General features: G+C 58.0%; 108 protein-coding genes and 1 tRNA gene (2 of these 109 running past the window's edge). 62 read left to right on the top strand and 47 right to left on the bottom strand.

Translation table 11 applies throughout. From position 1 onward, the window contains the following. From metF to ettA, 3 genes are all read right to left on the bottom strand, one after another. Positions 1-880, bottom strand: partial view of a methylenetetrahydrofolate reductase [NAD(P)H] gene (metF, locus tag GGE33_RS05080; protein ID WP_183821465.1) — the 5' portion only. 11 nt of this gene lie to the left of the window's left edge; only the first 880 of its 891 coding nucleotides appear in the window; the start codon lies at positions 878-880; the stop codon falls past the left edge of the window. A 7-nt stretch (positions 881-887) separates the two neighbouring features. Further along, positions 888-1,883 (bottom strand): ArsR/SmtB family transcription factor, encoded by a 996-nt coding sequence (locus GGE33_RS05075; RefSeq protein ID WP_183821464.1) that lies wholly within the window; start codon positions 1,881-1,883, stop codon positions 888-890. A gap of 131 nt (positions 1,884-2,014) precedes the next feature. Beyond that, a complete protein-coding gene (gene ettA, locus GGE33_RS05070; protein WP_148147594.1) occupies positions 2,015-3,664 on the bottom strand; it encodes an energy-dependent translational throttle protein EttA in 1,650 nt (549 codons plus the stop codon). 90 nt (positions 3,665-3,754) lie between these two features. On the opposite strand from ettA, the gene GGE33_RS05065 reads away from it, so the two are divergent. The 5 genes from GGE33_RS05065 (at position 3,755) to GGE33_RS27690 (ending at position 8,788) form a co-directional block, all read left to right on the top strand. After that, positions 3,755-4,708, top strand: a complete 954-nt coding sequence (locus tag GGE33_RS05065) for an alpha/beta fold hydrolase (RefSeq protein ID WP_183821463.1) — start codon at positions 3,755-3,757, stop codon at positions 4,706-4,708. Between the two features lie 72 nt (positions 4,709-4,780). Next, positions 4,781-5,728, top strand: a complete 948-nt coding sequence (locus GGE33_RS05060) for a DMT family transporter (RefSeq protein ID WP_343062216.1) — start codon at positions 4,781-4,783, stop codon at positions 5,726-5,728. Positions 5,729-5,730: 2 nt separating this feature from the next. After that, positions 5,731-6,972, top strand: coding sequence for a succinate--glutarate CoA-transferase (gene caiB, locus GGE33_RS05055; protein WP_183821461.1), 1,242 nt, complete (start codon positions 5,731-5,733; stop codon positions 6,970-6,972). Then, positions 6,927-8,600: a thiamine pyrophosphate-binding protein gene (locus GGE33_RS05050; protein WP_183821460.1), complete on the top strand. Its 1,674-nt coding sequence runs from the start codon at positions 6,927-6,929 to the stop codon at positions 8,598-8,600. The genes caiB and GGE33_RS05050 overlap by 46 nt, the downstream gene beginning before the upstream one ends. A 65-nt stretch (positions 8,601-8,665) precedes the next feature. After that, positions 8,666-8,788, top strand: coding sequence for a hypothetical protein (locus GGE33_RS27690; RefSeq protein WP_280518259.1), 123 nt, complete (start codon positions 8,666-8,668; stop codon positions 8,786-8,788). Positions 8,789-8,880: 92 nt separating this feature from the next. Here GGE33_RS27690 and GGE33_RS05045 read toward each other — a convergent pair whose 3' ends face one another. The 4 genes from GGE33_RS05045 to GGE33_RS05030 all read right to left on the bottom strand — a co-directional run bounded on the left by GGE33_RS05045 (position 8,881) and on the right by GGE33_RS05030 (position 10,917). After that, a complete protein-coding gene (locus tag GGE33_RS05045) occupies positions 8,881-9,240 on the bottom strand; it encodes a hypothetical protein (RefSeq protein WP_183821459.1) in 360 nt (119 codons plus the stop codon). 15 nt (positions 9,241-9,255) lie between these two features. Then, a complete protein-coding gene (locus GGE33_RS05040) occupies positions 9,256-9,597 on the bottom strand; it encodes a RidA family protein (protein ID WP_112457847.1) in 342 nt (113 codons plus the stop codon). A gap of 69 nt (positions 9,598-9,666) precedes the next feature. Continuing rightward, positions 9,667-10,005: a protein tyrosine phosphatase family protein gene (locus GGE33_RS05035; protein ID WP_148147588.1), complete on the bottom strand. Its 339-nt coding sequence runs from the start codon at positions 10,003-10,005 to the stop codon at positions 9,667-9,669. 72 nt (positions 10,006-10,077) lie between these two features. Further along, on the bottom strand, positions 10,078-10,917 hold the full coding sequence (locus GGE33_RS05030) for a DUF4432 family protein (RefSeq protein ID WP_183821458.1): 840 nt from the start codon (positions 10,915-10,917) through the stop codon (positions 10,078-10,080). 163 nt (positions 10,918-11,080) lie between these two features. On the opposite strand from GGE33_RS05030, the gene GGE33_RS05025 reads away from it, so the two are divergent. Beyond that, positions 11,081-12,502, top strand: a complete 1,422-nt coding sequence (locus GGE33_RS05025; RefSeq protein WP_183821457.1) for a L,D-transpeptidase — start codon at positions 11,081-11,083, stop codon at positions 12,500-12,502. Between the two features lie 84 nt (positions 12,503-12,586). On the opposite strand, the gene GGE33_RS05020 is transcribed toward GGE33_RS05025, so the two are convergent. Continuing rightward, positions 12,587-13,303, bottom strand: coding sequence for a ParA family protein (locus GGE33_RS05020; RefSeq protein ID WP_148147585.1), 717 nt, complete (start codon positions 13,301-13,303; stop codon positions 12,587-12,589). Positions 13,304-13,506: 203 nt separating this feature from the next. After that, the gene (locus tag GGE33_RS05015) at positions 13,507-15,006 is read right to left on the bottom strand and encodes an amino acid permease (RefSeq protein ID WP_183821456.1); all 1,500 of its coding nucleotides are present in this window, start codon (positions 15,004-15,006) and stop codon (positions 13,507-13,509) included. 525 nt (positions 15,007-15,531) lie between these two features. Here GGE33_RS05015 and GGE33_RS05010 point away from each other — a divergent pair. The 6 genes from GGE33_RS05010 (at position 15,532) to GGE33_RS04985 (ending at position 22,347) form a co-directional block, all read left to right on the top strand. Next, on the top strand, positions 15,532-16,635 hold the full coding sequence (locus GGE33_RS05010) for an extracellular solute-binding protein (protein ID WP_148147583.1): 1,104 nt from the start codon (positions 15,532-15,534) through the stop codon (positions 16,633-16,635). Positions 16,636-16,700: 65 nt separating this feature from the next. Beyond that, a complete protein-coding gene (locus GGE33_RS05005; RefSeq protein WP_148147582.1) occupies positions 16,701-17,576 on the top strand; it encodes an ABC transporter permease in 876 nt (291 codons plus the stop codon). Positions 17,577-17,587: 11 nt separating this feature from the next. Next, entirely contained in the window at positions 17,588-18,379 is a 792-nt protein-coding gene (locus tag GGE33_RS05000) for an ABC transporter permease (protein WP_183821455.1), read from the top strand. A 12-nt stretch (positions 18,380-18,391) separates the two neighbouring features. Beyond that, entirely contained in the window at positions 18,392-19,453 is a 1,062-nt protein-coding gene (locus GGE33_RS04995) for an ABC transporter ATP-binding protein (protein WP_183821454.1), read from the top strand. A gap of 169 nt (positions 19,454-19,622) precedes the next feature. Continuing rightward, entirely contained in the window at positions 19,623-20,972 is a 1,350-nt protein-coding gene (locus GGE33_RS04990) for an MFS transporter (RefSeq protein WP_183821453.1), read from the top strand. A 316-nt stretch (positions 20,973-21,288) separates the two neighbouring features. Next, complete coding sequence (locus GGE33_RS04985; protein WP_183821452.1) at positions 21,289-22,347, top strand: acyltransferase family protein; 1,059 nt, start codon at positions 21,289-21,291, stop codon at positions 22,345-22,347. Between the two features lie 170 nt (positions 22,348-22,517). On the opposite strand, the gene metH is transcribed toward GGE33_RS04985, so the two are convergent. Beyond that, a complete protein-coding gene (metH, locus tag GGE33_RS04980) occupies positions 22,518-26,294 on the bottom strand; it encodes a methionine synthase (RefSeq protein WP_183821451.1) in 3,777 nt (1,258 codons plus the stop codon). 204 nt (positions 26,295-26,498) lie between these two features. Between metH and GGE33_RS04975 the strand changes: the two genes are divergently transcribed. After that, positions 26,499-27,761, top strand: a complete 1,263-nt coding sequence (locus tag GGE33_RS04975; protein ID WP_183821450.1) for an AGE family epimerase/isomerase — start codon at positions 26,499-26,501, stop codon at positions 27,759-27,761. Between the two features lie 21 nt (positions 27,762-27,782). Here GGE33_RS04975 and GGE33_RS04970 read toward each other — a convergent pair whose 3' ends face one another. The 5 genes from GGE33_RS04970 to GGE33_RS04950 all read right to left on the bottom strand — a co-directional run bounded on the left by GGE33_RS04970 (position 27,783) and on the right by GGE33_RS04950 (position 33,024). Next, positions 27,783-28,505, bottom strand: coding sequence for a copper homeostasis protein CutC (locus GGE33_RS04970; protein WP_183821449.1), 723 nt, complete (start codon positions 28,503-28,505; stop codon positions 27,783-27,785). After that, the gene (locus GGE33_RS04965; protein ID WP_183821448.1) at positions 28,489-29,433 is read right to left on the bottom strand and encodes an ROK family protein; all 945 of its coding nucleotides are present in this window, start codon (positions 29,431-29,433) and stop codon (positions 28,489-28,491) included. The genes GGE33_RS04970 and GGE33_RS04965 overlap by 17 nt, the downstream gene beginning before the upstream one ends. Further along, on the bottom strand, positions 29,433-30,989 hold the full coding sequence (locus GGE33_RS04960; RefSeq protein WP_183821447.1) for a VOC family protein: 1,557 nt from the start codon (positions 30,987-30,989) through the stop codon (positions 29,433-29,435). Before GGE33_RS04960 ends, GGE33_RS04965 begins: the two co-directional genes overlap by 1 nt. 80 nt (positions 30,990-31,069) lie before the next feature. Next, positions 31,070-32,218, bottom strand: a complete 1,149-nt coding sequence (locus tag GGE33_RS04955; RefSeq protein ID WP_183821446.1) for a M20 family metallopeptidase — start codon at positions 32,216-32,218, stop codon at positions 31,070-31,072. 110 nt (positions 32,219-32,328) lie between these two features. Continuing rightward, positions 32,329-33,024, bottom strand: a complete 696-nt coding sequence (locus GGE33_RS04950; RefSeq protein WP_343062214.1) for a DUF922 domain-containing Zn-dependent protease — start codon at positions 33,022-33,024, stop codon at positions 32,329-32,331. 172 nt (positions 33,025-33,196) lie between these two features. Here GGE33_RS04950 and GGE33_RS04945 point away from each other — a divergent pair, with 172 nt between their 5' ends. The 8 genes from GGE33_RS04945 to pepT all read left to right on the top strand — a co-directional run bounded on the left by GGE33_RS04945 (position 33,197) and on the right by pepT (position 41,276). Next, positions 33,197-33,949 (top strand): FadR/GntR family transcriptional regulator, encoded by a 753-nt coding sequence (locus GGE33_RS04945; protein WP_148147572.1) that lies wholly within the window; start codon positions 33,197-33,199, stop codon positions 33,947-33,949. Between the two features lie 73 nt (positions 33,950-34,022). Continuing rightward, positions 34,023-34,934: a 5-dehydro-4-deoxyglucarate dehydratase gene (kdgD, locus tag GGE33_RS04940; protein ID WP_183821445.1), complete on the top strand. Its 912-nt coding sequence runs from the start codon at positions 34,023-34,025 to the stop codon at positions 34,932-34,934. 5 nt (positions 34,935-34,939) lie between these two features. Beyond that, entirely contained in the window at positions 34,940-36,088 is a 1,149-nt protein-coding gene (locus tag GGE33_RS04935) for a mandelate racemase/muconate lactonizing enzyme family protein (protein WP_183821444.1), read from the top strand. Beyond that, a complete protein-coding gene (locus GGE33_RS04930; RefSeq protein WP_183821443.1) occupies positions 36,088-36,969 on the top strand; it encodes an amidohydrolase family protein in 882 nt (293 codons plus the stop codon). The genes GGE33_RS04935 and GGE33_RS04930 overlap by 1 nt, the downstream gene beginning before the upstream one ends. Positions 36,970-37,021: 52 nt before the next feature. Beyond that, positions 37,022-38,008 (top strand): TRAP transporter substrate-binding protein, encoded by a 987-nt coding sequence (locus GGE33_RS04925; RefSeq protein WP_183821442.1) that lies wholly within the window; start codon positions 37,022-37,024, stop codon positions 38,006-38,008. Positions 38,009-38,089: 81 nt separating this feature from the next. Further along, positions 38,090-38,611 carry a TRAP transporter small permease gene (locus GGE33_RS04920; RefSeq protein ID WP_148147567.1) on the top strand — a complete coding sequence of 174 codons (522 nt, stop codon included), beginning with the start codon at positions 38,090-38,092 and terminating at the stop codon, positions 38,609-38,611. Further along, a complete protein-coding gene (locus GGE33_RS04915; RefSeq protein WP_148147566.1) occupies positions 38,611-39,891 on the top strand; it encodes a TRAP transporter large permease in 1,281 nt (426 codons plus the stop codon). Before GGE33_RS04920 ends, GGE33_RS04915 begins: the two co-directional genes overlap by 1 nt. 149 nt (positions 39,892-40,040) lie before the next feature. Next, entirely contained in the window at positions 40,041-41,276 is a 1,236-nt protein-coding gene (pepT, locus tag GGE33_RS04910; protein WP_183821441.1) for a peptidase T, read from the top strand. An 87-nt stretch (positions 41,277-41,363) separates the two neighbouring features. On the opposite strand, the gene GGE33_RS04905 is transcribed toward pepT, so the two are convergent. After that, on the bottom strand, positions 41,364-42,080 hold the full coding sequence (locus GGE33_RS04905; RefSeq protein ID WP_183821440.1) for a Crp/Fnr family transcriptional regulator: 717 nt from the start codon (positions 42,078-42,080) through the stop codon (positions 41,364-41,366). Between the two features lie 219 nt (positions 42,081-42,299). Here GGE33_RS04905 and GGE33_RS04900 point away from each other — a divergent pair, with 219 nt between their 5' ends. After that, positions 42,300-42,644 carry a response regulator gene (locus GGE33_RS04900; RefSeq protein WP_183821439.1) on the top strand — a complete coding sequence of 115 codons (345 nt, stop codon included), beginning with the start codon at positions 42,300-42,302 and terminating at the stop codon, positions 42,642-42,644. Here the strand turns inward: GGE33_RS04900 and GGE33_RS04895 are convergent. Further along, on the bottom strand, positions 42,641-43,360 hold the full coding sequence (locus GGE33_RS04895; protein WP_148147562.1) for a Crp/Fnr family transcriptional regulator: 720 nt from the start codon (positions 43,358-43,360) through the stop codon (positions 42,641-42,643). The genes GGE33_RS04900 and GGE33_RS04895 overlap by 4 nt on opposite strands. 418 nt (positions 43,361-43,778) lie before the next feature. Between GGE33_RS04895 and GGE33_RS04890 the strand changes: the two genes are divergently transcribed. Together GGE33_RS04890 and GGE33_RS04885 are read left to right on the top strand one after the other, a co-directional pair. After that, on the top strand, positions 43,779-44,711 hold the full coding sequence (locus GGE33_RS04890) for a DnaJ C-terminal domain-containing protein (RefSeq protein ID WP_183821438.1): 933 nt from the start codon (positions 43,779-43,781) through the stop codon (positions 44,709-44,711). A 114-nt stretch (positions 44,712-44,825) separates the two neighbouring features. Continuing rightward, positions 44,826-45,215, top strand: a complete 390-nt coding sequence (locus GGE33_RS04885) for a response regulator (RefSeq protein WP_148147560.1) — start codon at positions 44,826-44,828, stop codon at positions 45,213-45,215. Between the two features lie 87 nt (positions 45,216-45,302). On the opposite strand, the gene GGE33_RS04880 is transcribed toward GGE33_RS04885, so the two are convergent. The 3 genes from GGE33_RS04880 to GGE33_RS04870 are packed head-to-tail and all read right to left on the bottom strand — an operon-like array spanning position 45,303 to position 47,053. Beyond that, positions 45,303-45,710 carry a DUF2177 family protein gene (locus tag GGE33_RS04880; protein ID WP_183821437.1) on the bottom strand — a complete coding sequence of 136 codons (408 nt, stop codon included), beginning with the start codon at positions 45,708-45,710 and terminating at the stop codon, positions 45,303-45,305. A gap of 9 nt (positions 45,711-45,719) precedes the next feature. Then, positions 45,720-46,379, bottom strand: a complete 660-nt coding sequence (locus GGE33_RS04875; RefSeq protein WP_183821436.1) for a ChrR family anti-sigma-E factor — start codon at positions 46,377-46,379, stop codon at positions 45,720-45,722. After that, on the bottom strand, positions 46,376-47,053 hold the full coding sequence (locus tag GGE33_RS04870; protein WP_246435737.1) for a sigma-70 family RNA polymerase sigma factor: 678 nt from the start codon (positions 47,051-47,053) through the stop codon (positions 46,376-46,378). Before GGE33_RS04870 ends, GGE33_RS04875 begins: the two co-directional genes overlap by 4 nt. A 114-nt stretch (positions 47,054-47,167) precedes the next feature. On the opposite strand from GGE33_RS04870, the gene GGE33_RS04865 reads away from it, so the two are divergent. The 3 genes from GGE33_RS04865 to GGE33_RS04855 are packed head-to-tail and all read left to right on the top strand — an operon-like array spanning position 47,168 to position 50,528. After that, positions 47,168-48,523 (top strand): NAD(P)/FAD-dependent oxidoreductase, encoded by a 1,356-nt coding sequence (locus GGE33_RS04865; RefSeq protein WP_183821435.1) that lies wholly within the window; start codon positions 47,168-47,170, stop codon positions 48,521-48,523. After that, entirely contained in the window at positions 48,520-49,317 is a 798-nt protein-coding gene (locus GGE33_RS04860; protein WP_183821434.1) for a DUF1365 domain-containing protein, read from the top strand. Before GGE33_RS04865 ends, GGE33_RS04860 begins: the two co-directional genes overlap by 4 nt. Then, positions 49,317-50,528 carry an SAM-dependent methyltransferase gene (locus tag GGE33_RS04855; RefSeq protein WP_183821433.1) on the top strand — a complete coding sequence of 404 codons (1,212 nt, stop codon included), beginning with the start codon at positions 49,317-49,319 and terminating at the stop codon, positions 50,526-50,528. Before GGE33_RS04860 ends, GGE33_RS04855 begins: the two co-directional genes overlap by 1 nt. A 36-nt stretch (positions 50,529-50,564) precedes the next feature. On the opposite strand, the gene GGE33_RS04850 is transcribed toward GGE33_RS04855, so the two are convergent. Next, positions 50,565-51,353 (bottom strand): SDR family NAD(P)-dependent oxidoreductase, encoded by a 789-nt coding sequence (locus GGE33_RS04850; RefSeq protein ID WP_183821432.1) that lies wholly within the window; start codon positions 51,351-51,353, stop codon positions 50,565-50,567. Positions 51,354-51,436: 83 nt separating this feature from the next. Next, the gene (locus GGE33_RS04845; RefSeq protein WP_148147553.1) at positions 51,437-52,162 is read right to left on the bottom strand and encodes a phosphatase PAP2 family protein; all 726 of its coding nucleotides are present in this window, start codon (positions 52,160-52,162) and stop codon (positions 51,437-51,439) included. A gap of 241 nt (positions 52,163-52,403) precedes the next feature. Between GGE33_RS04845 and GGE33_RS04840 the strand changes: the two genes are divergently transcribed. Then, entirely contained in the window at positions 52,404-52,826 is a 423-nt protein-coding gene (locus GGE33_RS04840; protein ID WP_183821431.1) for a secondary thiamine-phosphate synthase enzyme YjbQ, read from the top strand. A gap of 134 nt (positions 52,827-52,960) precedes the next feature. Then, entirely contained in the window at positions 52,961-53,314 is a 354-nt protein-coding gene (locus GGE33_RS04835; protein ID WP_148147551.1) for a hypothetical protein, read from the top strand. A 96-nt stretch (positions 53,315-53,410) separates the two neighbouring features. Here the strand turns inward: GGE33_RS04835 and GGE33_RS04830 are convergent, their stop codons facing one another. Continuing rightward, the gene (locus tag GGE33_RS04830; RefSeq protein ID WP_183821430.1) at positions 53,411-54,154 is read right to left on the bottom strand and encodes an SIMPL domain-containing protein; all 744 of its coding nucleotides are present in this window, start codon (positions 54,152-54,154) and stop codon (positions 53,411-53,413) included. Between the two features lie 216 nt (positions 54,155-54,370). Between GGE33_RS04830 and GGE33_RS04825 the strand changes: the two genes are divergently transcribed. Further along, a tRNA-Ile gene (locus tag GGE33_RS04825) sits at positions 54,371-54,446 on the top strand. Between the two features lie 60 nt (positions 54,447-54,506). Here the strand turns inward: GGE33_RS04825 and GGE33_RS04820 are convergent. Next, entirely contained in the window at positions 54,507-54,896 is a 390-nt protein-coding gene (locus GGE33_RS04820) for a hypothetical protein (protein WP_183821429.1), read from the bottom strand. Here GGE33_RS04820 and GGE33_RS04815 point away from each other — a divergent pair. The 4 genes from GGE33_RS04815 (at position 54,895) to GGE33_RS04800 (ending at position 57,216) form a co-directional block, all read left to right on the top strand. Then, positions 54,895-55,194 (top strand): helix-turn-helix domain-containing protein, encoded by a 300-nt coding sequence (locus GGE33_RS04815; protein WP_246435736.1) that lies wholly within the window; start codon positions 54,895-54,897, stop codon positions 55,192-55,194. The genes GGE33_RS04820 and GGE33_RS04815 overlap by 2 nt on opposite strands. Beyond that, positions 55,191-55,700: a hypothetical protein gene (locus tag GGE33_RS04810; protein WP_183821428.1), complete on the top strand. Its 510-nt coding sequence runs from the start codon at positions 55,191-55,193 to the stop codon at positions 55,698-55,700. Before GGE33_RS04815 ends, GGE33_RS04810 begins: the two co-directional genes overlap by 4 nt. Before the next feature lie 695 nt (positions 55,701-56,395). Then, entirely contained in the window at positions 56,396-56,686 is a 291-nt protein-coding gene (locus tag GGE33_RS04805) for a hypothetical protein (protein WP_183821427.1), read from the top strand. A gap of 305 nt (positions 56,687-56,991) precedes the next feature. Next, positions 56,992-57,216, top strand: a complete 225-nt coding sequence (locus GGE33_RS04800) for a hypothetical protein (protein ID WP_183821426.1) — start codon at positions 56,992-56,994, stop codon at positions 57,214-57,216. An 8-nt stretch (positions 57,217-57,224) separates the two neighbouring features. On the opposite strand, the gene GGE33_RS27800 is transcribed toward GGE33_RS04800, so the two are convergent. From GGE33_RS27800 to GGE33_RS04780, 4 genes are all read right to left on the bottom strand, one after another. Then, positions 57,225-58,508 (bottom strand): DUF930 domain-containing protein, encoded by a 1,284-nt coding sequence (locus tag GGE33_RS27800; RefSeq protein ID WP_183821425.1) that lies wholly within the window; start codon positions 58,506-58,508, stop codon positions 57,225-57,227. A gap of 114 nt (positions 58,509-58,622) precedes the next feature. Continuing rightward, entirely contained in the window at positions 58,623-60,683 is a 2,061-nt protein-coding gene (gene rpoD, locus GGE33_RS04790; RefSeq protein ID WP_148147544.1) for an RNA polymerase sigma factor RpoD, read from the bottom strand. A 481-nt stretch (positions 60,684-61,164) separates the two neighbouring features. Continuing rightward, a complete protein-coding gene (gene dnaG, locus GGE33_RS04785) occupies positions 61,165-63,183 on the bottom strand; it encodes a DNA primase (RefSeq protein WP_148147543.1) in 2,019 nt (672 codons plus the stop codon). 132 nt (positions 63,184-63,315) lie between these two features. Next, positions 63,316-63,768, bottom strand: a complete 453-nt coding sequence (locus GGE33_RS04780; RefSeq protein ID WP_183821424.1) for a GatB/YqeY domain-containing protein — start codon at positions 63,766-63,768, stop codon at positions 63,316-63,318. A 302-nt stretch (positions 63,769-64,070) separates the two neighbouring features. On the opposite strand from GGE33_RS04780, the gene carA reads away from it, so the two are divergent. Then, positions 64,071-65,276, top strand: coding sequence for a glutamine-hydrolyzing carbamoyl-phosphate synthase small subunit (gene carA / locus GGE33_RS04775; protein WP_148147541.1), 1,206 nt, complete (start codon positions 64,071-64,073; stop codon positions 65,274-65,276). Between the two features lie 36 nt (positions 65,277-65,312). Here the strand turns inward: carA and GGE33_RS04770 are convergent, their stop codons facing one another. Together GGE33_RS04770 and GGE33_RS04765 are read right to left on the bottom strand one after the other, a co-directional pair. After that, positions 65,313-66,710, bottom strand: coding sequence for an MATE family efflux transporter (locus GGE33_RS04770; protein ID WP_148147540.1), 1,398 nt, complete (start codon positions 66,708-66,710; stop codon positions 65,313-65,315). Positions 66,711-66,837: 127 nt separating this feature from the next. Continuing rightward, positions 66,838-68,085, bottom strand: coding sequence for a TCR/Tet family MFS transporter (locus GGE33_RS04765; RefSeq protein ID WP_183821423.1), 1,248 nt, complete (start codon positions 68,083-68,085; stop codon positions 66,838-66,840). Positions 68,086-68,249: 164 nt separating this feature from the next. Between GGE33_RS04765 and GGE33_RS04760 the strand changes: the two genes are divergently transcribed. After that, positions 68,250-68,729 carry a DUF2938 domain-containing protein gene (locus GGE33_RS04760; protein ID WP_183821422.1) on the top strand — a complete coding sequence of 160 codons (480 nt, stop codon included), beginning with the start codon at positions 68,250-68,252 and terminating at the stop codon, positions 68,727-68,729. Positions 68,730-68,916: 187 nt separating this feature from the next. Beyond that, entirely contained in the window at positions 68,917-70,695 is a 1,779-nt protein-coding gene (locus GGE33_RS04755) for a diguanylate cyclase (RefSeq protein WP_183821421.1), read from the top strand. Between the two features lie 422 nt (positions 70,696-71,117). Here the strand turns inward: GGE33_RS04755 and ypfJ are convergent, their stop codons facing one another. The 3 genes from ypfJ to GGE33_RS04740 all read right to left on the bottom strand — a co-directional run bounded on the left by ypfJ (position 71,118) and on the right by GGE33_RS04740 (position 74,535). Then, a complete protein-coding gene (gene ypfJ, locus GGE33_RS04750; RefSeq protein ID WP_183821420.1) occupies positions 71,118-72,023 on the bottom strand; it encodes a KPN_02809 family neutral zinc metallopeptidase in 906 nt (301 codons plus the stop codon). An 89-nt stretch (positions 72,024-72,112) separates the two neighbouring features. Further along, positions 72,113-73,324: an MFS transporter gene (locus tag GGE33_RS04745; RefSeq protein WP_148147535.1), complete on the bottom strand. Its 1,212-nt coding sequence runs from the start codon at positions 73,322-73,324 to the stop codon at positions 72,113-72,115. A gap of 155 nt (positions 73,325-73,479) precedes the next feature. Beyond that, positions 73,480-74,535, bottom strand: coding sequence for a phosphatase PAP2 family protein (locus GGE33_RS04740; RefSeq protein WP_183821419.1), 1,056 nt, complete (start codon positions 74,533-74,535; stop codon positions 73,480-73,482). Positions 74,536-74,845: 310 nt separating this feature from the next. Here GGE33_RS04740 and carB point away from each other — a divergent pair, with 310 nt between their 5' ends. From carB to GGE33_RS04725, 3 genes are all read left to right on the top strand, one after another. Then, positions 74,846-78,328 carry a carbamoyl-phosphate synthase large subunit gene (gene carB / locus GGE33_RS04735; protein WP_183821418.1) on the top strand — a complete coding sequence of 1,161 codons (3,483 nt, stop codon included), beginning with the start codon at positions 74,846-74,848 and terminating at the stop codon, positions 78,326-78,328. A 103-nt stretch (positions 78,329-78,431) separates the two neighbouring features. Beyond that, entirely contained in the window at positions 78,432-78,890 is a 459-nt protein-coding gene (locus GGE33_RS04730; RefSeq protein WP_183821417.1) for an SRPBCC domain-containing protein, read from the top strand. Between the two features lie 113 nt (positions 78,891-79,003). Then, complete coding sequence (locus GGE33_RS04725) at positions 79,004-80,209, top strand: T6SS phospholipase effector Tle1-like catalytic domain-containing protein (protein ID WP_148147531.1); 1,206 nt, start codon at positions 79,004-79,006, stop codon at positions 80,207-80,209. A 395-nt stretch (positions 80,210-80,604) separates the two neighbouring features. Here the strand turns inward: GGE33_RS04725 and GGE33_RS04720 are convergent, their stop codons facing one another. After that, the gene (locus tag GGE33_RS04720) at positions 80,605-82,053 is read right to left on the bottom strand and encodes a UdgX family uracil-DNA binding protein (RefSeq protein ID WP_183822372.1); all 1,449 of its coding nucleotides are present in this window, start codon (positions 82,051-82,053) and stop codon (positions 80,605-80,607) included. Further along, a complete protein-coding gene (locus tag GGE33_RS04715; protein ID WP_183821416.1) occupies positions 82,053-83,285 on the bottom strand; it encodes a putative DNA modification/repair radical SAM protein in 1,233 nt (410 codons plus the stop codon). The genes GGE33_RS04720 and GGE33_RS04715 overlap by 1 nt, the downstream gene beginning before the upstream one ends. A gap of 241 nt (positions 83,286-83,526) precedes the next feature. Here GGE33_RS04715 and greA point away from each other — a divergent pair, with 241 nt between their 5' ends. Then, entirely contained in the window at positions 83,527-84,003 is a 477-nt protein-coding gene (gene greA, locus GGE33_RS04710; protein ID WP_148147529.1) for a transcription elongation factor GreA, read from the top strand. A gap of 5 nt (positions 84,004-84,008) precedes the next feature. Further along, the gene (locus GGE33_RS04705; protein ID WP_343062212.1) at positions 84,009-85,100 is read left to right on the top strand and encodes a glycosyltransferase family 4 protein; all 1,092 of its coding nucleotides are present in this window, start codon (positions 84,009-84,011) and stop codon (positions 85,098-85,100) included. A gap of 25 nt (positions 85,101-85,125) precedes the next feature. On the opposite strand, the gene GGE33_RS04700 is transcribed toward GGE33_RS04705, so the two are convergent. The 4 genes from GGE33_RS04700 to GGE33_RS04685 are packed head-to-tail and all read right to left on the bottom strand — an operon-like array spanning position 85,126 to position 88,382. Next, positions 85,126-86,037: a glycosyltransferase family 92 protein gene (locus GGE33_RS04700; protein ID WP_183821415.1), complete on the bottom strand. Its 912-nt coding sequence runs from the start codon at positions 86,035-86,037 to the stop codon at positions 85,126-85,128. A gap of 23 nt (positions 86,038-86,060) precedes the next feature. After that, a complete protein-coding gene (locus tag GGE33_RS04695) occupies positions 86,061-86,978 on the bottom strand; it encodes a glycosyl transferase (RefSeq protein WP_183821414.1) in 918 nt (305 codons plus the stop codon). Positions 86,979-87,022: 44 nt separating this feature from the next. Then, positions 87,023-87,862: a glycosyltransferase family A protein gene (locus GGE33_RS04690; RefSeq protein WP_183821413.1), complete on the bottom strand. Its 840-nt coding sequence runs from the start codon at positions 87,860-87,862 to the stop codon at positions 87,023-87,025. A 52-nt stretch (positions 87,863-87,914) separates the two neighbouring features. Next, positions 87,915-88,382 (bottom strand): winged helix-turn-helix transcriptional regulator, encoded by a 468-nt coding sequence (locus GGE33_RS04685; RefSeq protein ID WP_148147525.1) that lies wholly within the window; start codon positions 88,380-88,382, stop codon positions 87,915-87,917. 317 nt (positions 88,383-88,699) lie between these two features. On the opposite strand from GGE33_RS04685, the gene trxB reads away from it, so the two are divergent. The 4 genes from trxB to GGE33_RS04665 all read left to right on the top strand — a co-directional run bounded on the left by trxB (position 88,700) and on the right by GGE33_RS04665 (position 92,600). After that, positions 88,700-89,674, top strand: a complete 975-nt coding sequence (gene trxB / locus GGE33_RS04680) for a thioredoxin-disulfide reductase (RefSeq protein ID WP_183821412.1) — start codon at positions 88,700-88,702, stop codon at positions 89,672-89,674. 2 nt (positions 89,675-89,676) lie between these two features. Next, entirely contained in the window at positions 89,677-90,579 is a 903-nt protein-coding gene (locus GGE33_RS04675; protein ID WP_148147523.1) for a LysR family transcriptional regulator VtlR, read from the top strand. A gap of 556 nt (positions 90,580-91,135) precedes the next feature. Continuing rightward, positions 91,136-91,432 carry an ArsR family transcriptional regulator gene (locus GGE33_RS04670; protein ID WP_148147669.1) on the top strand — a complete coding sequence of 99 codons (297 nt, stop codon included), beginning with the start codon at positions 91,136-91,138 and terminating at the stop codon, positions 91,430-91,432. Positions 91,433-91,478: 46 nt separating this feature from the next. Continuing rightward, positions 91,479-92,600: an alkene reductase gene (locus GGE33_RS04665; protein ID WP_148147522.1), complete on the top strand. Its 1,122-nt coding sequence runs from the start codon at positions 91,479-91,481 to the stop codon at positions 92,598-92,600. Positions 92,601-92,684: 84 nt separating this feature from the next. On the opposite strand, the gene GGE33_RS04660 is transcribed toward GGE33_RS04665, so the two are convergent. After that, positions 92,685-92,951 (bottom strand): DUF2188 domain-containing protein, encoded by a 267-nt coding sequence (locus GGE33_RS04660; RefSeq protein ID WP_112505080.1) that lies wholly within the window; start codon positions 92,949-92,951, stop codon positions 92,685-92,687. Positions 92,952-93,170: 219 nt separating this feature from the next. On the opposite strand from GGE33_RS04660, the gene GGE33_RS04655 reads away from it, so the two are divergent. From GGE33_RS04655 to GGE33_RS04635, 5 genes are all read left to right on the top strand, one after another. Then, positions 93,171-94,313 (top strand): calcium:cation antiporter, encoded by a 1,143-nt coding sequence (locus GGE33_RS04655; protein ID WP_183821411.1) that lies wholly within the window; start codon positions 93,171-93,173, stop codon positions 94,311-94,313. A 165-nt stretch (positions 94,314-94,478) separates the two neighbouring features. Beyond that, positions 94,479-95,705: a PQQ-dependent sugar dehydrogenase gene (locus tag GGE33_RS04650; protein ID WP_183821410.1), complete on the top strand. Its 1,227-nt coding sequence runs from the start codon at positions 94,479-94,481 to the stop codon at positions 95,703-95,705. Positions 95,706-95,871: 166 nt separating this feature from the next. After that, on the top strand, positions 95,872-96,432 hold the full coding sequence (locus GGE33_RS04645; RefSeq protein ID WP_183821409.1) for an RNA polymerase sigma factor: 561 nt from the start codon (positions 95,872-95,874) through the stop codon (positions 96,430-96,432). Between the two features lie 2 nt (positions 96,433-96,434). Continuing rightward, complete coding sequence (locus tag GGE33_RS04640; RefSeq protein ID WP_183821408.1) at positions 96,435-97,388, top strand: FecR family protein; 954 nt, start codon at positions 96,435-96,437, stop codon at positions 97,386-97,388. 111 nt (positions 97,389-97,499) lie between these two features. Next, positions 97,500-99,965: a TonB-dependent receptor gene (locus GGE33_RS04635; protein WP_183821407.1), complete on the top strand. Its 2,466-nt coding sequence runs from the start codon at positions 97,500-97,502 to the stop codon at positions 99,963-99,965. A 77-nt stretch (positions 99,966-100,042) separates the two neighbouring features. Here GGE33_RS04635 and GGE33_RS04630 read toward each other — a convergent pair whose 3' ends face one another. Next, the gene (locus GGE33_RS04630) at positions 100,043-101,245 is read right to left on the bottom strand and encodes a pyridoxal phosphate-dependent aminotransferase (protein ID WP_148147516.1); all 1,203 of its coding nucleotides are present in this window, start codon (positions 101,243-101,245) and stop codon (positions 100,043-100,045) included. Between the two features lie 731 nt (positions 101,246-101,976). On the opposite strand from GGE33_RS04630, the gene GGE33_RS04625 reads away from it, so the two are divergent. After that, positions 101,977-102,192 (top strand): cold-shock protein, encoded by a 216-nt coding sequence (locus GGE33_RS04625; protein ID WP_112456660.1) that lies wholly within the window; start codon positions 101,977-101,979, stop codon positions 102,190-102,192. Positions 102,193-102,352: 160 nt separating this feature from the next. Here GGE33_RS04625 and GGE33_RS04620 read toward each other — a convergent pair whose 3' ends face one another. Together GGE33_RS04620 and GGE33_RS04615 are read right to left on the bottom strand one after the other, a co-directional pair. Beyond that, positions 102,353-103,009 carry an MBL fold metallo-hydrolase gene (locus tag GGE33_RS04620; RefSeq protein ID WP_183821406.1) on the bottom strand — a complete coding sequence of 219 codons (657 nt, stop codon included), beginning with the start codon at positions 103,007-103,009 and terminating at the stop codon, positions 102,353-102,355. A gap of 70 nt (positions 103,010-103,079) precedes the next feature. Further along, positions 103,080-103,262: a hypothetical protein gene (locus GGE33_RS04615; RefSeq protein ID WP_148147514.1), complete on the bottom strand. Its 183-nt coding sequence runs from the start codon at positions 103,260-103,262 to the stop codon at positions 103,080-103,082. Between the two features lie 279 nt (positions 103,263-103,541). Between GGE33_RS04615 and GGE33_RS04610 the strand changes: the two genes are divergently transcribed. From GGE33_RS04610 to GGE33_RS04595, 4 genes are read left to right on the top strand one after another with little or no spacing between them, the layout of a single operon-like run. Then, positions 103,542-104,003, top strand: coding sequence for a MarR family transcriptional regulator (locus GGE33_RS04610; protein WP_183685845.1), 462 nt, complete (start codon positions 103,542-103,544; stop codon positions 104,001-104,003). A 9-nt stretch (positions 104,004-104,012) separates the two neighbouring features. After that, positions 104,013-104,708 (top strand): response regulator, encoded by a 696-nt coding sequence (locus GGE33_RS04605; protein ID WP_148147513.1) that lies wholly within the window; start codon positions 104,013-104,015, stop codon positions 104,706-104,708. A gap of 31 nt (positions 104,709-104,739) precedes the next feature. Then, the gene (locus GGE33_RS04600) at positions 104,740-106,119 is read left to right on the top strand and encodes an ATP-binding protein (RefSeq protein ID WP_148147512.1); all 1,380 of its coding nucleotides are present in this window, start codon (positions 104,740-104,742) and stop codon (positions 106,117-106,119) included. Continuing rightward, positions 106,116-106,595, top strand: a complete 480-nt coding sequence (locus GGE33_RS04595; protein WP_343062210.1) for a GNAT family N-acetyltransferase — start codon at positions 106,116-106,118, stop codon at positions 106,593-106,595. Before GGE33_RS04600 ends, GGE33_RS04595 begins: the two co-directional genes overlap by 4 nt. A 59-nt stretch (positions 106,596-106,654) precedes the next feature. Here GGE33_RS04595 and GGE33_RS04590 read toward each other — a convergent pair whose 3' ends face one another. The 4 genes from GGE33_RS04590 to GGE33_RS04575 form a co-directional block, all read right to left on the bottom strand. Next, positions 106,655-106,996 (bottom strand): tRNA-binding protein, encoded by a 342-nt coding sequence (locus tag GGE33_RS04590; RefSeq protein ID WP_183821405.1) that lies wholly within the window; start codon positions 106,994-106,996, stop codon positions 106,655-106,657. An 18-nt stretch (positions 106,997-107,014) separates the two neighbouring features. Continuing rightward, positions 107,015-107,830, bottom strand: coding sequence for a pyrroline-5-carboxylate reductase (proC, locus tag GGE33_RS04585; protein ID WP_183821404.1), 816 nt, complete (start codon positions 107,828-107,830; stop codon positions 107,015-107,017). A 2-nt stretch (positions 107,831-107,832) separates the two neighbouring features. Beyond that, positions 107,833-108,333: a type III secretion system chaperone family protein gene (locus tag GGE33_RS04580; protein ID WP_112456667.1), complete on the bottom strand. Its 501-nt coding sequence runs from the start codon at positions 108,331-108,333 to the stop codon at positions 107,833-107,835. A gap of 445 nt (positions 108,334-108,778) precedes the next feature. After that, a complete protein-coding gene (locus GGE33_RS04575) occupies positions 108,779-109,039 on the bottom strand; it encodes an accessory factor UbiK family protein (RefSeq protein WP_183821403.1) in 261 nt (86 codons plus the stop codon). Positions 109,040-109,228: 189 nt separating this feature from the next. On the opposite strand from GGE33_RS04575, the gene lgt reads away from it, so the two are divergent. The 6 genes from lgt to GGE33_RS04545 form a co-directional block, all read left to right on the top strand. Continuing rightward, positions 109,229-110,080, top strand: a complete 852-nt coding sequence (gene lgt, locus GGE33_RS04570; protein ID WP_183821402.1) for a prolipoprotein diacylglyceryl transferase — start codon at positions 109,229-109,231, stop codon at positions 110,078-110,080. Positions 110,081-110,095: 15 nt separating this feature from the next. Next, complete coding sequence (locus GGE33_RS04565; RefSeq protein WP_183821401.1) at positions 110,096-111,208, top strand: class I SAM-dependent methyltransferase; 1,113 nt, start codon at positions 110,096-110,098, stop codon at positions 111,206-111,208. A gap of 133 nt (positions 111,209-111,341) precedes the next feature. Further along, positions 111,342-112,139 (top strand): peptidoglycan editing factor PgeF, encoded by a 798-nt coding sequence (pgeF, locus tag GGE33_RS04560; protein ID WP_148147507.1) that lies wholly within the window; start codon positions 111,342-111,344, stop codon positions 112,137-112,139. Position 112,140: 1 nt separating this feature from the next. Next, positions 112,141-113,292, top strand: coding sequence for a M24 family metallopeptidase (locus GGE33_RS04555; protein ID WP_148147506.1), 1,152 nt, complete (start codon positions 112,141-112,143; stop codon positions 113,290-113,292). Positions 113,293-113,372: 80 nt separating this feature from the next. Further along, positions 113,373-114,158, top strand: a complete 786-nt coding sequence (locus GGE33_RS04550) for a hypothetical protein (protein WP_343062209.1) — start codon at positions 113,373-113,375, stop codon at positions 114,156-114,158. A gap of 128 nt (positions 114,159-114,286) precedes the next feature. Further along, positions 114,287-114,793, top strand: partial view of a ribose-phosphate pyrophosphokinase gene (locus GGE33_RS04545; RefSeq protein WP_148147504.1) — the 5' portion only. The gene runs 426 nt beyond the window's last position; 507 of the gene's 933 nt are visible here — the first part of the coding sequence; its start codon is at positions 114,287-114,289; its stop codon lies beyond the right edge, outside the window.

Here is a 114,793-nt window from a genome sequence, read left to right as displayed (position 1 = left end):
CCTTACGCATTCCCGGCTTGTGGCCGATATTATCCAGCACAGCGGAAACGAGCGGCGAACGGTTCATCGTGTAGAGATGAATGTGGTTGAAACCATTGCGGCCGAGTTCTTCGATCTGTTCGGCGGCGACTTCGGCGGCGACCTTGGCCCGATCATCCGGGTTGTCGTCCAGCCCCTCGAACCGCTCATCGAGAAAACCGGGAATGGTCGCGCCGCAGCGTTTCGAAAAGCGCTTGAGCTGCGTCAGGTTCTGGATGGGCATGATGCCGGGAATGACCGGAATGGTAACACCGGCTGCAGCAACCTCATCCATGTAGCGGAAGAAGACCTCATTATCGAAGAAGAATTGGGTGAGCGCACGGTGAGCGCCGGCATCGGCCTTCTGCTTCAAGACCGAGATATCCGCAGCCATATTGCGGCTTTCGGGATGCTTTTCCGGATAGGCTGAAACGGAAATGTCGAAATCGCCGTATTCCGCCAACGCCTGCACCAGATCCGCCGTCCGCTGAAAGCCGTCTGCATGCGGCAGATAGGTTGTACCGATGCCAGCGGTCGGATCACCTCTGAGCGCAACGATCCTGCGCACTCCTGCAGCGCGATATTCCTCGACGACCGAGCGTACTTCATCCTTGGAAGCATCAACGCAGGTCAGGTGTGCGGCAGTCGCCAGGTTGGTCTTGTCGATGATCCCGGTGACAGCTGAGAGCGTAGGCTCTTTTGTGGAGCCACCTGCCCCATAGGTCACGGTGACGAATTCCGGCTGAAAGAGCGCCAGACGATCGACGGTCTCGAACAACTGCGCCTCCATCTCCTCGGATTTCGGCGGGAAGAATTCGAAAGAAATATCGAATCGCGGGCGTGTCGTGGTCTCGTTCATCATATTCTTCCTAAAATACCGAAATTGCTTCCGCTGGCTCAGCATCGGCCATCAGGAGACGGCGATCCTTTGCCAGCCATATCGTGACAGTGAGACCGTCATCTTGTTCGGGCGCAATATCGATGGCTTTTTCGATATCGAGCCCGGTCTTTTCCAACCAGTCGCCAATAGCCTCATGTGAGAAGCCAAGGCGTACATGGGCATGCTCTTCGCGCAAATGTTCAAGCTTGTGTGGTGCAAGGTCAACGATCAGCAACCTGCCGCCTGGCCGCAGGATACGGGCTGCCTCTGCGATCGCAAGTTCAGGCTGGTCGAGGAAATGCAGTACCTGGTGAATCGTGACGAGGTCGAAATCCTGTCCATCAAGCGATAGGTTGAGAATATCCGCATGACGCACGGACGCTTTCAATATGCCGGCCTTGTCCAGGTTGGCGCGCGCGACCGCCAACATATCGCGGCTTGCATCGACGCCAATCGCACGGCGGTAATGAGGAGCAAGCAGTTTCAGTATCCACCCCGTGCCCGTTCCAAGATCGAGCAGGGAATCGATGGGGGAAGGACCGACCAGCCGTAAAAGCGCCTGCTCGACAGCCGAATCGCTTGCATGGAGACGGCGAAGTTCATCCCATTCAGAAGCGTTGCGGCTGAAATAGGCCTGGGCACGTTCAGCCCGTTGATGCTTGACGGCAGAAAGCCGTTCGCCATCGCGAACCAGAACAGGGTCATCATTGGCCGAAGCAGCAAGCAAAGTCTTGACCAGAGCAGCAGCCGGACCGTCCTGCGTCAGGCGGAAGTAAGCCCAGGCTCCTTCCTGATAGCGGTTGATCAACGCGTCTTCGTTGAGAAGCTTCAAGTGGCGGGAGATACGCGGTTGCGACTGCCCGAGAATTTCGGTCAGGTCGGTTACCGTCAGGTCGCCCTTTGCCAACAAAGCGAGCAGCCGGAAGCGTGTCGGCTCCCCGACCGTCTTCAAAACGTCAACCAAAGTATCGAGTGCTAGCGACATACGCGTTTCCCGGCAATCAAGATATAAAGATATCTTTATATCGAATGCAGAGAGGATGCAAGCCGCCGTCTGGCGTTTGCAAAAAGGGCGGCAAAGCCGCCCTTTGAATTCACGGGAGTGACTGAAGCGCCTTAGCGCGTCAGGCGCTTGTAGGCCTGGCTGCCCGGGTTCAGCGCATCAGGACCAAGTCGACGAACCTTGTCCTGTTCGTAGTCTTCGAAGTTGCCTTCGAACCACTCGACATGACCGTCACCTTCGAAGGCAAGGATATGCGTGGCCAGACGGTCGAGGAACATGCGATCGTGGCTGATGATGATAGCGCAGCCGGCAAAGGCTTCCAGCGCACTTTCAAGAGCGCCAAGCGTTTCCGTATCGAGGTCGTTGGTCGGTTCGTCGAGGAGAAGAACGTTACCGCCGGCCTTCAGCATCTTGGCAAGGTGAACGCGGTTGCGCTGACCACCCGAGAGATTGCCGACTTTCTGCTGCTGGTCGCCACCCTTGAAGTTGAACGCGCCGCAATAAGCACGGGAGTTCATGTCGAACTTGCCGAGCTTGATGACTTCCGCGCCACCGGAAATTTCTTCCCAAACGGTCTTGTTGCCGTCGAGAGCATCACGGCTCTGGTCGACATAACCGAGATGAACGGTTTCACCGATACGGATGGATCCCTCGTCCGGAGTTTCCTGGCCTGTGATCATCTTGAACAGCGTCGACTTGCCGGCGCCGTTCGGGCCGATAATGCCGACGATACCGCCCGGCGGCAGCTTCAGCGACAGGTCGTTGATCAGCGTGCGGCCGTCAAAGCCCTTCTTGATGCCTTCCAGTTCAATGACCACGTTGCCGAGACGCTCGGAGACCGGAATGATGATCTGCGCATCGGTCGGCCGAATGTTTTCAGCCGCATCGACCAGCTGTTCGTAAGACTTGATACGGGCCTTCGACTTGGCCTGACGAGCCTTCGGGCTGGATGCGATCCATTCCTGTTCGCGCGACAACGCCTTCTGGCGACCAGCCTCTTCGCGAGCTTCCTGCTGCATGCGCTTGGCCTTGGCGGTCAGGTAGGCGGAATAGTTGCCTTCGTACGGGATGCCACGACCACGGTCGAGCTCGAGGATCCAGCCGGTAACATTGTCGAGGAAGTAGCGGTCGTGGGTAATCATCATCACGGCGCCCGGATAGTCACGCAGGTGCTTTTCAAGCCATGCGATCGTTTCGGCGTCGAGATGGTTGGTCGGTTCGTCGAGCAGCAGCAGGTCCGGCTGCGACAACAGCAGGCGGCAGAGCGCGATACGGCGGCGTTCACCACCCGACAGGTTGTCGACGGCGGCGTCCTTCGGCGGGCAGCGCAGCGCTTCCATCGCCATCTCGACCTGCTGTTCGAGGTCCCAGAGGTTCTGGCTGTCGATGATGTCCTGGAGCTTGGCACCCTCGTCCGCCGTCTCGTCGGAATAGTTCATCATCAGTTCGTTGTAGCGGTCCAGCACGGCCTGCTTGTCGGCCACGCCTTCCATGACGTTTTCGAACGCGGTCTTGTTGGGATCGAGCTTCGGCTCCTGCTCCAGGTAACCGACGGTCGCACCTTCGGCGAGCCAGGCTTCACCGGTATATTCCTTGTCCTGACCGGCAATGATGCGCAGAACCGTCGACTTACCGGCACCGTTCGGGCCGAGAATACCGATCTTGGCGTCGGGATAGAAGGACAGGTTGACGTTCTCAAGGATCTTCTTGGCGCCATAGGACTTGTTCAGTCCCGACATGTGATAGATGAACTGACGTGCCATCGATAATTAAGCTCCGGGGGAAAGAGGTTTTGCCGCTATGTAGGCGAAGACGCGCCTCGGGGCAATGCGAAGAGCGGGGGAGGTTTTGAAATGAGCTTGGATTTTGGGTGGGAAACGCACACTTTCCCCAGCCCGACGGGTGCCGGGATCGCCTATCGCCACGCCACCGCCCAAGGCGACGCAAAGGCGATACTGCTGATCTCCCATGGTTTGGCGGAGCATTCGACACTTTACCGTTCCTTTGCCGAGGCGATGGCGCGGAACGGTTTTCACGTTTACGCTTGGGACCATCGCGGTCATGGCAGGACGGTTGCGCCTGACGCACCGATCGGTCGTTTCGCATCGAAGGACGGCATACGCCTCGTCATTGACGACCTGATGGCCGTGCGCACCCGAGCCCTCGCCGATCACCCCGACCTGCCCGTCATCCTGTTCGGCCACTCCATGGGTGGCCTGATCGCGCTCAACGCCGCAGTCGATCACCCTCGCGATTTCGCCGGTATCGCCATCTGGAATTCCAACTTCAATCCGGGCATGGCCGGCCGCGCTGCTCAAGGGCTTCTACTTGCAGAGCGCGCGCTAAAAGGATCGGACACGCCGAGCGGCATGCTCCCTCGCCTCACCTTCGGCGCATGGGGTGACAGCATCCCCGGCCACCGCACGGCCTTCGACTGGCTGAGCCACGATCCGGCGGAAGTCGACGCCTATGTCGCCGATCCGCTCTGCGGTTTCGACGCCAGCGTCTCGCTCTGGCTCGACCTTTTCGAGATGACCTTCCGCGCCCCGAAACTCGTCGATCGGTTGCCAAAAGACCTGCCCATTCATCTGCTCGGTGGCGGAGAGGATCCCGCAACAGATAAAGGCCGGGCCATCCTTTGGCTTTCAGGTCACCTACGCAAACATGGCTTCAACAATGTCATGACGCGCTTTTGGCCCAATGCCCGCCACGAAACTCTCAACGACACGATGCGCACCGAAGCCACGGCCGAATTTGCCGATTGGGCTACCCGTATAATCCAGCCAATCAGAACAGCTGCGGAATGAGTTCATGACTTTTCTTCATGTGCGCAGAATGTCGCAGTCCATTATATCGAAATCATGAGTGCATCACCTGCCATGTCACGCCCAATAGCGCACACCGCCAGCATCACCACCGGCCTCGGCCTGATGATCCTGGCCATGTTGGTCGCGCCGCTGATCGACGTGTTTTCCAAGCTTGCGACCACCACCGCCTCCCCGACCATGATCACCGCGGCCCGCTTCGTCTTTCAAGGCCTGTGCATGCTACCATTCGTGCTCTGGGCAGGGTCGTGGCGCTCCTTTTCCTGGCGCATGAGTTTTTATCACGCGATCCGGGCCGGAGTGATCACCATATCCATGGTCTGCTTCGTCGCCACGCTGGCAGTCATGCCGGTCGCAGACGCGATCGCGATCTTCTTTGTCGAGCCTATCATTCTCACCATCCTGTCGAGCATCTTCCTGAAAGAAACCGTGGGTTGGCGCCGTTACACCGCCTGTGGCGTCGGGTTCATAGGCGCAATGATCGTCATTCGCCCGAGCTTTCAGGAGATTGGTTATGTCGCACTCCTGCCGGTCGTCACCGCCTTCTGCGTCGCCATCTTTGCCATGATGACACGCGCATTGGCGCATCGGGAGGAACCCTTCGCGATGCAGTTCCAGATGGCGCTCTGGGGTATCCCGATCTGCGCCGTCCTGCTTTTCGTCGGAGACGCTGCCGATATCGGCTTCCTTGCACCCTCGCTGCCCGGCATCACCACCTTCATGTGGATGGCTGGCGTTGGCGTTTTCGCCGCCCTTTCTGGTCTGCTGAGCGTTTACGCCTATCGGGCCGCCCCCGCCTCCGTGCTCGCCCCGATCCAGTATTTCGAGATTGTCTCTGCCACACTTTTCGGCTGGCTGGTCTTCGGTGATTTTCCGGATCCGATCAAATGGCTCGGTATCTCGATCATCATCGGCTCCGGCCTCTACATCATCTGGCGCGAACGCCGCGTCGCCTCGATCAGACCCGTCACCACAAGCGAAACGACATCGGTAGCCCCCTGACCATGGACATCGCCTCCAAAAAGCCGCCGCTTGCCGGCATCCGCGTCCTCGAACTCGCCCGCGTCCTTGCCGGCCCCTGGGCAGGCCAGATGCTGGCGGATATGGGGGCGGACGTCATCAAGGTCGAAAACCCGGAAGGCGGCGACGATACCCGCGTCTGGGGACCTCCGTTCGTCGAAAGCGCCGATGGCGAAAACCTGTCAGCCGCCTATTACCATTCCACCAATCGCGGCAAGCGCTCGATCGCCGTAGACCTGAAGACGGAAGAAGGACAGGCGATCATCCGCCGCCTCGCCGCGCAGTCCGATGTCCTGATCGAAAACTTCAAGCTCGGCGGACTGAAGAAATACGGCCTTGATTACGAGAGCCTGAAGAAGGTCAATCCGAAACTCGTCTACTGCTCGATTACCGGCTTCGGTCAGGACGGCCCCTATGCCAGCCTTGCCGGCTACGATTACATTGTCCAGGGCATGTCCGGCTTCATGTCGATCACCGGCGAACCGGACGGCCAGCCAATGAAGGCTGGCGTCGCAATCGCCGACATCTTTACCGGCATCTATGCCGTCACCGCCATTCAGGGCGCGCTGATCCATGCGATGAAAACCGGGGAAGGCCAACAGGTGGACATGGCCCTGCTTGATGTCATGTCCTCGGTTCTCGCCAACCAGAACATGAACTACCTGATTTCCGGCATCCCGCCGGTGAAACTCGGCAATGCCCACCCGAACATATCGCCCTACGAGGTAATCCCAGTCCACGACGGCCACATCATCCTCGCAGTCGGCAATGATGGCCAGTTCCGCCGCTTCTGCCGCATTCTCGGCATCGAGCATGTGGCCGATGACGAGCGCTACGCAACCAACAAGGCCCGCGTCGCCCACCGCATCGAGGTTCGCAGCCTGCTCACCGCCGAGACGACGAAATGGTCCAAGGCCGATCTTCTGGCCGCCTGCGGCGAGAATGCCGTACCGGTCGGCCCGATCAACTCGATCGGAGAAATGTTCGAAGACCCGCAGGTCAAGGCGCGCGGTCTGCGCATCGATCTCGAAGCGGCTGATGGCACGATCATTCCGGGCGTGAGGAGCCCGATCGTGTTGTCCGAGACACCGCTTGCCTATCACCGTCCGAGCCCCAAGGTTGGCGAGCATACGGATGAAATTCTGGCAGAACTGAATGCAATCGAGGAGGAAAGCAGTCAATGGAAAGAAACGGGGAAACCACCAAAAGGACCGGCGGCCAGCTGATCGTCGAGGCGCTGAAGGCGAACGGCGTCAAACGGGTTTCCTGTGTGCCAGGCGAAAGCTACCTCGCCGTGCTCGATGCGCTTTATGAGAGCGGTATCGACGTCCTCGTCTGCCGCCAGGAAGGCGGCGCAGCAATGATGGCCGACACTTGGGGCAGGCTTTCGGGCGAACCGGGCATCTGCATGGTGACGAGAGGCCCCGGCGCCACCAACGCCTCTGCCGGCCTGCATGTCGCCAAGCAGGATTCGATCCCCGTGATCCTCTTCGTCGGCCAGATCGGCCGCGACATGAAGGAGCGCGAAGCCTTCCAGGAAGTTGAATATCGACGTGCCTTCACCGAATTCGCCAAATGGGTCGGCGAGATCGATGATGCCCGCCGCATTCCGGAATTCGTCACCCGCGCTTTTTCCGTCGCTACGTCCGGCCGCCCCGGTCCGGTGGTGCTGACGCTGCCGGAAGACATGCTGGTCGAAGAGGTCGAGGCACCGCAGGCTCGCTCCTATACGCGTGTCGAAAGCCATCCCGGAAAACAGCAGATCGACGAGTTCGAGAAACTGTTGAAAGCATCCCAGCGCCCGATGGTCATCCTCGGCGGTACACGCTGGAATGAGCAGGCAGTGGCGGATTTCCAGGAATTCGCCAGCCGCTTCAAGCTGCCGGTCGGCTGCTCCTTCCGCCGCCAGATGCTGTTCGACCACCTTCATCCCTCCTATGCGGGCGACGTCGGCATCGGCATCAATCCGTCCCTGGCCAAGGAGGTCAAGGACAGCGACCTCCTCATCCTGATCGGCAGCCGCATGTCGGAAATGCCGTCATCCAGCTACACGCTGATCGATATTCCCTACCCGAGCCAAAAGCTCGTCCATGTCTTCCCTGATCCGGAAGAGATCGGCCGCATGTATCGCCCGGACCTTGCAATCTGCGCCGGCCCGGCAGAATTTGTCTCGGCGATCAAGGACCTCGAACCTCCGGCCCTGCCGCTTTGGGCCGAGCGAAAGTCGGCCATGCACGACGCCTATCTCAAATGGTCGACGCCGCCGGAGACCGGTCCCGGCGAGGTCCATATGGGGCCGATCATGTCCTGGATTGAAGATAACGTCCCCGACGATGCGATCTTCACAAATGGCGCAGGAAACTATGCCACCTGGCTGCACCGCTTCCATCGCTTCCAGAAATACAACACCCAGTCCGCTCCGACCTCCGGCTCCATGGGCTATGGCCTGCCGGCAGCGGTCGCCGCCAAACAGCTGTTTCCCGAGCGCGAAGTCGTCTGCTTTGCCGGTGATGGCTGCTTCATGATGCATGGGCAGGAGTTCATCACCGCCGTCCGCTATGGACTGCCGATCATCACCGTGCTGGTCAATAACGGCATCTATGGCACGATCCGTATGCACCAGGAGCGGGAATATCCGGGCCGCGTCAGCGGCACAGATCTGGTCAATCCGAATTTCGTCGCCTACGCCAAAGCCTTCGGCGGCCATGGCGAACTGGTCGAAAGGACAGAGGATTTCGGACCGGCCTATCTGCGCGCCCGTGAAAGCGGCAAAGCGGCAATCATTGAGGTCCGGCTCGATCCGGAAGCAATTACGCCAGCGAAAACACTGACTCAGATCCGCAACAAAGCCTAAGGCCCAGATTTGAGCATTTGCTCAAAAAGTCAGGAACCAAAGTCTGTTCATGTCGTTGATGCGGCATGGCAAATGAAACAAAACGAAAAGCACTGGGAGGCATGTCGACCTTCGTGGCCGTCATCTTCCTCATCGCAATCGCTCTTGCAGCCTTTTATCTTTTCGGCATGACGCCGGGCGAAGCATGATTAACAGATACACGAAAAGGGGCTGGATCTTCCGGCCCCTTTTTCATTTTCTGGGATAAAGAGAGCTTGCTCGATTACCGAGCGGTCGGCAATCAGAGGCCGAGTTCGCGCTTGAAGACGGCGGACAACCGCGTACAAAAATCGACAGTGATCTGCTTGTCGGACAATGCATAGGCCCGCGTTGCTGTTCGCTGGGCAGCCTTGAAGGCTTTCTCCGTTTCCGCCTGCGGATTGGATGACGTCCCGCGCGCATATTTCAGAAACAGCGACTTCGAATCCCACACCATCGACGGACGCTTGTAGCGAATATCGCAAGCCCGCGCATAAATCATGGCTTGAGCGGCAACATCCAGTTCCGAACCCTGGGGCACGGAAGGCAGAGTTTGAGAGTGCGCCACGGATGCCAGCAGGCTACTGGCGATGCAAATCGTAAGCAGAGGTACTTTCAGCATCCGTGGCGCTCTTTATCAGATTGCAGCGGTTACGATGAACTCGACCTTGTACTTCGGAGCGGCCAGAGCAGCTTCGCTCGTGGCGCGGGCCGGCGGGTTGGCCGGATCAATCCAGGCTTCCCAGACGGCATTCATTTCGCCGAAGGTCGACATGTCGGAGAGATAGATGATCGTCTGCAGGATCTTCGACTTGTCGGAGCCGCTCGCGGCCAGCAGACGATCGACTTCAGCCAGCGCGTCCTTGCACTGGTCGGTAACGGTTTCGCCTTCGCCAACCTGGCCGGCGAGATAAACGGTGTTGCCGTGTACGACCGCGCCGCTCATGCGGGCGCCGGGCTCGATGCGCTTGATGCTCATGGGAATGCTCCTGAATGCTGAGCTTGGAAAAAGCGCGGAGTGAAGGTCACACCGCGCGCGAAAAACGGGTCAGCCCTTGAAACGCTGGGCCTGTTCGTAGATGGCGGTCGAGCGCGCGCCGGACCGGCAAAAGCCGAGCATCGGCTTTTGAAAATCTTCCAGCGCATCGGCCATCTCGGTCACGCCCTCCGGCGTCAGGCCCATGCGGCCGACCGGAATGTGACGGATTTCGAGGCCGAGTTCCTTCGCGCGAGCTTCGATTTCCGCATAATGCGGCTGACCGGGCTCTTCCTCGTCAGGACGATTGCAGACGAGAGACTTGAAGCCGAGCGCCTTTACCTCGTCCAGTTCCTCAACGGTGATCTGACCGGAGACGGAATACTCGTCGTTGATCTGGCGGATATCCATGGGCAACCTCCATTTTTGTGGCGCCAGCATTACGCGGTGGCTTGACGAGCGTCAACGGCACATAGTCGCATCTCAGACGAAGGCGAAGCGCAGCGCATAGTCTGCGCTCTCGCCGGGCTGAAGCCATTGCAACTCGCCTGTCTTGGCCAGTTCCTCGCGGCCCGCCATTCGATGCGATACCGGTTCAATTCCAAGCACATGCGCCGGCGACTTCTGGTTTCTCCACACCTGCAGATAAGGCAGGCCGTCGGTCTTGAAGCGCACCTTCAATGTCGAGCCACCGAGCGACGCGATAGGGCCAAGCGCCACTTCCGCCCACTCATCGCCCTCACGGTTTGCCGGCACGCAAAACACGCTGCCCGGTTCAGGTCCGAAATCCCAGCGCAGCTGGCCGCCGTCCAGCATGGCGCCGGTCAGGTGCACGCCATCATCGAACAGCCATGCGCCGATATTCATGTGGTACATATGCACTCGCGCCATCGGCTTGGTTCCGGTATTGGTCACCTTGTCCTGCAGGCAGACTTCGCCGGTTGCGCCATCGATCCTCCAATGACGTTCGAGCAGCGCCTCGCCGCCATCCGCCGTTTTAACGGCCACACGGGCACGACATTCGGCCTCCTCCCCCTGCATATCCCAGAACAGAATCTCGGCCGGGTGGGAAGAATAGGAACCATGCAGCGGATATTTCCGGCCATCCGCGTCGCCGGCAATCGCTTCCGGATGGCGGATATGGTCCGGCCCGCACGTAAACAGAAACCCTTCCAGCGAATGGTCGATACGCGAATCACCATCGTCGGGGATCGCACGGCCGGGAGCGATATCAGTGTCGTGAACAAAGCATTTTCCGATATCCAGAACAGAGCTCTCGTCGAGCTCAAGCTTCGGTCCGAGGGCCGCCGTAAAGGTTTTCATCCACATTTCCTCCTGATGCTCACAACGCGTTTACCCAAGGTGAGCGGAATTTAATGATTCATTCATTGCAAACTGGGATTTTTCCATACAAGCGTCAAAATTAGCTTGTCAGTCAATGCACATAGCAAACGGGAACCAAGCACCCACATTCCCGATTACATGAATGTGCAACAGTATAATCGGTGAGAACGTGAAGCGCTCCGTCCTTTTCAGCATCAGCCTTGCGGCTCTGGCGATCTCGGTCGTTCCTGCGGCAGCGCAGTCGCGTTACGCGCAATATTCCGACAGACCCGTTCTGGTCGCACCCGATGGCGCGATCCTCGACTACATGCCCAACCAGCGGGACATGTATCTCAGTCGCGACGGCGCAGGCCGGCGGGTCTATCTCGACCGTTACGGCAATATCATCGCCACGGAAATGCGTCAGGGTGGCAATCGGCAGCGTTATGAGGAGTATCCGCCTGCACCGCGAGGTTATGATAATCGCCGTCAGGCAGGAGCCAATACCTCGCGTTACGACAATCAGGGCGGATACCAGGATTATCGTCAATATCGCCCGGAAGAGCCGGGATCGGTAACCGGCTCCATCGGCGGCTCAGTCACCCGCATGCCGCTCGAGCAGCAGGAATTGCCGGGCATCGATCAGGGCTATTCGGAAGAAGCATCGCTTGAGCCGAACCAGAGCATGCCACCGGCAGATAATCTGCACCCGAACAAGCCGGTCATCACGGTCACGAAAAAACCGCAGGCCGAGATCGCGGCGCTGCAGGTATTTCTCGACCGCGAAGGCATTTCGCCCGGCGTTATCGACGGCCACCTTGGCGATAACGTCAACAAGGCGATTGCAGCCTGGCAGGAAATGACGGGCGAAACGCTCGATCCTAACAATTCCGAGGATATCATGCAGCGCCTCACCTATTCGGGTGGACTGCCGATCGTCGACTATACGATCACCGCATCGGACGCTGCAGGTCCATACGTCGCCGCCATTCCGGAAGACTACGCCCATAAGGCCGCGCTGCCAGCCATGTCATTTACCTCGGTTACGGAAAAGCTGGCTGAACAGTTTCATATGGACGAAGGGTATCTGAAGGCCCTCAACCCGAACGCCGACTTCACCATCCCCGGCACGATCGTCAAGGTCATCAATCCTGGCCAGCCGAAGACAGGTCAGGTGACGCGCATCATCGCCGACAAGGGGCGCAAGCAGGTCTTCGCTTATGGTGCCGACGGCAATCTGATCGCCGCCTATCCGGCAACTATCGGATCTTCGGACACGCCGTCGCCATCAGGCGACCATACGGTGCAGCGTATCGCGCTTGATCCGGGATATACCTACAATCCGAAGATCAACTTCACCCAGGGCAACAACACTCAGATCCTGCAGATCCCCCCGGGTCCGAATGGTCCGGTCGGTACGGTCTGGATTGCACTTTCCAAGCCCACTTACGGCATTCACGGCACGCCGGAACCGTCGAAGATCGGCAAGACCAACAGCCACGGCTGCGTGCGCCTCACCAATTGGGATGCGACCGAGCTTGCAAAGATGGTCAAGCCGGGAACGACAGTCCAGTTCGTCGAATAAACAGACCAAGGCATACAAACGTCCCGAACGACAATGGCCGGCTTTCGCCGGCCATATTCATATCAGAGAGTGTATGGAGATGTATCAGGCGACGCCCCGGCCGAGCCCGATCAGCCGAGCGACTGCAGTGCGGGTCATTCTGGTCGGCATCAGCCGCAGAACTTCAGATGCATAGGCGCGAACGTTATCCTTCGCCTTTTCGACATTGCTGACCTTCGACGGATCCATGCTGTAAAGCGTACCGCCGCTCTCAAACAACTCCTTGAAAGCGGTCCGCTCGCCGATCGGCGTTGTAAGCACATTCACACCCTTGGCCGCCAGCAAGCCTTTGATGGCAAGCAGCGCCTTGGTCGTGACCATCGACGTTACTCGCGTCAATACGACCGAATGCGCAATATCCAGCCTGCCCTTCTCCTTCATCATCGCCAGAAGGTCGAGGATTTGCGCAGCCCCCTTGGCATCCATCGCCGAACCCTGCACCGGGATAAACACATGGTCAGAAAGCCCGAGCGCCGTTGTCACCAACGCATCGCGCGCGCCTGCAAGGTCGATGATGAAATAGTCGGTAGCGGAGGCCATTTCCCGCAAGTGGCAGTGAAGTGACGCAACGGTAACCTCCGAGATCACCTCGATATTGCGGACCTCACCGGAGGTCTCCTGCCACTGGCTGATCCAGCGCTGCGGATCGGCATCTATGATCGTGATACGAAATCCCTGATGGGCAAGCTCGGTCGCCAGCAGCAGCGCTGCGGTCGTTTTCCCGGCTCCGCCCTTGGCATTGGCGAAAGATATGACTGGCATTTTCCATTCCTTGGAGGTGACGAGCCGCATCGCTCTGCTGGCATCCCCGAAGCATGGGGCCTTCTCAGCTACATCTTTTCCAAAGATGGTTAATCAGCAGTTAATTCGCAGCCTGACACGGCTGCATCACCGTAAACTGATGCATTCGGGTATCAACGGGGCGACACCAAACAGCGATCGCCCCGTTTTCTTGCCCTTCCTGATCAGGCGAGCGACGCCGCCTCCTTGTGCCCCATGGCAAACTCTTCCTCCGGGGAGAGAATCAGCCGATGGCGACCGACGATGGCGAAATAGGCGATCGCCACGGCGAACCACACGACGACCCAGACCACACCCTTGAAGAAATTCGGATCCTGGACCTGATAGATCAGCGTGACGACGGCAATACCGATTGTCAGAGCAGCACCGGGGATGCCAAGCGGCGAGCGGAACGGCCGCTCGATATTCGGCAACTTCTTGCGCAGGATGATGAAGGAGATCCCCTGCATGATGTAGGAGAACATCGCTCCGAAAACGGCCATGTTCAGGAGCACTGCGCCGATCACCGTCCCGCCCTGCTCCGCGCCCAGCGCGAACCAGATGACCAACATGACTGCAAGCCCAACGGCAGCACCGGCCATCATCGCCACATAGGGCGTTTTGTAGACTGGATGAGTAACTGAGAGCGCAGTCGGGAAATAACCGGCACGCGAAAGCGAATAGATTTGCCGGCCTTGCGCGTAGAGGATCGTGTGGAAGCTGGCGATCAGGCCGGTCAGCGCCACGAGCCCGAGGATGACGACACCGCTGTCACCATAAACGGCCTTGAAGCCATCAAGCAGCGGCTCGAGCGCCGAACCCAGATGGAAGGCCCCGACACCCGGCAATGACGGATTGAGAAGCACGATCATGAAGGCCGAGACCATCAGGGTAATAATGCCGAGAATGATCCCCTTGGGCATGTCACGCTTCGGATCGACGGACTCTTCCGCCGCCAGCGGCAGTTGCTCGATGGCAAGAAACAGCCACACGGCAAAGGGCAGCGTCGCAAGAACACCCGAAAAACCGAATGGGAACCAGTCGCCGTTACCTTCGGGCAATTCGATCGCCGAGCCATCCGGTCCAACACCGATATTCAGCGCCCAACGGGAGAAATCCATGTTCGGAATGGCGCTAATCCAGAAGAACACCAGCACAGCCAGAGAAATCAGCGTGATAACCAATGTTACCTTGAACGAAAGTTCCAGGCCGAAAACATTCAGCGCCAGGAATACGCCATAGAACAATATCCACAGAAGCGGTGAATAGGCTGGATCGAGACCAAGGATCGAGTTCACATAAGCCGTGATGAAGGTGACAATGACCGCCGGCGTCAGCACATATTCAACGTTTTCACAAAGGCCGGTGAGAAATCCGCCCCACGGCCCCATCGCAGTGCGGGCAAAGGAGTAGGCCGCCCCAGTATGCGGCAGCGCCGGGCTCATTTCCGCGATCGAAAATGTCAGGCCGAGATACATGACCGCGATGATCATGCCTGCCACCAGCATGCCACCCCAGCCGCCGGTCGCAAAACCGAAGTTCCAGCCCGAGAAATGCCCGGAAATAACAGCACCGACCCCGAGCGCCCAAAGCGACCAGACACCGGCATAACGCGACAGACCGCGCTTATCGAAATAGGATGCATCAGCCTTCTTGTAGCTGACGCCAGCAGATGAACTTTCCATTCCCCTTCTCCTGCTCAAAGCAAAGGGCTCCTGCCCCAGCGGCCGGATATGCCCATAGACCGTCAAGACCCGATATTTCGGTGTCCGGACCGCACAGCTTTGACGACTCCCAGGAGGATCTTGTTCGGTTATTGCCAGATGGCCCTACCGTGTTTCAGACCAGTCGCGATCCCTCGACCGATCTGTTGAAATGCATCATCCTCCGAAATCACGAGGCAGACGCGGCCATTCAGAGGACCACCGGACACCGTAAACGAAAGATTGATGCAAGCATTCTTCACTTTCAAGTTGTCGTCAAATGGAACTTCATCCTGCATCTGGCCAAATTGCGCCTTACGTGTTCCATCCACGACGTCCCGACCCGGTTATCCACAGCCGCAGCCCCGCCGTTTTTGACGATCGCGAAAAAAATGCTTTGAAAGCTGGAGCTTATGGCCTGATGATCCGGCAATCGACTGTCACATACAGTTCACGATACCGCACTACGAGTTGCCGCCGACACGATCAAACCTCAGGAGGACATCCGTGCTCAAGAACGCTCATCGCCTGCTTTCGCTGACGACCGCCGCAGTCGTCGCATCCACAAGCTTCGCTTTTGCCGAGCCGAGCGCCGAACTGATCGCAGCCGCCAAGAAGGAAGGTTCGCTGACGACCATTGCGCTACCCCACAGCTGGTGCGGTTACGGTGACATCATTGCCGGCTTCAAGAAGAAGTACGGCATCGAAGTCAACGAACTGAACCCGGACGCAAGCTCTGGCGACGAAATCGAAGCGATCAAGGCCAACAAGGGCAATACCGGTCCGCAGGCGCCTGACGTCATCGACGTCGGCCTCTCCTTCGGCCCATCTTCCAAGGCCGAAGGCCTGATCCAGCCCTACAAGGTCTCCACCTGGGATTCTATCCCGGCTGACGCAAAGGATGCCGACGGCCACTGGTATGGCGACTATTACGGCGTTCTCTCCTTCGTCGTGAACACCGACATCGTCAAGGAAGTCCCGAAGGACTGGAAGGACCTCACCAAGTCCGACTATGCCAATTCGGTTGCGCTCGCAGGTGACCCGCGCGGCTCCAACCAGGCCGTACAGGCCGTCTACGCAGCCGGTCTTGCCGGCGGCGAAACCGATGCCACCAAGGCTGGCGAAGCCGGCCTGAAGCTGTTCTCGGAGATCAACAAGGCTGGCAATTTCGTGCCTGTCATCGGCAAGTCCGCCTCGCTCGCTCAGGGCTCCACCCCGATCGTCATCGCCTGGGACTATAACGGCCTCTCCTGGCGCGACACGCTGAAGGGCAACCCGCCGCTCGAAGTCGTCGTTCCGGAGACCGGTGTTGTCGCCGGCGTATATGTCCAGGCAATCTCGGCCTTCGCACCGCACCCGAACGCAGCCAAGCTGTGGATGGAATATATCTATTCCGACGAAGGCCAGCTCGGTTATCTGAAGGGATATTGCCACCCGATCCGCTTCAACGATCTTGCGAAGAACAACAAGATCCCGAAGGAAATGCTCGACGCACTGCCGCCGGCAGCAGCTTACGAGAAGGCCAAGTTCCCGACTCTCGACGAACAGGCCGCAGGCAAGACCGCCATCACCACCAAGTGGGATTCGGTCGTCGGCGCCAACGTTCAGTAATGCATCTCGCCTCCCCGTCTGTCGGCGGGGAGGCTTTCTTTCGTCTCCCACAGAAGCGCTATTTCATGACAACGGCATCATCGTCCTTCATCGACAGACGCACCGTCATCGATTGGCTCGGCATCGCGCCGTTCATGATTTTCGCGCTGATGTTTCTGATCGTTCCGACGCTTTATCTCGTGATGGGAGCTTTTTTCACGCCGGACGGTCAGTTCACCTTCAAGAATATCGCTGACCTTTTCACACCGACAATCCTCTCGGCCTACTGGATTTCGATCAAGGTCTCGTTTGCCTCTTCGCTCGGCGGCGCGCTGATCGGCTTTTTCCTCGCCTGGGCAATCGTGCTCGGCGGCCTGCCCTCCTGGATTCGCTCCGGCCTTTTGACATTTTCCGGCGTCGCCTCGAATTTTGCCGGCGTGCCGCTTGCTTTTGCCTTCATTGCCACGCTCGGCCGCACCGGCCTCGTCACGGTATTCCTGCGCGACTGGTTCGGCTTCAATCTGTATTCGACCGGTTTCAATCTCCTGTCCTTCGTCGGTTTGACCGTCACCTACATGTTCTTCCAGATCCCGCTGATGGTTCTGATCCTGACCCCGGCTCTCGACGGCCTGAAGAAGGAGTGGCGCGAGGCCTCCGAAATTCTCGGCGCGTCAACCTGGCAATACTGGCGGATGGTCGCCTTCCCGATCCTCTGGCCAAGCCTGCTCGGCACCAGCCTGCTTCTCTTCGCCAATGCTTTCGGTGCCATTGCCACCGCCTATGCATTGACCGGCTCCTCTCTCAATATCGTGCCTATCCTTCTTTATGCGCAGATCCGCGGCGACGTGTTGCATAACCCGAACCTGGGTTATGCGCTGGCGCTTGGCATGATCGTCATCACCGGCCTGTCGAACATTCTCTATATCTGGCTGCGCATGCGCGCCGAACGCTGGCAGAAGTGAGGGCGACAGAGATGAAGATGACGAAATTCTTCGCCTGGCTCGCTATCGCTATCGGGGTGATCTACTTTTTCGTTCCGCTGCTCGGTACATTTGAATTCTCGTTGCGCATGCGTCGCGGTGAATATTCCTTCGACGCCTATGGATCGGTCTTTTCCGATGTCCAGTTTCAGCAGACCTTCGGCTTTTCCATTCTGATGGCGCTGTTCACCATAGCCTTCGGCATGCTGCTTGTTGTACCGACGGCCTATTGGGTCCGTCTTCGCTTGCCGCAGATGCGCCCGGTGGTCGAGTTTGTCACCCTCATGCCTCTCGTCATTCCGGCGATCGTCATCGTCTTCGGTTACTTGCGCCTCTACAATTCCTCGTCCTACATCCCGTTCACCGGGTCGACATTCGGCACCAACGTGCTTCTTGTAATGTCCTACATCACCCTGTCGCTGCCCTACATGTATCGCTCGGTCGACACCGCGATGCGCACGATCGACGTGCGCACCCTGACCGAGGCCGCCGAAATTCTCGGCGCAAAATGGCCAACCATATTGTTCCGCTGCATTTTCCCGAATGTCATGTCGGGTGTCCTGTCGGGCGCATTCATCACGTTTGCGATCGTCATGGGCGAGTTCACCATGGCAGCTCTCCTCAATCGCCCGGCCTTCGGTCCATATCTGCAGCTCGTCGGCGCCAACAAGGCTTACGAGCCGTCCGCGCTCGCCGTCATCGCCTTCGCCATGACCTGGCTTTCCATGGGCCTCATTCAGCTCGTCTCCCGTATCAGCAAGATGGCGCCGGCCCGCCGCGCCTAAGGAATTCCGCCCATGTCCTTCCTCGTCCTCGACAGTCTCAAGAAGAGTTTCGGCCAGACCCAGGTCGTCAAGGATTTCAACATGTCGATCGACAAGGGAGAATTCATCTCCTTTCTCGGCCCGTCCGGCTGCGGCAAAACGACGATCCTCAGAATGATCGCCGGTTTCGAAACCCCGAGCGACGGCACGATAACCATCAACGGCAAGAACCAGTCGGGCCTGAAAACCAGCCAGCGCAATATCGGCATGGTTTTCCAGGCTTACGCGCTCTTCCCCAACATGAATGTTTTCGACAACGTCGCCTTCGGCCTCAAGGTCGCAGGCCAGCCGAAGGCTGAGATAGAGGCGCGGGTGAAGGAGATGTTGAAGCTCATCCATCTTGAGCACCTTGCCGACCGCTACCCCTATCAGATGTCTGGAGGCCAGCAGCAACGCGTGGCCCTTGCGCGGGCGCTGGCTCCCAAACCCCAGGTTTTGCTGCTCGACGAACCGCTTTCTGCGCTTGACGCAAAAATCCGCGTATCGCTGCGCGAAGAAATCCGCCAGATTCAGCGCCAGCTTGGCATCACCACCGTCTTCGTCACGCACGATCAGGAAGAGGCATTGTCCATATCCGATCGTATCGTCGTCATGAATGCCGGCCGTGCCGATCAGATCGGCACGCCATCGGATATCTACAATCGCCCCTCCACACGTTTCGTCGCCTCATTCGTCGGCACGCTCAATATCATCGACGCGGCAGTAGCCGACCCGGCTGCCAATACGATCCGTATCGGCGAAAACGTCATCACTCTACGCGAGCCTATCGGCGCTCTGAAATCTGGAGAAAAAGTCTCCGTCGCCCTGCGGCCGGAAGCGGGTTCGTTGGCAGAAAGCGCCAAAGGCGATACCGCCCTCACAGGAACAGTCGTCTCGTCTCACTTCCTCGGTTCGGTCGTTCGCACGAAATTCGGCGTCGGGGGCAACCAGATTTCCTTCGACATGTTCAACGCCCCGGACAAGGTCCTTCCGCAGCCGGGCGAAACCGTCACCCTGCGCTTTGCGGCAAGCGACCTGTTATTGATCAAGGACTGATCAACGGCGCTCGTTGGCGGCATCAGTCCTGTTGCCAAACTGCATCGCCATACTAGTGGAATGACCGGAAAAACGGCCTTTGAAACTTGATATGCGGCCTCCCATGCCGCATTCCGGTTGGCGCTATCTCCCTGAGCGGGAGCCCACCCCGTACCTTCAGTTGAATACAATGTCTTCGATTACCTCATCGGCTCCTTCGAGAGCCGCACCGCGCCGTCTTACCTCTCAGGATTTCAGAACCCTCGGCCTCGCGGCCCTCGGCGGCGCCCTGGAATTCTATGATTTCATCATCTTCGTCTTTTTCGCGACGGTGATCGGCAAACTGTTCTTTCCGCCGGACATGCCGGAATGGCTGGTGCTGATCCAGACCTTCGGTATTTTCGCAGCCGGTTATCTCGTTCGCCCGCTCGGCGGCATCGTGCTTGCCCATTTCGGCGACATGTTCGGCCGCAAAAAGGTCTTTGCCTTTTCGATCCTCTTGATGGCGCTGTCGACGCTCGGCATGGCTGTCATGCCGACCTATGCGACGATCGGCGTCCTCGCCCCCATCCTTCTCGTGTTGATGCGCATCCTGCAAGGTGCAGCCATCGGCGGCGAGGTTCCAGGTGCATGGACCTTCGTGGCCGAACACGTCCCCTTCCGCCGTGTCGGCTTTGCCTGCGGCTTTCTGACATCAGGTCTTTCATTCGGCATTCTGCTCGGCTCGTCCATTGCAACCGTAATCAACACGGTCTTCACGCCGGAAGCGATCGCCGATGGCGCATGGCGCATTCCGTTTTTCATCGGCGGCATTTTCGGCCTCCTCTCTGTCTGGATGCGTCGCTGGCTGCAGGAAACGCCGATCTTCGCCGAGATGAAGGCCAGCCGTGCGCTTGCTCCGGAACTGCCGCTGAAGACGGTCCTGCGTGACCATCTGCGCGGCGTCGTCATCTCCATGCTGCTCACCTGGATCCTGTCGGCAGCAATCGTCGTCACGACCCTGATGACAGCAACCTTGCTGCAGAAAATCTACGGCTACACCGCCCAGCAATCGCTTGCTGCCACAAGCTTCGGCACCCTCTTCTTGATCTTCGCCACATCAGCGGCCGGCAGCATTGTCGATCGCATTGGTTCGGGGCGTTTCTTCACGATCGCCGGTGTCGTCTTTGGAGCAGCCACGTGGGCCTTCTACAGCTTCGCGGCCACGTCGATCACCCTCATGTTCGCGCTTTATGCGGTCATGGGTCTGGCGGTAGGCCTGGTTGGCGCAGTGCCCTATGTTATGGTTCGTGCTTTCCCGGCCCGCGTCCGTTTCACAGGCCTGTCCTTCTCCTACAACGTGTCCTACGCCATATTCGGCGGCCTCACTCCGATTGGTGTCACCACCGCGCTTGCCATCAACCCTATGGCGCATGCCTGGTACCTGCTGTTCATCGCGGCATTGACGGTCGGTATCGGCATTTACCTTATGCTGCACGGCGACAAGGTCGAGTCCGAAGCCGGCATCGAGGAACTGACAGCGCGGTTGGCTAAAGCCTGATCGCAAAACCGAATGCGATATGAAAAGGAAAAGCCGGAAAACAAAACTTTCCGGCTTTTTCTATGTGATCATCGGAAACCAAGTCTGGCAGAAAAGACTACTGCACCGCCGTCCTCAAGAGAGGCCGCGGCTGGACTATGACTGGCTCAGATAACGTCCAGCTTCATTGGAAGATACGAAGTTCTGATCGCTCATCCTGCAGTGAATATTATCAACAGAAAAAACTCAAAATATACTTCATCTAAATTGACCGCGAAAATAATATAGAAATATAAAATAAAAATACAAAAGCACCACCGCAAGACGCGAGAATTCCATGAGAAATCATTATGAAGTCTTGGATGCATTGCGTTTCATGGCCGCCACTGGCGTTCTTTTATTTCATTTAGCACATTGGTTGAACATACCCTGGCTACTTCCCAATGCCGGTATAGCCGTCGATTTCTTCTTCTGCCTCAGCGGCTTCGTAATGGTCGTGGCGTACCAGCACAAAATAGGTTCCTCCTCCGACTTGTTGCCCTTTCTGCGAGTGAGGGTGCTGCGACTGTGGCCAATGATCATGCTCGCGACATTCGCGAGTGCCAGCTATCTCGTCGCAAAGGGATTTCTGTCATCTGACGCCCCAACCATCTCCATGGTACTGGAAGCAGCCAGTTTGTCGTTGATTTCCGTGCCCTATATGGATGCGCCCGTCTCTATCGGCGGCCCTCAGGTATTCCCTTTGAATGGACCACAATTCTCGCTGTTTTTCGAGATTTTCGTGAATATAGCCTGGGCGGCCCTCCTAATCACGCTCCCTCGAAGGTTCTATCTGATCACCTGCGCCATCCTAATTCCTCTTTCTGGCGCCTGCCTTTATTATGGCTTTGGTGGTGATACGACTGCGAATTTCTGGCTGGGTTTCCCGCGGGTAATATGCTCGTTCTTCGTCGGCATTCTGGCCGCCAATCTGTTGACCAAAGATTGGGACCCTGGCGTTTTGGGTCGCAGACTATTCGTCGCGCTTCTTTTGATGACTGCACTTTTGGTCATCCTGCCGATACCGATGGGTCGGTATGCGACGATCTGGACGATTATCGTATCACCGATACTTGTCGTCCTCGGCGCCAAACAGCAGCTGCCGTCAAGACTGAAAGCAGCCGCCACGTTCAGCGGAACACTTTCGTATCCGATCTACACTCTGCACTACCCACTGTTCTGCTGGTTGAACGGTATTTTCGTCATGATAACAAAATCGCAGGGAGGCCTGCTGGAAGCGGCAATCCTGGCCCCCATCATAATAGCGATCTGCTACCTGGTCACAATCAGGATCGAATTGCCCGTCATGGCCGCGCTCAGGCGCGCAAACGCGCCAACAGTAAAAAGCCCTGCCTGAAAGCTTATGAGCCACGCGCAGAAAGCCACAACTGCAGACGTGCCGGCGATAGCCGAAACCAGCACCAACCATGCCTGTTATGGCTGACGGAACATATTTGGCCGATCAATCAACAGAGATGTCGGAAGGCTCATCGAGCCCTCCCGACAAATCGCTTTTTTGTTCAACCGTTAAGCGGCGTCCTCAACAGCTTCCGCAGCCGCACCGCCGGGCACATAGTTCAAGACCGGTCCCAGCCAGCGCTCGACCTCTTCAATCGCCATCCCCTTGCGCGACGCATAATCTTCGACCTGATCGCGCTCGACCTTTGCGACACCAAAATAGTAGCTGGCAGGATGGCCGATATAGATGCCCGAGACCGACGAACCCGGCCACATGGCATAGCTTTCAGTAAGCTCAACACCGGTCGCATTCGTCGCATCGAGCAATGAGAACAAGGTAGCCTTTTCAGTGTGATCCGGCTGGGCCGGATAACCGGGTGCTGGACGAATGCCCGCATATTCCTCGTGAATCAGCTCGTCGTTACTGAATGCCTCATCTGAAGCATAACCCCAGAATTCCTTGCGGACGCGTTGGTGCATGCGTTCGGCGAACGCCTCCGCAAAACGGTCTGCCAGCGCCTTGACCAGGATCGAGGAATAATCGTCATTTGCCCGTTCGAACCGCTCGGCGATCGCCACTTCCTCGATGCCGGCAGTGACAACAAAGCCACCGACATAATCCGCCTTGCCGCTATCGACGGGTGCCACGAAATCCGACAGCGCCACATTCGGCCGGCCATCGCGCTTCGAAAGCTGCTGGCGCAGGGTATAGAAAGTACCAAGGTCCTCGGAGCGTTTTTCGTCGGTAAACAGGCGAATATCGTCGCCGATCGAATTTGCCGGCCAGAAGCCAATGACCGCCCGCGGACGGAACCACTTTTCCGCGATGATCTTCTTCAGCATCGCCTGGGCATCGCTCCACAGCTGACGCGCTGCCTCGCCCTGCTTCTCGTCCTCGAGGATCGCCGGATAACGCCCCTTCAGCTCCCATGTCTGGAAGAACGGCGTCCAGTCGATATACTGTGCCAGTTCCTCAAGATCATAGGTCTCGAACACCTTTGTGCCGGTGAACTGCGGCTTAACAGGCTCATAGGCGGCCCAATCCACCTTCTCCGCATTGGCACGGGCACGGGCAATCGGCAGGCGCAATTTCTCGCGTTCATTGCGGGCATGCGCCTCGGCAACTTTCGCATATTCGCCACGGATGCCCTCGACATAGGCCGGCTTCTGCTCTTCCGACAGCAATGCCGATACAACACCCACCGCACGGCTGGCATCGGTCACATAGATCGCCTGCCCCTTTTCGTAACGCGGATGAATCTTCACTGCCGTATGGACGCGGCTGGTCGTCGCCCCGCCGATCAGAAGCGGAACATCAAAACCCTGGCGTTCCATTTCGGCCGCCACATGCACCATCTCGTCGAGCGACGGCGTGATCAGACCGGAAAGCCCGATGATATCGACCTTCTCGGCCACGGCCGTCTCGAGGATTTTCGTCGCCGGCACCATTACGCCAAGATCGATGATCTCGTAATTGTTGCAGGCAAGCACGACGCCGACGATGTTCTTGCCGATGTCATGTACGTCACCCTTGACGGTCGCCATCAGCACCTTGCCGGCCGACTTGCGCTCGTCGCCGCCATTCAGGCGTTTCTCTTCTTCCATGTACGGGAGCAGCACGGCCACCGCCTGCTTCATGACGCGGGCCGATTTCACCACCTGCGGCAGGAACATTTTGCCCGAACCGAACAGGTCGCCGACCACGTTCATACCGGCCATCAATGGGCCTTCGATAACATGCAGCGGACGCTCCGCCTTTTGCCGGGCCTCTTCCGTATCTGCCTCGATATAGTCGGTGATGCCGTTCACGAGAGCATGCGACAGACGCTCTTCGACCGGCTTTTCGCGCCAGGCGAGATCCTGAACCTTGGCTTCCTTGCCCGGTCCGCCACGGAACCGCTCTGCGACCTCAAGCAGCCGCTCGGTGCCATCGGCACGGCGGTTCAGTACGACGTCCTCGCAGGCCTCGCGCAGTTCCGGATCGATATTCTCGTAAATCGCCAGCTGGCCGGCATTGACGATGCCCATGTCCATCCCTGCCTGAATGGCATGGTAGAGGAACACGGCATGCATCGCCTCACGTACCGGCTCGTTGCCGCGGAAGGAGAAGGACAGGTTGGAGACACCGCCCGAGATATGCACGAGCGGCATTCTTTCGCGGATAGTCCGCGTCGCCTCGATAAAGTCGACGCCGTAATTGTTGTGCTCCTCAATACCGGTTGCGACGGCAAACACGTTCGGGTCGAAAATGATGTCTTCCGGCGGGAAACCCGCCTGTTCGGTCAGGATCTTGTAGGCGCGAGTGCAGATCTCGACCTTGCGCTCATAGCTGTCCGCCTGCCCCGTCTCGTCGAACGCCATGACGACGACGGCAGCACCATAGTTGCGCACGATTTTGGCATGCGCCAGAAACTTCTCCTCGCCTTCCTTCAGCGAGATCGAGTTGACGATCGCCTTGCCCTGCACGCATTTAAGGCCAGCCTCGATGATCTCGAATTTAGACGAGTCGATCATCACCGGCACACGGGCGATATCCGGCTCTGCGGCGATCAGGTTGATGAATTCGACCATCGCCTTTTCCGAGTCGATCAGGCCTTCATCCATATTGATGTCGATGACCTGCGCACCGTTTTCCACCTGGTCGCGCGCGACAGCCAATGCTGCCGTATAATCGGCATTGGTGATCAACTTGCGGAATTTCGCCGAGCCGGTGACGTTGGTGCGCTCGCCCACGTTGACGAAGGGAATGTCCTTGGTCAGCACAAAAGGCTCGAGCCCCGACAGCGACATGAACGGCACGTGTTCGGGAAGCGCCCGCGGCGGATATTTGGCCACGGCTTCCGCAATTGCGCGAATATGGTCCGGCGTCGAGCCGCAGCAGCCGCCGACCACATTGACGAGGCCTTCGCGGGCAAATCCCTCCACCTGGCGCGCCATCATCTCCGGCGTTTCGTCATATTGGCCGAATTCGTTCGGCAGGCCGGCATTCGGGTAGGCGCAGATGAACGTATCGGAAACGGCAGATAGTTCCTGCAGATGCGGCCGCATCGCGTCAGCGCCGAGCGCGCAGTTCAGACCGATGGTGAATGGATTGGCATGGTTGACCGAGTTCCAGAAGGCGGAAGGCGTCTGCCCCGACAGCGTGCGGCCGGAACGGTCGGTGATCGTGCCGGAGATCATCACCGGCAGATGCACGCCCTTCGCCTCGAAACGCTCTTCGCAGGCAAAGATCGCAGCCTTGGCGTTCAGCGTATCGAAGATCGTCTCGATCAGGATGATGTCGGCACCGCCATCGATCAGTCCGTCGATCTGCTCGCCATAGGCGATACGCAAATCATCGAAGGACACGGCGCGATAACCGGGATTGTTGACGTCGGGCGAAATCGAAGCGGTGCGGTTGGTCGGGCCTATAGCGCCTGCGACGAAACGGCGACGGCCATCTTCTTTTTCGGCGCGGATTGCAGCACGGCGGGCGAGTCGAGCACCGTCGCGGTTCATGTCATAAACCGCGCCTTCCATCTCGTAATCCGCCTGCGCAATACGTGTAGACGAAAACGTGTTGGTTTCGAGAATATCGGCACCAGCCATCGCATAACGATAATGGATGTCCTCAATCGCCTGCGGCTGCGTCAGGATCAGCAGGTCGTTATTGCCCTGCTGATGGCAGGCGCAGCCGATAAAGCGCTCACCACGAAAATGATCCTCGTTGTAACCCAGCCCCTGGATCTGCGTACCCATGGCACCGTCGATCACGAGAATGCGCTCACTGGCGGCTTTTTTGAGAGCTTCCAGAATTTCTGCGCCATTACGGCGAGCACCTTCGGGACCGAACAGTTCATCGAACAAGGCAGACACTCCTGATAGAGATCAAGGCAATATCCATAATCATATAAAGATACCTTTATGTGAAGTCCAGCACATACGTCGCAATCGCTGTCGGATTTGTCGCAACGGCCAACGGTCCGATTTATGCCAGATTCGCCGATGACAGCTATGGCCGCAATGACTATAGCCTTTAAGTAAAGTGTTGAGGCACAAGGGAGAAGAAGCATGAGCGATACAGGTCAGACGTCGAAATTCTGGAGCGATCTAACCTATCATCGCCGCTGGCTGCTCGATCAGGCAGAGAGCCTGATGGACTTCTTCCAATATCGTGCCATCAACCCCAAGGGCGGCTTCTACGATCTGGACGACGAAGGCCGCCCGCTTCCAAACGCCAATGCAATCCGCGGCATCCACGCTTCGGCGCGCATGGTCCACTGCTATTCGATCGCCTACATGCTCGGGCGCCCGGGTGCCGGAGACCTGATCGACCACGGCATGAATTTTCTCTGGAACGGTCATCGAGATCAGAAAAACGGTGGTTACGTCTGGTCCATGAACGATGACGGCCCCGCCGACACCAACAAGCAAGGTTACGGCCACGCCTTCGTCCTGCTTGCCGCCTCCTCCGCCAAGGTTGTTGGGCACCCTCTCGCCGACAAGATGCTGGCGGATATTACCGAAGTGCTCGAAACCCGCTTCTGGGAAAAGCAGCATGGCGCCATAGCCGAAGAATTCACCGCAAACTGGGGGCCGATCGACGGCGGCACCTATCGCGGCCAGAACTCCAACATGCACCTCACGGAAGCGCTGATGGCAGCCTATGAGGCAACCGGCGAACAGCATTATCTCGACAAGGCGGAAGCCATTGCCGACCTGATCATCCGCCGCCTTGCCGGCGCGACCGGCTTCCGTGTCGGCGAACATTTCGACACGAACTGGAACCTGAACAAGGATTATTATCACCCGGACGAAATGTTCCGCCCGGCCGGCACCACGCCCGGCCATGCACTGGAATGGGCACGCCTCACACTGCAACTCTGGGCGCTCGGAGATAAGAAACACGCCTGGATGCCGGATGCCGCCAAGAACCTGTTCGTTCAGGCCATGTCACTAGGGTGGGACAAGCAGAAGGGTGGCTTCTTCTACACACTCGACTGGGATAACAAGCCAGCCAAGCCCAACAAGCTCTGGTGGCCGATGTGCGAGGCTGCAGGTGCCGCTCACTTCATCAACCAGCATCTGCCGCACGATCCCTTCTTCGAGGACAGCTATCGCCTGATCTGGAGCACCATTGCAAACCGCTTCATCGACCACAAAAACGGCGGCTGGCACGAGGAACTGACGGAAGATCTCGTCCCGGCTCATACACTCTTCCCCGGCAAGGGCGATATCTACCACGCCTTCCAGGCCTGCCTCATCCCGCTCTATCCGGCAGACGGCAGCCTGACGAAGATGATCGGCGAAACGAGCGGCGGTATTTCTGTTTAAACAGTTTCTGGCGGCGCGCGCTCAAAGCGCCGCCAGCGTCTCCCGCATCTCTCCCACCACCACCGAGCTGGTCCGGTATTGCTGCCGGGCCACAAAACCGAAGCCGACAAGCGCCTCATCGACAAAAGTCACCGGCAGGCGACACGAAGCGTGAACCTCAGCAACACCGGTTCCAGCAACGATATGCGCCACATTGGCAGGCGTAATCCCGCTCCCGGCCATGATCGCAATTCGCCCGGCCGACTGATCGGCAAGCTGGCGAAGCACACCCATCCCATCCGCCGCCTTGACCGCGAACCCTGAAGTTAGAATGCGCTCGAAGCCGAGGCCGATTACCTGCTCCAGCGCCTCATCCGCATCCGGCACCAGATCGAAAGCACGGTGCAACGTCCGTCCCATGCCGCGCGACCGCTCCACAAGCAAAGTCAGCAGATCCACATCCAGCCGACCATCGGAAAGGCTTGCTCCAAGCACGACGCCCGTGAGCCCGCTATTCCGCGCAGTATCGATATCCGCCAGCATCACATCCCGCGAGGCGGCATCGAAGATGAAATCCCCTGCCCTCGGCCGGATCATCGCATAGACCGGCACCGGCATTTTCGCAGCCAGCGCCATCAATCCTTTCGACGGCGTAAGTCCGCCGACATCTAGTGCCGAGCAGAGTTCGATCCGCTGCGCGCCACCGGCAACGGCGGCTTCCAGCCCTTCAGCACTGTCGACACAGACTTCAAGCAGCACGGGCATCGGCCACTCCCTGGCGTGCCAGCACGGCTGCACCGATAAGCCCGCCATCCTCGCGGCGGATCGCCGGCACCAGCAGTGGCCAATCCAACCGGTTCAGGATGCGTGCCCGAACCGCCTCGTCCAGCGCTGCAATCAATGCCCCGGCCGAGGCAAGCCCGCCGCCAACCGGCACGATCGACGGCCCGACCGTATTGATCGCGACCGCCAGCGGATCGGCAACAAGCTGCAGATAGGCCTCGATCGTTTCGCCGGCCTTGGTTTCTCCTGCCTGCCAGTCCTCGATGATCCGATGGCTGCTGCGCTCTTCGCCGTGAAACAGCGTGTGCAACTTCTCGATCCCCCGCGCCCCGCCGATCGTATCGACGCATCCCGACTGTCCGCAGCCGCAGGAAAACCGCGGAACGTGAACCAGCCGAGCGCCGATCTCGACGCTCGTATTCAGAGCCGGGCCATGCCCCCATTCGCCGGTCACGCCACCGGCGCCCGGCAATATGCGGCCATCGACGGCAATCCCGCCGCCGATCCCCGTGCCGATGATGATGCAGAACACGATCGAATGACCGCGCCCGACACCGTCATTCGCCTCAGCCAGCGTCAGGCAATCCGCATCGTTTGCCGCAAAGACCGAACGCCCCGTCGCTTGAGAAATCGCCTCGGCAATCGGCAGGCCCGTCAGGCACGGGATATTCGCCGAAAGCCCCTTGCCCGTAACCGGATCGACCAGTCCTGCTGTTGACAAGCCGAGCGGCAAGACGCCGCTTGCATCCGCATCATTCGCCAGACTTCGCAGGGCCTCGGCAAGCTCGCGCCAATCAGATTTCGGCACAGGCACGCGCGCAAGCTCCTCCACCTCTCCCGGCTTGCGGGAGAGGCCGAACTTGATGAACGATCCGCCGATATCGGCACAGAGCACCGCTGCGCTCTGCATCACGCAGTCCGTTCCTGCAGCCAGTCGCGAACGATCACCTCGTCTTCCGCTCCAAGTCCATGATTGGCATCAAGCACCTTCGCCGTCAGCTGCGCACCCACAACGTTCAGCCTGTCCTCCAGTTCACCCGCAAGCGGACCGTAGAAATCATCGATGGCGCTGATCGAGAGAATCTGTACCGCTGACAGATCGACCACCGGCCGTTCTTCCAGCACGTTCATGGAGCGCAACAGCACCGCCTTTCGGATCGCGTCCGGCCGAAGCTGCATCGTCGCGCCCAGCATGTTGCCGCCATTGGAGTAACCAAGGAAGGTCAGCCGCTCCGGATCGACACCATAGGCAGGTCCGATATCCTCGATGAAGGCGACAAAAGCCTCGACCTCGGATGCGATTTCCTTCTGGTCGAATGTCGTCTGGCTGAAACGGCGGAAGAAACGCGGAGACCCTTCATCCGTCGAACGACCGCGCAGGCCGATCAGCATGGCATTCGGCGCGACCTTGCGGCCGAGCGGCAGCATCGCCGTCTCGTTCGCCCCGCTGCCGTGAAGCAGAACCAGTGTCGAGCCATCCCAATCTTCCGGCATGTGGATGCGATGCACGAAAGGCAGGTCGCGATAGATCACCCTCTCCTCGCCCGGCAGGCCGAATTGCGGCAGCATCACCTTCAACGCCTCGTGATCCGCCTTGTAGTGTTTGGGGATGAAAAATCCCGTCCCGAGCGCCTCTACCGTCTCATCCGCAGTAAAGCCAGGATCGTCGGTCGCAACCTCGATCAGCGTGCCGCCCGGCTCGCGCACATAGAGGGAGTAGAAATAATGCCGGTCATGCACATTGATATCACCTGCATTCTCGGCTTGAAGCGCCTTGTGCAGATCGTCGACGGCTTGCTGGCTTTTCGCCCTCACCGCCACATGGTCGATCGTTCCGGTTCCGGGTGCCGCCGTCCAGAACCCGCCGGCATTGCGCACATCGATAATCTGCCCGCTTTCGGACACCAGTCGCTGGCTCGCGCCCTCCACCGCTCCGACCACAAAGCCCGTATGTCGCTCGAGAAACGCAGCGGTTTCATCCGCCTTTTCAGACAAGATGGACGCCCCGCGAATGCCACGGATGGCATCCGCTCTCGCAATGCCGCCGTCCTTCCACCAGACCCAGTCGCCATAGTCATCTACACCGACAAGCTTGACGATGATCCCGTCCGGATCGGTCAGCCTCAGAACCGGTTCGCCGAACTCCTGTGTCGGCCCGGTCATCTTCACATTGCATTGCAGCGCCCGTGTCAGCCAGAAACCGATCGCTTCGCGATCGATGGCAAAGCTGATCTCGCTCGGCGCGCCATGCCCGACGCGTCCAAGCGAACCGTCTTCCCAGGCCAGAAATGTGACCAGCGAACCTGGCGTTGCAGCACCGTCTCCATAAAACAGGTGCAGCTGCTGCGCATCCTCGAAACCGGCCGTACGCTTGACGAGGCGCAAGCCGAGGAAACCGACGTAGAAATCCACATTGTCCTGGATTTTCCGGGTAATGGCCGTCAGGTGATGAATACCGCTGGTCATGATCTTTTAGCCTTGGGTGTCCGGGCTTTTGCCCGATCGTGTTTCGATTGTGGCCTCCGGCGCGATTGCACCTAAGCAGCTCACTTGGGTTCGAGCGACATCATCAGGTTGGCAAGCAGCGCGGTGCGCGGCGCAAGGCTGCTAACGAAAATATGCTCGTCGAATGTATGCGCCCCCGCCCCGTCCGCACCGAGACCGTCCAGCGTCGGCACGCCGAGCGCAGCGGTAAAATTGCCGTCCGAGCCGCCGCCTGTCACCACGCCTTCCAAGGTAATCCCGAGCTTTGCGGCAATCTCGGCCGCGGTATCGAACAGCTTCACGCCGTCTGCAGATTGCGCAAAGGGCGGCCGGTTCATCTGGCCGGTGATCTCGAATGTGATATCCGGATCGACCGGCTTCATGGCCTCAATTCCGGCAGTGATCTCGGCAGCGGCCTTGTCGTCCGGCACGCGCACATCGACCTGCATCCGGCATTCCGCCGGAATTGTATTGCGGCCCGTGCCGCCCTGGATCGTCCCCACCGACACGGTGATGCCGCGCTCGGCGTCATTGAGTGCCTCAAGGTCAAGGACAAGCCGCGCCGCGGCCCGGATTGCGCTGCGTCCATCCTGGGGCCGAGTGCCGGCATGCGAAGCCCGTCCCCGGATGGTGATATCGTACATCGCGACACCCTTGCGGGCGATGACGATCTTGCCGCCATCACGCGCCGGCTCGACAACCAGCGTATAACCAGCGCTTGCCGCCAGCCTTTCCATATAGGCGCGCGACGACAGGCTGCCGATCTCCTCGTCCGGCACGAAGACCAGATCGACCGGCATGCGGCTGCCCCTGGCGACCGCAATCTTCAACGCTTCGAGCGCCATCAGCGCGCCGGATTTCATATCGTAGATGCCGGGACCATAAAGCTTGTCGCCGTCCCGCCTCAAAGGCAATTGCTTGGCGATCACCCCATGCGCATGCACGGTGTCGAAATGTGCCAGTACCAGCACACTCTTTTCATTGCTGCCTTCAGCCCGCGGCGAGCGCACTGTCAGAATATCGCCAAGTCCAAGCGTTCCGGGCAAGCGCTCCACATCCAGCGAAGCGGATTTCGCCAATCCTCCCACCCGATCGACCAGCCGGTTGACGGCATGCGCATCATGAGACGGTGTTTCGATCTCCACCCATGCCACGAGTTCCTGCAATAGAGCCTTGTCGTCAATATCGGCGGCCGAAACGGAATTGGTCATTGAAATCCCCTGCTATGTTCTGCGAGCGTGGGGACTATAACCACGATCCCGTCACGGGCAACGCTTCATAACGACGATCGGACTGTTCACCATTTAAGTAACAATGAATTCTATTCGTTCACCAGTTTGAGAATGAGTTGATGGACATTGCCGCCATTGTTCATCTCCAGCTTGTCATAGTCCCGGTGCCGCTCGCGATTGCGTTTCGAAATCTCGCCGAGCCTTGCGGTAAGGTCCTGCCTTATCTTCTGGCATTTCGGATCATCCGCAGCAGTAAGCCCGACGCTCACCGCCTCGATCTCCCTGACCATCTCCACGATCATGTCGCCATGCACCCGCTCATGGCGGCGCACGCCTTCGGCAAATGTATCCCATTTCGTCTTCAGGGCGCCCGGCATCTTGCCGGCCTTCGGCAGGGTGTAGATCAGCGTCAAGCTTGGCCGTGCCGAGACCAGCTTGCATGAACCATCCGGCTGGGGCTGGTAATTGCGGGACCAGAGCAGCTTGAAATCCGTATGCGCAATCGTCCGCATCTGGCCGCCGACAAGCGGCCCCTTCTCGCCGATCTGGGAATAAAGCTCGATACCGGTGGAGCCGCTGACCGTATACGTCTTCACCTGCTCGACCGGTGCCCATTGAGCAGCAGCCAAAGACGGCGCAACGAACAGGAAACTCCCGGCTAAAAAACTTACGAGCATTCTTCTCACTGCAAACTCCAGCATCTGTACCCTGCCGTGGTAGAGCGACGCGCCACCGTTTTCAACACACCACACGTCATTGGAAGCCATGTCCGCGAACCGCGTCATTCCGGCTTATGTCGCCCCGTTGCGGCCTATGCGATAAATCAGCCTCAAAACACACCTCTGCGAATGGGTGACAAACAGACAAACTTGTCATACATGTTAAAGTAGGAAGCTAATAAGCGATCGAACCCGGAAAACTCCGGGAACTATAATCTCCCAGGAAGGAAACGCATCCATGAGCGAAGAACTCAACACGGATCTGATCGCCTCCCCGAAGACGCGCGCAACGCAATTGAGCGACACGCTGCGCCAGGCGATCGCCGAGGGACAATTCCCGCCAGGCTCCAAACTTCCAAGCGAGGCGCAACTGACACTGGCGCATGGGGTCAGCCGGACAGTGGTGCGTGAAGCCCTTGCCGCCTTGCGGTCCGATCGCCTTGTGGAGGCTCGCCAGGGTGCCGGCGTCTTCGTTCTCCAGGCGACCCCGACACCGCCGCCATTCAACCTGTCCCTCGGCCATATCGATCTCGCGCGCGTTTCCTCGATGATCGAGCTGCTTGAATTGAGGACCGCCGTTGAGGTCGAATCAGCTGGAATGGCGGCTCTGCGGCGCTCGCCTGCACAGGAAGAGGTGATATTCGAGCGTCATTATGCCGTGCGCTCCTGTCTGGAGGCGCATCAGCCGACAAGCGAGGCCGACTTCGCTCTTCACCTCTCCATCGCCGACGCGACAAACAATCCGCGCTTCCGCGAATTTCTGACAATGATCGGCAAGAACGTCATCCCACGCGCTGCCCTGCGCGGCGACGAAACGGCGGAAGAGCAGATGGATTATATCAACCTGCTTGTCGACGAACACCATGCGATCGTTACCGCCATTTCCGAAGGAGATGAGGAAAAGGCCCGTGAAGCGATGCGCCGGCATCTGCGCGGAAGCCAGTTGCGCTACAGGAACCTTCTTCGCGCGCAGCGAGAAGATGTCAGATAACTTGTTGACATAAATTCCGCCAACCTGTACGACAATTTCTGTCTGGAGGAGACATTCAAGAGGAAATTCCATTATGACGCCTGAAGAAATCAAGGCGGCGCTCGGCGCCGGCCTATTGTCCTTTCCTGTTACCCATTTCGACGACGAGGGGGAGTTCAAACAGGATAGCTACCAGCGCCACATCGAATGGCTGTCCGGTTTCGAAGCGCCGGTTCTTTTTGCCGCCGGTGGCACCGGCGAGTTCTTTTCGCTCTCTCCTGATGAAGTGCCGACCATTGTGAAATCCGCCAAGGAAGCGGCCGGCAACAGCAATACCGCGATCGTTTCCGGTTGCGGATTCGGCACCCGTGTCGGCGTCGAAATGGCAAAGGCAGTCGAAAAGGCCGGTGCCGATGGCATTCTTCTTTTGCCGCACTACCTGATCGATGCGCCGCAGGAAGGCCTCTATCAGCACGTCAAGAAAATCTGCCAGTCTGTCGGCATCGGCGTCATGGTCTATAACCGTGACAACTCCGTCCTGCAGGTCGACACGCTGAAGCGCCTTTGCGACGAGTGCCCGAACCTGATCGGCTTCAAGGACGGCACCGGCGATCTCGGTCTCGTCCGTCAGGTTACCGCCACGATGGGCGACCGTCTTATGTATCTCGGCGGCATGCCGACTGCGGAACTGTTTGCCGAAGCCTATCTCGGCGCCGGTTTCACCACCTATTCGTCGGCCGTCTTCAACTTCGTTCCCGGTCTTGCTGTCGAATTCTACAAGGAGCTTCGCGCAGGCAACCGTGCCCGTTGCGAAGAAATCCTGAGGGACTTCTTCTACCCCTTCATGGCTCTTCGTGCCCGCCGCAAGGGTTATGCAGTCGCTGCCATTAAGGCCGGTGTGCGCCTGCAGGGCTTCGATGCCGGCAAGGTCCGCCCGCCGCTCGACGACCTGACGGCGGAAGAGGAGCAGATGCTCCTGAAGCTCATCGGCAACCACAAGAGGTAAGCCGGATGAAAATAGCGTCGGTTCGCACTCACCTTCTTGAACACCGGCTCGATGTGGCTTTCGAAAGCGCGTCCATGCGCTTCGATCGCCGGGCTCACATATTGGTTGAGATCGAGTGCGACGACGGCACCGTGGGCTGGGGCGAATGCCTCGGCCCTGCCCGTCCCAATGCCGCAGTCGTTCAGGCCTATTCCAACTGGCTGATCGGCGAAAATCCGCTAGAGACGGAAAAGATCTGGGCCAAGCTCTACAATGCGCTTCGTGACCAGGGCCAGCGCGGCCTGACCGTCACCGCCCTTTCCGGCATCGACATGGCGCTCTGGGATATCAAGGGCAAGCATTTCAACGCGCCCATCTCCATCCTTCTCGGCGGGCGTTTCCGCGAGAGCATCAAGGCTTACGCAACGGGCAGCTTCAAGCGTGACGGCGTCGACCGCGTCGAGGACAATGCCACCGACGTTGCCCGCTATAGAGCGGAAGGCTTTCACGCCACCAAGATCAAAATCGGCTTCGGCGTCGAGGAAGACTTGCGCGTCATCCGTGCCGTCCGCGAGACAGCCGGACCCGACATGCGGCTGATGATCGATGCCAACCACGGTTACGATGCAGTAGAGGCGATCCGCCTCGGCAACGCCGCTGCGCAATACGGTATCGATTGGTTCGAAGAACCTGTCGTGCCCGAACAGCTTGCCGCCTATCGCGAAGTTCGCGCCAAGCAGCCGATCCCGGTTGCCGGTGGCGAGACATGGCATACTCGCTGGGGCATGCGTGAGCCGATCGAAACTCGCGCCATCGATATCGTCCAGCCGGATCTGGCAGGCGTTGGCGGCTTTACCGAAGCCAAGCGCGTTGCGGACCTTGCAGCGCTTCACGGCATCCGCGTCGTTCCCCACGTCTGGGGTACCGCCATCCATATCGCGGCGGCCCTGCAATTCATGGCCGCGATGGTGCCAAGCCCTGTCCGCGTCAATCCGATCGACCCGATCCTCGAATTCGATCGCACTCACAATCCCTTCCGTCAGGCGATCGTCAAGACGCCGATCGAACACAAGGGCGGCGTGGTGCAGATCCCGAACGGCCCCGGCCTGGGCATCGAGATCGACCGCGATGCACTGAAGGAGTTCCGTATGCCCGACGACAAGGGAGCGGCCTGATGCTCGTTCGCACCCTCGCCGGCAAGGCTCCGAAGATCAAGCTGCCGCAGGGTGCGGTCGACACACAGATGCATATGTATCTGCCGGGGTATCCGTCCCTACCCGGCGGACCGGGCCTTCCGGCCGGCGCCCTGCCCGATCCCGATCAATATCGCCAGCTCATGCAATGGCTCGGCATCGATCGGGTCATCATCACGCAAGGCAATGCGCATCAGCGGGATAACTCCAATCTGGTTGCCTGCCTCGACATCATGGGCGATGTCGCCCGCGGTGTCGGCATCATCGATGGCACTACCAATGATGCCGAGATGGTCCGCCTTTCAGAGGCCGGCATTGTCGGCGCCCGCATCATGGATCTGCCGGGCGGTGCCGTTGATCTCAAGGAACTCGAAACGGTCGATGCAAAAGCAGCCGCCCACGGCTGGATGCTGGCCGTGCAGTTCGACGGCAGCAATATACTTCACCACGAAGCACGCCTGGCAAACCTGAAATCCCGCTGGGTTTTCGACCACCACGGTAAATTCTTTTCCGGCGTCACGCCCGACAGTGAAGAGATCTCAGCCGTCAAACGCCTGATCGACGCAGGAAACTGCTGGTTCAAGTTCGCCGGCGTCTATGAATCATCGAAAACGGGCGGTCCCGATTACGCCGATATCGCAGCTGTTGCGCGCGAGATAGCAAACTACGCTCCGGAACGGATTGTCTGGGGCACGAACTGGCCGCACAATCTGGCCCGCGAACAGGCGGATTACCCGGATGACGCGGCCTTGACCGATACCGTACTTGGCTGGCTGCCGAACGAAAACGCTCGGCATCTAGCCCTGATAGAGAACCCGCAGACGCTTTTCGGTCTGCAGGAATGGAGTGCATCAACGAGTTGATATTTTGAACAACCGGTGCGTGGAGGCACCGGTTTCTTTGGAGGAGGAAAACATGAAAATCACGAAAGCTCTCGGGCTGGCGCTGACGCTCGCACTTGCTGCGACGACTGCCGCACCGCTCGCTTACGCGCAGCAGGTCACGTTGCGCTCGGCCGACATCCATCCGGACGGTTATCCGACCGTCGATGCGGTCAAATATATGGGCGATCTCGTCAAGGAACGCACCGGCGGCCGTATCGCCATCCAGGTGATGAACAACTCGATGCTCGGCGGCGAAAAGGACACGATCGAGCAGACTCGTTTCGGTGTCATCGACATGAACCGCGTCAATGCGGCACCGTTCAACAACCTGATCCCGGAAACGGTCGTCCTCGGCCTGCCCTTCCTGTTCCGCTCGACCGACCATATGCATAAGGTCGTCGACGGCCCGATCGGCGACAAGATCCTGGCTGCCTTCGAACCCCACGGCCTGATCGGCTTGGCCTACTATGACAGTGGCGCCCGCTCATTCTACACGACCAAGAAGCCCGTCGAAAAACTGGCCGACCTCAAGGGCCTGAAGATCCGTGTCCAGCAGTCCGACCTCTGGATCGCAATGATGCAGGCCTTCGGCGCCAACCCGACGCCGATGCCGATGGGCGAAGTCTATTCCTCGCTCGAAACCGGTGTGGTCGATGGCGCGGAAAACAACTGGCCGTCCTACGAGTCCGCCCGTCATTACGAAGTGGCGAAGAACTACACGCTGACCCAGCACTCGATGAACCCGGAAATCCTGGTCATGTCCAAGGTCTCCTGGGACAAGCTGACACCGGACGACCAGAAGATCGTCCGTCAGGCAGCCAAGGACTCGGTCGTGAAGATGCGCGAACTCTGGACCGCCCGCGAAAAGACCTCGGAAGAAAAGGTCCGCGCCGGCGGCGTCAACGTCATCAACGTCAACAAGGACGAGTTCTCCGCCGCGATGAAGCCGGTCTACGACAAGTTCGTTACCGACGCGAGCATGAAGGCGCTGCTGGAAGAAATCCAGGCAGTTCAATAATCGCAAAAATGAAAGCCGGCCTCCCTCGAGGCCGGCTTTTGCATATCCGGCGCAAAGTCCGGAAGGAGGAGGAACGGAACAATGCGAAAATTCATGCAGGCGATAAGACCCGCGCTGGGTGTTGTCAGCCGCTTATCACTCTGGATCGCCGGCATAGGCATGATCGCCATGACGCTGATCGTCGGCTGGCAGATCTTCGGCCGCTACGTACTCAATGACTCCCCGGCATGGTCGGAGCCATTATCGCTCTACCTGATGTCCTGGTTCATCATGCTTGGCGCCGCCGTCGGTGTGCGCGAAAGCGTCCATCTGGGACTAGACATCGTCCGTTACATGATGCCGCCCAACATCCAGAAGGCCATGGACCTTCTGAGCCTCGGCCTTATCGTGCTCTTCGGTATCGGCATGGCCTATTATTCGACCCTTCTGGCAGCCGGCACATGGACTGCCCGAATCCCTGTGCTTGGCTGGCCGGGCGGCACAGATTTCTTCCCGATGATCGCCGGCGGTGCGATGATCGCGATCTTTGCGCTTGAACGTTTCATCGATGTCGCAATCGGCGAGGAAATCGCGGCCGACGTGCTTGTCCAGGAGGCTGCGTAATGGCCTATACGATCCTTTTCGCTTCCTTCACTTTCCTGATGATCATCGGCATGCCGATTGCGTTCTGCCTCGGCATCGCCTCTTTCGCGACGGTGCTTTATCTCGGTCTGCCGCCGATCGTCGTCTTCCAGCAGATGAATTCCGGCATGAACGTCTTTGCCATGATGGCGATCCCGTTCTTCATTTTCGCCGGCGACCTGATGGTGCGCGGCGGCATCGCTGCTAGACTGATCCGCTTTGCGGCCGGTCTGGTCGGGCACATGCGTGGCGGCCTCGGTCAGGTCAATGTCGTCGCCTCGACCCTGTTCGGTGGCATTTCCGGTTCGGCCGTGGCCGATGCCTCGGCCGTCGGCGGCCTGATGATCCCGCAAATGGCCAAGCGCGGCTATGATCGGGATTATGCGGTCAACGTCACCGCCAATGCGGCCATCATCGCCCTGATGATCCCGCCGTCGCACAACATGATCCTTTATTCGATCGCCGCCGGCGGCAATGTCTCGGTCGCCGATCTCTTCACCGCCGGTATCATCCCCGGCCTGCTTCTCGCCGCAGCACTGATGTTCACCGCATGGTGGGTCGCCGTCAGACGGGGTTATCCGGCCGACGCCTTCCCCGGCTTCCGCCGCCTCGGTTATTATCTGGCAGCCTCCCTCCCCGGCATCCTGCTGATCGCCATCATCTTCGGCGGCGTGCGCTCCGGCGTCTTCACCGCAACGGAAAGCTCCTGCATCGCTGTCCTCTACGCCTTCCTGGTTGCCATGCTCGTCTACCGGGAGCTGGATTGGGCAGGCTTCGTCGAGGCCGTCATGGGCGCTGTCCGCACCACGGCCATGGTCCTGCTGGTCATCGGCACCGCTGCCTCCTTCGGCTGGCTGATGGCCTTCCTGCAGGTGCAGACACTGATCATCGCCGCGATCAGCGCCATCTCGGATAATCCGATCATCGTGCTCCTGATGATCAACGTCATCCTTCTGATCCTCGGCACCTTCATGGACATGGCGCCGATGGTCATCATCGCTACCCCGATCCTGCTTCCGGTGGTCAAGGCCTTCGGCATCGATCCGGTCCATTTCGGCGTCGTGATGATCCTCAATGCCGGCATCGGGTTGAACACGCCACCTGTCGGAACCGTGCTCTTCGTCAGTTGTGCCGTCGGCGGCATATCCATCCGCGAGGCGATGCGCACGATCTGGCCCTTCTTCGGCGCCAGCCTCGCAGTTCTCCTTGCGGTGACATACATCCCCGCTTTGTCGCTCTGGCTACCGAGCCTGTTCCGATAGGATGCGACACCATCCGAGACCCAGATCCCGCTTCGGCGGGATCTTTCATTTCGGGCGTCATTCTTATGCAAGAAATTGCGGTTCACGACACGCGCGCCGAGGTCTATGGTCAGCCGCATTATACTCATTTGTCCCATCCGGATTTCATCATGACCGATACCGTTACCAGCCGTTTCCTCCGTTACGTCGTGCTCGACACCCAGTCCGACGCCTCTTCACTCACCCAGCCATCGACAGCCAAGCAGCTCGATCTCGGCCGGCTTCTGGTCGGTGAGTTGCAGGCGATCGGTGTGAAGGATGCCGAACTCGATGAACACGGTTACGTCTACGCGACCATCCCCTCGAACACCGGCAAGAACAACGTCCCGGTCATCTGTTTCTGCGCCCACATGGACACCGCACCGGATTTTTCCGGCACCAACGTCAAGCCGCAGGTGATCCAGAATTACCAGGGCGGCGACATCACGCTGCCGGGCGACAAGAGCCGCACCATCAAGACGTCCGAACATCCGGAACTGAAGAACCAGATCGGCCACGACGTCATCACCTCCGACGGCACGACGCTGCTGGGCGCCGACGACAAGGCCGGCCTTGCCGAGATCATGACCGCTGCCGAATATCTGCTCGCCAATCCCGATATCAAGCATGGCACGATCCGCATCCTCTTCACGCCCGACGAGGAAATCGCCCGCGGCGTCGCCAAGGTCGACCTGCAGAAACTCGGAGCCGATTTCGGCTACACGCTCGACGGCGAGACGGCCGGCACAATCGAGGACGAGACGTTCTCGGCCGATAGCGCCGACATCCTGATCAAGGGCGTCGCGATCCATCCGGGCTTCGCCTTTGGCAAAATGGAAAACGCCATCCGCATCGCCGGAAACATCATCGCCAAACTGCCGAAGGACATGACGCCTGAAACGACAAAGGGCCGCGACGGTTTCATCCATCCGACCTCCGTCTCCGGTACGATGGAAGGCGCCAAGATCAGCCTCATTCTGCGCGATTTCAGGACAGAAGGGTTGAAAGAAAAGGCAAAGCTGCTCGAAACCATCATCGCAGAAGTCATGGCCGACTATCCCGGTTCGTCTCATACGCTGAAGATCACCGAGCAGTATCGCAACATGAAGGAAGTGCTCGACCATCACCCCGAGATCGTCGACAACGCCATCGAGGCGATCCGCCGGGCCGGCATGTCGCCGGTACGCGGCAGCATTCGCGGCGGCACCGACGGTGCACGTCTCTCCTTCATGGGCCTGCCCTGCCCAAACATCTTCGCCGGCGGCCACGCCTTCCACTCGCCGATCGAATGGGTCAGCAGCCAGGACATGGAAAAGGCCGTGAAGACGATCGTCGAACTGGCCAAGCTCTGGGAAGAGCGCGCCTGATAAGCCGGCAGGCTTTCTGGATCGCTTTCTGGGCGTCAATTCGGAAACGGATTGGCGCCCTATTGCTGACTGCTTAGGCTCTTGTGATCAGTTGTAAGGTCCAAGCAGCCGAAAATATTCCCGCTCGCTTTCGCCGTAGGCATCGGCCGCGAACTGTTCGAGCGCCGGCCTGTCGCGCACGATGATCATGCCACGTTCGGAATAGATCAGCTTGCGGCCCTCAAGCACATGCAGCGCCGTCGTCACGCTCGGACGCCGGACCGCCAGCATGATCGACAGGAACTCATGCGTCAGGCTGATCTCGTCGCCATCGGTGCGGTCGTGGCACATCAATATCCACCGCGCCAGCCGTTCGTCGATATGGTGGACGGCGTTGGAGAGCGAGGTAAACGCCCCCTGAACCGAAAGCGCCTGAACATAGCGCCCAAGCAGGTTCTTGAGATCGCCATCCTGATCGAGCAGCGATTTCAAAAGCTCGGTCGAGATGCGGAAACCGTCACCCTGAACCTGCATGAAGATCGAAAACGGATCGGACCCCGCATCAAGCACGACTGCCGCCGGCGTCATCCCGTCACGGCCAAAAATACCGATCTCGGCATGCTGCCCTTGCGGTGAGCGGGCGACGATCGAGGCAATGCCCGTCTCTGGGAAATAGGCATATTCCGCAGCCTCATGCGGTTCCGAGAGCTCGAAACCGCGCGGCAGGTCCACCGGCTTCAGATGGGCGGCAATTGCGGAGAAGCTCGTAGGGCTCATCAGCCGAAGCAAATTGTTACGGACCGCCGTTTGCCGAATGTCAGCCATCGCTCATCCTTGATAGGAGAACATGGCCTGTTCGGCTTCCTCTGAACGAGAAGTCTCCGCTTGATTTGAACGATTTCCATCTATGGCCATAAAATTCGCGACACAACCCGCCGGACCCCCTCGGTACGGTATCAGACAAAGGGGTACACGCGCGCAAAAACCGTTTAACTAATCAGTATCTTGAAGGGGAATAGATTCGATTTGGCAGACAAGCTCATATTGTTGCTGGAAGACCAGCCGCTGATCTCCCTCGACATCGAGGAAGCGCTGGTCGACAAAGGCATGAGCAACTTTGTCACGCTGCGCTCCCAAAAAGAAGCGATGGCTTGGCTTGAACAATCCTCACCCGACTTCGTACTGCTGGACCTCTACCTTAACGACGGCGACAGCCAGCCAGTCCTTGTCAGCCTGCAGAAAAACAGCATCCCCTTCATGATCTATACCGGCAGCGAAAAGCCGCCGGAATGGAATGCGGAGCTTTTCGAAGGCAGCGAATGGATGAGCAAGCCGAGCGATCCGGACGCCCTGGCCGACCGGATCAGAACCCGGCTTGCAATCACTTAAGCCGATTTGCGGGTGATATCCTCGATATCGCCGAACATGCGTTCATATTCCCGCTCGGCACCGCCATAGGAATCCGCAGCAAACTGCTCCAGCGCCTTGCGGTCACGAACAATGATCGTGCCGCGATGCGAATAGATCAGTTGCTTGCCTTCCAGCACATGTAGCGCCACCGTCACGCTCGGTCGGCGTACCGACAGCATGATCGCCAGGAATTCGTGCGTCAGGTCGATCGCATCGCCATCCACACGGTCGTGGCACATCAGGATCCAGCGCGCCAGCCGCTCATCGACAGGATGGATGGCATTCGACAGCGCCGTGAAAGCGGCTTGGCTCATCGCCACATGCGCCCAGCGCGTCAAAAGCCGCTTCAAGCCAGGCGAGACTTCCATCATCCTGCGCATCACGGCAATCGGCACGCGCACGCCATGTCCCGGCACCTGCATGACGACGAGATAGGGTGCATCCGCCGCGCCCAGCGCAACGGAAGACGGTGACACGCCCTCGCGGCCCAGAAGCCCGATCTCCGTGCGCTTGCCAGACGGGGATGTCACGACAGTGGAGATCACGCCGGAAAACGGGAAATAGCAGTATTCGAGCGGTTCGCCCGGCGCCGACAGCACAAAGCCTTGCGGAAGATCAATTCGTTCCAAGACAGGTTCGAGGGCGGCATAGTCATCGTGAGAGAGAAGCGCCAGGAGCTTGTTCTGGTTTTTCATGTCCATCTTTTCCTTGTCCTCTTTGTTGCGTCCAGTTCACCACCGTTTCGGGCGGTTCGCGCGTCCTCAGTCTGAACCTTCAGAACTGGTCATCGCTGCGTATTCCTCACCCCGGCGGGCGCATTGGTAACGGTAACCCTCCCTTGAAGTTCCCATTTGGAAACACCACCTCATGATTGCCGGTTGCCTGATTGGGACCGGCACGATGAATTCCGCAGCTTCTACCGACCATGTTGCTTGATGAGGATATGGTGCGACGAAGGCATGATCCCCTTTAGTGCCCGCCGGATAAAGCGGAGCGCCGTCCATTACCCTTGTCCGATGACGGATCGGACCGCTGCAAAGCCGCCTGAAACCGTGCCCTCGGCTCCCCGAAACGGCTTTGGTTTCAACTCATGTTTTGCGTCTGGAGGTAGTGATGAGACAGAATCCATATGAAATTTTGGGCGTGAAGCAGGATGCGTCGCAGAAGGACATCCAGAGCGCCTTTCGAAAGCTCGCCAAGAAATATCACCCCGATCTGAACCCCGGAGATCAGAAGGCCGAGGACATCTTCAAGGAGATATCCGCCGCCAACGAAATCCTCGGCGATGAGGAAAAGCGCGCCCGCTTCGACCGTGGCGAGATCGACATCAATGGCGTCGAACGCGCTCCATTCCAGCAGCATCGCGAATATGCCGGCGCCAATGGCGGAGAAGCCTTTTTCGACGAAGGCGGCTTTTCGCAATTCGGCGGTTTCGAGGATATTTTCGAAAGCTTCATGTCCCGCCGCGGAGGTCAGACAGGCTCGCAATTCGGCGGCGGGCAGTTTCGCTCGAAGGGGGCAGACGTCCACTACACAATGGAAGTCCCCTTCCTCGACGCCATCAACGGCACGACCGCACCGGTCTCCTTCGGCACCGGTTCATCGCTTGATGTAAAGATCCCCGCAGGCACGCGCGACGGCCAGGTCTTGCGCCTGCGCGGCAAGGGAGGCAAAGGCGCGCCAAAAGGTCAGGATGGCGACGCCCTCATCGAGATCAAGATCAAACCGCACCCGTTCTTTAAGCGCGACGGCGATGATATCCGCGTGGAAATCCCGATCACCATTCGCGAGGCGGTGCTCGGCGGCAAGATCAAGGTACCGACGCCCGGAGGTTACCTGAATGTAACGCTAAAGCCCAACACCAATACCGGCACGACGCTGCGTCTTAAGGGTAAGGGTGCCCCGAAGCCCAGCGGTGGATATGGTGACCTGCTGGCGACGGTGAAGATCGTCCTATCGGAAAAACCGGATCCTGACCTTGCAGCATTGATGGAGAACTTGCCGGAAAAGCCCAACGAAGATCCGCGCAAACATCTTAACCTTTAAGTAAGGTGGAACTTTATAAGTCTGTCAAACGTCGTGTAAGACGAAAGCCACGCTTGAAATATTTGGACTAGGTGTCATCTTGCCCTGGTCCTTATATCACACTGTAAAGGTAAAATGACGGAAGCCGATGATCTGAACGACTATCCGAACATCCTCCTACTGGAGGACGATCTTCTTCTGGCGATGGACATGGAAGACCATCTGCTCCAAACCGGCCACAACATCATAGGCCCTTTCGGCAGGATCGCCGACGCGATGGATGCAATCCCGCGCAATGATCTGGCGGGCGCCATCGTCGATCTCAATCTCCATGGCGAACTGTCAGTTCCGGTCATCGAGATGCTTCGGGAACGGGACGTTCCGGTTATCATCTGCAGCAGCCATGCCGAACTGCCGGAACTCAAGAGCAGGCTGAAAGGCCTGCCCATGCTTCCCAAGCCTTGGCATCCCCAAAAGCTCAACCGGTTGGTCGCAGAGACGTTTGGCGCAAGCAGCACTGCTTGATCACAGCATCACGGATATCTCGCTCAAAAATGGCCCAGCAATATGCTTCGCCGTTGAGCACGCGCCCATGTCGCCGATCGGCGACATTCAGATGCCACTGGAAAACTTCTGCGCCACCCAATAGCCGACGACCGCCGAAAACGAGGTAAGAACCGTCCCCCAGGCCATGTCGACGGCACTCACCATCGGTGACCAGTTCTTCAGAGTAGCAAGGTTCGTCATGTCGTAAGTGCCGTAGGCAATCAGGCCGAGAATGGCACCTGCAATGGCTGCTGTAGTCCAGTTTCCGGACACCAGCGCCGGCTGAACTGCGAAGTAGACGATACCGGCAACATAGAAGAGATAGAAAATACCGGCGACTACGAAGTTAGGTTGGTCAAGCAGAAGGCTGCCGATCCGGCTGCGGTAAAAACCCGTGGCGACCGTGCCGAGCCAGATAAAATCCAGACCGAGGAAGGCGACCACAGTTCCCATATAGGCGAGCAGATAGGTCATCTCGTCCTCTCAGATTTTCAGGATCGGCTGCACCAGCCGCACAATCCAGCTCGAGAATTTGAGCGGCGCTTCGGTCACGGCGAGGCAGATGCAATCCTCTCCCTCTGTCGCCTTGGGTGTATGCAGCAGATCGCCGTCGGCTTCCTCTATATCCCCGCGGGCGAACAGCTCTTCGCCATCGTGGAAACTTCCCGCCAGCACCAGAGTCAGCTCGCGTCCCTCATGGGTGTGCTCCGGCACCGGCTTTCCGGCCGGAATTCGCAGCAGCCTCACCTGCGTGTTCTTATCCTTCGTATCGATCAGGATCTGATAGGCACCACGCCCGAGCGCTCGCCATTTGAGGTCTGCAAGGTCGCCACCGACATAGGATCGAAGTGGCTCCGGAAGCACGACTGTCTGCTTTGTAGCCCTTGGAGCCTCAAGCTTGATTTCCTCGACCTTGATATCAGCCGCCCGTGCCTTGAAGCGTGCCCAGGCCTCGTCTTCGTTGGCGCTTTCGTCTGCCTTATCCAAAAGCGCTCCCGCAGCCCCTTCCATCGCATGAAGGCGACGGCGACATTCGGGGCAAAGCGCCAGATGGCTCGCCACAGCAAGGCTCCAACCTTCCGAAAGGCTTCCCGCGGCATATTCGATCAGAAACTCGTCGCTCAAATGATGCTTCACGTTCATAGCCGTCCCTCCAGCGAGGAACGTAGTTTCTCGAATGCCAGCCTGATGCGTGATTTCACGGTTCCGAGCGGAACACCGAGATCGCGCGCGATCGTCGAATGCGAAGCCTCATCGAAGAAGGCCCGTCGCAGCACGTCCAGTTGCTCCTCCGGCAAGGTCGCCATCGCACCGCGCAACAACTGCGCTTCCTGAATCTGCTGGAACTCCTGATCGGCTGGGGCGACGTCGTCAGCAACGAACGCCGGATCATTCATGTCGAATTCCGGGCGTTTGCGCCTGTAGGCATCGATGCGCACATTGCGCGCGATTGTATAGATCCAAGCAGACACGTTGCCGCGAGCAGGATCGAATTGTCCGGCCTTGTTCCACACAGCAGTCATGGTTTCCTGCATCAACTCTTCGGCAGCTTGCCTGTCTTTGGTTTTGGCTGCCATGAAGCTGCGGATGCGTGGTGCATAAAACCGGAATATAGCTTCGAACGCATCTGCGCTGCGGTCCCGTCCGACGATGGAAAGGAGCCGCACCATCTCGGCCTTCGCGAGATCCTCGGCGTCCGAGCCACCGGAGTTTTTATTGTTCATCCCGAGCCCACGCGCTGCTAGTCCCGCCAGCCGTATAGGCGACGGTCGGTATATTTGCCATTTATCAAGCGAGATAGGTGAGCTCAAGTTCATGGCAAGCTTTACGAAAGACTTCCAGATGTGGATCACACCCTTTGTGAGTTTTTGCAGAGATCCGATTGCCGCCCTAGTTCGTATTGGATTGCAGACGAGAGCGAGGATGCTGGGATGACGCCTTTGACTGGGAATTTCGGACGGGAAGCGAAAAGGATCGCAGTCATCGGCTCAGGCATCAGCGGCCTGTCCTGCGCATGGCTATTGTCGAAAAGCAATAATGTCACCCTTTATGAAGCCTCTGACCGGCTGGGTGGTCATGCCAATACCGTGAATGTCGAAATAGAGGGCCGCAGCGTCGCAGTCGATACCGGCTTCATCGTCTATAATGAAACCAATTATCCAAACCTCGTGGCCTTGTTCGAACATCTGAACGTGCCGACGATCGCTTCGGACATGTCGTTTGCAGCATCCATGGATAATGGCGGGTTCGAATATAGCGGCACCGGCCTGAAAGGACTTCTCGGGCAGAAACGAAACATCGTCCGGCCCCGCTTCTGGTCCATGTTGCGCGACGTTCTCAAATTCTACAAGCAGTCCCCCGCCCTTCTGAATCAGCCGGATATGCAGGAGATCACGCTCGGTGACTATCTCCGTCAGGCAGGCTACTCCGCGACCTTCATCAACGATCACCTGATGCCGATGGGAGCCGCCATCTGGTCGACGACAGCCAAGGAAATGCATGATTATCCCCTGCACGCCTTCCTGCGCTTCTTCATCAACCATGGCCTTTTGCTTCTCTCCGGCAGGCCGCAATGGCGCACCGTCGAAGGCGGAAGCAGGGAATATGTCATGCGCCTGACCGCAGATTTCAATGGAACGATCCGGCTTTCCACTCCGATTGCCTCGATCCGCCGCGCCGCAAACGGCGTGACGATGACCGACACGCACGGCCATTCGGACGAATTCGATGATGTGGTGATCGCAGCCCATGCGGATGAAGCCCTCAACATGCTGACAGATGCCGACGACCACGAACGGGATCTGCTTGGCGCGTTCGGTTACACCCGCAACAAGGCGGTCCTGCACAGCGATCCGGCCTTGATGCCGAAACACCGCAATGTCTGGTCGAGCTGGAACTATCTGAGCGGCACGGAAGGCAACGGCGATCAGCAGCTCTGCGTCACTTACTGGATGAACAGGCTTCAGAAGCTCGGCACAGACCGGTCTCTCTTCCTCACGCTCAACCCAAACCGGCAACCGCAGCCGACATTGATCCACGGCACCTATGACTATACCCACCCGCGCTTCGACACGCGCGCCCTGAAAGCCCAGAACGACCTTTGGCAGCTTCAAGGCCGCAACCGCACATGGTTCTGCGGCGCCTATTTCGGCAGCGGCTTCCACGAGGATGGCCTTCAATCGGGGCTCGCCGTCGCCGAGGCGCTCGGAGGTGACCGCCGCCCATGGAGCGTCGAAAACGAATCCGGCCGCATCAGGATCGAGGAATTCCGCGAGGCTGCCGAATGAGCCAGACCTCCAGCATCTATGCCGGCGCTGTCGTCCACACGAGGCTAAGGCCGAAAAAGCATAACCTGCGCTACAGCGTCTTTTCGCTGTTGCTCGATCTCGACGAACTTCCCACGCTGGACAGATCGCTGCGCCTTTTCGGCGTCAACCGGCGGGGCCTGTTCAGCTTCTGGGAAAAGGACCATGGCGACGGCGTATCGGGCGGCCTCAAGACATGGGTTGCGAGCCAACTCTTGGATGCCGGAATAAATACGGATCACCTGAGCATAAGGGTTCTCTGCTACCCCCGCATTTTCGGTTACGTCTTCAATCCCCTCACCGTCTATTTCTGCTACGATCGTCAGAGCGAATTGCGCGCAGTCATCTACGAAGTCTGCAACACCTTCCACGAACGCCACGCCTATATCATTCCAGCCGCTGGCGAGGACGGCGGCCAGATAAGCCATTCCTGTACGAAGGATTTATACGTCTCGCCCTTCGTGCCGATGGATTGCCGCTACGATTTCTCGGTAAGGATACCTGCAGAGCAGGTGCGGATCGCCATCAAGGAATCCGACGCTGACGGCATGTTTCTCTATGCGATGTTCCAGGGCAGGCAGTCACCCCTCACCGACCGCGGCTTGGCGATGGCCTTTTTCAGATATCCGCTGATGACGTTCAAGGTAACGGCCGCCATCCATTGGGAGGCGCTGCGCCTGTGGCTGAAGCGGGTGCCCGTTCATCGTCATGCGCGCGCAGCCTCACCCAGAGCCTCGACCATCGTAGCCCATACCCCACGGACGGAGACCCGCTGATGTCGGATGTCGACCACAAGCTTGAACTGCCGTTGCCGTCCTTTTCGTTTCTTGAAAGAATTCTCTGCCGATGGGCCAATCGCTTGGTAGTAGGGCAACTGGCGCTGCGGTTTCCGAGCGGCCGTGAAGCGCGTTTCGTTGGAGAGGCAAGCGGTCCGACAGCCACGATCGAATTCAGGACGATGCGCCCGCTTCGCCGACTGGCGACGGGCGGCAGTCTCGGCTTTGCCACGTCCTATCTCGAAGGCGAATGGGAAACTCCGGATCTCGGCGCAGTGATGGATCTGGCAATCGCCAACGAGGCTCGCTGGCAGGGCATCATGAAGGCGAGCCCACTTGCCGCCTTCGTCGCGCGCATCCGCCATCGGCTGAACCGCAATTCGAAGGCCGGCAGTCGCCGCAACATTGCCTACCACTACGACCTCGGCAATGCATTCTACGGGCAGTGGCTCGATGAAACCATGACCTATTCTTCCGCCATTTTCTCCAACCCGCGCGAAAACCTGGCCGATGCGCAGAAAACCAAATACCGCCGCATCATCAAGGAACTGAAGATCGGCAAGGATGATCATGTGCTCGAGATCGGCTGCGGCTGGGGCGGCTTTGCCGAAGAGGCGATCCGCGCAACCGGGTGCCGCGTCACCGGGCTGACGCTCTCCAAGGAACAGGCCGCCTTTACCGAAACGCGGCTGAGGCAGGCAGGCTTCGAAGACCGCGCCGATATCCGTCTGGAAGATTATCGCGACTGCGAAGGCACATTCACAAAGATCGTCTCGATCGAGATGTTCGAGGCGGTCGGCGAAGAGAACTGGCAAACCTATTTTGACCGGGTCAGATCCCTGCTTTCTCCGAAGGGACAGGCTCTCGTTCAGGTCATCACGATCGCCGAAGAACGGTTCGCCCATTACCGAAGCCATGCGGACTTCATTCAGGCCTACATCTTCCCAGGCGGCATGCTGCCCAGCATCATGGCGTTCGAAGCCACCGCACGAGCCTCAGAATTTTCGGTCGAGGATCGCTTCTGCTTCGGCCGCGATTACGAGCGCACCCTGCTTTTGTGGGACAAGGCGTTCAGAGAGAACTGGCAGCGCATAATGTCCCACGGCTTTGACGAACGCTTCTTCCGCATGTGGCACTATTACCTGCAATATTGCGCCGCCGGATTTCGCACCGGCCGCCTCGATGTCGTGCAGTTCAGGCTTGCTCGCTAGAGCGCCGTGCGTCCGAATGGACGCACAAAGGACGCTCTATCTTTTTGAATCGATGGCATCCTCCTTGCGAAGCATCCTGCGTGTCACGGCAAGGCTGAGCGGATAAGGCAAAGCGGCAAGCAGCTTCATCGCCACCTTCATCTTCCACGGAAAGACGATCTCGAATCGCCGACTCTCAAGCCCCTTGATGATGGCGTCGGCCGCCTCGTCTTCCTTGATTAGGAAGGGCATCGGAAAATCGTTCGTCTTCGTCATCGGCGTATCGACAAAGCCGGGATTGATGACCTGTAGTACCACCCCTTCCCGTTCAAGCTGCGGCCGCAACGCTTCGCAAAGGGTAATCAGCGCCGATTTCGTTGCGCCATAAACTCCACCACCCGGCAGGCCGATATAACCGGCCACCGAGGCAACCACCGCAATATGTCCGCGACGCCGAGCAATCATCGGCGCCATCACCGCTTGAAGCGCATGCCCGGTACCGACGACATTCAGATTGAACAGTTCAGCCAGCTTTTCGGCATCGAACCGGCGCGCGCTTTCACGCACATATCCGCCGGCGGAAAATAGCGCGAGATCGATAGGCCCGAGTGACTGCTCGATATTCAGCGCCGCATCCCTCACCGATTCCCCTTCGGTGATATCGAGAAGATAGGCATGGATAAGCCCCGGCCGCTCCGCCGCAAGCGCCTCGAGCTTGGCGCCGGAACGCGCACTGACCGCCACCTGCCAGCCTCGGTCCGCCAGCTTCAGCGCGACCGCGCGCCCTATGCCCGAACTCGCACCGGTAATCCAGGCAAGGCGTCTTCCTGTTATCGTTTCAGCCATGGCATCCTCTATCGAGCTCATGCTTGATACGCAGGGCTGCGACTATTGGATCCCAACAATGTGGATTTGCATAATGAGAAATTTCAGCGGATGGAGATGGAGTTTTTCGGCTCTCGTTCAATGAAGCGGCGTGCCAGCAGCCAACAACCGGCAGCCCAGGCGGCACCGGCACACCAACCACCCAGCACATCGGTTGGGTAATGAACGCCAAGATAGAGGCGCGACAAACCTATCATGAACGTCAGCAGGATCCCCGTAGCCAGAAGGAATATCCGCGTGGAGCGATATTGTTGCGCACGGGAAAGAAGTGCTGCGAGGGTCAGATAGGTGACAGCCGAAAGCATCGCATGGCCGCTCGGAAAGCTCATGTCATGAACCTCGACCAGATGCGGAACGATATCCGGGCGAGGCCGCGCAACACCGAGCTTGAGAGCGCTGCTCACAACCCACCCGCCGGCGATCGAAAGAAACATGAATATCGCAATTGCCGTTTGGCGCGCGAGTAAAAGGTAGACGACAGCGAGAACAGTCATCAGCGAAAGCACCGTAACCCCGCCAAGCGCGGTAATATCACCCACGGCATGCGTCACCCAGGAAGGAGCGATCGGCACTGCAAGATCGGTTGCCTGCCTCAGTGCAAGCAGAATTTCCTCGTCGAACGCATGTGTATCTCCCTCAAGCACCTCTCCCGTCAGCGTCAGGAAGGCAAAAATCCCGCCTGCCATCAAGGCGAAGATGATAAGGCTTATCGGCTCGAAAGTCATGAAACGATCGATGAAACGACGACTGAATTGCTGATGCAGTGGCATGCTCTCTCGCAGGCTTGTTGAACCTCCAGTCTAGATAGGGGATAAGCGCTATCACGCAAGAATTTGACAGGCCATTCCGCCCATATTGACGTTTGGTAGGTCCTGACGATCATCTGGCCTACGCTAACCCGCTTGCGCTGATTCTGGTAACCCTCGACCTGAAAACGGATGCATGCCTCTCCTCTACATGGAGAACACGAGATCAGCTAAAAGATGATCGGGCGGAAAAACGGAGGATTTAATGCCGCAAACCATGCTTTCCGTATCCACCCACGGCCAGGGCCTGTACGAATTCACGGACCAGGCTGACGCCTTCGTTCGCAACCATCATGTCGGCCAAGGGCTACTGACAGTGTTTGTCAGGCATACGTCATGTTCCTTGCTCATACAGGAAAACGCCGATCCCGACGTCCAGAGGGATCTGAAAAGCTTTTTCGGCCGACTGGTCCCTCCCTCCATCCATCCGGACATGAGCTGGGTCGTTCACACGACCGAGGGGCCGGATGACATGCCGGCTCATATCAAGGCTGCACTGACAGCAGTATCGATAGGCATCCCGGTGAATGGGGGCCGCCTGATGCTCGGCACATGGCAAGGCATCTATCTTTTTGAACATCGCGACCAGCCACATCGCCGCGAAATTGTTCTCCATCTTTCAGCCTGACACCCGGATCACCCGTTGCCGCGCTGAACCCAGCCTGAACGTACCCTTGGGGATGCGTTCAGGCTTTGAGACATAATATCCGGTCATCGCCTGACATGGCGAAAAGAAAAACGGCTGCAACCGGAGGATCTCCCATGACCAGTTTGCTCACCAGGATCGGACTTGCCGCAATCGTCGCCCTGAGCGGTATTTCCGCCACCGCGTCCACAGCGGCCGCCTCCGAACGAGGCTTCGGCCCCAATGGAAACGGCATATACGTGCAATATTACGAAAGACATGACGATCGGGGCCGCGATTGGCGCCGCCATCATGACCGCCCCGGCTGCTCCCCAGGGCGTGCGCTCGATAAGGCCGAGCGCATGGGGCTGCGGCGCGCCCGGATTGTCGATGCCTCCCGCCGCGCCATCGTCGTCGTGGGTCGCGACCGGCATGGCCGTGACCGCGTGGTCTTCGCCAACGAACGCGGATGCCCGGTAATTCGCCGCTAGGGCATCAGCCCGAACCGTGATCTGCAAAACCAAAAAGCCCGGCCGCATGTGCGACCGGGCTTTTTTTGGGGGGGGGACATGCGACCTTCAGTCAGCTTACTGCTGCAAGGCGAAGGTCACATTGACAGTTACCGTATAGGTGCTTTCTCCGGCTGCTACAGGAACGGAATCCCCGGCCATTTCCTTTGCCATCGCCATCCGCATCATAGGCTGCGCCATAGGACGCACCGAATTTTCGCTCATCTCGATGATACGGCCAAGCTTGACACCTGCGGCCTCCGTCAAAGTCTTTGCCTTGGCAAGTGCCTGAGCGACGGCTTTCTTGCGAGCCTCGGTCAAAGCAGCTTCTGGATTATCGTTGGTGAAGCTGATCTGCCCTCCTTCATTGACGCCCAGCTTGACCGACTGATCAAGGAGCGCCCCGAGTTTTGAGAGATCACGCACCCGAACGGTCAGGGCGTTGCTGACCTGATACCCGACGATCTTGCCGGGATCCGAGTTTCCATCTTTTGCATCCGTCTGCTCGTGGCGTGGAAAAATCTGGAACTGGCTTGTCTGGATATCTTTTTCCTCGACCCCGCGTTCACGCAGCGCACCGACTACATTGCGCATGGCGGCATTGTTGGCAGTGAGGGCCGCTTCGGCGGTCTCAGCCTGCTGCAGCACGGTCAGGGAAAGGATGGCCATATCGGGAGCGACGGCGGTCTCCCCCTCGCCTGATACGTTGATCTGAGCTTCGCGCGGTTTGCTTTCCTGAGCCAAAACGCTACTGGACAAGGGACCGGAAAGCACCATGGGCACGAGGAGTGCGGCATAAGCAAAACGGGTGAAAGGCTTCATCGGTTCTTCCTTGTGTTCTTCTCTAAATTTCGACCCACCCAGCCTGCAGCAGGCTGAAAGTGATGGGAACGAGGCAATTCGTTGACATTACAGAACCATACCTGCAGGTTCATTGTGAAGCTATTGCGGCAACCGCTTGTGACCGGTGAAGAATTGCGTTAGAGCGGGCACCAAGGTGAGACGAACCATTGCGTCGAACCACTGCCCTCACCGGCAGGGCCTGTAGCTCAATGGTTAGAGCCGGCGGCTCATAACCGCTTGGTTGGGGGTTCGAGTCCCTCCGGGCCCACCATATTTTCCAGCCTTTCCGCACAAACACTCATATTCGAGAGGCATTTTCGGGCAACATCAGCTAGATTTGCATCCGTGCGCGCTCAACCGCTTCCTGCGCACGATCGACCGACTTACGAATCGCTGACAGCACATACTGAAGAGCGTTCGCTTCCTGGTTTGGTTCAATTCCCTCCACCGCATGGCCAACGAGGTCGATGTAGCCCTTCGCCTCACCCTGAGTGTCGACGCCCTGCAGCAAGAGCGAAGAAACCGTCGGCTCGATCAGATCGAGATCGATATGGTTCGCACGGCCACTGCCGGCAGCATGGATCGTCACAAAGGATGTCCTACCCGAACCGGCGCGGTCGAGAAGCTCGCTGATTTCTCGCATCAACTCACGGATCCGGTTACTCACAATCGTATCGGTAGGCAATCCTTCGGCGGCGGCCGGAACGGTGGTGTTCGGCATGATCAAATCTCCATTAACGATATTCGTTGACCATAAACGGATATCGTTGATGGGGAACGAGATGATTACCAAGGAACAACCAAGGGCTGCACGCGGCCTGCTGGACTGGTCACAAACTGAATTGGCCCAGGCATCCAACTTGGGAGAAAGCACCGTCCGAGATTTCGAGAAAGGCCGGAGCGTACCGAGCCCAAACAATCTGGCCGGCATCAAAGCAGCGCTTAAGGCTGGCGGCGTATCCTTCCTTGATGATGGCGCCATCGTCGACGGTGGACCAGGCGTGAGGCTGAAGCAATGAACGCTTGGGCAACAACGATTATCAGCGGCCTAGTGCTTACCGTTGCTTTCATGCAGTGGCGCACGGCGCACCAAAAGGTAATGCTCGACCTATTTGATCGACGCTGGTCAGTTTATAAATCGGTCGAAGCCTTCCTTCATGCCGCCCTCTCGAAGGGGGTGCACCTCGATACGCTTCTGATCGCCAGCTTTCACCGAACTCGTGGCGAGGCTCAATTTCTCTTCGGTCCGGACGTTCATCAGCTGCTCGGCCAGATCCACGCTGCCGCGATCAACATGTCGACCCACGCATTGAGCTTCGACGGCCTCGAAGTTGGCCCCGAAAGACAGCACCACGTCTCCGAGGCCCATCGAGAATTGCGATCACTTCTACAAATGAGCCAGGAGCTGGAAAACAGCTTTGCGCCATACATGCATATGGACCAGAAACGTGTACCCACAATCACGGAATATTTGGTCGAGCGAAACCGAAACCGCCTGAGCTACGCCGACGATAAACAGCGTTAAAACATCGGAGATTATCGATGTGGGAAGCATTCCAAGGATTCGGAGCGATCGTTGCGATCATCACCGGTTCGTTCATCATATGGGAGCGGTTCTTCCGGTATGCGCCAGTCGCTTTCATCGTGTCGAAGCCCAGACTTTGGATATCACAATCAAATGGCAGTTCGCGCAGCCGATGATATTCAAGCATGAGCGCTCGATGATTGTCAGGATAAGCAAGCGATCCATGATGCTGTTGACGGATGATGACTTCGACGACGACGATTGAACCCTGCCAGGTTGGTCGACGCAGCGATAAGCGTACTTTACAAAAGGGCGAAGTCTGCCGGATTATCCGACCTTTCCTACGAAGAACCGCATAAGCGCTTATGCAGATCACGCCGGGGTTTTGGAGTCCCTGGCCTTTTCTACTTCCAGTTCTCCTTGCCGTCAGGCGCATACGGTCCACCGAACTCCCTGTCCGAAAGACCATACCGTCGATCGAGCCAAGCCTTCACCGCCGGCCAATATCTGCGATCAGCGAACAGCAGATCCTTTGCCGGAAAGCCGGCCCGCGTTGCCGCATGAAGCGCCACCTTGAACTGGTCTGTAGTTAACCCGATTCGTTCTGCGCACTCGGCATCTGTTACGAATAGCTTGTCTGATTTTGCTATGATAAATCAATTCCATCGAAGATCCGACTGACGATGATGGGGGCCATGGCCAAGAATAAAGAAAAAATAGACATGCCATGGGACAACCTGCGTGCCAATAAAATCTCGGACGCCAAGCCGCCTGCAGAATGGCCGGCAGGAGTCGTTCCAATATCCATAGACGGCTTAGCCTTGTTTGGTGTGCACGAGGCTTCGGGCGAACTCTATTGGGATGGAAAGAGAGTCGAGACCAGGATCACACTCGCCCGGCGGGAGGCGATATTAGCCTTCCTCGTAGCCGCCGCGACAATATCGATGGCGGTTTTCGATGCGTGGCGCTTCTTCAAAGGTGAATGAGGATTTACGCGGTCGTCGACTGAGTGCGAGACATACCAGTCCGCTTCAGATATGTCTGCCGCGGCAGATCTACCAGGATTATCAATACGCAACCCGCCCAGCCACAGGGGCAACATTTCGGGTCCGGCCGCCCCTGCCGTATTCCTTCGGTCAGCTTTCAAGCGTATTAGAATAGCCCTCCTACAGGCCGGCGGCTAAGTCGACCTCAGGACATTTGATTTAAAGCGCGATACGGCAGTTCCTCATCGCCTTGATGGGATCCTTCTGACGGCTTTCAAGCGATATGAGACGCCGGAACCATTGACTTGAGCACCATGCATGACACTTTCCTTCGGTTGCAATCAGCAGGCAGAGGGTTCGGCATGGCAGCAGACGCAACAACACTCAGTACGGACATCGTGGCAAAGCTTACCGATGCAATTGAAAATCTCGATTCAATCCCCTCGGATGAAATACTGGTTGTGCTGAACGAAGCGTTGGATGTCATCCGTGAGCTGATCCAGATGCTCGACAAGGCAGAGACCCGATAAGCGGTAGATCAGAACTCGGGAAACCGCCTGGCCTTCCACTGGTTATGTGGCACCGCGCCGCCGACTTCGAGGCCGAAGGACACCACCTTCGTCGCGCCGTCGTCAATCTCGCAGCGAAAACGCACGTCATACCATTGCGCACCGGCCCGGAAGGCCGCGCTGCGGATATCGAGAACGTTTCCCTGCGGCAGCGAATAGGACGGCAGAATTTCCGGCTGATAGGCAGGAGAACCATGCCGCAACTGTTCCCTTAATTCCGTGGTGCAGAGCTGGCTCGCCCGCACACCGCGCGGAATATTGGCCATCGCCGTCGTCGCCGAGGCATCTGACGTATCCGTCTGCGAGAACAAGCGCTTGGCCTCCTTCATCGGCTTGGCCTTCGAAGCTTCATCCTCGACAGGCTTTTCCTTTTCTGGCGGCTTCTCCACCGGCTCTGCCGCAATATCGGCAAGGATGCCTTCGATCGTGCCGTCATCGCTGGTTGCGAGCGGATCTGCATGGGCCGTTTCAAGAGAAGGCGGCGCAACATCTTGCGGCAGCGCCGGCGCAGCTGCCCCGGTTTCGGCCTTGGCCTCAGGTTTGGCTTCGCTTGCCGCTGCCTCGCTCGTCTCTTCGGCTGCCTCTGGCGGGATTTCGGGATCCCGATCCTCGGCTTTCGCAACCTCCCCCTCCTCGGCTGCATTGCCGTCGGTAGAAACGCCCGATCCCTTGCTGTTTTCTCCGAACTCGAACACGGGGCGAAGAACCGGTAGCGGGCGCCCATTCGCCTCCTGAGGCTCGTTGTTCTGCGGCTGGTCCGCGGGGGCGGGCTCGGATGGCGGCGCCTGTGGCGGCTCCTCGTTCGCCTGCTCTTCAGTCGGTGGCTGCGGCTCTGCAGGTGGCGGCTGTTCGGCTTCCACCTTTTCTTCCGGTGCTGGCGGAGGCGGAGGTGGAGGCGGCTCGGCCTTGGCCTCCTCGGTGGGCGTGTTTTCTGGCTCTGGTGGCGGCGGCGCCTGCTGCTCTTCCGGCTTCTGCTCCGGCATAGTCAGGTTCAACGCCTGCTCCTGCTCCGCTGGCTTTTCCTCGTCCGGCTGCTCTTCCGGCGGCGGTACGATCTCGACCGAAACGCTTTCTTCCTGAGGTGGCTGCATTTCGGCGGCAGGAAGTCGCACGAAGAGAGCCACCGCAATGATGACATGCAGGGCGACAGAGGCGGCAATGCCTCCATAAAGCTTGTGACGTGGCTTCTGCGATCCTTCCTGCATGCCACCGATGTAGGATGAAAGAACGGCGGTATGAAGTCCCTGCGGCACATGGCGAACAACAAAAAGCCCGGCAGACTTTCATCTGCCGGGCAATATGCCGATAAGTTGAAGACCGTTCCGAAAGCCTTAGCTGCCGAGGAACGACCGGAGCTTGCCCCAGGGCTAGCTGTCCAGGAAGCTCCTGAGCTTCCTGGAGCGGCTCGGATGCTTGAGTTTCCGGAGCGCCTTGGCTTCGATCTGACGGATACGTTCACGGGTAACCGAGAACTGCTGGCCGACTTCTTCCAGCGTATGGTCCGTGTTCATGCCGATGCCGAAACGCATGCGCAGCACGCGTTCTTCACGCGGGGTGAGCGAGGCCAGAACGCGGGTCGTCGTCTCGCGCAGGTTCGCCTGGATGGCGGCGTCGATCGGCAGAAGCGCGTTCTTGTCCTCGATGAAGTCACCGAGATGCGAATCTTCTTCGTCACCCACCGGGGTTTCGAGCGAGATCGGCTCCTTGGCGATCTTCAGCACCTTGCGGACCTTTTCGAGCGGCATCGCCAGCTTTTCAGCCAGTTCTTCCGGCGTCGGCTCGCGGCCGATCTCGTGCAGCATCTGGCGCGAGGTACGAACGATCTTGTTGATCGTTTCGATCATGTGCACCGGAATACGGATCGTGCGGGCCTGGTCGGCGATCGAACGGGTGATCGCCTGCCTGATCCACCAGGTCGCATAGGTCGAGAACTTGTAACCGCGGCGATACTCGAACTTGTCGACAGCCTTCATCAGGCCGATATTGCCTTCCTGAATGAGGTCGAGGAACTGCAGGCCGCGGTTCGTGTACTTTTTCGCGATCGAGATGACGAGGCGAAGGTTGGCTTCGACCATTTCCTTCTTGGCGATACGCGCTTCACGCTCGCCCTTCTGCACCATCGACACGATGCGACGGAATTCGGCAACGGAAATGCCGGTTTCAGTCGCAAGATTCTGGATCTCCGAACGGATATCCGAAATCGTGCGGGTCTCGGCCTTGGCGAATTCCTTCCAGCCCTTGGCTGCAAGATTGCCGATCGATTCCATCCAGTTCGGATCGAGCTCGGCACCCTGATACTGCTCAAGGAAGCTGTCGCGCTTGACGCCATAGGATTCGGCAAGACGCAGCAGACGACCTTCATTCTGCATCAGGCGCTTGGAAATGTCGTAGAGCTGCTCGACCAAAGAATCGACGCGGTTCTGGTTGAGCGACAGTGACTTAACTGCCGTGATCAGCTCGTCCTTCAGTTCCTTGTAGCGCTTCTCCTGGCCGGAGGACAGCGTGCCCGAACAGGAGAGATGCGCCTCAACCTGCTGGTCCTGAAGCTTGCGCAGCTTCTTGTAGGTGTCGGCGATCAGGTCGAGCGTTTCCATGACCTGCGGACGCAGTTCCGCTTCCATGGCAGCAAGGGACAGGCTCGACTCATCGTCGTCCTCTTCCTCTTCCTCCATCGGCATATCGCCGCCGACCGACGTGATATCGTCGTCATTGGCAGCAGACATGCGGGCCTTGCGGCTCTTTTCCTTCTCTTCGGCAGCCTTGCGGTCGGCCTCGATCTTTTCCGGGCTCTGGAACTGCGGCGCCGCCTTGGCTTCCGGACCGGAATAGGTCGTTTCGAGATCGATGATCTCGCGCAGCAGCGTCGTGCCCTCGTTGAGTTCGTCGCGCCAGATGATCAATGCCTGGAAGGTCAGCGGGCTTTCGCAGAGGCCACCGATCATGGTTTCGCGGCCGGCCTCGATGCGCTTCGCAATCGCGATTTCGCCTTCGCGCGACAGAAGCTCGACCGATCCCATCTCGCGCAGATACATGCGCACCGGATCGTCGGTTCGGTCGGTCGGCTCTTTCTTCTTGACAGTCGCGACGGCGGTGCCACCGGACGTTGTCAGTTCGCCACTTTCGCTTTCGTTGTCGTCGCCATCGGAGCTGTCATCGTCGTCGCGACTGGCGCCGTCCTCGGCCTCCTCGTCCTCGACCACGTTGATGCCCATGTCGGACAGCATCGCCATCGTGTCTTCGATCTGCTCGGAGGTTACTTCCTCCGAAGGCAGAACCGAATTCAGCTCGTCCATGGTCACATAGCCGCGTTTTTTCGCGGCCTTGATCATCTTCTTGACCGCGTCATCAGAAAGATCGAGAAGCGGACCGTCATGCGAGGCTTCGCGTTCGTTCTCGGCTTCTTCGTTTTCTTTGACTTTTGTTGCCATGTATTTCGTCACTTTCCCTGAACGCCACTGCGCCGCACCAGATGGGCCACGTTGATGGCTGGCGGTTGAAGGCTTCATACCCTAACCGCGAATCACTTGCCCACTCGTAACGGAATGACCTTTAATTCCGAATTACCACAGACGACGGCCTTGCAAAGACCATATGTCTCGGATTGCCGGTAGCACCGACACAACTGCCCTAATCCGCCTAACTTGCCTTGAAATGGTGATTCCCACAAATTAACGATCCGTCAAGCTTTTCCCCGACATTTACACCGGAAAATTGGAAAAAGACGCGTTACACCTGCCCGTGCCAGGCATGTTCACCAGTTTCGTCGAATATGTAGGCAGGTTTTCCCATAAGACAAGGGTTGATCAAAACGCAAGCGTTCGAAACCGCGTCAGAGCAAAAAACTGGATAAATCAGCAAACCTCGGCAATTTTGCATCAGCTATTACCGCCTCCACAGTCTTCCTGACAATCAATGGCTGACCGCAGCGCCTTTGACCCGCCCGGAAAGAACGCCGAAACCGTCAATGATTGCCTCCTGCGCCTCAAGCCGGGTGATTTCGTTCTGGATCTCCAAAAGCGCCCTCAAGAGAATTTCGCCGCGCTCCTCCTCGTCAGCGGTCAATTCCTCGATTTCGCGCCGCAGTTCCATTTTCTGCAAGCGCAGTTCCTTGTTGCGCGAATGCAGCGCCCGTGTCTGCCGATAAGCGTGCAAGGCATCCTGCGGGTCGGCCTCCTCCGTCGCCGTCCAGAGCCGGGCATTGCGCACCTGTTGGGTCATGGCCGAAAGCAGATCGGAAAATCCTTCAGCGACAAGCCCTTCACGAACCGCCTCAACAGAGAGCTTTGTCCCGAGTTGACCGACAATCGAGAGCAGCGATGACCAAAACCGCTGCAGATCCTTGTTTTCGAAATCGACAGACGAAATCTCGTCATATTCGTCAAGCAGCAATTGCGGATGGTTTGCGATCGTCAGCGCCAGCACGGTTTCGCGCAACGCAGGGCGCGCCTGGGACGAAAGCTTCAGCATCTGGTTCAGCCGGGCGCTTCCGGCCGTGCCGCTTTCGATCATCGCGCCGGCCACGACCGATCCACCCTGCGGCGCTCCGCCGCGCCCACCCTTGCGCCCCGGTCCGGCATTGTTGTTGCGCTGAAAATTCTGGCGACGCTCACCACCTGCCCCGCCCGACTGGCTGAAAAAGGAACCGAGCCTGCCGCGAATATCCTGCTGGTAGTGATAGCGCACACTCTCATCGCCGATCACCGAGATGATCTGCTTCAACCGGGCATCGAGTTCAGCCCGCCGCTCAGGCGTATCGAAGACGGAGCCCGCGGTCTCCCGCTGCCAGATCATGTCGACAAGCGGTCGCGCCTCCGACAGAACCCTGTCGAATGGCTCCCTGCCCTCGTTTTTCACCAGATCGTCCGGATCCTTGCCATCGGGAAGAAGCGCGAAACTGACCGATTTTCCGGGCTTGATCGCCGGCAAGGCAAGATCAGCCGCACGATTGGCCGCGCGGATACCGGCGCCATCGCCATCGAAGCAGAGTACCGGCTGCGGACTTACCTTCCAGAGAAGATCGAGCTGGTTTTCCGTCAGCGCCGTGCCGAGCGGCGCGACAGCATTTTCGACGCCCGCCTGATAAAGCGCGATCACGTCCATATAGCCTTCGACGGCAATCAGCGCGCCGCTCTGCTTCCGGTCACCTGCCGCCTGCGCTGCCCGTCTTGCACGCGCAAAATTGTAGAGCACCTGTCCCTTGTGAAAGAGTTCGGTATCCGGCGAGTTCATGTATTTCGCCATCGCATCCGCAGCCATGGCACGGCCGCCGAAGGCAATAACCTTCTCGCGCGACGACAGGATCGGGAACATGATGCGATCACGGAAATAGTCGTAGGAGACAGGAATATCCGACCCGTGGCGAACAAGACCGCAAGCCTCGATCTGCTCCTTCGGCACGCCCTTCCCCGCAAGATACTCTTTAAGGGCGTTGCGGCTTTCGGGCGCATAGCCCAGACGGAACGTCTCGATCGTCCGACCGGTCAATCCGCGATCACGAAGATAAGCCCGCGCCTTGGCGCCATTGGCGCTCTGCAACTGATCCTGAAAATAGAGCGTCGCCATTTCCATGACGTCCTGCAGCGAGGTCCGTTCCTTCTCGCGCTTCTCCATCTGCGGATCGGGCTGCGGCATGGCAACGCCGGCAAGATCGGCGATCTGCTGAACGGCTTCAGGAAAGTTCAGCCCTTCAAGATCTGTCAGGAAACGGAAATGGTCACCCGATACACCGCAACCGAAGCAGTGATACCGACCCTTGCGGTCCTCGCAATGAAAGCTCGGGCTTTTCTCGCCGTGAAAGGGGCAGCAGGCCCAATAGTCCCCGCGTGACACATTCGTCTTGCGCCGATCCCACGTCACACGTCTGCCGATCACGGTGGAGATCAGCACGCGGTCGCGTATCTCGTCTAGGAACGTGTTTGAAAAGCGCATGTCTACTCATATAGGCGGAAGTCACGGGCTGCACCACGGCCAAGATGTTTCTTGCCCGGTATTCACAGCCCTTTGTAAAAACGATTGCGGCGCCCACAGGCGCCGCGATACCTTGATACGGCAACGCCGCCCTTAGCTCAGCTTCGCCTTGATGACGCCGGAAGCCTTGGCGAAATCCATCTGGCCGGCATAACGCTCGCGCAGGATGGCCATGACCTTGCCCATGTCCTTCATCCCGGCAGCGCCGATCTCGGCGACGACGGCCGCAACGATCTCGCCGACCTTCTCGTCGGAAAGCTGCTCCGGCATGAACGTCTTGAGCACATCGATTTCTTCGCGCTCCTGGCTGGCAAGCTCGGCGCGGCCCGCATCCTGATAGATCTTGGCCGACTCTTCGCGCTGCTTCACCATCTTTTGCAGGATCTGCAGGATTTCATCGTCGGTAGCAGCATCCTTGCCGACGCCGCGATTGGCGATGTCGCGATCCTTGACCGCGCTCTGGATCAGGCGAACGGTGGAAAGCCGGCGGCTGTCCTTCGCCTTCATGGCTTCCTTCATGGATTCGGTGAGCTTTTCGCGCATCATCTGAAGTATTCTCCGTCATGGCGGGCCGACACGTCCCGCAGCGCCCAAATGAGGGCCGTTGAAGGCGGTGATAGATCAGGCGACGGGGGCGATCAATCTTTTCCCACCTAACCGCGGCGATTGAGGGTGATTCTTTAACGGATGACATTGACCGCGCCTTAGCCTTTGTTTATTTTCCCGCACCTGCACGACATTTGGATTGAAGAGCCGCCGGCGATGACGCTTGCGCACTTTTCTGCGACAACATGAACCCCTGCAGCCTGTCTTCGCCGAGACGGGAACGATGGGTCAGAAGGATAGACATGACCGGCTCCGCTCCCTGGACACCTAAGAAGCCCACCGCCCTCCTCGTTCTTGCGGATGGCACTGTCATCGAAGGCACCGGCATCGGCGCGACCGGCAAGGTTCCGGCGGAAGTCGTGTTCAACACGGCGCTCACCGGCTACGAAGAAATCCTCACGGACCCATCCTATCTCGGCCAGATCGTCACCTTTACCTTCCCGCATATCGGCAATATCGGCACCAATGACCAAGATATCGAAGACCTGACGCCGGCTGCACGCCGCGGCGCCGTCGGCACGATCTTCAAGGCCGACATCACCGACCCGTCCAACTACCGTGCAGCCAAGGACCTCGATGGCTGGCTGAAGAGCCGCGGCGTCATCGGCCTGTCCGGCATCGACACCCGCGCGCTGACCGCCTGGATCCGCGAACACGGCGCACCGAATGCCGTTATCGCCCACGACCCGAATGGCGTCTTCGACATCGAGGCGCTCAAAGCCGAAGCCAAGGCATGGAGCGGCCTGGAAGGCCTTGACCTCGCCAAGGAAGCCACATCCGGCCAGTCCTCGCAGTGGACTGAAAAGCCCTGGGTCTGGAACGAAGGCTATAGCGAACTGAAGGCCGAAGACGCGAAGTACCACGTCGTCTGCATCGACTACGGCGTCAAGCGCAACATCCTGCGCCTGTTCACCGGCCTTGATTGCAAGGTCACGATCGTCCCGGCCCAGACTTCCGCCGAAGACATTCTGGCGCTGAAGCCGGACGGCATCTTCCTGTCGAACGGCCCGGGCGATCCGGCTGCAACCGGCGAATACGCCGTGCCGGTGATCCAGGAGATCATCAAGACCGACATCCCGACCTTCGGCATCTGCCTCGGTCACCAGATGCTCGGCCTCGCACTCGGCGCCAAGACCGAAAAGATGCATCAGGGCCATCACGGCGCCAACCACCCGGTCAAAGACCACACGACGGGCAAGGTCGAAATCGTTTCGATGAACCACGGCTTCGCAGTCGACTCGAAGTCACTGCCGCAAGGCGTTGAAGAGACTCACATCTCGCTGTTCGACGGCACCAATTGCGGCCTGCGCCTCTCCGGCAAGCCGGTCTTCTCCGTCCAGCACCACCCGGAAGCTTCGCCGGGCCCGCAGGACAGCCACTATCTCTTCCGCCGCTTCATCAATCTGGTGCGCGAAAAGAAGGGCGAACCGGCTCTCGCCGAACGCTGATCGTCAGTTTTCCTGAGACTTTCAAATGGCCCGCTTTCAGCGGGCCATTTCTTTTTGGCGCTTCACCAGCATCCAGAAACGAACGCATAGGAAGATAGCGGCAGCGGCAAGTCCCAGCACGAAGCCGAACCAGACACCCTTGCCGCCGAGACCGAGCGGGAAGGCAAAGACATAGGCGCAGACGAAACCGATCGGCCAATAGGCGATCAGCGCAAGGATCATCGGGATTTTCGTATCCTTGAGACCGCGCAGCAGCCCGGCGCCGACTGCCTGCAGACCATCAACCAACTGAAATGCCCCGGCAATCACGATCAGCGGCGCGGCAAGCGCCAGCACGGCAGCGGCATCGTGTTGAGTCGTATCCAGAAACAGCCCCCCCCAGAAGAACGGGAACGCCGCATAAAGAATGCTGCCAACGATCGCGAAAACGACGCTGACGACAAGAACCGCGATCCCTGCCCGTTTCACCCCGAGATCATCACCGCGACCGTTTGCAAGTCCGACACGAACGGTCGCCACCTGCGCCAGCCCCAGCGGGATCATGAAGGCGATCGACGCCAGTTGAAGCGCGATACCATGGGCCGCAAGCTCCAGCTTGCCGATCATTCCCATCAGCAGCGATGCGGCCGCAAACAGGCTGGTTTCGGCGAGAATGGTGAAGCTGATCGGAAGACCGAGGACAAGTACCTCGCGAATGATCGGCCAGTCAGGGCGCCAGAAACGCACGAATATCTCGTAGGCTCGTGTCGCTTCATGCATCTGCACATAGGCGATGATGATGATGAAGCCGGTAAGATTGGCGCAGACGGCCGCAAGGGCTGCACCGTAGATACCAAGCCGAGGTGCGCCGAAATGGCCGAAGATCGTCAGATAGGCCACCACGAAGTTCATCGCGAACATTCCGAGCGTGACATAGAGAACGATGCTGCCCTTCTCGAGCCCGGTCACGAAGCTGCGGATCGCGAACAGGCCGAGCGCCGGGAACATGCCCCATTGCGCGATGCGCAGATAACCCTGGGCATTCGCCGCCACATCCGGCGCCTGGCCGAGCGCAAGCAGGATCGGCTCGGAAAACCAGAGGATCGGCGCCATCAGGGCGCAATAGGCGATGACGACCCAAAGCCCCATGCGAACCGCACGCCTGACACCCACCTTGTCATTATGGCCGAGGGCCTGCGCAACGAGCGGAATGACGGCGCTGGTAAAGCCCGTGCCGAAGATGAAGACAATGAAAAACGCCTGTGTCGCGATAACGACGGACGCAAGCTCCGTGGTACCGAGCCAGCCAACGAGGATGACGTCGGTCGTATGGATCGCCATCTGCGCCAGCTGCGCGCCGACAAGCGGGATCCCAAGAGCAAACGTGGCGCGCAGATGTCCCGCCCACGAGCTTTCCCGGCTTTCGATTGCGACCGTGTTGAGCGAACTCGACATTTCAAACCTCGATAAAAGAAAAGGCCGCTTCCAGAAAATGGTCAGCGGCGCAGCACTTTGCCTATAAAGGCGGCAGGTTTTCCGGGCAAGGCTGGTGGTCCATCCAGCAGTTTTTGTGCGACTTACTTCACGAAACCTGATGGATCGCGCGAGCGGCAGAGGTATCTCGCGATATGCGCGCAACGAACACGATCGCTGCGCACGCCATGAAGATGGCCGCCATCAGGTAGGGCGCACCGGCAAATTCGACGATCGCGCCCTCCCCGGTGAACCTGCTGAAAAGCTGGGTGAATATGGCCGGCCCGATAATGGTCGTGAGACTGGTCATGCTCGTCATCGCACCCTGCAATTCCCCTTGCGCCGACGGCGGCACCTTGGCCGAGGCGATGCTGCGCAGCGCGGGATCGGCAACATTCTCGATCGTCGTCAACAGGATGACGGCATAGACCATCCAGCCTTCCCAGGAGAAGGCATAGCCGGCGAGACCGAGACAGGAAAAACAGATCCCGAGCACGCTCGTTCGCCACTCGCCGAGAACCGGAATGAGGCGAGGCAGGACAAACACCATGACCAGCGCCGCGCAAATGCCGAACAGGCCGAGCGACAATCCGATCTGCGCCTCGCTCCAGCCGTAGCGATAGGTCGAGACGAAGGACCAGACGGACGGATAAACGGCGTGAGAAAGCCAGTAGAGAAACATCACCAGCAATATCCAGCCGACACCGGAATAGTGGCGCATCTGGCGCAGCGCCCCAAGCGGATTGGCACGTCGCCAGTCGAAAGCCCGCCGATTGTGCCGCTCTAGTGTTTCCGGCAGCAGGAACCATGCCGCGATAAAGTTGGCGAGAGACAGCAGACCCGCCCCCAGAAACGGTACACGCGGTCCGAATTCTCCCAACAGGCCGCCGATCACAGGCCCGATCGTGAAGCCAACCCCGAAGGCGATGCCGATCAGGCCAAAATTGCGTGCCCGCGTGCGGTCGTTACTGATATCGGCGATATAGGCGGAACAGGTGGCAAAACTGCCGCCTGAAAATCCGGCCAGCGCACGGCCGATGAAAAGCATCCAGAAACTGGTCGCGGCGGCGCAGATAAGATTGTCGATGGCAAAGGTCAGCACCGAGATGAGCAGGATCGGCCGACGCCCGAAGCGATCGGACAAATTGCCGATCAGCGGCGCAAAGAGGAACTGCATCGCCGAATAAATCAGCAGAAGCCAACCACCGTCGATCGCAGCAGCGCTGACATCATCCCCTGTCAGTTCCTGCAGGAAGGCCGGCAGGACCGGCATGATAATCGCGATACCGATGACATCCAGAAACAGAATGACGAAGACGAGAAATAGGCCACGGCGCACGGATTTAGGTTCGAGCATCGAATGCCTCTCTCAACATCTCACCTGGAAAAGACGATCGGATCGCCGGGACGACTACATAACGGAAAAAGAAAATCGGAACAATACAGGAACATCTCAAAATTTCTGATGCGGGCGATGACGGAATCGCGCCTATATCCTTCGGCAATCAGGGGGCGAGCGTAATGATTGAGTTGATTTGGCAGGGCATATTGATCGGCATCGGGGCAACGGTGCTTATGGATATCTGGGCGCTTGTCCTGCATTTCGTCTACCAGCAGCCCAAGCCGAACTGGGCGCCCGCAGGCCGCTGGTTCCGGCATCTGGCAAAGGGCAAGGTCTTCCACGACAGCATTGCAACCGCAGAACCTTATCGTCATGAACTGGCACTTGGCTGGATCGGCCACTATGCCGTCGGCATCCTTTACGGTGTCATTCTTGTCCTGATCATGGGACCGGACTGGATGCGCTCCCCAACGTTCCTGCCCGCCTGGGTTCTCGGCATCGTGACGATCGGCGCTGGCTGGTTCCTGATGCAGCCCGGCATGGGCCTCGGCTGGGCGGCATCGAAAGCGCCTAACCCGAAGAAGGTAAGGCTGCTGAACTTCGTCGCCCACACGGTTTTCGCACTCGGACTATACGCAACGGCGCTGCTGATCCGCTGATATCCGACTGAACGCCGTCGTTTGAACCGCATGAGATGACGGCAACGAGGTGCTGATCCGCCGCACCATCTCAGGTAGATCTGCAATCGTTGACTTCCCGTTTATCACGACGAATTAAAATGGGCGCGCAATACCCTTGCCCGACGTTGTGAAACATTCTGCGTCGGCGAACAGATGGCGGTTCAGGATGCGACTGAGTACGATCACACATCTTGCCTATGCGGTAACCCTCGTTCTCACGGCCATATCGGCCTCCACCTTCATATTGTCCGCGAGAAGCGCGTCGCAGGAGCGCACGGCGATCCAGCAACATCTTGAGTTGGATGATCTGGCGGAAGAACTGGCGGTCATCGCCGAGAGCCGCACAGACGAGGCGCGCCTTTATGTGATGCGCGGCGATGAACAGCATCTGGCACGGTTCTACGTGGATGACGATCAGGAAGGACATCTTGAAGGCAGTATCGCAAAGCTGTCCAGCCTCGGCCTCTCGCCGGAAGAAAAGACGATGTTCGACCGCATCCGAAATGCGGCAGATGCTATCGACGCGATCGAAAAGGAAGCCATCAGCGCCTATCGTGCTGGCCGGCAGAATGACGCTCAGCAGACTCTATTTGGTGACGAGCATTATCGCCTGCACACAGAGCTTTTGAAGCAAGTCGAAGCGGTGAGAGCCAGTGTTACCGCACGTTCGCAGGTCGCGGTTGATGCAGCCAAGGCCCGAAGCGACTTCTTCGGCAACATCGCGAAATCCATGCTGGTTTTGACGGCGCTGATGTTTCTGGCGGTGCTTTATTTTGTCCTGAGCCGGCGCGTGGCGCTGCCGCTGATCAGGATGAGCAACGTCGTCACCCGGCTGGCACGCCAGGATTACGATGTCGAGGTTCTGGACGACGGAAGGCGGGATGAGATCGGCGAAATGAACCACGCCATCCAGATTTTCCGCAACAATGGCCTGGAAAGGGAGCGCCTCGACGCCGAACGCCGCAAGGATCAGCGCATGAAGGACCTGATGTTGCAGATGATGCATCGGGTGCAGGCCTGCCAGAACCAGGAGGAACTTTCGGATGTCGTCTCGCGCTTCATGCCGCAGATTTTTCCGGATGCCGCCGGCCACCTGTTCATCCTGAAGGAACAGGGATCGACCCTTCACTCCTTGGGACAGTGGTCTGATCCCGCCGCATCCGAACTGCATTTTTCGATCGACGATTGCTGGGCGCTGCGGCGTGGCCGTCCGCATTTCAGCGAGCCTGATGGTGACGACGTCATCTGCCACCACATCCACATGGCCGAAAACAGCAATCTTTGCATCCCGCTCACTGCGCTGGGAGAGATCGTGGGGCTCCTCTATCTCGAAACGTCTGTCCACAATCACGCCTCACCTGCCGATCGCCTCTATTTCGAGCTGCTGGCGGAAAACGTCGGCCTTGCGGTCGCCAACCTGCAGCTTCGGCAACGCCTTGTTGGCATGGCGAAACGCGATGCGCTGACGGGACTGATGAACCGCCGCTCTCTCGATGAGGCACTCAATCGGCTTGTCGAAGACCCCGGCGCCTCGCTTGCATGCCTGATGATCGATATCGACCACTTCAAGCGCTTCAACGATCAGTTCGGTCATGATGCCGGGGATGCTGTCATGCAATATGTCGCGCGTATTCTGTCGGAAGTCGTGACCGGCAAGGGCGACGTGTTTCGGTTCGGCGGCGAGGAATTCACCGTCCTTTTGCCGGGATTGACCGCGGAAGATGCCGAGAAGATCGCCGAGCAGTTGAGGCAATCCGTCGAAAGCTCCCCCGTGTCATATCGTGGACGCCTGCTCGATCCCGTCACCATTTCTCTTGGCATTTCGACATCCCCGCAAGCCGGCACCATATCGACCGTATTGGAACGGGCAGACCGCGCCTTGCTTTCAGCCAAGAGGAATGGTCGCAACCGGTGGATCCAGGACGGCACTCTTGATCAGCAATGACGTCTGACGCCACATCCGGCAACCGAACCGAAAAGCATAACCCTAACTGACCTGATCGGGGATCATTTCGGTTTCGGCGAAAAAACATGCCGGCAATTTCAGTCTTTTGCGGAAATGCAGCGCGTTTTTCATCCTCGCCTCGCAAGCATCCGCTACAATCATCACGTCATCGGGCGGGAAACCGGGTTCGCGAACCGGAAGTCCTAAAACGGGTCTGAACCCGGTTTTCGATGATGGCCGCGAATGCCGGAAAGACGGGAATTGACAAGTCTCGTACGGAAAGCAGCAAACGGTCGGGGCAGGCAAATGCCTACCACCAAACCATTACAGACGACGCCTGCCCCCACTCCCGCATAGAAATCACCCCGCCGGCCACCCGGCAGGGCCGCATCTGCTGCGTGAAAATATGTGTCTGCAGCCCCTCAGACATCCCCCGAAAACGTATCGCAGGAATTCATGTCGCCGCTGTCGAAACCGCGCTTGAACCAGCGCATCCGCTGGGCGGAGGTACCGTGGTTGAAGCTTTCCGGCACGACATACCCTTGCGTCCGCTTCTGCAGCGTATCGTCACCGATCTGCTGCGCGGCATTGAGCGCCTCCTCGAGGTCGCCCTGGCTGAGAAAGCCCTTCTGATCAGTGCGCTTGCCCCACACGCCGGCAAAGCAATCCGCCTGCAGCTCGACGCGTACAGACATCTGGTTTGCCTCGGTCTCGCTCATCCGCTGGCGCATCTGGTTGAACTTCGGCAGCACGCCGATCAGGTTTTGAACGTGATGGCCGACTTCATGCGCGATCACATAAGCTTCGGCGAAATCGCCGGAAGCACCGAAGCGCTGCGAGAGTTCGTTGAAAAATGTCGTGTCGAGGTAGAGCTTGCGGTCTCCCGGGCAATAAAACGGTCCAGACGCCGATGAGGCAAAGCCGCAGGCCGACCGCACCTGGCCCGAAAAGAGCACAAGTGTCGGATCCTGATATGCCTGTCCGGAAGACTTGAAGATTTCCGACCATGTGTCTTCAGTATCGGCGAGAACCGTGCGCACGAAGGCGGTCATCTCGTCATTGGCCGGCGTGCCCTGTTGCGTCTGCTGCGAGCTGCCATCGCCATCAAAGCCGATATCGCCGCCTGAAAGCAGCGTCAGCGGGTTGATGCCGGTGATCCAGCAGATGATCAGCACGACGACAATGCCGCCGATGCTGAGGCCACCGCCGCCTCTTCGACCGCCCCCGATCGGGATACGCATCCCGCCGCGACCGAACGGGCTCCCTCCCATGGAAGCCCCGCGCTGATCCTCGACATTGTCCGACTGCCGGCGACCCTTCCATTCCATATTGCCCACTCCTCGACGGCTTCATGTATTAAGAAAGGACAATATAGCGCAACGGCGAGGAAAGGCGATGAGGGATTGGCGAAATGCCCTCACGCCACCTGCAGCTGCTTCTTGCTCGGCAAAAACACCGTCAGCAATCCGATCGCCGGCAGGAACGAGCAGACGCCGTAGACGAAGATGATCCCGTGGCTATCCGCCAGCACGCCGAGCACTGCCGCCGCGATACCACCGACACCGAAGGCGATACCGAAGAAGATGCCGGCAATCATGCCGACACGACCGGGCACCAGCTCCTGCGCCATCACGATGATCGCCGGGAAGGATGAGGCCATGATGAAGCCGATGATAGCCGAGAGGATGATCGTCAGCGGCAGGTTTGCGTAAGGCATGGCGAGCGTGAACGGCAACACGCCAAGGATCGAGACCCAGATCACCACTTTCGAGCCGAACCGGTCGCCGATCGGACCGCCGACAACGGTGCCGAGTGCCACTGCACCGAGGAATACGAACAGCATGATCTGCGACATCTGCACCGAAACGCCGAACCGCTCGATCGCAAAGAAGGTGTAATAGCTGCTGATCGACGCCATATAGGCGTTCTTCGAGAAGGTCAGGATGGTCAGCACGACAAGCGCGATGACGACCGTGTTCTTCGACAGGTTATGGGCGCCGAGAGCCTTCTTCTTTCCTTTGTTGGCGGCCATATGCGCCTTGTACCAGCGGGCGATCCAGGTCAGGACGATGATGCCGAGAAGCGCCATGGCGGAGAACCATCCGACACTGCCCTGCCCCATCGGCACGATGATGAAGGCGGCAAGCAGCGGCCCGATCGACTGGCCGAAATTGCCGCCGACCTGGAAGGTTGCCTGCGCAAAACCGTAACGCCCGCCCGCGGCTAGCCGCGCGACACGCGAGGCCTCCGGGTGGAAGACGGCCGAACCGATGCCCACAAGACCGGCAGCAGCCACCAGAATTCCGTAGGTCGGCGCCCATGCAAGCAGGAGCAAGCCGAAGAAGGTCGATGCCATGCCGACCGGCAACGAATAGGGATAGGGCTTCTTGTCCGTGACAATCCCGATGACCGGCTGAAGCAGCGAAGCGGTGCACTGGAATGCAAGTGTCAGGATGCCGATCTGCCAGAAGTCCAGATGGAAGTCCGCCTTCAGCATCGGATAGATAGCCGAGATCATCGACTGCATGATGTCGTTGAGCATATGGCAGAAACTCGCCGCCAGAATGATCGGCAGCACTGTCTTTTCTGCCGCAGCGCTTGCTGTCGGCTTTGATGTTGCATCAGCCATGAAATTCTCTCCCGGCCAGCGGACGCTGCCGTCCGAAGTTCCTGCCGCATGTGTTCTTGATGAACGGCAGGAATAGTACCGGTGAGTTCGGCTGTCCATGCCAGCCATGCCACGAGCGGTACGGTTACGTAATACGTCTTCCGGCAAGAAAGCCGCTATGACGCAACCGGCAATGAAGGAACGGTCACAGTGGGATGCGTCCGCTCCCACCGACGCTTCAGGAACGCCATCAAAGCGTAATATGCTGCGACAACCACAGTCATCGAGACATAACCATCAATCGCGTAATGCCAGCCGAGATAAACTGAACTGATCTGGATGAATGCGACATAGGCGAAGGCGACCACACCGAGACGGCGGGAGTAGCCGTTGAGGAAAAGCGCATTCAGCGTGATCAGGCCGACATGAATGCTCGGAAAGGCGGAAATACCGCTGCCCAAACCGGCGCTGCCGCTCTCATGCAGTGCCCAAAGATAGGTCTGGTATTCGGCAGCAGAACTCCCTCCGTCGCCTCGGCTCAAGAAAGCGATGAGGCCGGCGAACCGTGCCTGGTCGCCGACGACCGCACCATAGAAGGCCGGCCCTGCCGACAGAAACAGCCCCGCGAGAATATTGCCGCAGCCGATCCAGACGAAAGCGAAAAGCAGCAGATAACGTTTTCTGATCCCGTCAGCCGATGGCGACGTGGCAACGAAGAACAGGGCGCCGAAGCACAGAATGAACCAGAGAACGTTGTAGTTGAATTCGATGACGCTCCTGGCCCAGTCCTGCCCAAGCACCGAATGGAGCAAGATCCAGGGATCGACGCCGAAATGCAGCCACGCATCTATATCCGCTTGAGCACGATCATCGATGAACCCACCTCGCAAGGCAGGCAACATGTTCTTGATTGACGTGAAGCTGCCTTGAAAGAACATCAGTCCTCCCAGCAGCAAGACGCCGGAAATCAGCCCAGCCATTCTCTTCGCCGAAAAAATCCGACGGAAAGCCAGTCTACGCCGGCGATCGAAGCGATGCACCAGCCAAAACAAGTCGAAGGAGATCGCGATCACCGGCATGACGATCAGAAACACCTTTGTCCACTGACCAAAGTAGAGATCGTGCGACAACATAGGAAAAAAGCCACCAAACCACGCCAAATAGATGGCGAGCAAAGTGTATAATAACGTTATAATATAGAAATAAGCATCGGAACGCAGGCGCTTGAGCACATCAACAGCAGTCAAAATCGGAATTGATCGCAGATATCCTGCAGACATGACTTGGCCCCCAGTCAAAAAACAATCCAGAATTCTGAAAATACCCCGGAGACTCAAGTATTCCCGAGTAATTAACTTTCGATTATACCCGCGGCTTCAATCCACCACGATTCCTGTCGATTTGCCGATTTATGGGGTTCTCATAGGCCGCACATTTGCCTATAAGCCGCGTCTAGCCAGAAAAATGATGCGCACGTGACCCGACCGGAGCTACCCACGCCCCGTGCCGGCTTTTCGCGCAGACAAAGAGCGGATAGAGACCATGCCAAAGCGCCAAGATATCAAATCGATCCTCATCATCGGCGCGGGTCCGATCGTTATCGGTCAGGCATGTGAGTTCGACTATTCCGGCACCCAGGCCTGCAAGGCGCTGAGGGAAGAAGGCTACCGGGTCATCCTGGTCAATTCCAACCCGGCAACCATCATGACCGATCCGGGCCTCGCCGACGCAACTTACGTCGAGCCGATCACGCCGGAAGTCGTTGCCAAGATCATCGCCAAGGAACGCCCGGACGCACTGCTGCCGACCATGGGTGGCCAGACCGCGCTCAACACCGCGCTGTCCCTGAAGCGGATGGGCGTGCTTGATCGCTACAATGTCGAAATGATCGGCGCCAAGCCGGAAGCCATCGACAAGGCCGAAGATCGCGCCCTCTTCCGTGAGGCGATGGCAAAGATCGGCCTCGAGACACCGAAGTCGATGCTCGCCAACGCCACAGAAATCAAGGATGCCGACCGCAAGAAGCACGAGGCTGCCCGCGCGGAACTGAAGGGCAAGCTTTCCGGCGCCGAACTGGATAAGGCGCTTGATGCGCTTGAAAACCAGTGGAATCTAGGTGAGAGCGACCGCAAGCAGCGCTACATGGCACATGCCATGGCGATCGGCGCCCAGGCGCTCGACGTCGTCGGCCTGCCCGCCATCATCCGCCCGTCCTTCACCCTCGGCGGCACCGGCGGCGGCATTGCCTACAACCGCTCGGAATTCTTCGAGATCGTCGGCTCCGGCCTCGACGCCTCGCCGACTACCGAAGTGCTGATTGAAGAATCGGTCCTCGGCTGGAAAGAGTATGAAATGGAAGTCATCCGCGACAAGGCGGATAACTGCATCATCATCTGCTCGATTGAAAACATCGACCCGATGGGCGTCCACACGGGCGACTCGATCACCGTCGCGCCGGCCCTGACGCTGACCGACAAGGAATACCAGATCATGCGTAACGCCTCGATCGCGGTCCTGCGCGAGATCGGCGTTGAAACCGGCGGCTCGAACGTACAGTTCGCCGTCAACCCGGCTGACGGCCGTCTCGTCGTCATCGAAATGAACCCGCGCGTCTCGCGCTCGTCGGCTCTGGCTTCGAAGGCCACCGGCTTCCCGATCGCCAAGGTCGCGGCTAAGCTCGCCATCGGCTACACGCTCGACGAACTGGACAACGACATCACCGGCGGCGCGACGCCGGCCTCGTTCGAACCGTCCATCGACTATGTCGTCACCAAGATCCCGCGTTTCGCCTTCGAAAAATTCCCGGGTGCCTCGCCGGTCCTGACCACCGCGATGAAGTCTGTCGGCGAAGTCATGGCGATCGGCCGTACTTTTGCTGAATCGCTGCAGAAGGCCCTGCGCGGTATGGAAACCGGCCTGACCGGCCTCGACGAGATCGAGATCCCCGGCCTTGGCGAAGGTGACGACCACAATGCCATCCGCGCTGTGATCGGCACCCCGACGCCGGACCGTCTGCGCCAGGTCGCCCAGGCGCTGCGCCTCGGCATGACCGAAAACGAAGTCCACGAAGCTTGCAAGATCGACCCGTGGTTCATCGCCCAGTTGAAGGCGATCGTCGACATGGAAGCTCGCATTCGCGAGCATGGCCTGCCGGCGGATGCCGAAAACCTGCGCATGCTGAAGGCCATGGGCTTCTCCGACGCCCGCCTCGCCTCGCTCACCCACAAGCGCCCGAAGGAAGTCGCCGAACATCGTAACGCACTCAACGTACGCCCGGTCTTCAAGCGTATTGACACCTGCGCCGCCGAATTTGCTTCGCCGACCGCCTATATGTACTCGACCTACGAGACGCCTTTCGTCGGTGAACTGCGCTCGGAAGCTGAAGTCTCCACCGCCAAAAAGGTCGTCATCCTCGGCGGTGGCCCGAACCGTATCGGCCAGGGCATCGAGTTCGATTATTGCTGCTGCCACGCCGCCTTCGCGCTGAAGGATGCAGGCTATGAAGCGATCATGATCAACTGCAACCCGGAAACCGTCTCGACCGACTACGACACGTCCGATCGCCTCTACTTCGAACCGCTGACGGCCGAAGACGTGATCGAGATCCTTCGGGCAGAACAGGAAAAGGGCGAAGTCGTCGGCGTTATCGTCCAGTTCGGCGGCCAGACCCCACTGAAGCTTGCCGAAGCGCTGGAAAAGAACGGCATCCCGATCCTCGGCACCGCGCCCGACATGATCGACCTGGCCGAAGACCGCGACCGCTTCCAGAAGCTGCTGATGAAGCTTGACCTGACGCAGCCGAACAACGGCATCGCCTATTCGGTCGAACAGGCCCGCACCGTCGCCTCCGAGATCGGCTTCCCGCTGGTCGTGCGCCCCTCCTATGTTCTGGGTGGCCGCGCCATGCAGATCCTGCATTCGGAAAGCCAGCTGCAGACCTACCTGCTCGACACGGTTCCCGAACTTGTTCCGGAAGACATCAAGCAGCGTTACCCGAATGACAAGACCGGCCAGATCAACACCCTGCTCGGCAAGAACCCGCTCCTCTTCGACAGCTATCTGTCGAACGCGATCGAAGTCGACGTCGACTGCCTCTGCGACGGCACGGACGTCTTCATCGCCGGCATCATGGAGCATATCGAGGAAGCCGGTATCCATTCGGGTGATAGTGCCTGCTCGCTGCCGCCGCGCACGCTTTCCGGAGCAATGATCGACGAGCTGGAACGCCAGGCCAAGGCAATGGCCAAAGCGCTCAATGTCGTCGGCCTGATGAACGTCCAGTTCGCCATCAAGGATGGCACGGTCTACGTTCTCGAAGTCAACCCGCGCGCCTCGCGTACGGTCCCCTTCGTGGCGAAGACGATCGGTGCACCGATTGCCAAGATCGCAGCCCGCGCCATGGCAGGCGAAAAGCTCGATCCGTTGTTCAGCGCCTACGGCACCAAGCCGGATCCGCGCAACCTCAAGCATATCGCCGTCAAGGAAGCTGTCTTCCCGTTCGCGCGTTTCCCCGGCGTCGACACGCTGCTCGGCCCGGAAATGCGCTCGACCGGTGAAGTCATCGGCCTTGACACCGACTTCGCGCTGGCATTCGCCAAATCGCAGCTCGGCGCCGGCGTGGAACTGCCGCGCGAAGGGACGGTGTTCGTTTCCGTCCGCGATTCTGACAAGGATCGCGTACTGCCGGCAATCAAGATCCTTACCGAAATCGGCTTCAAGGTTCTCGCGACCGGTGGCACCCAGCGCTTCCTGGCAGAAAACGGTATCGAGGCCACCAAGATCAACAAGGTACTGGAAGGCCGTCCGCATATCGAGGATGCCATTCGTAACCGTCAGGTCCAGTTGGTCATCAACACGACCGACGGAAACAAGGCGATCTCCGACTCGAAATCGCTGCGCCGCGCCACCCTGATGCAAAAGGTGCCTTATTACACGACCATGGCAGGTGCCGAAGCCGCAGCCATGGCAATCAAGGCGCTGAAAGCCGGCAATCTCGAAGTTCGCCCGCTGCAGGCCTACTTCTGAGCAATATACGAGCCGGCCAGCATTCCTGTTGACCGGCTCTTTTTCGCTCCGCTATCTACCTGGTCGGTGACTTGACTAACCGATGTAGGTACGGAGGAAGACCATGGTCGATCATGTGAACCGCTCGCTTGTCATCGAAAACGAACGTGTCTTCGCCACGGACCGCGCCACGCTGTTCAGAGCTTTTTCAGATAAGACACTCTTGGAAAAGTGGTGGGGACCACACGGCTTCACCAACCGCATCGAGAAATTCGACTTCGTCGATGGCGGCACATGGGTGATCGTCATGACATCCTCCAGCGACACCGACTTCGAGAATCATTGGACGTTCGACGAGATCCTGCAGGATGAGCGTATTGCTGCGTTTCATCACGGACCGATGCACGCATTCGGCCTTGAGATCGGCTACCACGACGATGAAAACGGAACACGCCTTACCTGGCGCATGTCCTTCGAAGACACCCAGGACAATCGCGATATCGAGAAATTTCTCTCTGCCGCCAATGAGCAGAATTTAGACCGGCTGGAAACCGTGCTCTCGACCATAAAAAAGCGCCGCTGATACCAAAGCTATACGGCGATACATGCAAGGCATGTAGCGACCAAAAACAAAACCTTCAGTTGCAAATAAATAAAATGCACCCTAACTTGATTTAACTAAGTTGAGGGGATTTCATGTCGAAGAACATCGTCATTCTGTTCGATGGCACATCGAACGAGATTTCAGCGGATCGCACCAATATTCTGCGCCTCTTTGGAGCGCTGGAGCGGTCGGAACAGCAGATCGTCTATTACGATCCCGGCGTAGGCACATTCGGCGCCAGCAATGCCTGGTCGAAGGTTTATCGCAATACGATCGAGATCTGGGGACTGGCCACTGGCTGGGGCATGGACCAGAACATCAAGGAAGCTTACCGTTTTCTCATCGAGAATTACGATCCTGGGACAAAAGACACGAATGGCAGTCACACGGATCGTGACCGCATTTACATATTCGGATTTAGCCGCGGAGCGTATTCCGCAAGGGTTTTAGCTGGCTTCATCCACGCGCTCGGCCTGATGAGCCGTCAGCATCTCAACCTCCTGGATTATGCCTACAACACCTATAAGGGCATCCCCGTCCAGGAAGAGGTTGACCACGACAAACTTCAGGAAGACGAGGGACGCTCGGCCTTCGCCTCGATGCGTCTCTATGAGCGAACACTGCGCACCGGGCGCCCGCCAATCAAGCTGCTCGGCCTGTTCGATACGGTTGCCTCCGTCATAGAGCCGGGCAAGCATTGGGTGCAGATGAAGACGCACCCTTTTTCCAATATGAATCCCAGCGTCGAATGGGTACGCCATGCCGTGGCCATAGATGAACGTCGCACGATGTTTCAGCCAGAATTATGGATCCCCGATCAGGACTACAGAGGCAGCCCATTCAAGAAAGTGAAGGGGAAACAGAATTTCAAACAAGTCTGGTTTGCGGGCGTGCATGGCGATGTCGGCGGCGGCTATCCTGAGCCGGACAGCGGTCAAGTCAAGATTCCACTCGAATGGATGATCAGAGAGACCGAACCAACGGGCTTGCTTTATCGAACCCAAACCGTTGAAGATATTGTCAAAGGACAACGTAGCAACAGATATGTCAGCCTGAACGCAACAGCAGACCTGCACGATTCCATGAGCCTCGGCTGGAAACCGCTGGAGTATCTTCCTCGTCGCGTACCTGAAAACTCATGGCGCAAGCGGGGCGATAGTCGCTCGATTTATATCCCGTTCCGGGATCGTCGTTTTATTCCAGAGAGAGCCATGCTGCACAGTTCGGTACGCATCCGTATGGAGGGCGGCGGTTATAATCCGCCCAATCTACCGAAAGACCCATTCTTTGTGGATTGATGGATACCTCTCCCGAGCTGACTGACCGGCGATTGGCCGCCTCCACTTTCGCAAAGGCGGCCTGGCCCATCATGGACCCATTCATCCGGAATAATCCCGGAGGAATTTCCACATCAGAAGTGACGCGACCGCCAGCGTCGTCCACATCGCAAAAGCAACGCAGACTGACATGATCAGACTTGCGACCCGCCTCGTCATCGGGCGGCACCTCCAGGGGTTGGTCCGGGAACAACGCTAAGGGTGAATTTTCCACCTGTCTTGAAGCACTCGACGGGAACGTTAAAAGGTAAAAACCAACGGCTGGATTTTCTCGCCGCTATGTCTCGCATTGCACCATTTACGCTCCGAAACGATACCGCAATGCAGCATGCGCCTGTTGATAACCTGATTGCAGCTCACATGAGCCGTTTCACCGACGCGAAATCCTCGCGAAAACGGGCAATCTCTTTCTCTTTCAAATCCTCATCAACAATACGCAGTAGGTAGGATGGATGAACGGTAACGAATAGCGTCTTGCCTTCTTCCATTGCGATTGGCTCGCTGCGAACATCTGCCAGCTTCTGCCGCATGTCGGTCAAAGCGAAGAGTGCCGTCGCCCCCATTGCAATGATAAGTTTCGGTTTTACCAGTTCCAGTTCTTGGCGCAGCCACCAGCGGCATTGCCGAACCTCCCCCATATTAGGCTTCTGGTGGATACGCCTTTTCCCACGTGGCTGATATTTGAAATGCTTCACTGCATTGGTCACATAAAGCCTGTCGCGCTCAATCCCAGCGAGCTTCAGCGCCTCATCGAATAGCGTTCCAGCAGGACCTACAAACGGCCTCCCCGCCAGATCTTCATGGTCGCCGGGCTGTTCGCCGACCACCATCACATCTGCATTCGCTGGCCCTTCTCCAAACACTGTCTGGGTTGCTAGGCAATGGATGTCGCAACGCGTGCAGGAGCGTGCAGCTTCGCTGACCGCAGCGAGTGTTCCCACAGCAGGAAGGGGCTGTGTCGGCACCCTCGCCGCGGCCTCCTGTATGCGATGATGGAACGGCAAAGGCTCGCTCGCCTGCTTGACGGCCATTTCAAGCACATCTGCCTCTGCTTTGGCGATCATGCCGGGAATGAGTTCCGCCTCGGGCAGGTTCTTCCAGTATTTCTTCGGCATCTCGGCCATCATCATCTTCACCTTCAATCGCGCCGGATTGAAGATGGAAGCATAATAGGTGCGCCAAAGATCATCGATCTCATCACGCAGATCTGGCCTTGGTGCAGGATCGTCGTTCACCTTCAATTCGTCGCCATCCCAGGAAGCCGACCCCTTGGGCGTGGCAATCAACCAGTCCATGTCGGTAAATCGCCGTTGAAAGAAGGGCGCCACACGAGCGACGATGAAGTGATCCGGCTCGAACCACGCCACGAAGCGCCGCCGCCCCACCTTCCCCTCCGCCAGCGGAATTTCCTTGAAGCGCACGAAAGCCGTCATCTTGTGATAGTCACGCCCCACCGACTTCGCGAGCTGACGCGCCGCGGCCACATCACGATCGGTCGCCATGTTGAGCAGACCGTGCGAATGGAAAAGCCTGAACAGCAGCCGATAGAGAAGTGCAAATCGGGTTGGATCGGAATGGCAGAGAACAGCCTCGGCCAACCGGATGAAAGAAGGCTGCACACTGATTTTCGGTGGCGGATTTGCCGGCTGCGGAAGTCTGTTGTCGTCGAAGCCGAACAGGCCGTCAGCATCGTCCATCGTCCGCCATTCGATGAATTCAGGCGTAATTCCGGCCATCATGAAACCCCGGGCCGCATCCCGCCATTCATCAAGATCGCCCCGCCCCCGCAAGGAATAGCGAAACATCATAACAGCGACAGTTGCTCCGGCTTGGGTTGAAACATGGCGCGAAGATCAGACCGGTCGACCAGCCGGTGTGGCGTCCAGCCGTCACAGATGACAAAGGGTTGTATCTTCCGGAGCGACACGTTCAGTCGCTTCAGATCATCCAGCCTGAGTTTTCGGAACCGCCGAGACGACAGAATGCCGTTGACCGCTTTGGTGCCTAAACCCGGAACCCTGAGCAACATCTCGCGATCTGCACGATTGACATCGACTGGGAACCGATCGCGATGAGACAATGCCCAGGCAAGTTTTGGATCGAGATCGAGATCGAGCATTCCACCATCACGTCCCGACGTAATTTCCTCAATGTCGAACCCGTAGAAACGATAGAGCCAGTCGGCCTGGTAGAGCCGGTGTTCACGCATCAATGGCGGCTTGATCAGCGGCAGCTTTTTCGACGAATCCGGGATGGGACTGAAGGCCGAATAATAGACACGCTTCAATCCATAACTTCCGTAAAGCCTGGCACTGGTCCCAAGGATCGTGGCATCGCAGGCACCATCCGCCCCGACGATCATCTGCGTGCTCTGCCCCGCCGGTGCGAATTTGCGCCGTCGCTTGGTCTGCAATGTCGGCTCAGCCATTTCCTCGATCTTCAGTCGCAGATTCCCCATTGAGCGACGGATGTTCGCCGGCTGCTTCTCCGGTGCAAATTTCCCGATCCCGGCGTCGGTCGGCAATTCGATATTGATCGAAAGACGATCCGCATAAAGCCCCGCCTCCTCGATCAGATGAGCAGAAGCTTCAGGGATAGACTTCAGATGGATGTACCCGCGGAAGTTATGGATCGTCCGCAACTCCCTGGCGATCCGCACCATCTCCTCCATGGTGTGATCGGAGGAGCGGATGATCCCCGAAGACAGAAAAAGCCCCTCGATATAGTTGCGGCGGTAAAATTCGAGCGTAAGCCAGATCACTTCTTCCGGCGTAAAACGTGCACGCTCCACATTGCTGGAAGAACGATTGATGCAGTAGGCACAGTCGTAAATGCAGAAGTTGGTAAGCAGGATCTTCAGAAGCGAGATACAGCGTCCATCAGGCGCATAGGCATGGCAGATACCCGATCCTTCGGTCGAACCGAGCCCTCCGCTTGCCGACGAATCACGCCTCACGGTCCCGCTCGACGCGCAGGAAGCATCATATTTTGCGGCATCCGAAAGGATCGCCAATCGTTCTTTCAGCGATTTCTTCATTGCGTATGTTCACTATATGTTCCTATCGCCACTGTCAAGAGATTGACAAACGGGCGCGGTTCACATCACATGCGGCACGCGGGAGATATGGCATGGTTTCGAAATTCCTCGTAAGGGACATCGAAATTCTGATATAGTGACCCTACATTTTGACGTTGCGATGGTTCCGAAGTTTACGCTCCGGAACCTGTTTCTTTTTGTGTTCGCGGCATCCGCGGGCACGCCCCTGAAGGACAAGAAAATGGTTGAAAAGGTACCGATGACGCAGAACGGCTTTGTCCAGCTGCAGGAAGAACTGCGCTGGAGGCAGCAGGAGGAGCGTCCCCGTATCATCGAAGCGATTGCGGAAGCGCGCGCCCATGGCGACCTTTCGGAAAACGCTGAGTATCACGCTGCCAAGGAAGCCCAGAGCCACAACGAAGGGCGCATTACCGAGCTGGAAGACCTGACAGCCCGCGCAGAAGTCATCGACCTTTCCAAGATGTCCGGCTCCAAGGTCAAGTTCGGCGCCACTGTAAAACTGGTCGACGAAGATACCGAAGAGGAAAAGACCTACCAGATCGTCGGCGATCAGGAAGCCGACGTGAAGGCCGGTCGCATCTCGATCTCCTCCCCGATCGCCCGCGCCATGATCGGCAAGGAAGCAGGCGAATCAATCGAAGTCGTTGCGCCTGGCGGCTCCAAGGCCTACGAGATCCTTTCCGTTTCCTGGGGCTGATCGCCGTGGCCGAGGGCCAGAATAACATCCATCACAATCCGGCAGTCGTCGATATCGGTGAAGTCGAGGTCATAGCACCTAACTTCAAGCGGCGGCTGTCCGGCGTCACAAGTACGATCATCCAGCTGGTTCCTGTTCAACGCGCCCTTGGCTACAAGGTGGCGGCTCTTGGACCGGGCCTGCCGGATACCATCCCGCATATCCGCTTTCGTGATCTGCTTCGGCTCTGGAGCCGTCCACGAAGCGGAAAAATGCGCGTTTGGCACGCACGCCGCAATGTCGAGATGCTGCCCGCCATTATTCTACGTGATATCCTTCGCATGCCGCTGAAGATCGTCTTCACGTCGGCTTCACAGCGCCGGCATACCGGCTGGACCAGATGGCTTATTTCGAAGATGGATGCCGTCGTGGCAACCAGCGGGCGCACCGCCGCCTATCTGGACGTACCAAACACTGTCGTTATGCACGGTATCGATACTGAGCGCTTTTCGCCGGCAAAAGACAAAACCGCCGCCCGCGTCGCGCTGGGTCTTGATCCGGACAGGAAATTTGTCGGCTGCTTCGGCCGCGTCCGCCATCAGAAGGGCACGGATCTCTTCGTGGATACGATGATTTCGCTTCTGCCCTCTCGGCCAGACTGGAGAGCCATCGTCGCCGGCCGCGCCACAGGCCCGCATCTCGACTACGAAAAGCAACTGATCGGCAAAGTCGCCAAGGCTGGCCTTACCGACCGTATCCTGTTCGTCGGCGAGCATGCAAATATCAATGACTGGTATCGCGCGCTCGATCTCTTCGTTGCTCCGCAACGCTGGGAAGGATTTGGGCTTACTCCGCTGGAAGCGATGGCAGCCGCCGTTCCGGTTGTCGCCACCGATGTCGGCGCGTTTCCGGAGTTGATCGTTACAGGCAACGAGGAAACCGGCAAGATCATCATCGCCGACCTCGATGCGATGATCTCGGCAACCGCCGAATTCATCTACGATGATGCCCGCCGCCAGCAGGCAGCCACCCGCGCCCTCCACCACGCCAAGACGAACTTCAGCATCGAGGGTGAAGTTCGCAGGCTTGGCGAGGTTTATCAGAGATTTCTGACCTGACCTGCTTCGGCGCTATGGCCTTAAACTATGCGGGAAGTATCTCTCGGCGATCCAGAAACTCGATCATCGCTGTGTCCACCACCGTCTCGGATTCGATGTTCCTGACGGCAGATAGAACGCGATCTTCATATCTCTGACGCGATGCCGGCGAAGCTGGCCCTCTCTCAATCTTCTCCCTCAAATCCTGCTCGGACTTGCTGTAATAGTGATTAAGCTGAATGAAGTCCGAGGAGTAGAAGGCAGGTCCTTTTCTTCCCTTCCTTGAAAAGACTTCGCCCCGATCATTGGACGTATTCTCGCCGAAAGCTCCGGTCGAAAAATGATGAATACTCACTTCTGAGACTGCGCATGGATCGACGATGCATTTGAAGTTGCTAGCATTCTTCTTCGTCGATAGCGGATTTGCACCACGAACTGTATAATTCCGCAGGAGAGATCCGGCGGGCCTAGCCTTGTGCCCGCTTGTACCGAACATGTGCCAGGGCAGGGAAATATTCGGGAAACCCTTCGCCCCCTCCAGCGCCTCGTCCAATGTATTGCCAATTTTCGGCAGCAGAAACTCGTCTACGTCGATAAAGGCCATGCGCGCATACTGACCACCGAAGTTCAGAATGCTATGTGCAAAAGCTATGGCCTGACTATTCAGAAGGTTCTGCGTCGGCGTATCGATTAGCCGCCCCTTCCATGGAACGACTGTCAGGGCTGACGAGCCAAGTATTTCCCGCGCGATTGGGATCGTATCATCTTCGCAACCGTCATCATAAATATAGAAATGTACGACACCAACTGCGCGGTGGAATTCGATCCACTCGGCAATATACCGCGCTTCGTTCTTGACACACGTGACGATGGCGACACCAGCACGGCCCGGATCGGGCTCGGGAGGCGTGATCGTCAACTGCTTCGTGTAAGGGTGTTTCTTTTTGAAGAAGCGCATATCAACTCTATAGTGTCGCCATATCAGCGATCATGATGTGTCAGCGAAAATCGATCGCTATACCGATACCCTGCAGCCAGCAAGGCAGACTTTTCCGAGTAGCATTCTACCGAAATACCTTGTTTCGCACAGACGTCCAAAGCCGTGGCAAAATGCCCAAGAATACGAGCTTCAGCCAGTGCTATGCCGCTAAACGCGGTATCATCTTTTGTTTCATAAAAGCGAGGCGATTCGGCATTCGAAATATCAATACCGAATAATCCGATCAACTTTGGCCGGCACGCAATAAGGAATTGCATGGCCGATATCGCGACCGATCCACCTTGGAACACCCCTCTATCGGGTGCAGAAGAAATACCACCAAGTCCATTGTCGCCCATCGTGACGAAATTCAGCTGGGACAACTCGGCATCCGAACGTCTGCGAGAACCATAGGGCCTCGATATACTGTCGATTAGAATAATTCGTTTGTCCGAAAGCCAAGACGGGTCATGTTCGCATATTGCGCGGATCACCTGCACCGAGAACAAACAGATTGAATTAACGAGCACATTCTTCTGCAAGAGCTCGAAATGGCGCCAGATAAAGCGCTCGTCTTCAACAGCGATAGCAAGAGGTTGCGGGATCTTGCTGCCAAGCAGATGAGCTGCGCCATTCAAGAGTATTGCCGAGCCCGGCTCTACCTTCGCGATATCGCATGTATCGATCGAAGGAGCCGATCCGACCACATAAACCGCAGCCTGACCATGACCAAGAATCTCGTGCGACTGAAGAATGCCGACCTGGCGCCCCCGGTAAACGATCGCGCGATTTGACTGTATTGAAGTTATGGCGAGACCAGGGATATGGTCTTGAAAATGCGCCCTGTCGCTACCGAGAAAAAGCCTGGTGCCAATTTTCACGATCGATCGGATCAAGGGGCGATTTGTGCGTTTGGCCATTGCGCGCGGATCTTATCTTCTCGGTTCCCGACCTATCTGAAATGCTAAGTAAAGATCTTGTTGTCTTTTCGAAGACGATAGAGAAGCCTGCTGAGCCGCATGTTTTTTGGGCGCAAGAAAGTTCGAAAGAGCGGTACAGTTTCAACAGGACGGGCATCCATTGCCGCAATTTCTTGCTCCGTCATATACTCAAACCCGTATCTTCCGCGATTGAACGGAAACACCCGGAAGCGCCCTCGCCCGCTACGATAAATTCGCGGAAACGGAACATGCATTGCAATCGGCGCAAAAGGAAACAGGCGTTCATAGCCAAGGTCCGCAAGTCTCTCCTTGTTGGCTCGCTCCCCCTCGAGAAATTGCCATTCCAGATCGTTAAAGCGTTGCAAATGAACGATACCGACATCCGCATAAGATGTTCGGGGGCCGTAACGATAGGCACACCTTTCCCTTAAAACCTCATAGTCTCCTTGCCGCAAGAAGCGAGGATCAACCTGCAATACCTTTTCACCGCTATTGAAAAGATCTCGATACTGCCTGCCGATATTATCATCCAACGGGCGCACGAACTGCATGTCATCCTGAATCATCATCAGGAATTCGAAGCCGGCCTGTGTGGCATAGCGACAGGCCTTCTCAATGTTCAGATAAAGATTTCCGTGCCTCTTCCCCTGCTTTGGTTCTTTGGAAATGATTATGTCGCGGAAAAGTTGCCGCTTCGTCTTGAGCAGCTCGACAGTTACTGGATCTTCGCTCGCATCGTCGATCAGGATCATCTCGAACCCCGCACACATCTTCTGTGCAGACTGGATGCAGCGCTCGAGCGTAGCACCCATATTGTATGAGAATATGCAGATCAGGGTGTTCTTAGACGTCAGCATTTTCATACCCGCGGGTTTCGAGCCGCATCTCTCTGGTGAAAAGGAAGGCGGTAAGGTCTTAAACTTCCACTAGGCCGAGTTGCTTTACCTGCCGGATGGTCAGCATCGTCCTCACCGTATCGACATGTTCGTCAGCAGTCAGCACCTCGATAACGAAGTCCTGGAATTGCGTCAGGTTCTCTGCGGTACAGCGCAACAGAAAATCGCTGTCTCCATTCACCATCCAAGCCTCCCGCACCAGCGGCCACTGCTGCACCGTGGAGGCAAATCCCTTGAGGTCGGCATCCGACTGACGCTTCAATCCGACCATACAGAAGGCAGTAAGGTCGAAGCCGAGTTTCTGGCCGTTCAGGAGCGCGTGATACCCCTCGATGATACCGGCCTCTTCCAGCTTGCGCACACGCCGAAGACAGGGTGGTGCGGAAATGCCGACACGTTCGGCGAGCTCCACATTGGTGATGCGCCCGTCCTGCTGGAGCTCCTTCAGAATCTTTATATCGATGGCATCGAGATCGGCGCGGAGCACGGTATTCCCCCTTGGATGGGATGGCTTTTAATCGAAACAGCGTTTAACGCAAGGCGTAAGCAAATACAGCCCCGCGGAACCGCGCACCAGATGTCGCAGGCAAAGTTCGCAGGGATATTTGGAGAAGTTGTTACAATCCGCATGCCAAATCCGGTTCTCGACGCCATACGCTCGCGACCAACTGTCCTGTTGTTAATGCAAGCCTGCCCTTGCACTGACGCATGGATCGACATTAGATGACAGTCAAAAAGCGGCAGAACAAAAACGCCCTTCCTATATGGGGCGTAGTTCATATCCGCGCTTGAAAGGAAATATTCATGTCCGCTCGTCACACGGAAGTGCTGATCATCGGTTCAGGCCCCGCCGGATACACCGCAGCCATCTATGCAGCACGTGCCATGCTGAAGCCGGTCTTGATCGCCGGCATGGAACAGGGCGGCCAGTTGATGATCACCACGGATGTAGAGAACTATCCGGGATTCGGCGATCCCATCCAAGGCCCCTGGCTGATGGAGCAGATGCTCAAGCAGGCAACCCATGTGGGTGCAGAGATCGTCAACGACCTCGTGACCGAAGTCGAGACGACTGCCCGCCCCTTCACCGTCAAAACCGATTCCGGAACGGTCTGGACTGCGGACACGATCATCATTGCGACCGGCGCGAAGGCAAAATGGCTGGGCATTGAAAGCGAACAGCATTTCCAGGGCTTTGGCGTATCGGCCTGCGCTACCTGCGACGGCTTCTTCTATCGCAACAAGGATGTGATCGTGGTCGGCGGCGGAAACTCGGCAGTCGAGGAAGCGCTTTATCTGTCGAATATCGCCAAGTCGGTCACCGTCGTGCATCGCCGTGACGAGTTCCGATCGGAAAAAATCCTGCGCGAGCGCCTCTTCCAGCGCCCCAATGTCAAGGTCCTGTGGAATACCGAGATCCACGAGATTACCGGCAAGCCTGCCAAGCCGCCGCTTCCGCCCTCCGTGGAAGGCGTCAAGCTGCGCAACACGCTGACCGGCGCAATCACCGAACAGCCGATCGACGGCGTCTTCGTCGCCATCGGCCATGCGCCGGCAACGGAACTGTTCAAGGACAAGCTCAAGATGAAGGCAGGCGGCTATCTCTGGACCGCGCCCGATTCGACTGCAACAGACGTGCCTGGCATCTTTGCCGCCGGCGACGTGACCGACGACACCTTCCGGCAGGCGATCACCGCGGCCGGAATGGGCTGCATGGCCGCTCTTGAGGCCGAGCGTTACCTGGCCGGCATCCAGCCGGTCTCCATAGCTGCGGAGTAAGCATGGGCGTTCCTTTAGACTGGGATAAATTGCGCATTTTTCATGCGGCAGCCGAAGCCGGTTCATTCACGCATGCCGCCGACAAGCTGCATTTGTCCCAGTCGGCGATCAGCCGCCAGGTCAGCGCCCTTGAACAGGACGTGGGCGTAAAGCTGTTTCACCGCCATGCCCGCGGCCTGATCCTGACCGAACAGGGCGAACTGCTCTATCGCACCGCCCACGATGTCCTGCTCAAGCTCGAAACCGTCAAGGTTCAGTTGACGGAAACGACGGACAAGCCTTCCGGCAAGCTGCGCGTCACCACCACGGTCGGCCTCGGCCAGGGCTGGCTGACTGACAAGGTGCAGGAATTCCTGCAGCTTTACCCGGAAATGTCTGTGCAGCTGATTCTCGACAACGAGGAAGTCGACGTCAACATGCGCCATGCCGATTGCGCCATCCGGCTTCGCCAGCCGCAGCAATCCGATCTGATCCAGCGCAAGCTCTTCACTGTGCATATGCATGTCTATGCGGCACCGTCCTACATCAACCGCTTCGGTGAGCCACAAACCGTCGAAGATCTCGACAACCATCGGATCATCACCTTCGGCGAACCCGCGCCGAACTATCTCCTCGATGTGAACTGGCTCGAATATGCTGGCCGCAACTCTGATAACACGCGCGCCCCGCATCTGCAGATCAACAGCCAGACCTCAATCAAGCGGGCCTGCCTGCTCGGCATCGGCATCGCCGTTTTGCCGGATTATATCGTTGGACGGGATCCCGGGCTGATTCAGCTGGCCATCAATGCCGACATTCCGACCTTCGACACATATTTCTGCTATCCGGATGAAATGAAGAACGCGGCGAAGCTTAAGGCCTTCCGCGACTTTATCGTCACAAAAGCCAGAAACTGGAACTTCTAAAACCCGGCATACAAAGCAAATCCAACGCGTTGCTGCCCGACTCTTGCATTTATGCAAGTTTTAAGACAAAGCCATGCGCCTAAAGCATGGCAGTCTTGCACAAAATATGATTGCGCAATGCACAAAAAACCATCATATCGCACTCAGCTGATGCACATGGTGGCTTTCCTCCCAGTTCCACCGCAGCAGCTGTTCCCCTCTGGAGGTTCATTTTTGACCTTCACACTTCAAAGGGCCCTGGAGCGATCCGGTGGCCCTCTTTTTTTGCCCTTTTGTCGCTAACCGCACAAAGCTGCGCCAATCTGCTGCAGCAATAATCATCTCTCTGCGTTTAATATCTTCACCAAGCCCCTTGTGTGGAGCAGTGTGCAACCCCATATTGATATCAGTCGATGGCACGATGGTTTCCCGCCATCCGCGTCGACTGTTCCCCTCTGGAGGTTTTTTGACCTTCACACTTGACGGGCCGCGGAGAAATCCGTTGGCCCGATTTTTTTGCCTCTTTAAATCGGAAAAATACGATCTATATATCGACTGGAGGCGATACACGATGATGATAGACAAGACAGAGATTCTGAAGGCATTGGCTCACCCGGTACGGGTGTCGTTTCTGGAATGGATGCGAGAACCTGAACAGCATTTCTGCGACCAGGCTCACCCGCTGGAAATGGGCATCTGCGCCAACCAGTTCGAAAAGAAATGCGGCCTGTCGCAATCGACGGTTTCTGCCCACCTCGCCACGCTCGAAAAGGCAGGACTGCTGAAGACGAACCGCATCGGCCAGTGGGCATTCTACAGCCGCGACGAAGAAAATATCGCTTCCTTCCTGAATGAGCTGAAATCGACACTCTGATCCAGCTTCCCTCCTCACCTATGCCAAACGTAAAAGGACTTTCACAATGACCACACTCTTCGACCCGGTGAAGTTTGGTGACATCCAGCTGGCCAACAGGATCGTCATGGCGCCGCTCACGCGCAACCGCTCGCCCAAGGCAATCCCGAACGATCTCAACGCAGCCTATTACGAACAGCGCGCCTCTGCCGGCCTTCTGATCACCGAAGGCACGCCGGTCACACAACAGGGCCAGGGTTACGCTGACGTGCCGGGCCTTTATCTCCCGGAAGCCGTCGCCGGTTGGAAAAAAGTAACCGACGCCGTTCACAAGAAGGGCGGAAAGATCGTCACGCAGATCTGGCATGTCGGCCGCGTATCGCACGTTTCGCTGCAGCCGAATGGCGCAGCACCCGTCGCCCCTTCGGCAATCCCGGCTGGCGGCAAGACGTACATCATCGATGAAAATGGAAATGGCGCCTTCGCCGAGACTTCGGCTCCGCGTGCGTTGGAGATCGCCGAAATTTCCGGAATTGTCGCCGATTATGCAAAGGGCGCACGCGCTGCAATCGATGCCGGCTTTGACGGCGTGGAAATCCATGGAGCAAACGGCTACCTTATCGACCAGTTCCTCAAGGACGGCGCCAACCAGCGTACGGACGAATACGGCGGCTCGATCGAGAATCGCGTTCGCTTCGCGCTGGAAGTTGTCGACGCCGTGGCCAAGGAAATCGGCGCCGGCCGGGTCGGCATCCGCCTCTCCCCGGTCACGCCTGCAAACGGTATCACAGAGAGCCAGCCACAGGCCGTATTCAACCACCTGATCAAGGAACTCGGCTCGCGCGGCCTTTCCTTCATTCACGTCATAGAAGGCGCAACGGGCGGAGATCGCGATTTCACCCAGGGCGGCAAGCCGTTCAATTATCAGGAATTGAAGGATATCTATCGCAAAGCCGGTGGGTCAGGAGCATGGCTGGTCAATAATGGCTACGACAAGGCCGCAGCCGAGCAGGCCGTGGAAAGCGGATATGCCGATGCAGTGGCTTTCGGCAAGCTGTTCATCGCCAACCCGGATCTCGTAGAGCGCTTCCAAACGAACGCTGAGCTCAACGAGCTGGACAAGGCCACCCTCTACGGCGGTGGCGCCAAAGGCTATACCGATTATCCCAACCTCGATACGGCTGCCTGAAACTAATCAACGAAACCGGGGGCCGCTTAACGCGGCCCTTTTTCTGTCATGGGCGAACCCGAATTCACGACGATCACACGCGAGCTAGCGCGCACCTGCCTGCTCGCCATCACCATCCTGAACCTCAGCCTCCGGGCGATCGCCTCCGTCGCTGTGTTCACTGTGCCAGACACCCTTGTCGTCCTGCCAGCTGATCTCTTCCGGTTCGCCGCCGACCTGCTGTTCCGCCGCCACGATGCGCGCAGCCTGCATAGCATCTGAGCGGCTTGGAAAAGTCTCGGAGAAAACATCGCCGAGACGATAGGCCCAACCGCCGTCATGCGGCACGATCTTGTAAACGACCTTGGTCATAAATCCTCCTTAACGCGTGGCCACATCACGACACATCGCACATCTGTCCGCCTGCGGCACCGTGGTGAAGATGCAAAAGACCGCAACAGAGTTCCAGGCCACAGAAGAAATAATGGCATTATCGTCCAAATAGCGCAAATGCTCACCCTCTTATCAAAGGGTTCTTGATGCGCTGCACTGCAGCGTTAGATCATCAGCACGAACAGGAGCGCATTCAAGATGACGGCAATTTTGAAACAGGAGAGCTTTCTTCTTATCGCATTCGGATTTGCGATCCTCTCCTACCTGTTCGAACACACACTGCTGGAGCAAGGACAATTCGTGTCGATGATCGCGGCCTGCGCGCTTATCGTCGTGATTGTCATGGCCTCCACCCGTGTGGCCCACCATGCGGAGGTCCTGGCACATAAGGTCGGTGACCCTTACGGCACGATGATCCTCACCCTTTCCGCAGTTGCCGTGGAGGTGCTTATCCTTGCAATCATGATGGGAAGCAGTAGCTCGCCGACCTTGGTGCGTGATACGATCTATTCGGCAGTGATGCTCGATATCAACGGCATTCTCGGGCTCGCGGCTCTGCTCGGCGGCTTGAGGCACGGGGAGCAGCCCTATAACGACGATTCGAGCCGTACCTACAGTGCCATGATCCTGACGGCCATGGGCATATCCATGATCGTCCCGGAATTCATTCCGGAAGCCAAATGGCACTATTATTCCGCCTTCACCATCTTTGCGATGGTGGCCCTTTATGCGCTGTTCCTCAAGATGCAGGTCGGCACCCACAGCTATTTCTTCAGCTATAGCTATCGCGGCCAGGCCACGGCTGCAGCCGCTTCCAGTGTCGGCTCTGCTGCCGCATCCACGCATGCCCAGCCCAAGCCGGCTGCGGAGACCGAAGAAGAACAGGAATCTGCCACCCTCTCCATCGCCATCATCCTGGTCGGCGTCCTGATTATCGGCGTTCTCGCCGAATTCATGTCAGCCTTCATGAATGAAGGGTTGGAAGGAACAGGCGCCCCACCTGCCCTGATGGCTGTTGTCGTCGCCTCGATTTCGGCGGCACCCGAAATTCTGACTGCACTGCGCGCGGCGCTCAAGAACCGCATGCAATCGGTCGTCAACATCGCCATGGGCGCATCTCTCTCCACCGTCATCCTGACCGTACCGGTCATGGAGGCCATTGCGCTTTACACCGGTCAGCCTTTCCTGATGGCGATGACACCGGTCCAGACGGTCATGGTCGCAATCACTCTCATTGTTGCGGCGATCAACCTCAATGACGGGCAGACGAACGCGATCGAAGGCATGACGCATTTCGTGCTCTTCGCCACGTTCGTCATGCTGACTTTCCTAGGCTTATGACGAAAACAACAGCAGTATCAAACACCTGAAAAGGTTTCCGGATTCAATCCATCAATTCCTCACCCTTGCCGCCGGCGTCATAAACTAAACTTGATCGACATGTGTTCGGCCCTTTCGGCGCAAACGCCTATCTCCATCCAGGAGTTCATTTCAAAGGGAGATAGAATGAAACGCCTCACCCTCATGCTGGCCTGCACGGCTATAACATCTGCACTCATCTCCACTCCAACTCTCGCCCAGACCACTGGCCAGCCCGCAGAAACGGGCCGCGCCAACGCCCCGGACCAAAAGCCATCCTTCGAAAATCAGACGCGCGCACCGCAACCGGCAACAATGCCGAAGATCAGCACCGAAGTTTTTGCGGATGATCTGCCGCATCTGTGGGCGATGGAGTTCCTGCCCGATGGGCGCATGCTGGTCACCGCCAAACAGGGTGCCATGCATATCATCTCTCAGGAAGGCGACGCCGGTCCGGCAATCGCGGGTGTCCCCGAAGTGGCGTTTGGAGGTCAGGGCGGATTGCTCGATGTCGCACTCGCACCGGATTATGCAACATCAGGCATGATCTTCTTTTCCTTCTCGGAACCACGCGAGGACGGAAACGGCACATCTGTCGCCTCGGCGAAACTGGTGGCCGACGATAATGGCGGCGGCAAGCTTGAAGACGTGAGTGTCATCTTCCGTCAGACACCGAGTTACGACGGACGCTCGCATTTCGGTTCGCGCCTCACTTTCGGCCCGAACAACGAGCTTTACGTAACGGTTGGGGAACGCTCAGACCGCCAGCCACGCGTGCAAGCCCAGGAGCTCGGCAGCGGGCTTGGAAAGGTCTTCCGGATTGACACGAGCGGCAAGGCCCTTCCAGACAACCCCTTCATCAATACGGATGGCGCCCAGCCGGAAATCTGGAGCCTCGGCCACCGCAACATGCAGTCCGCCACTCTGGACGCTCAGGGACGCCTCTGGACCGTCGAACACGGCCCACGCGGCGGCGACGAACTGAACAGGCCGGAGGCCGGCAAGAACTATGGCTGGCCGGAAGTCACCTACGGCGTTGAATATAACGGAAACGCGGTTGGCAGCGGCATTACGGAAAAAGCAGAAACCGAGCAACCGGTTTACTACTGGGACCCGGTAATCGGCCCCTCGGGCATGGCCTTTTATGACGGCGACGCCATTCCCGAATGGAAGAATGCCTTCCTGGTTGGAGGGCTGGTCAGCCAAGGCGTCGTCGTTTTGCACATGAATGGTGACAAGGTCGCTTATGAAGAACGCGTACCGCTCAACGCCCGCATCCGCGACGTGAAGGTTGGGCCGGACGGGGCAGTTTATGCCGTTACCGAACAACGGGGCGGTGGAAAATCCACGATCATCAAGCTTACAAAGGCTTAGGCATTGCCTCGACATCGGGCGGGATCAGGCCGCCCGATGTCGACATGATCGTCATCATACGTCGGTCGACGATAAACATGATTAAAATCATCATATTTATTGCAATAGGTTTTCCCGTCATCTAAGAGACGGTGCTCACCCTTCGGCCTTCGTATCCGAGTTTCTCATGACAGCGCATTTTCGCGCCTCCTCTGCTAGCGAACATGCCTCTTCGGCCGGTGAAAACCCGCTGCTGGATCGGGCTATTCTTGCTTATTACGACGAGCTTTGCGGAAGCGTGCGACGGCGAAGCCACAATCCTGCAAACATACAGGAGATCGTCCACGACCTTTACATTCGTCTGCGCCAGAAGGACGCCGCTCTCGAAAACAAGGCGTCGCTGAAAGCCTTCCTGATACGCGCCTGCATCAATCTCGGCATCGACCGATTTCGGCGGGAACGCTTCGAAGCCTGCCTGTTCTCAGGAACCGAGCAGGAGGCTCTGGCCGTCGGCGCATCAATCGCCTCGCCAGACCATGCGATGGATCTTGAACATCGGCTGGGCATATTGAAAGCGGCGATCATGGAAATGTCGTTGCAGCGGCGACGCGTCTTCATCGCAAGCCGTGTCGGCAAGCTCTCGGCCGACGAGATTGCCGAGCGCATGAAAATCAGCCGCAACATGGTCGACCGCCACCTGCGAAAGGCCTATCTCCATTGCCTGGATCGGCTGGAAGATACGCTTTGAGCATGGCAGACACAAAGGCAAACGAGAAGAAACTGCGCGCACAGGCGGTCGACTGGATGTTGCGGCTTCAGGAGGATCCGGATGATGCAGCGCTGCAGGAGCGATTTCAACATTGGCTGAATGAGGATCCAGCCAGAGGCCAGATTTTTGACCGCGCGCGCCGCGCCATGGGCGATGCCAGCCATCTTCTGAGCAATGATCTGGACTTCACTCGAAACGCAGCCCACAAACCGCTGTTGCGCCCACGCAATGTCGTAGCGGGTCTGCTTTTGGTTATAGCTGGGTCTATAGCTTTCACCTTGGCTGATGGGCCGATGCGCTTGCGCGCAGATGTCATGACAGGCACGGGCCAGAAACAAATCGTAACTCTGGCGGACGGCTCCAAGGTCGAGATGAATGCCGAATCCGCAATAGCCATCCATCTCCTGCCAAACGAGCGCAGGATAACCCTCTTGCGCGGCGAAGCCTTTTTCGAGGTCGCAGCAGATCAGACGCGCCCTTTCGTTGTGAAAGCGGGCAAAGGCACGATAACCGCACTCGGCACTGCCTTCGATATCAACCTCACGAAGCGGGAAACAATGGTGGTCGTCACCGAGCACGCCGTCATGGTCGCCTCCGAAAACGGCGATCGGGCGCATCGGCTCCACGAAGGTGAGCAGATTTCCTACGATCCCGATGGCCGTCTTCAAGTCGCAGAGGCGGCAGATATGGACACCGCGACCGCCTGGAGGCAGGGCAGGATCGTTTTTGACAACACCCCGCTGTCTTTGGTGGTGGAGCAGATCGATCGCTACATTCCAGGCAGGATAGTGATCGCGCAGTCCGATCTCGCCGACAGAAGGATTTCGGGAAGCCTTGATCTGGCGCATCCCGATGCGGCCCTTGACGCCTTTGCAAACGCGATCGGCATCCGGATTACCCGGCTCGGTCCCTACCTCGCGGTCCTGCGACGGTAATTTTTTTCTTGGCCCTGTCCCAAAAGCGCGTCCCCGCCCGTCAACCGCGCAGAAGTACATTTCAACGGACAGGTCCGGGGGCCTATGACACATTCGACGACACACAGCAGCATGCACAGACAGCGCCGGCTACTTGCCGTACTTTTGAGCGGTGCCGCACTATTTTCGACGGTCGAGGCGACACGCGCCCAGCAAGTCGCCACCGTTTCAATTGATATTCCTGCCGGTACATTGACCAGAGCACTCAATGCTCTCGCGGCACAGGCGGGGCTACAGATCGCTTTCGACGCTTCGGTAACACAGGGCGTCTCGACAGCGAGCATTTCTGGAAACTTGACCGTGGAGGCGGCGCTATCTCGCCTCCTGGTCGGCACCGGCATCTCATATCGCTACTCTGGCACGTCAATGGTGACTTTGAGTAAGGCAGGCGGAGCGGATGCAACATCTGGCGAACAGACGGCTCTGGAGCCGATCATTCTCACCGGCAGCCGCTATTATGGCGACGGGGACCCGAGCAAATCAGTGATCGACCAGGCATCGATGGCGAGAATACAGGCTGCCAGCATTCCCGAACTCATAAAACACACGCCAGGCGTCTCCATGGGCGGCGGCGTGCGGCTTCAGGGGCAGACCATCTCCATCCGTGGCTTCTCCCGCCAGACCGATACACGCGTCCTGCTCGACGGTGCTCCGAAAAATTTCGAAAAATACGATCAGGGCACGATCTTCGTCGAACCTGAACTGCTGAATCGCGTCGAGATAGACAAGGGCGCCACATCTGTGCGTTACGGCAATGGCGGCTTCGGCGGCACCATTCGAATGGAAAGCAAGGATGCGGCCGATATGCTGAAGCCCGGCCAGACCTGGGGTTTCTACGGCAAGACCGCCTACCAGACGGCCAACAGGCAGTTCCTGGAAACCGGCGCACTCTACGGTCGCTCGGATTTCGGAACCCCGGTTACCTATGACGGCATCCTCTCTCTGACGTGGCGCAAGGGCGATGACATGCGGATCGGCGGGGGCGAGCGTTATCTGTTCTCCGATGAGAAGCTCGCCTCAGGCATGGGCAAATTCGGCGCGGAGTTCGACGGCCACGAGATCAAGACATCGCTGCTCTATGGTGAGAGCAACAACTGGGGACCGGTCGCTGCAATCCGCGGACAACTCGAAGTCAATGCAAGCGACATCAAAAAATACGGTTATCAGGAAGCGGTTAGGCGCCGGCTGGCCTGGCGTGAACTCAAGGATCTGACCACAACTTTCGACTATAAGTATACCGGTGACAGCGCACTCTGGAATCCTCATTTCATTGCGAGCTACTCCTCAACGCGCCAGCACGCGACCCGCCCGGGCGATCAAAGTCCATCTGCTTCCGTTGGCGGACTGGAAAACGATGCAGCTTACTCCGACATTCATCTGGAACTGGAAAACACCTCGGATCTCACTCTGGGCGGAATGCAGCACAGCATCAACTATGGCCTGCAATACAACGCTCACAAGCGTGATATCTCCATGTTCGACATCGCCAACAGCACAAAACCAGACTATAATTACGGGCATTACGCCCCCTATTTCATGCCAGAAGGCACGCAGGACACCGCTTCCGCTTTTATCCGCGATACGATCAACCTGAGCGATAGCCTGACCCTGACCCCAGGATTGCGCTTCGACTGGGTGCGCTCGGAAGGCGTTCCTAACGCTGCTCCGCGTTACAACAATTCGGCAGCCGGCCACGATTTTTCGGCAGTCGATCATCATGGCTTCACTCCGGCTGTAAGCCTGGCTTGGACTGCGACGCCGAATATACGCTTGTTCGCCGATTGGGCTTATGCCATGCGCGCGCCCAACATCGACGAACTATATTCCAACCAGAGCGCACTCAGCTCAGCACCGGCAACCAGCCGGGAACTGCAGGCTGAACGAAACAACACAATCAATCTTGGCGTCGATTTCAACTTTGATGACGTGATCACATCCGGAGATACGCTCTCCACGCGGGTCGCCGTCTTCAACAACCACGTGACCAATCCGGTAGCGCGGCGTTTCGGCAGCCGAAATCTGTCAGGCATGGGTGCCGATGGGGTGGACTGGTACTGGAACGTGCCCGCCTATTACACGACCGGCCTTGAGATCCAGGCACACTATGACACCGACTGGATGTTCGCGGATCTCGGCTTCTCGATGATGACAGGTACTCGGCATGGCGCCGTCAACGACATTCGCGGACCAAGGACCTATGTAAACGATCTGGCCCCGACTACGGCCGACCTTACATTCGGCATTAAAATGCCCGATCACGACCTGTCCTTTGGCTGGACCGGCACCTTTGTGAAGGCGCAGGACAAGACACCTATCCGGCAATTCATGGGTTCCACCTACGCCCGGCCCGAAAGCCCCGGCTATGCGGTGCATGGCATCTTCCTTGACTGGACGCCGAAGCAAGGTTTCATGAAAGATACCGAGCTGCACGCGGCGATCGAGAATATCTTTGACAAGAAATACGAGCCTTATCTAAACGATGGCATTACCGCCATGCCTGGCCGTAATTTCAAGATTTCGCTCAGCCGTCGCTTCTGAAGCCGCCGCAGATCGCAAACGCAAAAAAGCCCGCCGTTTCCGGCGGGCTTTTTTGTATTCGTTAAAATGACCAAAGCTTACCGGCAGGCAGCGCAGAAGCGCTGGATGCGCTTGCAGGCTTCTTCCAGAAGCTCTTCCGAAGTCGCATAGGAAATGCGGAAGTTGGGACCAAGGCCGAAGGCCGAACCGTGAACGACGGCAACGCCTTCCGATTCCAGAAGTTCGGAAACGAAATCCTCGTCGGTCTCGATAACCTTGCCCGAAGGCGCGGTCTTGCCGATCAGGCCGGCGCAGGACGGATAAACGTAGAAGGCACCTTCCGGCTTCGGGCAAACAATGCCGGTGGCCTGGTTCAGCATCGACACGACGAGATCGCGGCGGCCTTCAAAGATCGCCTTGTTCTTGGCGACGAAGTCCTGCGGGCCATTCAGCGCCTCGACGGCCGCCCACTGGGCAATCGACGATGCACCCGAGGTCTGCTGGCCCTGGATCATGTCCATGGCCTTGATCAACGGCAGCGGGCCGGCTGCATAACCGATACGCCAACCGGTCATTGCATAAGCCTTCGACACACCATTCATAGTCAGCGTGCGATCATACAGCTTGGGCTCGACTTCCACCGGCGTCGCAAATTTGAAGTCACCGAAGGTGAGATGCTCGTACATGTCGTCGGTCAGGATCCAGACATGCGGATGCTTGAGCAGCACGTCGGTCAAAGCCTTAAGCTCGGCCGCGCTGTAGGCAGCGCCTGTCGGGTTGGACGGCGAGTTGAAGATGAACCACTTCGTCTTCGGGGTGATGGCGCTTTCCAGCTCTTCAGCCGTGAGCTTGAAATCGTTTTCTTGGCTTGTCGAAATGGCAACCGGCGTACCGCCGCACAGCGCCACCATTTCAGGATAGGAAACCCAGTAGGGAGCCGGGATGACAACTTCATCACCCGGATTAAGTGTTGCCATGAAGGCATTGAAAAGAATCTGCTTGCCGCCGGTACCGACGATCGTCTGCTGCCAATCGTAGTCGAGGCCGTTTTCACGCTTGAACTTCGCGGCAATGGCCTTGCGCAGTTCCGGAATACCAGAAACCGGCGTGTACTTCGTCTCGCCGCGGTTGATCGCGTCGATCGCCGCCTGCTTGACGTTGTCAGGCGTGTCAAAATCCGGCTCGCCGGCTCCAAGACCGATTACGTCCCGGCCTTTCGCTTTCAGCTCGCGCGCTTTCTGAGAAACGGCGATGGTGGCGGACGGCTTTACACGGGAGAGGGCATCGGCAAGAAAGGCCATAATCGAGGTCCTGAGAGCTGTTGCAACGCGGCGAAGGTCAAAAAAATCGCCCGAAGTTGTATGTCGAATGAGGCCCGCTCTTTCAAGCGGAAAGCTTGAATACGACCTATCAAACTCCGTGAACACTCAATCAGGCCACCATCGTGGTGGTTAATGCCGGGTGACCCACAGGCGCAACCTATTGTTGCCCGTGCAAAACCGGAAGAAAGGGAATTGCACATCCCAAAATGCGGCCAATTTATGAGCGGGTAACCGATCAGCAAACGGTGTCGAGACACTTCCATCGGGCAAGATGGATCCACCAGTCGCAATCCACTCACTGTGCCAAACCCGCACATTGTTGAATACAATCAATGATGGTTGGATGGATTTCATAGCGCCGAAGCTGTCCACCAGTCAAAAACGCCTACGTTCCAACGGCTTCCGAGGCAATGCCTTTTCAACTTCACGGCGCAGTTTCGCAAAACTTTTTCTTGCCAATTCCCTATAAACACAGCAATCTGCCCCCGTTCGGGCAATTTACGAGCATGGGAAGACCTATAATAATGCGATCCGAAGTCGCCAAAACTTCGGGCGGGGAACTTGGGGGCAATTTGAAAAAATCTATTCCTGCCATTCTCCGCGGTAACACAGGGACCCTTTCTTAAAACTGCCTGCCGCCGCCCCCTTTGGGGGCAATAGTGTTGTGCTGTCCGCCGCTGAACACGGACAGAAAGAAAAGGACCTGCTGCATGGCCGAAACTGGCACTGTAAAATTCTTCAATACCGACAAGGGCTTCGGCTTCATCAAGCCAGATAATGGCGGCGCCGATATCTTCGTCCACATTTCTGCCGTCCAGGCGTCTGGCCTGTCCGGTCTTTCCGAAAATCAGAAAGTAAGCTTCGACACGGAGCCGGATCGCCGCGGGAAAGGCCCTAAGGCCGTTAACCTGCAGATCGACGGCTAAGCCTGTGAGGCTTTGACCCAAGTTGGAGCCCGGCAGTCTTGCCGGGTTTTTTTATGCCATAGATTTAGATCCTGCGCCTCACACTCCTTGTAAAACGCAGTAATCTCGACGTGATCTCGCGCATTCGAAGATTGTAGAATGTGGCGCGCGGCCCCTATTCCTAGATCGAATACATATCCTGCAGATAGGGATTGTTTCTGCGCTCTTCGCCAATACGTCCCCCTGGACCGTGACCACACAGGAAACCGACATCGTCGCCAAGCGGCAGGACTTTTTCCCTGATCGAATTGAGAAGGGTCTGATGATCGCCCCCCGGCAGATCCGTCCGTCCTACCGAGCCATTGAAAAGCACGTCCCCCAGATGCGCGAAGCGCTGTGCGCGGTTGAAGAAGATGACGTGCCCGGGCGCATGTCCAGGGCAATGATAGATTTCGAAAACATGCTCGCCAAAAGACACAATATCTCCCTCGGACAGCCAGCGGTCCGGAACAAGATTACGCGCCTCCATCCTGACACCAAAAGACTGAGCCTGCGTCTCCAGCCTTTCGAGTAAAGGCAGATCGTCCACGTGTGGTCCGATGACCTCCACATTCAGGATTTCGCGAAGTTCGTCTGCTCCGCCAGCGTGATCGATATGTCCGTGGGTGATCCATATCTCTTTGATCGACAACCCATTCTCACGCACCGTCTGCTCTATCAGCGATACGTCGCCGCCGGGATCCACCACCACGCCTTCGCGGGTCTCATCGTCGAAGAAGACTGTACAGTTCTGCTGAAACGGAGTGACGGGAATGATCCCGGCTTGAAGTTTTCCCATGATCTCCGACCTTGGCTTGATTACGCCTTGCCGGATATATCGCCTGCAGCAACAGAAAGCAGCCAGAAATTCACTCGTCGGCAGCAACCATGTAGCGTGTGTCAGCCGCTACCGGAGGAGCGAGCGATGCGTTGGCCAGAAGAAAAGCGCATACCACGAGCTTTAGGGCAATCACCGTTACGAACACAGCCCGTAGCGGATGCGGCTGGGGTCTGTCGATCGTGATCGGCGGCAAGGCTGAATATGTCTGCATTAAAACTCTCCAAGGTCTCTGGCTGTTTTAATGAGGGGCACGCCATAAGGTTCCATCGCTCCGTGTAAACCGAAGCTGATAGGATCGACGCCGTTCGCAGAGTATCTCGGTCGAAATCACACAAATTCTGTTGATTGTTCAAGCCGATCGCGCTTTATCGAGCACGACGCATTACAATCGCAGGGGTATGTGGCGCGGCATTCCACGCCGCACCGTAGAAAGGAACTGAACGTGTCTCGATCAATGGCGGCCAAACCCGTCAGGAAAGACCAGCTGCCAATGCCGGCAGTCGATGAAAGCCGGATCGACTTCGAGACTATCGAATTGTTCTTTTTCGCCTATCGCGATTTCATTTCCGATCCGGATGCCATTCTGGCAAGGATAGGCATGGGTCGGGCGCATCACCGCGTCGTATATTTCGTCAGCCGCCATCCCGGCTTGATGGTAAGCGACCTTCTGGAAACGCTGCAGATTACCAAGCAAAGTCTCTCGCGCGTCCTGAAGCACCTCATCGATTCCGGTTACATTCGCCAGATGGCGGGAGCGAAGGACAGGCGCGAGCGGCGGCTCTACCCCACCTTGGCCGGCCGGGAATTGTCGCTTGCCCTATCGGAGCCGCAATCATTGCGCATCGCCCATGCCATGGAAGACCTGACGCCGGGCAATCGCGAGGCAGTGAAGGAATTCCTGAAGAAAATGCGAGGCCGCGACGAAAGCCTGCCGCCCGCCGATGATGTGTAGGATGCCCTTATGACGAGAACACCGCCGACAGATGATGCACCTCACCTGCTGATCGTCGATGACGACAAGCGCATCCGCGACCTGCTCAACCGTTATCTTGCGGAACAGGGCTTTCGCGTTACCATCGCAGGCGATGCGGCGGAAGCGCGGCGCAAGCTGGAAGGTCTGCATTTCGACCTGATCATTCTGGATGTCATGATGCCGGGTGAATCCGGTTTGTCTCTGACGAAGTCACTTTACGAAAAGAAGACGATCCCGGTTATCCTGCTGACGGCGCGCGTCGAGGCGGATGCCCGCATCGAAGGGCTGGAAGCCGGTGCCGATGACTATCTGGCAAAACCTTTCGACCCGCGCGAACTGGTTCTGCGCATCAACAATATTCTGCGCCGCAGCGCGTCCGAGACACCCAAGATCGAGCAGGTGATCTTCGGACCGTTCACTTTCTCCATATCCCGCAAGGAACTGCGTCGAGCGGCTGAAACCATTCGACTGACGGACCGGGAACAGGAAATCATGCTCATGTTTGCCATGCGCGCTGGAGATACCATCCCGCGCCATGAACTGATCGGTGATGATTCCGATGTCGGGGAGCGAACGATCGACGTGCAGATAAATCGCCTCAGGCGGAAGATAGAAGACGATCCGGCCAATCCGGTCTATCTTCAGACGGTTAGAGGCATCGGCTACAGGCTGAGCATCGACTAGTCGACCTGGAACGGTCGGCAATGGAGAAGCAATGGCGTTTTTCGACACGCTGAGACAGAACGCGGCAGCGCTCAGCATTCCGGGCTGGCGTCCACTAACGCGCTGGCTGCGACGTTGGCTGCCGACGGGGCTTTATACCCGCTCGCTGCTGATCGTTATCCTGCCCATGTTGTTACTGCAGACCGCGGTCGCAGCCGTTTTCATGGAACGGCACTGGCGCATGGTCACCGAGCGCCTTTCGGATGGCACCGTCCGTGATATTGCGGCCATTATCGAGGTCATTCGCAGCTATCCGCAAGACAGCAACTACAATGAAATCACGCGGATAGCAGACCAGACACTGGACCTGACGATCGCTGTGGAGGAGAACGGGCAATTGCCGCCGCCCCGGCCACGGCCCTTCTTTTCGATACTGGATGGCATATTGACCGACCAGATCACCCAACAGATCAAGATGCCGTTCTGGCTAGATACGGTCGGCGACAGCAAACTCGTCGAGATCCGCATCAAACTTGATCAGCGCGTACTCAGGGTTTTTGTTCGCCGTGGGTCTACCTACGCCTCCAACACCCACATCTTCCTGGTCTGGATGGTCAGCATTGCGCTAGTCCTTGTCCTGATCTCCATTCTGTTTCTGCGCGGCCAGATCCGCCCCATTCTTTCACTCGCCAATGCAGCCGAAAGCTTCGGCAAGGGCCAGAAGACGGAAGGCTTTTCACCCCGTGGCGCAGACGAGGTTCGCCGCGCCGGCCTCGCCTTCATCCAGATGCGCGAGCGCATCGAACGGCAGATGGAACAGCGCACCGCCATGCTCGCCGGCATCAGCCACGACCTGCGCACCATCCTCACCCGGTTCAAGCTGCAACTGGCGCTTGCCGGCGACAAACCGGAACTCTCCGGCATGACCGAAGACGTCAACGACATGCAGTCCATGCTGGAAGGCTACCTGGCCTTCGCCAAGGGCGAGGCAGAGGAAGACTTTGGTACGCTAAATCTCAGCGAATTGCTGGAGCGTTTCCGAAATGACTTTGAGTTGCGCGGCCGCAAGCTGACGTACGAAATCGACGGCGAGGATGAAATCGCGGTTAGGCCGAATGCCTTTACCCGACTTACAGGCAATCTGGTATCCAACGCCGAGCGTTATGCCAAAACGCTGCACATTCACGCAAAGCATAGCGCCAAGTGGCTTACCCTGACTTTGGACGATGACGGCCCAGGCATACCGGCGGAATCACGCGAGGAGGTTTTCAAACCCTTCTACCGGCTAGATGAGGCTCGGAATCTGGACAGTTCCGGCACCGGCCTCGGCCTTGCCATCGCCCGCGACATCGCCCGCGCGCACGGCGGCAACGTCACACTGGGAGAAAGCCCGAGCGGCGGCTTGCGGGCGATCGTGCGGATACCGGCGTGAACGATTTGGATGAGACGGTCCTGGACATCAGGCAAGCAGATCAGAGCGATCTACCTGCCCTGATCGAACTGTATCAACATCTGGCCGAAGGGGATGATAGGCCCCACCTCGAATTGGCGCATGACGTCTTTGAACGGTTTCAAGCCTATGCGGGCAGCATGATTGTTATTGGTTTGGCAGACGGCGTATTGGCGACATCATGCACGCTTGTCGTTATCCCCAACCTCGCGCGAGGCGGTCGATCATATGGCCTGATCGAGAATGTCGTCACACACCGCGGTTTTCGAAATCGAGGTTTTGGCAAACAGATCCTCCAACATGCCGCGGACGCAGCATGGAAGGCCAATTGTTATAAGGTGATGCTGATGACTGGCTCGAAACGGCGCGAGATTTTGGACTTCTATCTCGCTGCTGGATTTGAGCAATCTAAGACAGGTTTTCAGATGCGGCGTCTTGCAGCACGCACGGAAACATAATGAGGCGCCGCAATTTACATGAAAACGAAATGTGAATTAGCGGAGCTTCCGTCGCCAGCTCACATCATCTTGCGCCCGTTCGGAACACCCTGCGTAACCGAGGCAAGCACGATCGCCCCATTATCGTCTTCGAAGCCCAGGGTGAGCACTTCGGAACGAACCGGACCAATCTGGCGCGGCGGAAAATTCACGACACCGAGAACCTGACGACCGATTAGCTGATCCACCGTGTAGTGCACGGTGATCTGCGCAGATGATTTCTTCACACCAATCTCGGGACCGAAATCGATCTTGAGCTTGTAAGCAGGCTTGCGAGCTTCCGGAAAGGGTTCGGCCTCGACGATGGTTCCAACCCGGATATCGACCTTTTCGAAATCCCCGTATGTAATCTCGTCTGCCATGCCTGCTACCTTATCTGCTCAGCTGCCCAGTTCTTCGGCCCGTGTGCGTGCGGCGGCAATCGCCTTGTCGAAGATCGGCTGTATACCGTCATCCGCCATCAGCACGGAAAGTGCTGCAGCCGTCGTGCCACCCGGCGACGTGACGTTCTTGCGAAGCTGAGACGCGTCCTCCGGGGACTGGTTCAACAACTCACCAGCCCCCGAGACGGTCTCCCGCGCAAGCCGCATGGCGAGGTCCGCCGGCAGGCCCAACTTGCGACCCGCCTCTGCCATGCACTCGACGAGATAGAATACATATGCAGGCCCACTGCCCGACACCGCCGTCACGGCGTCGATGTCGGCTTCGGTTGCGACCCATTCAACGGGTCCGCTGACCCTGAGCAATTCATCGACAGCCTGACGCTGCTGATCACTGACACGCTGATTGGCGAAAGCGCCAGTCACGCCGCGGCCGATCATCGCCGGGGTATTCGGCATTGCACGGACCATGGCGGCATCACCGAGATGGCTTTGAAGATAGTTGAGTGTCTTGCCTGCCGCGACGGAAACGATAACCGTCTTGCCGCCGACGGTTGTTTTCAAGGGCGGCAGAACCGTATCCATCATCTGTGGCTTGACCGCCAGGAAAAGGATGTCGGCGATCATGCCTTCGGGCAGCGATGTCGCATGTTTTGCGCCTGCTGCCGAAATTTTCGCCTGCATTTTCTCCGAAGGAGACGGATCGACGACTGTGATCCGGTTGCCTGCAACGCCCTTGTCCAGCCAGCCGGACAGCATGGCGCCGCCCATATTGCCGGCGCCGACGAGCACGATCGATCCGCTGCCAGCTACCATTTTCAGCACTCGCCGACGGTTTCGAAAAGAACCGCATCCATGGCAGCCTTGGCTTCCATGCCCGACCAGACGACGAACTGGAATGCCTGATAATAGCTCTCACAGGCATCCAGCGCGCTGGAAAGCAACACTTCCACCTGCTGATTGGTTGGTTCAGCACCGCCGGCCAGAAGCAGCGACTGACGGAAAATGATCACATCCTCCTGACGCCACAGATCGAAATGGCCCATCAGCGTCTGGCCGTTCACATGCGACAGCAGGCGGAGGATCTCGTTCATGCGCGTATCGGGGATCTTGAGATCGAAGGCACAGGCCAGATGCAGCGCCTCGAAATCCTCCATCCAGGAAAATGACACGTGGTAGTCGGTCCAGCGGCCTTCCACGGTCATGGCGATTTCGTCTTCGCCGGAGCGTTCAAACGTCCAGTCGTTGGACGCAGCGACGAATTCGATCATGTCGACCGGATTCGATTGACGTTCAATTTCCAATTCCATCAGGCTCATGCGGCACCTTTTCGACCGGAATGAATGCGACGTTGCGAGATACGCCAACACGCGAAACAATTAACCGGAAACAACACTCCCGATGATCTTACGGCGCCGCCAGATTAACGCTGTAACCCTGCCTGGAGCTTACCAGTCCGTTTCGAATCATCATTTAAAATCAGTGTAGCTAGACCACTTCTAGCTTCTACCCCCTCCCCCCATTATTTCGGTGGGTTACGCACTCGGTTGGTTCGTATCGGAGATCAGCGGAGATGGGTAACTGACTCTGTCGCTTAGCTTTTTCGGAAGTGTCCACAGGGGGGAGTTTTTTGAGGACATTCACACCTCACCACGAGGGGACATCGTCCCGACTCGGCACGGAAAAGTTAATGACAGATACGAATCGGCCTCCCATGCGGACATGAGAGGCCGAAACGATTCTGGAAGACGGGCAGCTCTGCAATCAGCCTTGCTGGGAAGCCAGCTTAGCCTCGAGCGCTTCGATACGGGCCTTCAGCGCGTCATTCTCGTCGCGAGCGCGAGCAGCCATCTCGCGCACTGCCTCGAATTCCTCGCGCTTGACCACGTCCATGCTGTTGAGGAAACGATCGGCCTGCGCATGAAAGGCAGTTTCCATCTCCTTGCGAACACCCTGGGCAGCGCCCGCTGCGTCGGTCATGATCTTTGCGAAGTCGTCGAAAATACGATTGGTCCCGGTCGACATGTCGTCATCTCCTTGAAGCCGGCGGAAATGCCCCGGCATATCATTAAGTCCATGACAAGAAAGTAGGGCCAGCGGCGGTCTCTTGCAAGCTCCATCCACTACTGTGGTAACCGGTTGCACGATTCCGGCTTGACCGCCACTTTTGGTAAGGCCATGGTCCGCCAAGGTCGGTCAAACCGGGAACAAACATTGTACGAAGCCTTGAATTTTCTCGCCATTCTGCCGTTTCCAGATATCGATCCGGTAGCATTTGCCATCGGGCCTCTTGCCGTTCACTGGTATGGCCTTGCCTATGTCGCCGGCATCATGATCGGCTGGCTTTATGCCCGCAAGCTGATCGACCGGCCGACGCTGTGGAAAGGCGATGCCGCACCAATGACAAAGACGCATCTGGACGACTTCCTCGTCTGGATTGCCGTAGGTATCGTGGTCGGTGGCCGCACCGGTTATGTCTTGTTCTACGACCTGCCTGTCATGCTGGAAAACCCGATCCGCATTATCCAGATCTGGAATGGCGGCATGTCCTTCCATGGCGGCCTGATGGGCGCGATCGTTGCGATGATCCTGTTTGCTCGCAAGAACGTGATCCCCGTCTGGAGCATGTTTGACATCATCGCTGCCGTCGTACCGATTGGCCTGCTTTTCGGTCGTATCGCTAATTTCATCAATGGCGAACTCTGGGGGCGATTGAGTTCGGCACCTTGGGCGATTGTTTTTCCCACCGGCGGCCCGTTTGCCCGGCATCCGAGCCAGCTTTATGAAGCCGCACTGGAAGGAATTCTCCTTCTCCTCCTGCTTGCCTCTCTGATCTTCGGCATCAAGGCTTTCAAGAAGCCGGGCCTTATCGCAGGCATCTTTGTTATGGGTTACGGTTTGTCGCGCATTTTCGTCGAGTTTTTCCGCGAACCGGACGCGCAGCTGGGTTATCTTCTTGGCACGAACTGGCTGACCATGGGCATGGTCCTTTCATCCCCGATGGTGCTGATTGGTCTTTGGGCTGCTCTTCGGGCGCTGGTTGCGGCCCGTACCGCCAAGGCATGAGGGATCGAGTCTGCCATGAGCACCTCCAACACCACTCCCCTGGCCGAAAAGATCAAGAATCTGATCCGGACAAACGGTCCCATCACCGTTACGGATTATTTCGCGCTTTGCCTCGCCGATCCTGAATACGGTTATTACCGCACCCGCGAACCCTTCGGCCGTCACGGCGATTTCATCACCGCGCCGGAAATCAGCCAACTGTTCGGCGAGATGGTCGGCATCTTCATGGTCCATGCCTGGCAGCAGCACGGCACGCCAGAAAATGTCCGCCTCGTCGAGATCGGCCCCGGCCGCGGCACGATGATGGCCGACATGCTGCGCGTCATCAAACGGATCTCGCCCGCCCTGTTCGAGCGGATGACCGTGCATCTGGTGGAAACCAGCGAGCGCCTACGTGGCGTCCAGCGAGTGACGCTCGAAGCCTATTCAACGATGATCAACTGGCACGACAGTTTCGAGGATGTCCCGGAAGGTTTCTGCCTGATCGCCGCAAACGAGCTGTTCGACGCCATCCCGATCCGCCAGTTCATCAAGACGCCGACCGGTTTCCGCGAGCGGCTGATCGGCCTGGATATCAATGATGAGCTCGCATTCGCGGCCGGTGTCGCGACAGTCGATCCGGTACTTCTTCCGTCTCATACCGGCGCGGTTCCGGACGGTACGATCTTCGAAGTCGCCCCTGCCCGCCAGGCTGTCATGCAGACCCTCTGCGAGCGCCTTGGGCAACACGGCGGCACCGCCTTGATTATCGATTACGGCCACATGGTCACCGGCTTCGGCGATACACTGCAGGCCGTGATGAACCACGAGTTCGACCCGCCATTCGCCCATCCCGGCGAAGCGGATCTCACCAGCCATGTTGATTTCGAAGACCTTGCCAAGGTGGCTCTCGCAAGCGGCGTTCATCTTAATGGGGGTCTGCGTCAGGGCGAATTTCTCTACGGCCTCGGCCTTGCCGAACGCGCCACGGCTCTTGCCCGCGATAAGGATCCCCCCGAGCAACGCCTCATCGGCGCCGCGGTCGATCGCCTGGCGGGAGAAGGTGCGGGAAAGATGGGCGAACTCTTCAAGGTCATCGCCGTTTCGAGCCCGGCCCTGAAACTCATGCCGTTCCGCCCGGTTGACTGATCATCAAGGCCTGGCGCGCAAACGCGCTTTAGCCGAACCGCATTGACAGATTGGCGTCTTCTGCGCCACTCTCGCCGGCGCAAACAGCCGCATTCGCGTGCATTATCTCGTAAAATCAACAGGATGGACGCTTATGCCGAATAACGACCTGCCGCTGCCGATCGAAAGCGAATTGCTACGCGAACGGGCAGGCTCACGCATCCGGCACGGCTTTTTCACCCGCAAGGGCGGCGTTTCCGAAGGCATCTATGCAGGCCTGAATGTCGGGATAGGCTCCGATGACGACCGCGACAGGGTCATTGAGAATCGTGCCCGTGTTGCAGCATGGTTCGACCTGCCGCTGGAGCGGCTGGCGACTGTTCATCAGGTCCACTCTCCCGATGTCGTGATCGTCGACGAGCAATCGGCAGCGAGCGAAAGGCCCAAGGCCGATGCGATGGTGACCAATCTTCCGGGCATCGTGCTTGGCGTATTGTCGGCCGACTGCGGCCCGATCCTGTTTGCAGATGCTGAAGCCGGCGTGATCGGTGCCGCCCATGCGGGATGGAAAGGTGCGCTCCACGGCGTGCTCGAAAACACCATCGAAGCCATGGTCTCGCTCGGCGCGGATCGCGGCCGCATTACCGCTGTTCTCGGCCCATCGATCGGACCAAAGAGCTACGAGGTGGGACCAGAGTTCGTTTCCAATTTCAAATCTGCCAACCCTTCCTACGAAATCTTCTTTTCCCCCTCGGTGAAGCAGCACCATGCGATGTTCGACCTTCCGTCAATGACCATCAAGCGTCTCACCGATGCAGGCGTAAAGGCAGAAAACCTGAACCTGGACACCTATCCGGACGCCGAGCGTTTCTTTTCCTATCGACGCACTACTCACGCAAAAGAGCCGGACTACGGCCGCCAGATTTCAGCGATCACGATCCGGGAGGATTGATATGGCCTTGCACTTCGAACGCGACGAATATTCCGCCCGCCTGAACCGGCTTCTCGCCGAGATGCAGGAGCAGAAGCTCGATGCAGTGCTGCTCTTCGCTCAGGAAAGCATGTACTGGCTCACCGGCTATGACACGTTCGGCTATTGCTTTTTCCAAACGCTGATCGTCAAGGCGGACGGGTCCATGACGCTGCTGACACGGTCGGCAGATCTGCGTCAGGCACGCCAGACTTCGATCATCGAGAATATTTCCATCTGGGTCGATCGGGTGAATGCCGACCCTACGCTCGACCTGAAGAACCTCCTGAGCGACATGGATCTGCTCGGAGCAAAAATCGGCATTGAATACGATACGCATGGCATGACCGGCCGCGTCGCCCGCCTCATAGACAACCAGCTTTCCACGTTCGGTCAATTGATCGACGCCTCCTATCTCGTCGGCGGCCTGCGCCTGATCAAAAGCCCGGCCGAAATCGCCTATGCAAGGCATGCAGCCGAACTGGCAGACGATGCGTTGGATGCGGCCCTTCCCTTGATCAAGGCCGGCGGAGATGAGGCAGACATTCTGGCCGCAATGCAGGGCGCGGTATTTTCCGGTGGCGGCGATTATCCGGCCAACGAATTCATCATCGGCTCCGGCGAGGATGCGCTTCTGTGCAGGTACAAGGCCGGCCGGCGCAAGCTCGAAGCCAATGACCAGCTGACGCTCGAATGGGCCGGTGCCTCCGCGCATTATCATGCAGCCATGATGCGTACGGTCGTGATCGGCGAGCCGTCGCTCCGCCACCGCGAGCTCTACAAGGCCTGCCTGGAAACCATCCAGGCGATCGAGGAAGTGCTTCGCCCCGGCCACACCTTCGGCGATGTCTTCGACACCCATGCCCGCATCCTTGATGAACGCGGCCTTTCCCGCCACCGGCTGAACGCCTGCGGTTACTCGCTCGGTGCCCGCTTCTCGCCGTCTTGGATGGAGCAGCAGATGTTCCATGTCGGCAACCAGCAGGAAATACTTCCCGACATGACACTCTTTGTCCACATGATCATCATGGATTCCGACAGCGGCACGGCAATGACGCTCGGTCACACCTATCTGACGACCGAAGGTGCGCCGGAACCGCTATCACGAAGAGGCCTCGACCTGATCGTCTGCTGACTGCACCATTTCCCGCAATTGACACATCCGAAACCCCACCTCTAAGCTCGTAAGCAGGCGGGGATTAGAGAGGTAAATGGGTGCAGCGATCGGGATCATGGCATATCGCTGCAACTCTTGCCTTCTCGCTCGCGCTTTCAGCCTGCAATACGACCGATGCCCTGACGCCGCAGGTCGATATCGGTGGCGGAACGGAGAGAACCTCCAGCCCGGTCACCCAGGCCGATACCGATCGAATGGTCGGAACCTATAACGCCTCGCCGATTCAATCCGCTCCACCTGCCTCGAATATCTATGCCCATAGACAGGGCAATACCTTGGATAGCCAGGCCCGAGCTCTGGACGACGGCGAGGCCATTTCGCCTTCCTCATCAGGCCCACCGCCGGAATGGCAAGGCCAAGTCGCCAACGGCCAGATAGAGACGCCTTCCTCCGGCAGCCCACCGATCGCCTCCACGGCACATCAGGCGGAATTGCCATCGACATCGGCTGAAAGCGCTGGAACGATCCGTTTCCTTCCAATCATCGGCGCTCCGGTCGAAGCCGTCACACCTCTCTCGCGCCAGCTTGCAGTCGCCGCTCGTACAAGCGGTGTACGCATTAAATCTTCTTCAGATACCAACACCGAACACATCCTGAAGGGCTATTTCTCCACCCTCTCCGATGATGGCAAGGTGACGGTCGTCTATGTCTGGGACGTTCTCGACAATGGCGGCGCGCGGCTACACCGGATGCAGGGGCAGGAAACACTTTCCGCACGAGGACCGGATCCCTGGGCGGCAATACCGGCATCCGTCATGCAGTCGATTGCGGACAAGACCATATCGGGTTATCTCGACTGGCGGCAAACGGCATCGCGACTGTGAAAAGGGCTTTTTAGGGCCTCAAGTCACAGTTCATTCATAAAATTGCGTGTGCATTTGGAAAACGCTCTTGCATTCAAGGGCAGCGGCGGTAAAAGGCCCCCATCCAGCTTCAATACAGGCGGACCGAAATGAAGGTTTTCGCAGGCAATTCGAACCGGCATCTGGCCGACGCGATCTGCAGCTATCTCAATGTCCCAGTCGGAAAAGCCAGTGTAAGGCGTTTTGCAGACCAGGAAATCTTCGTAGAAATTCAGGAAAACGTGCGCGGCGAGGATGTTTTCGTCATCCAGTCCACGTCGTTCCCGACCAACGATCACCTGATGGAATTGCTCATCATGATCGATGCGTTCCGGCGAGCGTCCGCACGGCGCATCACGGCGGTGCTTCCCTATTTCGGTTATGCAAGACAGGATCGCAAGGCAGGTCCGCGCACACCGATCTCGGCCAAGCTCGTCGCCAACCTGATCACCGAGGCAGGCGCCGACCGCGTTCTGACCCTCGACCTGCATGCAGGCCAGATCCAGGGTTTCTTTGATATTCCGACGGACAACCTCTACGCCGTGCCGATCCTGGCGCGCGATGTGAAGGAAAACTACGACCTGAACAACGTCATGGTCGTTTCGCCCGACGTCGGC

It is taken from the genome of Aliirhizobium cellulosilyticum (assembly GCF_014198105.1).
GTDB classification, from domain to species: domain Bacteria; phylum Pseudomonadota; class Alphaproteobacteria; order Rhizobiales; family Rhizobiaceae; genus Neorhizobium; species Neorhizobium cellulosilyticum.
Note: the sequence above shows the minus strand (reverse complement) of the source record. Positions and strands in the feature narration are given on the sequence as shown.

What these genes read in the sequence shown, in the direction of transcription:
- GGE33_RS05065 (WP_183821463.1), top strand. Translation starts at nt 3,755, where the DNA reads ATGAGCTTGGATTTTGGGTGGGAAACGCACACTTTCCCCAGCCCGACG.
- GGE33_RS04975 (WP_183821450.1), top strand. Translation starts at nt 26,499, where the DNA reads ATGAGCGATACAGGTCAGACGTCGAAATTCTGGAGCGATCTAACCTAT.
- GGE33_RS04960 (WP_183821447.1), bottom strand. Translation starts at nt 30,989, where the DNA reads ATGACCAGCGGTATTCATCACCTGACGGCCATTACCCGGAAAATCCAG.
- GGE33_RS04770 (WP_148147540.1), bottom strand. Translation starts at nt 66,710, where the DNA reads ATGTCGAGTTCGCTCAACACGGTCGCAATCGAAAGCCGGGAAAGCTCG.
- GGE33_RS04985 (WP_183821452.1), top strand. Translation starts at nt 21,289, where the DNA reads ATGAGAAATCATTATGAAGTCTTGGATGCATTGCGTTTCATGGCCGCC.
- GGE33_RS04730 (WP_183821417.1), top strand. Translation starts at nt 78,432, where the DNA reads ATGGTCGATCATGTGAACCGCTCGCTTGTCATCGAAAACGAACGTGTC.
- GGE33_RS05025 (WP_183821457.1), top strand. Translation starts at nt 11,081, where the DNA reads ATGTGCAACAGTATAATCGGTGAGAACGTGAAGCGCTCCGTCCTTTTC.
- GGE33_RS05020 (WP_148147585.1), bottom strand. Translation starts at nt 13,303, where the DNA reads ATGCCAGTCATATCTTTCGCCAATGCCAAGGGCGGAGCCGGGAAAACG.
- GGE33_RS04765 (WP_183821423.1), bottom strand. Translation starts at nt 68,085, where the DNA reads ATGCTCGAACCTAAATCCGTGCGCCGTGGCCTATTTCTCGTCTTCGTC.
- GGE33_RS04840 (WP_183821431.1), top strand. Translation starts at nt 52,404, where the DNA reads ATGCCGCAAACCATGCTTTCCGTATCCACCCACGGCCAGGGCCTGTAC.
- GGE33_RS04845 (WP_148147553.1), bottom strand. Translation starts at nt 52,162, where the DNA reads ATGCCACTGCATCAGCAATTCAGTCGTCGTTTCATCGATCGTTTCATG.
- GGE33_RS04970 (WP_183821449.1), bottom strand. Translation starts at nt 28,505, where the DNA reads ATGCCCGTGCTGCTTGAAGTCTGTGTCGACAGTGCTGAAGGGCTGGAA.
- GGE33_RS04920 (WP_148147567.1), top strand. Translation starts at nt 38,090, where the DNA reads ATGCGAAAATTCATGCAGGCGATAAGACCCGCGCTGGGTGTTGTCAGC.
- GGE33_RS05015 (WP_183821456.1), bottom strand. Translation starts at nt 15,006, where the DNA reads ATGGAAAGTTCATCTGCTGGCGTCAGCTACAAGAAGGCTGATGCATCC.
- GGE33_RS04935 (WP_183821444.1), top strand. Translation starts at nt 34,940, where the DNA reads ATGAAAATAGCGTCGGTTCGCACTCACCTTCTTGAACACCGGCTCGAT.
- GGE33_RS04675 (WP_148147523.1), top strand. Translation starts at nt 89,677, where the DNA reads ATGGGCGTTCCTTTAGACTGGGATAAATTGCGCATTTTTCATGCGGCA.
- pgeF (WP_148147507.1), top strand. Translation starts at nt 111,342, where the DNA reads ATGCCGAATAACGACCTGCCGCTGCCGATCGAAAGCGAATTGCTACGC.
- GGE33_RS04660 (WP_112505080.1), bottom strand. Translation starts at nt 92,951, where the DNA reads ATGACCAAGGTCGTTTACAAGATCGTGCCGCATGACGGCGGTTGGGCC.
- GGE33_RS05000 (WP_183821455.1), top strand. Translation starts at nt 17,588, where the DNA reads ATGAAGATGACGAAATTCTTCGCCTGGCTCGCTATCGCTATCGGGGTG.
- GGE33_RS04815 (WP_246435736.1), top strand. Translation starts at nt 54,895, where the DNA reads ATGATCAAATCTCCATTAACGATATTCGTTGACCATAAACGGATATCG.
- GGE33_RS04885 (WP_148147560.1), top strand. Translation starts at nt 44,826, where the DNA reads ATGACGGAAGCCGATGATCTGAACGACTATCCGAACATCCTCCTACTG.
- GGE33_RS04905 (WP_183821440.1), bottom strand. Translation starts at nt 42,080, where the DNA reads ATGGCTGACATTCGGCAAACGGCGGTCCGTAACAATTTGCTTCGGCTG.
- GGE33_RS04635 (WP_183821407.1), top strand. Translation starts at nt 97,500, where the DNA reads ATGCACAGACAGCGCCGGCTACTTGCCGTACTTTTGAGCGGTGCCGCA.
- GGE33_RS04930 (WP_183821443.1), top strand. Translation starts at nt 36,088, where the DNA reads ATGCTCGTTCGCACCCTCGCCGGCAAGGCTCCGAAGATCAAGCTGCCG.
- GGE33_RS04890 (WP_183821438.1), top strand. Translation starts at nt 43,779, where the DNA reads ATGAGACAGAATCCATATGAAATTTTGGGCGTGAAGCAGGATGCGTCG.
- GGE33_RS04620 (WP_183821406.1), bottom strand. Translation starts at nt 103,009, where the DNA reads ATGGGAAAACTTCAAGCCGGGATCATTCCCGTCACTCCGTTTCAGCAG.
- GGE33_RS04965 (WP_183821448.1), bottom strand. Translation starts at nt 29,433, where the DNA reads ATGCAGAGCGCAGCGGTGCTCTGTGCCGATATCGGCGGATCGTTCATC.
- GGE33_RS04995 (WP_183821454.1), top strand. Translation starts at nt 18,392, where the DNA reads ATGTCCTTCCTCGTCCTCGACAGTCTCAAGAAGAGTTTCGGCCAGACC.
- GGE33_RS04715 (WP_183821416.1), bottom strand. Translation starts at nt 83,285, where the DNA reads ATGAAGAAATCGCTGAAAGAACGATTGGCGATCCTTTCGGATGCCGCA.
- GGE33_RS27690 (WP_280518259.1), top strand. Translation starts at nt 8,666, where the DNA reads ATGGCAAATGAAACAAAACGAAAAGCACTGGGAGGCATGTCGACCTTC.
- GGE33_RS04600 (WP_148147512.1), top strand. Translation starts at nt 104,740, where the DNA reads ATGGCGTTTTTCGACACGCTGAGACAGAACGCGGCAGCGCTCAGCATT.
- GGE33_RS04700 (WP_183821415.1), bottom strand. Translation starts at nt 86,037, where the DNA reads ATGCGCTTCTTCAAAAAGAAACACCCTTACACGAAGCAGTTGACGATC.
- GGE33_RS04565 (WP_183821401.1), top strand. Translation starts at nt 110,096, where the DNA reads ATGAGCACCTCCAACACCACTCCCCTGGCCGAAAAGATCAAGAATCTG.
- GGE33_RS04855 (WP_183821433.1), top strand. Translation starts at nt 49,317, where the DNA reads ATGTCGGATGTCGACCACAAGCTTGAACTGCCGTTGCCGTCCTTTTCG.
- GGE33_RS04575 (WP_183821403.1), bottom strand. Translation starts at nt 109,039, where the DNA reads ATGTCGACCGGGACCAATCGTATTTTCGACGACTTCGCAAAGATCATG.
- GGE33_RS04955 (WP_183821446.1), bottom strand. Translation starts at nt 32,218, where the DNA reads ATGACCAATTCCGTTTCGGCCGCCGATATTGACGACAAGGCTCTATTG.
- GGE33_RS04945 (WP_148147572.1), top strand. Translation starts at nt 33,197, where the DNA reads ATGAGCGAAGAACTCAACACGGATCTGATCGCCTCCCCGAAGACGCGC.
- GGE33_RS05005 (WP_148147582.1), top strand. Translation starts at nt 16,701, where the DNA reads ATGACAACGGCATCATCGTCCTTCATCGACAGACGCACCGTCATCGAT.
- GGE33_RS04835 (WP_148147551.1), top strand. Translation starts at nt 52,961, where the DNA reads ATGACCAGTTTGCTCACCAGGATCGGACTTGCCGCAATCGTCGCCCTG.
- GGE33_RS04805 (WP_183821427.1), top strand. Translation starts at nt 56,396, where the DNA reads ATGGCCAAGAATAAAGAAAAAATAGACATGCCATGGGACAACCTGCGT.
- GGE33_RS04870 (WP_246435737.1), bottom strand. Translation starts at nt 47,053, where the DNA reads ATGAACTTGAGCTCACCTATCTCGCTTGATAAATGGCAAATATACCGA.
- GGE33_RS04655 (WP_183821411.1), top strand. Translation starts at nt 93,171, where the DNA reads ATGACGGCAATTTTGAAACAGGAGAGCTTTCTTCTTATCGCATTCGGA.
- dnaG (WP_148147543.1), bottom strand. Translation starts at nt 63,183, where the DNA reads ATGCGCTTTTCAAACACGTTCCTAGACGAGATACGCGACCGCGTGCTG.
- GGE33_RS04695 (WP_183821414.1), bottom strand. Translation starts at nt 86,978, where the DNA reads ATGGCCAAACGCACAAATCGCCCCTTGATCCGATCGATCGTGAAAATT.
- caiB (WP_183821461.1), top strand. Translation starts at nt 5,731, where the DNA reads ATGGACATCGCCTCCAAAAAGCCGCCGCTTGCCGGCATCCGCGTCCTC.
- GGE33_RS04665 (WP_148147522.1), top strand. Translation starts at nt 91,479, where the DNA reads ATGACCACACTCTTCGACCCGGTGAAGTTTGGTGACATCCAGCTGGCC.
- GGE33_RS04625 (WP_112456660.1), top strand. Translation starts at nt 101,977, where the DNA reads ATGGCCGAAACTGGCACTGTAAAATTCTTCAATACCGACAAGGGCTTC.
- GGE33_RS04690 (WP_183821413.1), bottom strand. Translation starts at nt 87,862, where the DNA reads ATGAAAATGCTGACGTCTAAGAACACCCTGATCTGCATATTCTCATAC.
- GGE33_RS04860 (WP_183821434.1), top strand. Translation starts at nt 48,520, where the DNA reads ATGAGCCAGACCTCCAGCATCTATGCCGGCGCTGTCGTCCACACGAGG.
- GGE33_RS04925 (WP_183821442.1), top strand. Translation starts at nt 37,022, where the DNA reads ATGAAAATCACGAAAGCTCTCGGGCTGGCGCTGACGCTCGCACTTGCT.
- GGE33_RS04755 (WP_183821421.1), top strand. Translation starts at nt 68,917, where the DNA reads ATGCGACTGAGTACGATCACACATCTTGCCTATGCGGTAACCCTCGTT.
- GGE33_RS05030 (WP_183821458.1), bottom strand. Translation starts at nt 10,917, where the DNA reads ATGAAAACCTTTACGGCGGCCCTCGGACCGAAGCTTGAGCTCGACGAG.
- greA (WP_148147529.1), top strand. Translation starts at nt 83,527, where the DNA reads ATGGTTGAAAAGGTACCGATGACGCAGAACGGCTTTGTCCAGCTGCAG.
- rpoD (WP_148147544.1), bottom strand. Translation starts at nt 60,683, where the DNA reads ATGGCAACAAAAGTCAAAGAAAACGAAGAAGCCGAGAACGAACGCGAA.
- proC (WP_183821404.1), bottom strand. Translation starts at nt 107,830, where the DNA reads ATGGTAGCTGGCAGCGGATCGATCGTGCTCGTCGGCGCCGGCAATATG.
- GGE33_RS04990 (WP_183821453.1), top strand. Translation starts at nt 19,623, where the DNA reads ATGTCTTCGATTACCTCATCGGCTCCTTCGAGAGCCGCACCGCGCCGT.
- GGE33_RS05050 (WP_183821460.1), top strand. Translation starts at nt 6,927, where the DNA reads ATGGAAAGAAACGGGGAAACCACCAAAAGGACCGGCGGCCAGCTGATC.
- GGE33_RS05060 (WP_343062216.1), top strand. Translation starts at nt 4,781, where the DNA reads ATGTCACGCCCAATAGCGCACACCGCCAGCATCACCACCGGCCTCGGC.
- ettA (WP_148147594.1), bottom strand. Translation starts at nt 3,664, where the DNA reads ATGGCACGTCAGTTCATCTATCACATGTCGGGACTGAACAAGTCCTAT.
- GGE33_RS05075 (WP_183821464.1), bottom strand. Translation starts at nt 1,883, where the DNA reads ATGTCGCTAGCACTCGATACTTTGGTTGACGTTTTGAAGACGGTCGGG.
- GGE33_RS04875 (WP_183821436.1), bottom strand. Translation starts at nt 46,379, where the DNA reads ATGAACGTGAAGCATCATTTGAGCGACGAGTTTCTGATCGAATATGCC.
- GGE33_RS04865 (WP_183821435.1), top strand. Translation starts at nt 47,168, where the DNA reads ATGACGCCTTTGACTGGGAATTTCGGACGGGAAGCGAAAAGGATCGCA.
- carA (WP_148147541.1), top strand. Translation starts at nt 64,071, where the DNA reads ATGACCGGCTCCGCTCCCTGGACACCTAAGAAGCCCACCGCCCTCCTC.
- GGE33_RS04850 (WP_183821432.1), bottom strand. Translation starts at nt 51,353, where the DNA reads ATGGCTGAAACGATAACAGGAAGACGCCTTGCCTGGATTACCGGTGCG.
- GGE33_RS04725 (WP_148147531.1), top strand. Translation starts at nt 79,004, where the DNA reads ATGTCGAAGAACATCGTCATTCTGTTCGATGGCACATCGAACGAGATT.
- pepT (WP_183821441.1), top strand. Translation starts at nt 40,041, where the DNA reads ATGACCGATACCGTTACCAGCCGTTTCCTCCGTTACGTCGTGCTCGAC.
- kdgD (WP_183821445.1), top strand. Translation starts at nt 34,023, where the DNA reads ATGACGCCTGAAGAAATCAAGGCGGCGCTCGGCGCCGGCCTATTGTCC.
- GGE33_RS04640 (WP_183821408.1), top strand. Translation starts at nt 96,435, where the DNA reads ATGGCAGACACAAAGGCAAACGAGAAGAAACTGCGCGCACAGGCGGTC.
- GGE33_RS04820 (WP_183821429.1), bottom strand. Translation starts at nt 54,896, where the DNA reads ATGCCGAACACCACCGTTCCGGCCGCCGCCGAAGGATTGCCTACCGAT.
- GGE33_RS04590 (WP_183821405.1), bottom strand. Translation starts at nt 106,996, where the DNA reads ATGGCAGACGAGATTACATACGGGGATTTCGAAAAGGTCGATATCCGG.
- GGE33_RS04580 (WP_112456667.1), bottom strand. Translation starts at nt 108,333, where the DNA reads ATGAGCCTGATGGAATTGGAAATTGAACGTCAATCGAATCCGGTCGAC.
- GGE33_RS05035 (WP_148147588.1), bottom strand. Translation starts at nt 10,005, where the DNA reads ATGGATATCCGCCAGATCAACGACGAGTATTCCGTCTCCGGTCAGATC.
- GGE33_RS04745 (WP_148147535.1), bottom strand. Translation starts at nt 73,324, where the DNA reads ATGGCTGATGCAACATCAAAGCCGACAGCAAGCGCTGCGGCAGAAAAG.
- GGE33_RS04720 (WP_183822372.1), bottom strand. Translation starts at nt 82,053, where the DNA reads ATGTTTCGCTATTCCTTGCGGGGGCGGGGCGATCTTGATGAATGGCGG.
- carB (WP_183821418.1), top strand. Translation starts at nt 74,846, where the DNA reads ATGCCAAAGCGCCAAGATATCAAATCGATCCTCATCATCGGCGCGGGT.
- GGE33_RS04645 (WP_183821409.1), top strand. Translation starts at nt 95,872, where the DNA reads ATGACAGCGCATTTTCGCGCCTCCTCTGCTAGCGAACATGCCTCTTCG.
- GGE33_RS04880 (WP_183821437.1), bottom strand. Translation starts at nt 45,710, where the DNA reads ATGACCTATCTGCTCGCCTATATGGGAACTGTGGTCGCCTTCCTCGGT.
- GGE33_RS04610 (WP_183685845.1), top strand. Translation starts at nt 103,542, where the DNA reads ATGCCGGCAGTCGATGAAAGCCGGATCGACTTCGAGACTATCGAATTG.
- GGE33_RS04915 (WP_148147566.1), top strand. Translation starts at nt 38,611, where the DNA reads ATGGCCTATACGATCCTTTTCGCTTCCTTCACTTTCCTGATGATCATC.
- GGE33_RS05040 (WP_112457847.1), bottom strand. Translation starts at nt 9,597, where the DNA reads ATGAGCATCAAGCGCATCGAGCCCGGCGCCCGCATGAGCGGCGCGGTC.
- GGE33_RS05045 (WP_183821459.1), bottom strand. Translation starts at nt 9,240, where the DNA reads ATGCTGAAAGTACCTCTGCTTACGATTTGCATCGCCAGTAGCCTGCTG.
- GGE33_RS04810 (WP_183821428.1), top strand. Translation starts at nt 55,191, where the DNA reads ATGAACGCTTGGGCAACAACGATTATCAGCGGCCTAGTGCTTACCGTT.
- GGE33_RS04605 (WP_148147513.1), top strand. Translation starts at nt 104,013, where the DNA reads ATGACGAGAACACCGCCGACAGATGATGCACCTCACCTGCTGATCGTC.
- GGE33_RS04830 (WP_183821430.1), bottom strand. Translation starts at nt 54,154, where the DNA reads ATGAAGCCTTTCACCCGTTTTGCTTATGCCGCACTCCTCGTGCCCATG.
- GGE33_RS04555 (WP_148147506.1), top strand. Translation starts at nt 112,141, where the DNA reads ATGGCCTTGCACTTCGAACGCGACGAATATTCCGCCCGCCTGAACCGG.
- GGE33_RS04650 (WP_183821410.1), top strand. Translation starts at nt 94,479, where the DNA reads ATGAAACGCCTCACCCTCATGCTGGCCTGCACGGCTATAACATCTGCA.
- trxB (WP_183821412.1), top strand. Translation starts at nt 88,700, where the DNA reads ATGTCCGCTCGTCACACGGAAGTGCTGATCATCGGTTCAGGCCCCGCC.
- GGE33_RS04895 (WP_148147562.1), bottom strand. Translation starts at nt 43,360, where the DNA reads ATGAAAAACCAGAACAAGCTCCTGGCGCTTCTCTCTCACGATGACTAT.
- GGE33_RS04780 (WP_183821424.1), bottom strand. Translation starts at nt 63,768, where the DNA reads ATGATGCGCGAAAAGCTCACCGAATCCATGAAGGAAGCCATGAAGGCG.
- GGE33_RS04630 (WP_148147516.1), bottom strand. Translation starts at nt 101,245, where the DNA reads ATGGCCTTTCTTGCCGATGCCCTCTCCCGTGTAAAGCCGTCCGCCACC.
- GGE33_RS04950 (WP_343062214.1), bottom strand. Translation starts at nt 33,024, where the DNA reads ATGACGCGGTTCGCGGACATGGCTTCCAATGACGTGTGGTGTGTTGAA.
- ypfJ (WP_183821420.1), bottom strand. Translation starts at nt 72,023, where the DNA reads ATGGAATGGAAGGGTCGCCGGCAGTCGGACAATGTCGAGGATCAGCGC.
- GGE33_RS04760 (WP_183821422.1), top strand. Translation starts at nt 68,250, where the DNA reads ATGATTGAGTTGATTTGGCAGGGCATATTGATCGGCATCGGGGCAACG.
- GGE33_RS04615 (WP_148147514.1), bottom strand. Translation starts at nt 103,262, where the DNA reads ATGCAGACATATTCAGCCTTGCCGCCGATCACGATCGACAGACCCCAG.